Below are 115343 nucleotides of genomic sequence, written 5' to 3' on the forward strand. Positions count from 1 at the left end.
CGAAACACTTGATATTTCAAGTGTTTCGTGACAAATTCCCCGTTTCCTTTTATAATGATAAAAGAGAACTTCTATTTCCCAAGAAAAGGAGCTGCTGCCATGAACGCCATACCGGAAAACCTTACGCTCGCGACGCGCGAAAAGATTGACCGCGTGCTTGAGGCTCATTCCTACGACCCGACGCAGATCGTCGGCATCCTGCTCGACGTGCAGGATCTCTTCGAGCGTCACTATGTGCCCGAGTCCGCCGCCTACTATGTGGCGGAAAAATTGCCGCTGAAAATTTCTTTGATCTACGACTGTCTGACCTTTTACGCGAGCTTGTCGCCCACGCCGCGTGCCAAATACCCGATCGAGATCTGCGACTCTGTCGTCTGTCGCATCAACGAGAACGAAACACTTCTCTCGGCGCTCAAGAGTCTCCTTGGCATTGACATCGGCGAAGTCACCTACGACGGACGCTTCACACTGGAAAAGACGCCATGCTTCGGCGCTTGTGACATCGCGCCCGCCGTGCGCGTCAACGGCGAAGTCTACGGACACCTCGACAGCCGTGAAAAGATCGAGGATCTGCTCCATACGCTGCAATAACAAAAAGCAGCGAACTTCATAGAACGGAAACGGAACACACCCGCACGAAAGGAGACTATATGAGCAAGGTTTCTTTCATGACAAAGAACTTCCATCGCTACGACCCTATGTCCATCGAATCGTACTTGTCGATCGGCGGTTTCAGCGCACTCAAAAAGGCCGTCACAATGGACGGCGAGGACATCGCCGCACTTCTCTCCGAAGCGCAGATCAAGGGGCGCGGCGGCGCCGCCTATCCTATGGGGCGCAAGTGGTCGCAGGCGCGTGCCGTCAAAGGCGAGCACAAGGTCATCATCTGCAACGCCGACGAGGGCGAGCCATGCACCTTCAAGGATCGCGAACTCATCACGAACGACCCCTTCAACCTCATCGAAGCCATGACGATCGGCGCTTGGAGCATCCGCGCACAGGACGGCTACATCTACCTGCGCGAAGAGTACGCGCACCTTCGCGCACGCCTCAAGAACGCCATTGAAGAAGCCGAGCGCTGCGGCTTCCTCGGCAAGAACATCCTCGGCAAAGAGGGCTTCAACTTCCGCATCCACCTCTATTCGGGGGCGGGCGCTTACGTCTGCGGCGAAGGCACGGCGCTCATCCGCTCCATTGAGGGCAAGGCGGGCAGACCGCGCATGAAGCCGCCCTTCATCAAGCAGAGCGGTCTTTTCGCGCTGCCGACGTGCGTCAACAACGTCGAGAGCCTTTCCATCGTGCCGCATCTCCTGTTGGACGACAAAAAAGAATACATCGGCTACGGCTCGGGCGAATCCCTCGGCACAAAGCTCGTATCTGTCGGCGGCAACGTCAACCGACCCGCCGTCTTTGAGATCCCCTTCGGTACGACCGTGCGCGAGATCATCTACGAGCTTGCGGGCGGCATCCAGGGCGGCCGCCGCATCCGCCTCATCCAATTCGGCGGCGCGTCAGGCAAGATCGCTGACGAAGCCATTCTCGACGTCCCCTACACCTACGACGACCTCAAGGCGGCGGGCGTCACGGTCGGCTCGGGGGCAATCCTCGTCGTCGATGAGCGCACAAGCGTCCTCGATTTCCTGCGCATGACACAGGCGTTCTTCTCGCACGAAAGCTGCGGTCAGTGTACGCCGTGCCGCGAGGGCGTTCTCCACATCAAACTCATCTTGGAAAAGTTCGCGCAAGGCACCGCGACGGAAAAGGATCTCGAAAACATGAAGATGATCGCGCGCATCATGCCCATGTCCGCCCTCTGCGGCCTTGGCGAAAGCGCCGAAAACGCCCTTTCCGCCGCATTCAAGCTCTTTCCCGAAACATTCCGGATCGGAGGCGTACACTGATGGCAGAAGAAAAAGAACTCGTACACCTGAAAATCAACAACATCCCCGTCGAAGTCCCCAAAGGCACGAAGATCATCGACGCCGCACGCAAGGTACACATCAACATCCCGCACCTCTGCTACCACCCCGATCAGCGCGTCAAGGCTCGCTGCCGCATCTGTTCCATCGAGGTTACAGGCAGCCGCCGTCTCATGGCGGCATGTGCGACCGAGGTCTGGGAAGGCATGGAAGTCCATACGGACACGCAGATCGTGCGCGACACGCAGATCGCCATCCTGCAGCTCATCCTCGCCAACCACAACCAAGACTGTCTGAACTGTCCGCGCAACCACCGCTGCGACCTGCAGGAACTTTGCAGCCGCTTCAACATCGGTCACACGGGGCTTCCCATCGTCGTCGAAAACCGAGAGGACGCGGCGAACAACCCGAGCATCGCCCGCGACCCGACGAAATGCATCAAATGCGGTCGCTGCATCCGCGCCTGCAAAGACGTACAGGGCATCGAAGCCTTGAACTTCGCAGGCAGAAGCGACAAGATCACCGTCACGACCGCCTACGACAGCCCGTTGGAAGCGACCGACTGCATCCTCTGCGGTCAGTGCAGCCTCGTCTGTCCGACAGGCGCGATCACGGAAAAAGACGACACGCAGCGCGTCCTCGACGCCCTGCAAGACCCGAAGAAGCACGTCATCGTGCAGGTCGCGCCCGCCGTGCGCGTCTCCTTGGGCGACGAATTCCATCTGCCGCCCGGCGCCATCGTCACGGGACAGATGGTCGCCGCCTTGAAGCGCCTCGGCTTCGACCGCGTCTTCGACACGAACTTCGGCGCCGACCTCACGATCATGGAAGAAGGGCATGAATTCATCCATCGCTTAGAACACGGCGGCACGCTTCCCATGATGACCTCGTGCAGCCCCGGCTGGGTCAACTACGTCGAAAAGCATTACAGCGACCTGCTCGATCACCTCTCGACGGCGAAGTCGCCCATGCAGATCTTCGGCGCCGTCGCCAAGACCTACTATCCGAAGCAGGCGGGCATCCCCGTCGAGGACATCGTGACCGTTTCTGTCATGCCATGCACGGCGAAGAAGTTCGAAGCGGCGCGTCCCGAGATGGGCAGAGACGGTCATCAAGATGTGGACATCGTCATCACGACGCGCGAGCTTGCCAAGCTCATTCACTATGTCGGCATCACTTTCCACGATCTGCCCGAAGAGGACTTCGACAGCCCGCTTGGCACAGCGTCGGGCGCAGGCGCGATCTTCGGCACGACGGGCGGCGTCATGGAAGCCGCGCTGCGCACCGTCTACGAAAAAGCGACGGGCAAGACGCTCCCTTCCATCGACTTCCTCGCCGTGCGCGGCATGGACGGCATCAAGGAAGCAACCGTCGACCTTGATGGACGCAAGGTGCGCATCGCCGTCGCACATACGCTCAAGAACGCCAAGCGCATCTTGGACGATGTCAAAGCAGGCAAAAGCCCCTACGACTTCATCGAGGTCATGGCGTGCCCCGGCGGCTGCCAAGGCGGCGGCGGACAACCTCTCAATACGACGAATGCACGCCGCGCCGAGCGTATGAAAGCGCTCTACGAAATCGACAAGAACCTCCCCGTGCGAAAATCCCACGAAAACCCCGAAGTCGTGCGCATCTACAAAGAATTCCTCGGCGCCCCCCTAAAAGGCAAGGCGCACGAACTGCTGCACACGCAGTTTCACAAGGCGGAGAAGCTCTACGACTTCACGAGCGCGGGAAAATAATAACGGAAGCAACAAAGTCGGAAAGAGGGGGCATTCCAAGCCCCCTCTTTTTGAAAGAAGGTCTTATTTCACCTTGCCATCCAATAAAATTTAAGGCACAATAAAGGAAGGAGGTATTATGTATCCGATTTATTTTTATCGTAACAAAAATGGAAAAGAGCCTGTTCTCGAATATTTGCAGCAGCTCTCCATGAAATCCGGCAAAGACAGCCGCATCAAGGCAAACAAAATTCAAGATTATATTGAAGCATTAAGCAAGATGGGGACACATTTAGGTCTGCCTTATGTAAAACATATTGAAGATGACCTCTGGGAACTTCGCCCTCTGCGCGACAGAATTTTCTTCGTCACCTGGCACGAAGGCAGCTTCGTTTTGCTCCATCACTTCATGAAGAAAACGCAGAAAACACCTTTGCGCGAAATAGAAAAAGCAAGAAAAGAAATCGCTGATTTGAAAGAAAGAGGTGTCCATCATGAAAAATAATTCTGCAATCGGAAAAAACTGGCAGGACGTGCGCAAGGAACTTTTTTCGACCGACGAAATCGCGGAAAGCAATCTGCGCGTCTCCCTCATCACTGCGTTGATTCAAGCTCGCCAAGAACAAGGTCTCTCGCAGAAGCAGTTGGAGGAATTAAGCGGCGTGAAACAGCCTGTGATTGCCCGCATGGAACGAGGAACCTCAACCCCGAGTGTTTCCACCATCCTGAAACTGCTCACTCCTTTAGGCAAAAAGCTTGCCATCGTTCCTTTAGAAAGTTGACCACTTCACAAGTGCCGATTCAACTGAGAAGAATTCACTAACCAACAAACAACACGAATAAAAGAGGCTAAAATACACTATGGAACCATCCCTTGAACAAGTATTCAAAGACCCATTTTACAAAATCACCTACAAGATGTCCCTGATCCTGACCGTCGGCAGGCTCATGATGGAGAACGGCGCGGACTCTGACCGCACAGCCCGCTACATCATGCGCGCGGCGGCGTACATGGGAATCCCCGCCGAACATGTCGGCTGCCATATCATGTATACGACGCTTCTCCTAAACGTCAAAAACGAGGAGCACACCTACACGGAAATCACCAAATGCCGCAAGCACAATGTCAGCATGAGCGTTCTCGCCGCCGTCAGCCGTACAATGTGGCGCGCCATGCGCGACGGCTGGTCGCTCGAACGATTCGAAAAAGAACTCGATCGCATCGAAAGCCGCAAAAGCCCCTATTCGCCCTTTGCAATCGCCATCGGTTCGAGCCTTGCCTGCGGCGGCTCCTGCCTGCTCTTCGGCGGCGACTTCATCGCCTTTTTCATCACGGCGGTCTGCGCCTTCTTCGGCTTCTATGCACGCACGATCTGCAACGAGCGCGGCTTCAACAACTATGCGGGCATCGCCATCGCCGCCTTCGTCGCGACGTCCTTGGCAGCGCTCTCCCAAGGCGTCGTTCACTCCGCGACGCCCATGCACCCCATCGTCGCCTGCGCCCTCTTCCTCGTCCCCGGCGTACCGCTCATCAATGCGGCAGATGATATGCTCAACAACTTCATCATGGCAGGCATCACGCGCGCCTTTCATACCGTTCTCATCGTCGGCTCGATGGCGTTCGGCACGGCGGCAGCGCTGCACCTCGGTCATATCACCGACTTTGCGACCATCAGCCTCAGTCCCGGCGACATCTACCTCTACCACCCGCTCGCAGCGGCGATCTCCGCCGGCGGCTTCTCCATGCTCTTCAAAGTGCCGAAGCGTGTCCTCTGGGTCGTTTCCGTCGGCGGCGCCATCACCGTCCTCCTTCGAAATATCTGCATGTTCGACTTCGGGCTGAGCCAAGCGGCAGGCACATTCATCGGCGGCGCCGTCGTCGGTCTCCTCGCGCTCAACGCCCTGCGCTGGTTCCATGTGCCGAACGTCGTCCTCCGAACGCCGTCCGCCATCCCCCTCGTGCCCGGCATCCTGCTCTATCGCCTGCTCTTCACGCTGCTCAACATCAACGAAGTCAGCACCGACATCCTCCTCGGCGCGCTTAGAAACGGCATCGAAGCCGCGACCATCCTCATCAGCATCGCTGTCAGCGTCGCCATCCCGAACATCTTCTGGTCGCGCCGGATTCGCAAAAACAAACTCGCACAGGAAAAGAAACTGCTCGCATCGAGATTCGTCGATCAGGAAGATTGAAGCAACATCGAAACACGGACTGTCTATGCGCAGTCCGCTTAAAATTATCGCAATATTCCAAACTATAATTATAGAATAACCTCAAGGCATACATTCGTTGTGCGCCCCCGTCCATCGTCTTACATGAAAGGAGATTCTCATGGAACCCACGAAAGAACATGTTCTCACACACCCCTTCTCCCAGATCATCTACAAAATGCACCTGATCCTCCTCGTCGCCCGCACGATGATGGAAAACGGCGCCGACTCCGACCGCACATCACAGTACATCATGCGCACGGCGGCATACATGGGCATCCCCGCCGAAAACATCAGCTGCCACATCGCCTACACGACCATCATGCTCAACGTCAAGGACGAGGAGCGCACCTACACGCGCTTCAGCAAGTGCCGCACGCATCGCGTGAACATGCTCGTCCTCTCCGCCGTCAGCCGCATGATCTGGCGTGCCATGCGCGACGCGTGGTCACTTGAACGCTTCGAGCGCGAGATGGAACAGCTCGATGAGCGAAAATCTCCTTACAGCGGCTTCTTGACAGCGCTCGGAGCCGGCTTCGCGTGCGCCGGCTCCTGCGCCCTCTTTGGCTGCGATCTCGCCGCCTTCTTCATCACGGCGCTCGCCGCCTTCCTCGGCTTCTATATGCGGCGCTTCTGCAACGAACACGGCTTCAACACCTATGCCGGCATCGCCATCGCCGCCTTTACCGCGACGCTCGCCGCCGTATTGCTGCAAGACCTCGAACTTTCTGCGACGCCCATGCTGCCCATCGTCGCCTGCACCCTCTTCATCGTGCCCGGCGTGCCGCTCATCAATGCGGCGAACGATCTTCTGAACCACTTCATCACTTCGGGCATGACGCGGGCGTTTGACACGCTCCTCATCGTCTGCAGCACGGCGTTCGGCATGGCGTTCGCCCTGCGCCTTGGACACGTCAGCTCGTTTACGACGGTGAGCCTCAGTCCCGGCGAGATCTACCTCTACCATCCGCTCGCCGCCGCCATCGCCGCCGGCGGCTTCTCTCTGATCTTCAGCGTGCCGCGCCGCCTGCTCTGGGTCGTCTCCACGGGCGGTGTCATCACGATCCTCCTCAGAAACATCTGTATGTTCGAGCTTGGCATGAGCCAAGCGGCCGGCACCTTCCTTGCCTCCGCCTTCGTCGGCGTCCTCGCGCTCTCCGCTATCCACTGGTTCCACACACCGAACATCGTTCTGACGATCCCATCCGCCATCCCGCTGATCCCCGGCGTTCTTCTCTACCGTTTTTTCTTCACACTCTTAAATATCAACGAAGTCAGCACCGATCTTTTGCTCGCGGCGCTTCGAAACGGCGTCGAAGCCGCGACCATCATCGCCGGCATCGCCATCGGCGTCGCCATTCCCAGCATCTTCTGGTCAAGGCAGATCCAGCGCAACAAACTCGCACAGGAGAAGAAGCTGCTCGCATCGAGATTTGTCGATCAGGAAGACTGACGGCACGATGCTCCCATGAAATCAACATGCAAAAAAGCGTGCAGCAGATTCTATTCCGCTGCACGCTTTTTATCGACCAGACTCGGTTACAAGCGCACCGTTTTGAGATTGCTAGAACTGATACAAAAGATGCGCTAAAAGACGCAAACTGAATGCCGCGCCCACTTACATCTCTCCGCCGCCCCCAATCGCCGCGTTGTGATCGTTCGACCACTTGTAGCCGAGGAACGCGCCGACGAGGTTGACGACTGCCGCCACCGACGGGTCGACCAGAATGCTGAGGATCCAGCTGACGGCAATCAGTGCAACAAAGGCAATGATGCCCTGCTTGCTGAAGCCCGTGCTGTAGAAGATACCTAGCACGAAGAAACCGAGAATTGCGCCAAGAATGGGGCTTTTTTTGCTCATGATGAATCTCTCCTTTTATACCTTAGAATGAAAGAATAATACCAGCGGCAGAAGATCTGCCGCTCATTCAGTAAATGTCGTGATGTTCCCGTCCTCGATGTTGAATACAGCCATCTCCGAAAGGGCGCTTTCGCCCGTCGGAGCAAGGAACTCAAACAGATAGCCGTATGTGCCGTCGCCAAGTTCTGCGTCCTCGACTTTGGGATGACTGCCGATTTGGAAAGTCTCGGCTTCGACGACGGTCAATTCACTATAATCGTCGGAAACCGGCTTCGCGAAATGGATCGTCGTGACCGTATCGCCCGCCTTCAAGGGCATCAGATCTTGCTCACTCGTACCATTTTCCTCAAGCTCTCGGTATGCGCCGAGGATTTGATATTCCTGCGTGTCATAGCTGTATTTGACTTGCAGATAGCACTCCTCGCCGTTAATCTTGACGGGGATGGAATAGAGGTTGTAATCGTCGCCCTCTTCGGTGATCTCGATGTAGACGGGGTGTCCGTCGAGCATCGGCCATGTGCCGCCGAAGTTGTCACGGAAAACGCCCGTGTCCCAGTCGGCGTCGATGTTTGTATCGCTGCCGAGGTGGATCACAACATTTTCATCGAGATAGAGCAGTTCGCAGCGCACCGACGAAAGGAGCGCCATTTCGCTTTCACTGAGCGTGACGGAAACGCTGCCGTTCGACGGATCGATATCGACGGCGCGGTCTTCGAGCTCTGCAAGATCACTGGCCTTAGCAAAACATACTCCCGCTTTCACCGATGCATCATCGCCGCCGCCCGCAAGGATGAGCATCAAAAAAAGAACCGCGAAAGCCTGTCCCAGTATGCGGCAAAAACGATTCATCAACATATTCCCTCCTTCGAGTTTTCTTTTCCTATTGCCCGCGCTGGACAATCCGTCTTTTCTTACTTCTCGCCGTCAAGGAACTTCTGAATCGCCTTCGGATCTTTCGGCGCCCAGTGCAGCGTCTTGCCGTCGTCGCTCTTCACCATATCGCACGGTACTTCAAGCGTCTTTTCCGTGTCGTAGGGAATCTCGTCGATGAACTTGCGCAGGACATCCATCGCTCCCTGCTGATAGGCTGGATCGTTGCGGACGTCAACGCCCTGCTGCTGTGCAAGACCGAGAACAACACCCAAAGCGACGAGATCTTCGTTCGTCTGCATCAGCTTGTCAAGCTCCGCCTTGTCGACCGGCGTTGCCGAAAGCTCGACGACGGGATGCTCGCTGTCGTCCTTCTTGACTTTCGCCTTGAGGCTCATGTTCGCCTTGCGGTCAGCGACATAGTAATTTGTGATGGCAGTCGCATTGTCCTCGGTGAGCATCATGCTCTGGAACATCTGATCCACTTCGGTCAGGAGCGCCTCGCTGATCTTATCCTTCTGTTCCTTCGTCATGCCCGTCGCTTCAGTCTTATCCGTATCGCCGTAAGTATACAGCTCGGCATAAGCAAGGACAGCCTTATCCGCCGTATCCTTCGGCTTATCGCCGCAGCCCGCAACCAAGAACATCGCCAGAACGGCAATGAACGGCAGCAACATTCTCTTTGCCAACATCATCTTCTCCTTCATGTCACACTCTCCTCTTATATTTGTTTTCGGAAAAAGTACGGCAACACGCAAAGATAGAAAAAGCCATGCTTTCTCCACCTCTCGAATTTCTTTGCCGTCTGCATTCCTTTGCAGTTGATTATGGCAAAAAAAAACACCTTCTGCAAAGAATCTGCAAAAAGTGGTTTTTTCTTGCATGAAAGTGGTCGAAGATGCGACGCCGAAAAAGCCCCGAGGGGCTTTTATTCCAAGGCTTCCGATTGCATCCTATCGGTTCAGCATATACTGCATGTACGCCACCTTGACCGCTCCATACCGTCTGCGGCTGATCGGCAGGCGCATGCCGCTTGTGAGCACGAACGCCCCCTCTTCCATGATCTCGATTCTGTCCATATTGACGATGATACGATGGTAGCACTCAAGAAAGCGTTTGTCGCACAGCAGTCGCTCCGCGCTCCATTCATAGGTGAAGGGACGCGAGAAGTGAAACGCTTGCTCTTCAAGGACAACGTGCAGCCTGCCGCCTTCGATATCGACATAGAAGATCTTTTGGAAGGGAATCTCCAAGGCGCGGCCATTGTATTCCATATTGAGGACGCGCAAGGACTGATCGCGGCGCGCAAACACATGGCGCAGGGCGGCGCGGAAAGCATCATCCTCCGCGCCCAGCGGCTTGAGGAAGTAGCCGTCGGCAAAGACGCGATAGCCCTCCATCAGATACTCCTCGCTCGTCGTCAGGAAGATGATGCCGACGTCGGCGCTCTCAGCACGCAGGCGATGCGCCGCTTCCATACCATCGATGTCAGGCATACAGATATCGAGGATCACAAGATCATACGGCTGCTTGTCGAAGCCCACCAAAAACGCTTCCGCCGAAGCAAAGAGGTCGATCTGCACGACAGCGGTTTCCTTCGACCAATACTGTGCAAGCATCTTCGCAAGATACTGCCGCGCTGCCTCGCGCACCTCTTCTTCATCATCGACAATGGCAATACGCATCGTTTTCCGCCTTCCTTATGACCCTGTCATTCATTTGACGAAGTATAACTTCTATCGTATAATACCACAAAACCATGCGTAAGGGAATCACCGATAAATTCAGCGCTTCTACAAGAAAACAGTCTGGAGGGCTTGCCTTGAACGAAAACAGTTTCAACGTCATCTTCACTACCTTCCTTTTCCTCCTCGCTCTCCTGCCCGCCGTATACCTGCGTTACCTGCCGTTTCACACCATCCTCACGCCGAAGGTGCGGCGGCGTCTGCTGCGGGGGTATGCCGTCATCTTCTTTGCCGAACTTGTCATTTCCCTGCTGCTCTTCTTTTTCGGTGTCCTGTCCTACAGCTTTTACACGTTCAAATCCTTTTATATATTCTGCGGCTTCCTGCCCTACTTTCTGCTGAACCTCTGCCTGATTCGACCGTACGTCGCGCAGCACATCTTCATCCTCGGTATGCAGTTCATTCTCAGCGCCACAGTCTCAACGGTCTCGATCTTACTCGTGCTGATATTCACCGGAGAAAGCGCTTTTTTCGACTACTTCTCCTCCTACTGCGCCTTGAATCTCACGATCTATCTGACTGTCCTGCCCATCGTGCGGCCTTTCTTCGAGCAAATTTTTCTGCGCTTTTCCACGATCAGCACCGACCGCTTCTGGGTCTACATCTGCCCGCTGCCGCTCCTCATGCTCATCCACGACATTTACTTCTCCGCCTCGGCAAAAATCCTCGCTGTCCGCCACCTCTTCCCGCGCCTCCTGCTGCTCGTCTCCGGCGTGCTCATCGCCCTCACCGCCTGGCGCGGTCTTGAGTACATCCTCCGGCAGGCGGCGACGACCGAGCGAAATCTCATGCTCCTGACGCGTATAAATTCGATCGGCGAATACACGCGCACCTTGCAGGACAAGCAGGCGCGTCTCGCCATCGTACGCCACGATCTCAGACACAACGCACAAATGCTCGCCGATCTCATCTCACGCGGCGAAGAGGACGCCGCCATGCAGCTCGTCAAAAGCATGAACGCGCAGATCGACGCGACGCGCGTCGAGCACTTCGCAGGCAATCCTCTGATCGACGCCGCGCTCTCCGTCTATGTACGGCAGGCGCGTCAAAAGGACATCGCCGTCGAGATCAAGGTCGACATCCCCGCTTCCTTTGCTGCAGAAGTCGACCTCTCGCTCGTCCTCTGCAACCTTTTCGAAAACGCTATCCATGCGGAAGAGGACGAACCGCCGTCACAGCGCGCCATCCGCATCCTTTCGCGCACCAAAGGCGCCAGTCTCTTCTTCTCTATCGAGAACCGCACCAGCGCACCCGTACCGCTCAATACAGACGGTCTACCCGAAAGCAAGGATTGCCTGCCCGATCATGGCCACGGCACACGCTCTCTGCTGCTCTTCGCGGAAAAATACGGCGCCGAGTTCTTCACGAAGCAAAAAGACGGCTGGTTCAGCGTACTGCTGCATGTGCCGGCGGTCGAGCGTATGGAACGATGAGGGAAATGACCACTTTCATGCAAGATTTCGACACTTTTTTCCGATTTGTTGAAAACCATTCATCCATCTGCTAAACTAGGGAAAAGTGAGGCTAACGCATATAAGAAGGAGATGTTTCTTTATGAAAAATTGGTTCAAAGCTTTTGCTGTCATGGCTTCCTGTGCCGTCATGCTCGGCACGGCAGGCGTCGCTTCGGCAGACGAGTACGAATACGAGGGCTATGACGAGGACGGCAACTACGTCTACGCCGTAGCGGACGATGAGGGCAACGTCGCTGCCGTAGCCGTGGATGCGGACGGCAACTACTCCGTCAGCGCCGAGGGTGCAGACGGCAGCACCTACGACGAGGATGGCTACTACTATTAAGCAAGAGCCGCGAAACGCCCGAGATATGTATGCAGCACATACATATCTCGGGCGTTTTTCATTGGATGCGTTCTCAAAGAAACGCGGCTAAGAAAGAGATCACATGGCGCTCAAGGGCAAAAAAGAAGCCACCGCAAACCGCAGTGGCTTCTTGCTATTCCCTCGCTGAAACTCAGCAGGTATGGCACTTCTCGAAGAGACCCTTCTCCTTGAGGAGCTTGACCATCGTCTCACCAATGTGAGCGACCGTATCAGCAACGGGGATGCCCGCAGCGTTCAAAGCCGCAACCTTATCCGCCGCCGTGCCCTTGCCGCCCGAGATGATCGCGCCGGCATGACCCATGCGCTTGCCCGGAGGCGCCTGACGACCTGCGATGAAGGCGGAAACCGGCTTGTCCTTCATGTTTTCCTGAATCCACTTCGCAGCATCTTCTTCCGCCGTGCCGCCGATCTCACCGATGATGAGGACAGCGTAAGTGTTCGGATCATCCTTGAAGAGCTGCAGCGCATCGATGAAGTCCGTACCCTTGACGGGGTCGCCGCCGATGCCGACGGTCGTCGTCTGACCGATGCCCGCATTCGTAAGCTGGAAAGCAGCCTCATACGTCAAGGTGCCGGAGCGCGAGATCAGACCGACATGACCGGGCTTGCTGACCGTGCCCGGCGTGATGCCGAGCTTCGCCTGCTCGGACGTCAGAAGTCCCGGGCAATTCGGCCCGACAAGGCGCGTCTTCTTGCCCTGCATGTAGCGGCGTACCTTGACCATGTCGAGGACAGGGATATGCTCCGTGATGCAAACGACGAGATCGAGATCGGCATCTACAGCTTCCATGATGGAATCCGCCGCAAAGCGCGCGGGAACATAGACGACGGAAGCCGTAGCGCCCGTAGCCTTGACAGCGTCCGCGACCGTATTGAACACGGGAACGCCCTCGACGACCTGCCCCGCCTTGCCCGGCGTAACGCCGCCGACAATCTTCGTGCCATAGTCGAGCATCTGCTTCGTGTGGAAGAGCGCGGCCTTGCCCGTTATGCCCTGCACGATGACCTTCGTATCTTTATCAATCAAAACTGACATGTTTTTGACCTCCCTTTCGATTTAAGCCTTCGCCTCAGCAACGAGTTTGACGATCTGCTCGGCGCCGCCCTCCATCGTGGGTGCAGGGAAGACGTTGGCAATCGGCGTGTTCTTCAGGATCTCGCGGCCTTCTTCGACCTTCGTGCCCTCAAGTCGGACAACGACGGGAACCGGGAGGGATTTGCCGTCTTTGGAGATGATCTTCGCCGCCTCGATGATGCCGTTCGCGATGTTGTCGCAGCGGTTGATGCCGCCGAAGATGTTGACGAAGATGCCCTTCGCCTGACCGCCTTCAAGCATGATGTTGAACGCTTTCGCGATCTTCTCCGGCTCAGAGTCGCCGCCGACGTCGAGGAAGTTCGCAGGCTCGCCGCCATAATGCTTGATGATGTCGACCGTAGCCATAGCAAGCCCCGCGCCGTTGACCATGCAGGCAACGTCGCCGCCGAGGTTGACGTAGTTGAGGCTGGCAGCCGCAGCTTCGCGCTCTTTCGGATCCTCTTCCGTCTCATCACGCAGCTCGACGATGTCGGGGTGACGGAAAAGTGCGCTGTCGTCAAAGTTCAGCTTCGCGTCAAGCGCGATGACGTCATCGTCTTCGGTAACGACGAGCGGGTTGATCTCGACCTGCGAGCAGTCCTTGCCGATGAACGCATTGTAAAGCCCCTGCATCAGAGCCGCAGCCTTGCGGATCGCAGGACCGGGGATGTTGATGGCATATGCCATGCGCGTCGCCTGGAACGGAGCGAGACCGATGACCGGATCGATATACTCCTTGATGATCTTCTCAGGAGTTTCGGCTGCGACCTTTTCGATCTCGACGCCGCCCTCTTCAGAACCCATCATGACGATGCTTGCCGACTGGCGATCGACGACAAAGGAGAGATAATATTCCTTCTTTATTTTAGAGCCTTCTTCAATCAGGAGACGGCCGACCTTCTTGCCCTCGGGACCCGTCTGATGCGTGACGAGAACCTTGCCAAGCAGCTCCTTCGCATAGGCTTCGACTTCTTCCACGGACTTGGCAATCTTGACGCCGCCCGCCTTGCCGCGACCGCCCGCATGAATCTGCGCCTTTACCACTGTAACGGCAGAGCCGAGCTTCTTCGCATTCTCCACCGCCTCTTCGACAGTGAACGCCGGCAGACCGTTCGGCACATTGACGCCGAATTCCCGCAGGACTTGCTTGGACTGGTACTCATGAATATTCATAACCATGCCTCCCTGTTTGATGGTTCTCGGGACGAGGACATTATTTCCTCTCATTTCATCCCATAACAAATATATTGTATAATTTTTTTGCTTCGTTGTCTAGTGATTTCTTAGAAATATTATCCTCTGCAAGCCTTGCCATATCTAGGATTTATCGAAAAATTCCCACGTTCTGAATATCCACGCTCAATGATTCCTAGGAAAGTCCAAGAAGTCAAGCCCAGAGAGCGCATACCGATCGGCGAACTTTCCTTAAGGCATGAGGCGATATGTACAGCGTGATGCCGCACATATCGCCTGTGCAGATGGCGGCTGAATTTAGCCGTATTTCCTTTGTCAAACGACGCCCTGCTTCAAAAGATCGGTCAGATGAATCATACCGACCGGCGCCCCTGTCTCGTCGATGACGGGCAGAACCGTCACGGGACGCGGCTCGTGCTTTTCCATGACGGAGAGCGCCGCCGTCGCCAGCTCATCGGCGCAAATCGTCAGCGGCTCCGTAAACATGATCTCGTGCACAGGCTTATCGAGGAAAGCATAGTCCTTCGCGAGCGCACGACGGATGATGCCGTCGGTCAAAAGCCCGATAAACCTGCCCGCTGCATTCGTGACAGAGACGGCGCCAAGTCCTTTCTCCGTCATGACGAAGAGCGCATCCTTCGCCGTCTTCGTGCCCTCGACCACAGGATTCTCCTCGCCCGTGTGCATGACGTCCTGCACCTTGAGCAAGAGACGCCGACCGAGTGCGCCGCCCGGATGGAAGAGTGCAAAATCCTGTTTCTTGAAGTTTCGTACGGACATCACAGCGACAGCGACGGCGTCGCCCATAGCAAGCGTCGCGGTCGTGCTCGTCGTCGGCGCCAGCCCTAGGGGACATGCTTCCGGCTCATGTCCGATGTCGATGACGTAGTCCGAATACTCGGCAAGCTGCGAAGCGCGATTGCCCGTCATGGCGATGATCGGCGCACCGATGCGGTGAATCGCAGGCAGGATCTTCAAGACCTCCTGCACCTCGCCGCTGTTGGAGATCGCGAGCACTACATCCTTGTCCGTCACCATGCCAAGGTCGCCGTGAAACGCCTCCGCCGGATGCATGAAGAACGACGGCGTTCCCGTACTCGCAAGCGTCGCGGCGATCTTCCTGCCGACATGCCCCGATTTTCCCATACCCGTGACGATGATGCGCGCCGTGCAGTCGAGGATACACTCGACCGCGCGGCAAAACTCCTCGTCGATATTTTCCGTCAGCTTCTTCACCGCCGCCGATTCCATCGTCAAAGTTTCTACGGCTTTTTTCCGTATGACCTCTCTTTTCATTTGCTGCGCTCCTTTTCGATTTCTGAAATCACGTCCTTATTATACACCGCATGGCGCTTTCTGTGTAGATTCTCATGCGCTTTTCATACGGGGGATGGCGAAAAGGAAAAGACCCGCAGCGAAATTTCGCCGCGAGCCTTTTCCCATTACAGAGCGGTCTGCCCTTCTTTTTCCAAAGCCAGAAGCGCCTGCACATAAAGCGCACATTCGAGACGCTTTTTCTGAATCTCACAGCCGACTTCGTAAGGCTTTCTTATATCATCGTGGAAGAGGTCGGCATTGGCGTGGCAGCCGCCGCTGCAGAAGAACCGCGCCCAGCAGTCGGCGCATTTCTCCTTGTTGAGAACGTGTGATTCGCGAAAGTACGGCGGCAGTTCTTCGTCCGTCACCCCGTCGTAGATGCTGCCGAGCTTATAGCGCTTCCTGCCGACGAATTGGTGGCACGGGTAGAGATCGCCGTTTTCCGCGACGGCGAAGTATTCGTGCCCCGCGCCGCAGCCCGAAAGCCGCTTGGCGACGCACGGGCCGTTCGACAAATCCATGTTGAAGTGGAAGAAGAAGAACCCCCTGCCCGCGCGGCGGCGTTCCATATAGGCGGCAGCGAGACGGTCGTACTCCGCAAAGATGCGCGGCAGATCTTCTTCCATGAGGGCGAGCGGGCTGTCCTTCAAAACGACAGGCTCTACCGACAAGATATTGAAGCCTGCGTCGTGCATCGAGAGCACATCCTCGGTGAAGTCGAGGTTGCGCTTCGTATAAGTGCCGCGAAGATAGGTATAGATGCCGCGATAGTCCCAGTCGCCGCCCGCACGGCTCGCGAGACAGCGTTTGAAATTCCGCACAATGCGGTCGTAGGTGCCGTGCCCGCCGACGTCGGGACGCATGGCGTCGTTCGTCTCCCTGCGCCCGTCGAGCGACAGCACGAGCGAGAAATCGTTTTCGTTAAGCCATGCGATGTTTGCGTCGTTCAAGAGCATACCGTTCGTCGTCAGCGTGAGCTTGAACACCTTGCCCGTCTCCTTCTCCCGCTTTCGTACATACTCCGTGACCGCCTTGACCGTTTTCATGTTTAAGAGAGGCTCACCTCCGAAGAAGTCGATCTCGCAGTGCTTTCTCGGTCCAGAGCCTTCGATGAGAAAGTCTACGGCGCGCACCCCCACCTCTGGCGTCATGACGGTGCGCTCCATGCCATAGTTGCCGCCGTCGCCGAAACAGTATTTGCAGCGCAGATTGCAGTCCTGCGCGACCATCAGACACAGTGACTTCACAAGCCCCTTTTGGGAAAATGTCGGCGGCACGTCGATGTCTGGCGCGAAAAGCTCGCCGAGCGCCATGAGTTCGTGCAGTTCCTCGAGCGCTTCAGAAAGCTCCGCCCGCGGATACTTGCAGGCGAGCGCAGCCATGACTTCCTTATCGTTCGTACCGTCAAAAATATCCATGACATCATAGATCATCTCATCGACGACATGGACGGCGCCGCTGTTGACGTCAAGCAGGATGAAACTCTCCGCCTGCTTGAACTTGTGTATTTTTTCTTTCATGTATTTCCTCCAAATGTATGGTGCAAGCGTGAAGAAAAGACCTCTTCCCTACGGAAGAGGTCTTTTCTTCACGCCTGATTACTTCCTGCTCTCACAGACCTGATTGCCCACCGTGCAGGACGTCTTGCATGCCGACTGGCACGATGCCTGGCATTCGCCGCAGCCGCCCGTCTTGAGCGTCTTCTGCATCGTCGGCTTATTGACCGTCTTGATATGTTTCATCGTATGACCCCCTTCTTCTCGACTTTCCTATATTCTACCTGTTTTTCACGCGCTTGGCAAGATGCTGCAGCCGCCCGCCGTCCGCAAGCGGCACTATGGCTAAAACAAACGAATCATGTTATACTTTTCCTGTTGCCGCTCCCAAACTGGCATCAGAGAGGGGGGCTACATATGACGACGGATGTATTTTTGATGAGCGTCGTTGCTGGTGTCATATCTTGTGCGATCTGGTATGGCATCCAGAAATGGTTGGAACACTAGCGGCAACGTATTCCGACCTGCAAAGCAAGAACCCACGGTGTGCGTCCGTGGGTTCTTGCCGCTACATATGCAGCAGATGTATTTTTGATTGACCTTAGTATAGCAGTTTTCTTTTTCACTGTCAAACCATATTGCTGCAGCCGCCCGCCGCAAAGCATTTCGTGCCATCAGCCGACGGCATCTTGACGAAGCGGCTTCATCATAGTACGATAATAAAAGATATTCTCAACGAGCTGCGGATAAAAGGAAGCCGCCCGGATGTATGAAGACGGGGACTGCATTTATCCGTGCTTCATCCAATCACTATCAAGCAAAGGAGATTTTTTATGGACTACAAAGCTGCCGCTGAATTTTGGCTCAAAAAGGACAAAGATGCGGTGAAAATGCCGCCGGATGTACTGGCAAAAGAGCTTGATGCGTTCCTCAAGGAGCAGAAGGTCTGCACGCTCGCCGCCGCTGACGGCGATTTCATCCGCTGCACGCCGCTGACGTATGCTTATCTCGACGGCAAATTCTACATCTTTTCTGAGGGCGGTCTGAAGTTTCGCGCACTTGAGAAGAATAAGAACGTCGCCTTGGAGGTTCATGCCGAGTATCATGGAGTGGGCAGCGCCAAGAGCGTGCAGGTGACAGGCGTCGCCGAGGTCATCGGCGCCGACGATAGAGACTTCGTGGCGCGTGCGGATGCGGCGGGCATGAACGGCGCAAGCCTGAAAAAGATGGGTCTCGTCCTCATCGTCGTCACGGCAGAAAGGCTTGAGTATCTGAACTCCACACTCAGGGAAAGAGGCTATTGCCCGCGCCAATCTTTGGCTCTGGCATAAACGGCTTCCAGAAAATCCCGGCAGGCAAAAAGCCGCCGAAATCTCTCGCAAAGAGATTCTCGGCGGCTTTTTTCATCTTCAGCCTTATTTTCCCGCCGGCATCAAGATGATCTGCACGGGAAGATTCGACGCGCCCGGGGGCGACAGCTCGAAGCTCGGCTGCACGGAGCTGTGATAGCTGCCGAGGTCGGAAAGCTCGGCGGCTACCTTCAAGCGATCCTTGCCCACAAGACGCGCGGCGCGATCCGCGTCGCTGTCGGGCGGTATGGCGTCGCCGAAGAAGAGCCTGCCGCCGGGCGTTTCCAAGAGGCTCGATCCGTGTCCGAAGTCGACGCTCATCGCACCCGCATAGACGCCGCCCAAGGGCGTCAGATAATATTGCGTCGCCTCACGTCCTGTCGTCGGAATGCGAATGCGATAGAGCACGCCATAGTTGCCGACGTTCGTCACGAGGCTGCCGTCCGTCGCGTCGATGCCCGTGCGGAAAACATCCTGCCGATTATCGCCGATCGGGATGTAGACGACGCCATCCTTGTCGGGATTGTAGGGCTTTCCCTTGATCACGCGGTCCATGCCTTGAAAGGTACCGCGCAGGCGCTGCTCATCCTTCGGCAGCACATGCGCGTGGGCGATGAATTTCAAAGGGTCGGCAGTCGCCGGATACAGGATGACGGAGACCTTGACGGGACCGTCGGCATGAAAGTCGTAGACGCCGTAGACAAGCTGTCCCGGCTCCAGTACCGTGTGGTTCATCTCCGGCTCTAGGATACGCTTCGTCCCGCGCTGCACATAGAGCAAATCGTCGCGCTTCGTTTGGAAGTAGGCGAGCTGTGTGCTCTTGCCCACTTCGAGATAGTCGCTGCTCGGGCGGCTCGCACCGCCGCGCGTGACCTTGACGACGACCGAAGAATCACCTTCGTTCTGCAGTACGACGGCAACTTTCTTGCGCGTGTTTGTGTGGTTCAGATGATAGTAAAGGATGCGTGCATCGCCCGTGACGGTATCTTCATACAAAATGCCGTCTTCCGTCACATATTCGGGGCTGTCGGAAAAGAGCAAGGTCCCGCCCGTGTCCTCGACTTCGACATCCCACTCGCGCATGGCGCGCTGCGCATCGTTGAAGCGCAGTGCGCCCGGGATTCCTGTACCGAAGTTCAGCCGCACGCTGTACGGTTCCGCTGAGCCTCGCTCCGAACGCCTTCCAACATGCTGCGTACCCTGCGGCTCATGCACAGCGCGCTCCTCGTCCGTCGTGACGCGCGTCGTCGAAGCATCATCCGCCCGATAGCGCTGTGCCTCGGCGGGAAGCTCTGTCATGCCTACACTCGCAAGCAACGCAAAAAAATATGCCGCAGCCTTTGCCTTCCATCGTTTCATCTTGCCGAAAACCCCTTTTTCCTCTAATCGCATAAAATGATTCCTTCAAAAGAGCCGCCGCTTCAGCGGACGGCGGTAAGATCCTCGCAGATGCCTAACGCTCCAAGTGCTGATGGATGCCGAAGATGCTGCAAAGCTCCGCCCGCAAAAGGCGCAGACGGAACTCCATCATGCCGAAGCGCGGTCGCGGAATGTTGACGCGCTGCAGAAACATCGGATCGGTCTGGAACGTGTTGAACCCCGCATCGCCTGTGACGGCTGTCAAATAATTGCTCTCGCGCAGCAGCTCGGCGATCTCAGCATTGCAGCTACCGTTCGGATAGGAGAAGCTGAACACGGTCTTGATGCCGTTCCACTCCATGAGGAGCTTTGAGAGGCGCACCTGATCCTCCTGCTCGGCGCGAGACAGCCCGACGAGCGGCACATGATCGGCGGTATGGCAGCCGATCTCGATGCCGCGCTGCTGCATGTCGCGAAGCTCATCCCAAGTCAGATACCCCTTTCGTCCGATGAAGTTCGTGACCATATAAACCTCGCCCTTCATGCCGCGCTCTTCGAGGAGCGGCAGCGCCACGGTGTAATTGTCCTCGTAGCCGTCGTCGAAGGTGATAATCAAGGGCTTTTCAGGAAGGGTTCCCTTGCCCTTCGCCGCCTTGGAAAAATCCAGCATCGTGATCGTCTCATAACCCTCAGCCTTCAGATAGTCGAGCTGCGCAGCAAAATCCGCCGACGGCACAAAATAGCGCTCCGCCAGCGGCTCCTCGTCATCCACGCGGTCAGCGACATGATGGTACTCCAAGACGAGTACGCCCTGCGCCGGATGAAGATGCACATAGACGGCAAGTGAAAGAACAACGAGCAGCGCGATCCCTGCCAAAACGCCAAGCATACGTTTCAATCTCAACCTCTCCCTTCCTTCTCTTCCGCCAGCGCAGCGAGTTTTCGCAAACGGTGATTGACGCCTGACTTCCCTATCCCCAGCAAAGCCGAAAGCTCCGCAAGCGTCGCTGTCGGATGCTCCAAGCGTGCGGCAGCCATCTCCTTGAGTCCCGCAGAAAGCCGCTCGACGCCGCCCGCGGCTTCGAGTGCGCGAATCGCCGCGATCTGTCTGCCGGCGGCATCCACGGACTTCTGTACGTTCGCCGTCTCACAGTTCACGAGACGGTTGACTTGATTCTTGACCTCTTTCAAGTTGCGCGTGACCTCGAACGCCTCCGCCGCCTTCTCCGCGCCAAGCAAAGAAAAAAAGTCGATGATGGCGTCGCTCTCCTTCAAGTAGACGATATAGTTCTCCTTGCGGTCGGTCAGCCCCGCCGGATAGCCCATCGTACGCAAAAGCGAGAGCAGCAGCTCGGCAAAGGAATAGCTTTCCGTCACAAGCTCCACATGATAGCCCGCATCGGGGCGGCTGACGCTGCCGCCGCCCAAGAATGCGCCGCGAAGGTACGCCTTGCGGCAGCACGCTTTCTTGAGCAGCGCACTGTCCGTGCCCATGTTGAGCGCCGAGCCGCGCATAAGCCCGAGCCGTCCCATGAGGGCGGCGACCTCGCGCGACGGCAGCACATGCACGCGATAGCTGTTGCGCTTCTTCAAGCGGCGCGAGCGGCTGACGGTCAGCTCCGTCATGACGCCCGCCGATCCTTTCAAAAGCATCAAGGCTTTTCGCGCGACCGCCGCATTCTCCGTCGTGAAAGCAAGTCCGACGGTGCGTTTCGCTCCGAGCGTCAGCACGGCGCCCATGCGCAGAAGCGCCGCAAGCTCCGCTGTGCGGCAGCACGCCCTGCGCCCGATGAAACGCGCCAGATCGTTTTTCACCTCAGCCGAAAAGGATGGCTGCGCCATGCGGTTCCCTCCTCACTTGCCGATGCCGGGATGCAGCTTGTACGCCATCTTCATCACATTCTTCATGAGTTTTCCCGAATCATGATGCGCGACATCGTCGCTGTTTACAAGATCCGCCTTGACGACGCCGACGCCGAGCGCATTGATCGCATCCTCATCAATCGCCACGGGGCGAATGCCCTCCTCTTTCAGAAGACGCGCCGCCGCGTACGGCAGCGGCGTCACATTGACGAGCATATAGTCGATCGCTCCCTTGCCCGCATGATCGAGAATCGCCTTGGCGTGCATCGAAGCCGTGTAATCGTCCGTCTCCCCCGGCTGTGTCAGCACGTTGCATATATAGATCTTGAGCGCACGGCTCTTCCTGAGCGCCTCTGCCACGCCGTCGACGAGGAGATTCGGCATGATGCTCGTATAGAGGCTGCCGGGACCTAAGATCACGACATCCGCTTCACGGATCGCCTCAAGCGCCGACTCCACCGGCGCGACATGCTCCGGAAAGAGCTTCACGCGCCGGATATGCTTATGCACCTCGGGAATATGCGACTCGCCCTCGACGAGCGTGCCGTCCTCCATGACCGCGTCGAGCCGCACATGCGCCGTTGACGCCGGCAGTACGCGCCCCTTGACGGCAAGAACCTTCGACGACTGCTTCAATGCCTCCTCGATATCACCCGTGACCTCCGCCATAGCGGCGATGAAGAGATTGCCGAAGCTGTGCCCCTTGAGTTCCGTCCCGCTCTGGAACCGATACTGGAAGAGCTTTTCCATCAGCGGCTCCGTATCGGCGAGCGCGACGAGGCAATTTCGAAGATCCCCCGGTGGAATGATACCCAGCTCTTCTCTGAGCCTGCCCGAAGAGCCGCCGTCATCGGCGACCGTCACGACCGCCGTCACGTTGCTCGTCGCCTGCTTCATGCCGCGTAAGAGCACGGACAGCCCGTGCCCGCCGCCGATGACCGTCACCTGCGGACCCTTGTCGAGCCTGCGCTTCTCGTAAATGATATCCACAAGCTTTTCCGAGCTGTCCGGCAAGAGTACGCTGATGACGGAGCGAATGACGAAGCGCGTCGCAAAGAGCATCAGCAAAAGCCCCAAAATGACAATGACGACGCCGACGATCGTCGTAATCACATAGTCAAAACTGCCGCGCCAAAGATAGACGGCACGAAAGATCGCTTCTTCAATGGCGTCAAGATACTTATAGTTAAAAACCAGTGCAAGCCCCAGGCTGACCATCATGACGCCCGCGCCAAAGACAAGCATCCAGCGCTTGAAGTGCATACCCGGATAAAGCCACTTTAATAAATGCATTTTCCAATCGAACCTTTCCTAACACGGCAGTCGGATGCAGCGCGTGCGTCAGTTCACTCAGGCGGCTGCGTCGGATGCTCTGCAACCTCATTCTTCATGAGATCGCGATGCTCAAGCTCCACCTGGAAGCCGCGCACCGTTAAGAAGCGATAGATATGGCAGGCGATGTAGACGCTGCGATGCATACCGCCCGTACAGCCGACGGCGATGACGAACTGCGGCTTGCCTTCCTTGATGTACTGCGGCACGAGGAAGTCGAGCAGAGCGTCGAGCTTCTCCTCAAACTCCTGCGTCACCGGCCACTTGCCGATATAGGCGGCGACCTCCTTGACAGCGCCGCTCTTTCGGCGCATCTCCTCGATATAGAAGGGATTCGGCAAAAAGCGCACGTCAAGCACCATATCGGCGTCCAAAGGCATACCGAACTTGAAGCCGAACGACAATACATTGATGCTCATCTTACGTCCGGCTTCACTGCCGAAAAGGCGTGAAATCTTTTCCTTCAGCTCCACCTTCTTGAGTACGGACGTGTCGATGATGTACGTCGCCTTGTTGCGCACCGGCTCTAAGCGGCGGCGCTCCTTCTGTATGCCGTCGGAAATGCGTGCGTTCGCCGCCATCGGATGACGGCGGCGCGTCTCCTTGTAGCGGCGGATGATCGCCTCGTCGGATGCGTCCATGAAAAGCATCTCATAGGATGTACCCGCTCTGTCCATTTCGTCGAGCACATGAACGAAAGTATCGAAGAACTCTCGCCCGCGCGTGTCCACGACGAGTACAACGCGGCGCACATGCCCCGCCGAGTGGCGGCAAAGTTCGGCGAACTTGGAGATGAACACCGGCGGCAAATTGTCCACCACGAAATAGCCGAGATCCTCCAAGAAGCGGCATGCCTGCGTCTTGCCGCTGCCCGAAAGCCCCGTCACGATAATAAATCTGAACTCTCCTTCTTTCGTCATACTGTCCACCCCTGCATTGATGCCAAAAACATACCATGATAGCGATTCCCTAAAGCACAAGCTCCTCGATAGCCTTCGCCACGCCGTCCTCGTCACAGCTCGGCGCGAGATATGAAGCGAGCGCTTTCGCCTCTTCCTGCCCGTTTGCCGTAACGACGCTTGTCCCCGCCATGCGCAGCATCGAAAGGTCGTTGTCCGAATCGCCGCACGCCATGACCTCAGAAGCCTTGATTCCCGCCCAACGCAGGATTGCCTCGACGCCCGTCGCCTTCGATACACCCATCGGCGTAAGGTCGAGCGTATAGCCCTTCGACTGCTGCGGCTCGACGCGCCCGGCGAAGCGGCTGCGGATGCACGCGGCGATCTCGCCGACGCCGCCCGCAAGATCGCGCACGACGACCTGCGCGACGCCCTCGGTATACGGCGCAAAATTCTCGCCGACTTCATGCACGGAGAAGCCCTGCACCGTACGGTAAGCGCTAAAATACTCGGGACGAAAATCCTCCGCATAGATGTCATCGCCGATGTACCACTGCGCATACCAACCGCTTTGGCGCGCGAAGGTCAATAGTTCCGTGACCGTTTCGGGGGAAAACGTGCGCAGGAAAAGCGGCTCCTTTGCATCCAAAGCCTGCACCAATGCGCCGTTGCACGAGATGATCGGCGCATTCGCCTCGATGATCCTGCCGAAGTAGTTCGCCGAAAGCAGCATACGCCCCGTCGCCACCGTCACGGCGACACCTTTCGCCATCGCGCGTTTGAGCACGCTTTTGCTGTAGTCCGACACCGTCTTTTCCGAAGTCAAAAGCGTACCGTCAAGATCCATAACGATCAGCCGAATTGCCATCCTATTCCCCTCACGCTTCCTTTATCCCTGCGAGCGCGTAAGCGTGTACAGCCCGCGCCACACCGTCCGCCGCCTCATTTGCCGCGAGGAAATCCGCCGCCTGTTTCGCCGCAGCCGTCCCGGTCGACATAGCGACGCCGACGCCGGCAGCGGCAAGCATTTCGCTGTCGTTGTCCGAGTCGCCGAGCGCCAGCACATCCTTCATCTCGACGCCGCATTTCGCGGCAAGGCGCTCGATACTCGCCGCTTTCGATATGCCAGCCGCCATGATGTCGATATACTTTTCCTTGGATCGCACGACATTGACCCCGTGCTTGAACATCAAAGCCAACTCTGCCGCACGCGCGTCCGTTTCTTCCTCACACGAAGTGATCGTAAGCATCTTGTGGACGCGCGAGATTTGCGCATAAAGACCGTCCCAGCCGACGATCTCGCCTTGGATGCCCGAAGCCGCCTCGTATGCGCACGCGCGGCGATCACGATCGACAAAGAGAAGCCGATCCCCCGTGTAAAGCTGCACATACCAGCCGCGTTCCCTCATACAATCGAGCACCTCGCGCACAGCAGCGGGAGCGATGCACGAAGAAAAGATCTCCTCGCCCGACGCCGTCTTGACGAGCGCCCCGTTGCACGAGATGATCGGCACCGCAACGCCGAGCGTTTCCATATACGGCAAAGCCGAGCGGTGCATACGTCCCGTAGCGATCGCCAAAGAGATGCCCTTTTCCGCCGCCTCTTTGATCGCTGCTCGATTCGCCTCTGATATGCGATTCTTCGCATCGAGCAAAGTGCCGTCCATATCCGTCACAATCATGCGTATTGCCATGAGCTGATTTCCTTCCCCTGCCTGCTGCAAAGACCTTCCTATTGCCAAGCGCCGTTTAAGGCGTCGGGCGAAGCTATATAAGCGAGATGCCCGCCGACAACTGTCGCAGCGATCATCATATCCTCATCAAAGAGCGTGAGATCGGCGCGTTTTTCCTCTTCCAAAGAGCCGGTTTCCCCATAGATGCCAAGCTCTTCAGCAGGCGTGCGCGTGACCATCTCGACGACGCGCTCCAACGGCGCGCGCGTTGTCTTAGCGAAATTTTTGACCGCCTGATTCATCGCCAGTACGCTGCCCGCGAGCGTACCGTCGGAAAGCTCGGCACGCGCCCCCTCGACCGTGACTTCCTGCCCGCCGAGTTCAAAGACGCCGCTGCCCATGCCGGCGGCACGCATCGAATCCGTCACGAGGATGATATTCCTGCCTTCCTTCGCATGGTAAAGGATGCGCTGCGCCGCCGGATCCACATGGATGTTGTCGGCGATCAGCTCGCAGTTGACCGAAGTATCGAGCGCCGCGCCCACGATGCCCGGACGCCGCTGATGCAAACCGCTCATCGCGTTGAAGCAGTGCGTGATATGCGTGACGCCATGCTTTTCTATGACCTCGATCGCCGTCTGGTAGTCGGCGCTTGAATGACCGATAGAAACGAGAATGCCCGCATCGCGGCAGCGGTCGATAAACGTGTACTTGCCGTCAAGCTCCTCCGGAGCCAAGGTCACGATGCGCACGACATCCTCAAAAGAGTCGAGCCAGCCATAGTCGGCACACACGATAGCCGCTTCCGCCTGCGCCCCCCTATACGCCTTGTTGATGAACGGCCCTTCCATGTGCACGCCAAGGATGCGCGCACCTTCGGGCGTCATGCGCATGGCGCTTCGCACACGCTCGAAGGCAGCGTGCACCGCGTCCTCGCCCGCCGTCATCGTCGTCGCAAGCCACGAGACGACACCCGTGCGTGCAAGATAGCGGCCAATCGACGGCAAGGCTTCCGGCGCTTCGTCCATCACATCCCAGCCACATGCACCATGCACATGCACATTGATAAACCCCGGCGAGACAAAAAGCCCGTGCGCATCATGCACCTCATCGATGCCCGCCTCAGCCTCCACCTCATCCATATCGATGATCCGCTCAATCCGCTCATCGTAGAGGAGCGCCATATCGTCCATGACGCGAAAATCGCCCTCCATATTCGGCAGCAGGAGCCGTCCGTTGATGATCGCTTTCATCTGACCTTTTGCGCCTCCTCCGTCAACCCCGTATATTTCGCCTTCGCCTGCACATCCTTTCGACGCATAAGAAAATGGCAGAGCGCTCCCGTAAGCCCCGCATCATTTCCCAACTCGGCAAAAGCGATCCGCGTCGCAGAGTGAAAAGCTCGCGGCAGAGCCTCGTCCAGATCCGCGCAGATTCGCGGAGCAAGATACTGCTGCTGCGCCATCACCGCGCCGCCCAATACGATGCGCTCGGGATTCATCATGCAGCATATATTGGCAAGTCCCTCAGCAAGCGGCGCAATAAGCCCCGCGATAGCGTTCACCGCATCGGCGTCGCCCGCACGCGCCCAGTCGAACACCGTCTCCCCGTTGATCGACTGCGCCGACACGCCATGCGCTGCGGCGGCACGCTGCACCATGCGGCGCACGGAAGCAAGCTCGCCGAGCCTGCCTCCGGCGAGTCTCATGCTGCCGATCTCGCCCGCACTATAATTCGCACCGCGCCACAGCCTGCCGTTGAAGAGAATCGAGGCGCCGACATCCGTGCCGACCGTCAGGCACACGAGCGAACGCGCCCCGCGCCCCGCGCCCTGCCAATACTCGCCAAGCCCTGCACAATTCACATCATTCTCGACCGTACAGGGAAGTCCCGTCGTCTCCTCCACGAGAGCCTTGAGCGCAAATCCCGTATAATCTCGTATGCTCGATCCAGCGTAGAGAATCCTGCCCGCTGCGGGATCGACAATACCGAGCGTCGAGATCGCAACGCCCGTAAGTCCGCGATCTCGGAACGCATTTACGATGGCAAGCACCTTCTCAGCGACGCCCTCGGCGCCAGCCGTGCGCCCTTCCGTCGGCACAGAGCCTTTCTCGCGCAGTCTGCCGCCTGCGGCAAGGGCATATTTGATCGAAGTGCCGCCAATATCCAAGCAAATGAAATTTTCTTCCATTGACTCCCATCCTCAAAAGCATTGAACATCGTTCCTACCACTATAGCACAGGAAAAGCGCACGCGCAATGGTGGTGACAACACGCGGCGCATAAAGTATAATAGAAACAAGAAATCAATGTCCGCACCCCGCTCGAAAGAGCTGCCAAAGCTGCGCGGACGGAACGGAGATCCCCTATGAAAATCTTCCTCTACCTCGGCTTTTTGCTCATTCTATGCGGCGCTTTCGGCTTCGGCTACACCTACACAGCCGACCACCGCACGGCGAAGAGCCTTTCCGCCTACTGCAAGATCGACTTTCAAGGTTCCTACGATGAAAACGGCCGCGTCGAAGGCGCGACGCTCACGATGTGGGACTACCGCTACAGCAGCGCAAAGCCCAAACCGCTCGTGACCATCGCCGCCGACGGCGACGCCTGGGATATCGACGCCATCGTCAAGCAGGAACCGCCGAGCTACGATCTCAAAAACTACAGTCCGGAAACATCGCTGAAAAACACAAACAAATTCTTCCTCAACGTATCGCCGCAGCTTCTGCCGCTTCTTCGAAAAGCCGACGAAGTCCGCGTAAAGATTCGCTACGACAACGGCTACAGCATCGACCTGCCCTTAAATGAGCCGGACCTCGCCTATTGGAAAGCCCAGCTTTACTGAAACAAAAAAGCTGCCCGTCCCGCGTCTTCTTGAACGGGGCGGGCAGCTTTTTTCTGCCTTATGTGCGATTTTTCGCGTGCGCTTTGATATACTCTTCCGCGCGCGTCAGCTCTTCGTTCGTATGAAGAAGCTGCGGCGTATACTTGATGAGAATAGAGCCTGTCGAAGTGTTCGTCTCCACCTCACTCAGCTCCGAATACGAGCGCAGATACGTCAAAAGCTCCTTTTCCACCTTTGGACTGCCCATGAGCATCTTGCTGTGCAGCCGTATGCGTCCCGGGATATAGGACGAAACCTCAACGGAGCGCAGGAAGAGATCGAACCTATTCGTTGGGATGCCCAACGCAGATAAAATGCCCATCTTACGCCTGCTGCGCCTCGATCAGAGCCTCAAGCTCCGCCTTCTGCTGCAAAAGCTCTTCCAGCGACGCCTGCGGCAGAGCCGCTTTCTCCTTCTTCGCCGCACAGTGCTTCTGCATACAGCGATAGCCGAGCGCCCCCGCCACGATTCCCGCAGCGAGACCCACCCAGAAAATCGACTTGCCAAATCCCAAATCGCCCATGATACTTTACCTCCATAATGATACTGAGTTTTGAAGAAATGCAAAAGCACGAACCGTCTTAAAAATGAAGAACAATCCAGACTTTTTTCATCCGCTGGCCGCGGACGCATTTCCTACATTTTCGCTTATTATAAGCGGAGAACCTTCCCGTGTCAAGTGCCGTAAAGCCTTTATTTTCAAGGCTTTAAGCGATTTTCATCCTCATCAGAGGCAAAACCTTTCGACACTCGCCTGCAGCTCCTGCGCAAGATTCGAGAGCGTCTGGCTGGCGGCGGCGATTTCCTCGGTTGATGCCGCCTGCTCCTCAGATACAGCGGAAACGTCTGCGGCTTTCTTATGAATCGTATGCGAAACATCGTTGATGCGCTGCGCCGAAGCCGTCGTTTCGTCGCAGTCTTGCTGCACCTTCGCACCGATAGAGACGATGCGTGCGATGCCCGTTTCCAGCTCGCCGACAAGCTCCATGATGCGATGGAACTTCTCTCCCGCAGCCTTGACTTGCTCGACATTCTCACGCACTTCCTGCTGCTGATCCTTCGTCAGGGCGAATACCTGCTCGATCTCCTCGGCGTTCTTCTTTATTACGCCGCTGATCTCCTGCGCCGCCGCTTCAGACTCTTCGGCAAGCTTTCTGACCTCTTCGGCGACGACGGCGAAGCCCTTGCCCTGCTCGCCGGCGCGCGCCGCCTCGATGGCGGCATTCAAGGCGAGGAGTTTCGTCTGTCCTGCGATGTTCGCGATGACCTCGTTGATCTCAGCGATGTTCTTCGAACCCGCGTAGAGCTTTTCGACCGCCGCACTCGTCTTTGCCGAGCCGTCGGCAAGACCTTCGACGCCTGCGATCGCAAGGCCCACCTTCTCGTCGCCCTCCTTCGTCGCCTCGCCCGTCGAGACGACCGCCTGCCTTGCTTCACCGATCGCCTGCGTGATCGTACGCATCTGTCCGTCAACATGAAGGAGTTTTGCCGACGTCTCCTCGACGATCACACTTTGCTCAGCGCTCTGATCGGCAATCGAGACGACGGCTTCAGCAGCAATCTGCGAGGCTTTCGCCGTCTGTCCCGCATGGAGCGACAGTTCCTCGCTCGCCTCAGATACTTGATCCGCCGCCTTGCGCGTCGAGCTTACCGTCCCCTTCAGTCCTTCGAGCATCGTGCGGCAGCTCGTCTGCAAAGCGCCGATCTCATCGCGGCGCTCGCTCGGAGCAAGCTGCATCGTCAAATCGCCCCCCGCGATTCTTTCCATCAGCGAAGAGAGCAGCCCGAGCGGCGTGATCGCCGAAGTCAAGAGTGCGTATGTGACGCCCAGGATGAGGACGAGCGCGGCGACACAGATGCCGAAAAGAGCCAACTCCATCTGCCTGACCGCTGCGTTCGCCTCCGCGCGCGGCAAAGAAACGAGCACCGTCCACCCCGTCTCGCCGATCGGCATACCGGCGTAGAACTTCGCCTCGCCCTGATAATCCGCCTCAAGCTGCACAGGACTCCCTGCCGTGAGTTTCTCCGCAATCTCCTTATACGCACCGCCGTCGATTTCCTTGAACTTATCCGCCAGCGTATACGTCGAATGATGAATGTACTCCGTATCCGGTCCCAAGATGACAATCGTACCCGTCTCTCCGACCTTTACCCCTTCGACCACCTCGCGCACAGCGTCGAGCTGGATATTGATCGACAGAACGCCGATGAGGGCGCCGTTTTTCATGATGGCGCGGCTCAGCGTCACGACGGTCTTGCCATCGGAAGCCGCCGTCGTCGGCTTCGACATCATCGCCTTGTCGGGGTTCGCCGCCGACGCCTTGTACCATTGGCGCGTGCGCGGATCGTAGTCTGCCGGGAAATGCTTGCTCGTCTCATAGCTGCCATCCGGTCTGCCGACGTAAGCGGAAGCCACGCCCGGCAGCTTCGCAATATGAACAAGCGTCGCCCGCAGCGCCTCACCCTCGGGCATCGACTCGCCCCAAGCCGCCGCCGTCGCATTGACCACGGCAGTGTCTTCCGCGATGATCTTGTCGATCTCGTTTGCATAGTGCGCACCAAGTTCATACATAGTCTTCTGCTTGGAAGACGTCAGCGCCGAACTCGCCATCATGTTGATCGCAGCGCCCATGACAATGAAAATGACGATGAGCGGCACACCGATTCCAAGAAGCATCTTGGGTTTTAATTTCATAAAAGCGATCCCTTTCCTCTCGTGTTCTACCTTACCTTTTCAGATATTCCCCAACAATCGCAAAAACTTCACTGCCTTGCGCGGCGGCTGAACATATGTCCCCAAAGTTTACTATGAAGCCCCAAGAGGTCAAGCCGAAGGCGCAGACGGATTGGCTAGGCTTCTGTAAGGCGTGAGGACATATGTACAGCGTGCCTCTTTGATGAACCTGTCGCAGGAAACAGGCGAAAAAGCGTATCATACCACTATGCCGTGACGGCTGAACATATGTCCTCAAAGTTTACTATCGCCCCTTTAGTCCCCAATATTCGCAAAATCATTTCTTTTTCCTTCCTGTTTTCCAAAAAATTTTCTCAATAAATGCAAAATAGAAAAATTCCCCTATCCATGTTCCTACTTTTGTCCATCTATAATTTGTCTTATTCTGTCATACAAGGTATTTATTTATAATTCGCTGCCCAATATCTTCCATATCATCCTTATAACAGCAGATTCCTCCTTCTTTCTCTATTATCTTACAGATAGCGATACAAGCGATGCTCAAGAAGCCCTCCCGCGCCGTCGTAAACGAGTTTCAAAGTAAAAAACGGTGCATCTTGGGTTAAAAGGCGCAGAAAAATCCTATCCCCTTCCCAAAGCTCCAACGCTTCGACACGCTCCTTCTCCACCCACGCGAGCTCCCCTTCGTCGCAGACAATCGGCTCGCCGGTAAAGCGATCTGCCGTAAAAAGGTGCATATACTCCGTTGTACCGTCGCCCGAAACGAAAGTGACGAGTGCGCGGAACTGCCAGCGAATGAGCCGATAGCCCGTCTCCTCCTCAACCTCTCGCAAAAGGCACTCTTCAGGCGACTCGTCCGCCTCGAAGTGACCGCCGACACCGATCCACTTGCCATGATTGATATCGTTCGCCTTAACCGTGCGGTGCAGCATCAGATACTTTCCATCTCGCTCGATATAGCAAAGCGTGCTCATTCGTTTCATGGATAATCCCCTTTCTTTTCAAATGACACAAGGGCGCTTCCTCTATGATGATGTTTGCGAATACAGCCATAGGAATGGGTGCAGCCCATGCGTCGCCACCATCATCTTACACGAATTGAGGGCAAAAAGATAATATTTTTTCATGCTTAGGGCAATTCTGTTTCCGCGATTCTATATATTCATCTTATGAATTTTTCATTTCATAACAAAAGCCTTTTGTCGCATAGAAAAACTGTGCATAGGAGCTCTTCCTATGCACAGTTCACAGTCTCACCCTGAAACCCCAAGAGGTCAAGCCGCAGGCGCAGACCGATTGGCTAGGTTTCTGTAAGGGCGGCGCACAATGTCCACGAAGTGGACGTTTGTGCGTGTAGTCTTTCGTTACTTCCTGCCGATAAGGAGCTTGGAAGCTCCGGCGCCCATGAAACGCGCCTCTCTCGCCCCCAGGAACATTCCCTTGGCGGTATCAATAAGCTCGACTTTTTCGTAGCCCTCGTCTCTCAGCTTGGCGGCGAACGCTTCCATATCGCCGTACTTGCCATGCGCCATGATGTCATGGATCGCGAATACGCCGCCTTTTTTCAGGACGCGAAGCGTCTCTTCGAGCATCGTCTGCCCCGAGACTTTCGGTATATTGTGGTAGACGTAGTTGCTCGTCACTGCATCAAAGCTCTCATCAGGGAAATCGAGCTTGAGGGCGTCGCCCGACTGAAACGCTGCATTCGATACACCCTCGGCTGCGGCATTCTCCTCGCAGATCTGTTTGCTGAACGATGCGTAAACGCCGCTCCAAAGGTCAACGCCAAGCACATCAGATGCAGGATTCCCCTTGGCGCAAGCGATCGTCAAAGCGCCGCTGCCGCAGCCCACGTCGAGGATGCGTCCGCCTGCGGGAATTTTGATGTATGCCGCGGTTCCCTCGACGATACGACGCGCAAGCTGACGTTTGCCATCGTAGGAAAACATACGGTAGAGCGCATAAAACCAAAGCGTCGCTGCCGTAGAAGCAAATGCCGCCACGCCGAGGACGACAGGCAGAGCGAGCCACGCACCCGCCGTTGGCAAAAACTTGAGGGAAAGCGCCAACAGCGCCCAAAAGAGAACGGCAGCGGCAAGCGCCGCCGCAATCATGCGGCGCGGCAGCCAGTTCTTGTAGTTCGGTTTCTTGCCCGTGCCGTCTTGAGGCGATTTTGCTGCCGCCGTTTCAGCCGCAGCCGCTGACTTGCCGCTGTCCGTCACTTAGATCATCTCCTCGGGATGGAATACCTCGTCGAATTTCTCAGGTGCGAGGAAGCCGAGTGCGACGCACGCCTCCTTGAGCGAGATGTTCTCCTCATACGCCTTGTGCGCCGTCTTTGCCGCCTTCTCATAGCCGATGACGGGATTCAATGCCGTCACGAGCATCAGTGAACGATGCAGGTTTTCGTGCATCTTCTCCTTATTTGCCTTGATTCCGGAGACGCAGCGTTCGTCGAAGGAGCGCAGGGAATCCGACAAGAGACGCACGGACTGCAAGAAGTTGTAGATCGTCACGGGCATGTAGACGTTCAGCTCGAAATTGCCCTGCGAAGCCGCGATGGCGACTGCCGCATCGTTTGCCATGACCTGCACCGCCACCATCGTCGCCGATTCGCACTGCGTCGGATTGACCTTGCCCGGCATGATCGAGCTGCCCGGCTCGTTCGACGGGATCGTGATCTCACCGAGACCGCAGCGCGGACCGCTCGCGAGCCAGCGCACATCGTTGGCGATCTTCATGAGATTCGCCGCCAGCCCCTTCAAAGCGCCGTGCGCAAAGACCATCTCATCCTTCGCCGAGAGTGCATGGAACTTGTTCGGCGCAGTACGGAAATCGAGGCCCGTGATGTCGCTGACGACACGCGCGACTTCCTCGGCAAAGCCCTTGGGCGCGTTGAGCCCTGTGCCGACCGCCGTACCGCCCAAGGCAAGCTCCTTCAAGAAAGGCAGCGCCGCTTCGATCTGTCCGCGCGAAGCCTTGAGCATGGCGAGCCAGCCGCTGATCTCCTGCGTGAAGGAAACGGGCACGGCGTCCTGCAAATGCGTCCTGCCCGTCTTGACGATTCCTTCGTTTTCCTTCATCAAGCGTTCGAAGGTCGAAGCGAGTTTGTCGATCGACGGCAGGAGCTTGTCCTCGATGGCGACGACGGCGGCAATGTGCATCGCCGTCGGGAACGTATCGTTCGAGCTTTGCGACATATTGCAATGGTCGTTCGGATGCAGGAGCTTTTCGCCCGCGATCTCGTTGCCGCGGTTTGCAAGCACCTCGTTGACGTTCATGTTCGACTGCGTGCCGCTGCCCGTCTGCCATACGGCGAGCGGGAAGTGACCGTCAAGCTCGCCTGCAAGGATCTCGTCCGCCGCTTTCGCGATGGCGTCGCGGCGCTTCTCGTCGAGCCTGCCGAGCGTCGCGTTGGCAAACGCCGCCGACTTCTTCAAGATGGCAAAGGCGCGGATGACTTCCTGCGGCATCTTCTCCGTGCCGATGGGGAAGTTTTCGAAGCTCCTCTGCGTCTGCGCACCCCAATAGCGATCCTTCGGCACGCGAACCTCACCCAGCGAATCATGCTCGATCTTGTACTCCATAAACGTCTCCTCCTTCATTTCCACAAAAATGCTACACAAAAAGCGTCGAGAAAATCCCGACGCTTCTAGTGTAACACTTATGAGAATATTTTTCAATAATGTTTTTGCCGTATGCCGATTGCTGGAAGAGCGTCCCGTCTACGCCTCCTTCGCTGCCGGCTCCTTCTGTCCGAGCGAAACCAAGAATCCCGCGACGGCGCCCACGGCGGCGGGGCAGACCCACCCCATCATGACGCTGTAGAAAGGAACATACTGCGCCAGAAGATCGTAAAGGGCGGCAGAGCCAAGTCCTGCGGCATGGAGTGCATCTGTCAGGGAAAAGATGAGCGTGACAAGCACGGAGCCTTGGTATATGCTCTTTCGCCAGCCAATGACGCGATCAAAGAGCGAAAGGATGACGAATACGATGACGAGCGGATAGATCGCCACGAGGAACGGCACGGCGAGCGAGATGATCTGCGTGAGGCCGATGTTCGATGCGCCGAAGCTGAAAAGAATGGAAAAGAGCAGCAGCCGTTCGTAGGAAATCTTTTTCTTGAACAGTTTGTGGAAGAACATCGCGGCGCTCGATGTGATGCCGCAGCACGTCGTGATGCACGCAAGAATGATGATGAGCGCCAAGAGCACGTTGCCGCCTGCGCCGAAGAAGATGCGCACGGATTCGGCAAGCAGCTGTCCGCCGTTTTCCGAGTGCCCGAGCACTGTCGCACTCGTCGCGCCGAGATACGCCAAGGAGCCGTAGACACATGCCATGAGGGAGACGGTGATGAAGCCCGCCGCCAAGCACGCCTTGCCGATGGTGCGCGTATCCGTCACGCCGCGATAGCGCACGGCGTTGACGACGAGTGCGCCGATCGCGATGGTCGCAAGAAGATCCATCGTCTGATAGCCGTCTTGGAAGCCCTGCGCATACGGCGCGTCGATGTAAGCGCCCGTCGCTTCGAGCACGCCGCCCATCGGCGCGGCGAAGGTGCGCAGGAAGAGGATGACGAGTACGATGAGCAGCGCAGGCGTGAGCATCTTGCCCACGCGGTCGATGAGTTTGTTCGGATTGAGCGACAAATAGTACGAAGCGCCAAAGAAAATCGCCGTATAGATGAGCTGCGGAATCGTGATGTCGCCCTCGCTCATGAAGGGACGAATGCCGATCTCAAACGATACGGCGCCTGTCCTCGGCATGGCAAACAAAGGACCGATGATGAGATAAAGAATGACGAGCAACGCTGTCGCGAACCAGGGAAATGTGCGCCTTCGCAGAAGCTCGACATACTCGCCGCCCGCAAGCGCGATCGCCGTGATGCCAAGAAGCGGCAGACCTACGCCCGTCGTCATGAAACCGAGCATGGCGAGAACGGTATTCTCGCCTGCCGCCTGTCCCAAAGCCGGCGGGAAGATGAGATTTCCCGCCCCAAAAAAGACGGAAAACATCATAAAACCCAAAGTGAGCAAATCCTTTTTCTTCAATCGATTCATTTCGTACCCCTCTCAAAATTCTCTTCCAACAACGGCTGTAAGAACTTGCCCGTGTATGATGCCTTGACCTTGACGATGTCCTCGGGGCGTCCTTCGGCGACGATCATGCCGCCGCCCGAACCGCCCTCGGGACCGAGATCGATAATATGGTCTGCCGTCTTGATGACATCGAGGTTGTGCTCAATGACGACGACCGTATCGCCGCCGTCAACGAGGCGGTGCAGGATGCCGAGAAGTTTCGCGATGTCGGCGGTATGAAGTCCCGTCGTCGGCTCGTCGAGGATGTAGAGCGTGCGCCCCGTCGAGCGGCGCGCAAGTTCGGTGGCAAGCTTCACGCGCTGTGCCTCGCCGCCCGAAAGCGTCGTCGCGCTCTGTCCGAGCTTGATGTAGCCGAGACCGACGTCGGCGATGACCTTGAGCTTCGTCTCGATGCGCGGAATGTTCTTGAAGAACTCCACGGCTTCATCGACCGTCATGGCGAGCACGTCGGCGATCGTCTTGCCCTTGTAGCGCACCTCAAGCGTCTCTCGGTTGTATCGCGCCCCCTTGCAGACCTCGCACGGCACATAGACGTCGGGCAAAAAGTGCATCTCAATCTTGATGATGCCGTCGCCGCGGCAGGCTTCGCAGCGGCCGCCCTTGACGTTGAAGCTGAAGCGCCCGGGCTTGTAGCCGCGCATCTTCGCCTCCGTCGTCTGGCTGAACAGCTGGCGGATGGCGTCGAACACACCCGTGTACGTCGCAGGGTTCGAGCGCGGCGTGCGGCCGATCGGCTGCTGGTCGATGTCGATGATCTTGTCAACGTGCTCAAGTCCGACGATCTTCTTGTGCTTGCCGGGCTTTCCCTTCGCATGGTAGAGTCTCGAAGCGATTCCTTTGTAGAGAATCTCGTTGACGAGCGTCGATTTGCCGGAGCCGGAGACACCCGTGACGAGAATCAGCTCACCGAGCGGAAACTTCACGCGCAGATTCTTCAAATTGTTTTCTGCCGCGCCGATGATCTCGATGAAGTTGCCGCTGCCTGTCCGGCGGCGGCTCGGCACAGGAATGAACTTCTTCCTCGCGAGGTACTGCCCCGTGATGGACGCATCCACCCGCTTGATCTCTTCTGCCGTACCTTCGGCGACGACGCGCCCGCCATGCGCTCCCGCGCCGGGACCGATGTCGATGATGTGATCGGCAGCGTACATCGTATCCTCATCATGCTCGACGACGATGAGCGTGTTGCCGAGATCTCTAAGGTGCTGCAGCGCTGCCAGAAGCCGGTTGTTGTCGCGCTGATGGAGTCCGATGCTCGGCTCATCGAGGATGTAGAGCACGCCCATGAGACCCGAGCCGATCTGCGTCGCCAGCCGTATGCGCTGCGCCTCGCCGCCCGAGAGCGTGCCAGCCGCGCGCGCGAGCGTCAGATAGTCAAGCCCGACATTCAAGAGGAAGCCGAGACGCGCATGGATCTCTTTTAAGATCTGCGCAGCGATCTTCGCCTCGCGCTCTGAAAGCGAAAGCCCCGCAAAGAATTCATCACATTCCTGAATCGTCAGTGCCGTGACCTCGGCGATGTTCTTGCCGCCGACCTTGACGGAAAGCACCTCGGGGCGAAGTCTTGCGCCATGACAGGCGGGGCACGGCGTGATCGTCATATAGTTCTCGTAATCCTCGCGCATCGCATCGGTGTCCGTCTCGCGATAGCGGCGCGCAAGCATCGGCATGATCCCCTCAAAAGCAGAGTTGTGCAGTTTGTACTCGCCAAACATATTCTCATAGCCAAATTCAAACTTCACTTCACCCGTACCGTAAAGGAGCAGCTCCTGCACCTTTTTCTCCAGATCGCGAAACGGCGTATCGACCGTGTAGCCGTAATGCTTCAATACAGCCTCCATCTGGCAGTTCGCGTAAGTGTTGAGATTCTTGGAAAGCGGCGCAAAAACTCCCTCGGCGAGCGACAGCGAGTCGTCGGGCACAACGAGTTCAAGGTCAAACTCCATGTTGCTTCCAAGCCCGCTGCACGTCGGACATGCGCCGTACGGACTGTTGAACGAGAACATGCGCGGCGTGATCTCGGGCAGACTGACGCCGCAGTCAACGCACGCGAAATTCTCGCTGAACATCAGAAGTTCACCGTCAACGACCTGCACATAGACAACGCCCTCGCCCATCTTCAAAGCCGTTTCCAGTGAATCAGCGAGCCGCTGCTCCATGCCTTCACGCACGACAAGGCGATCGACGACGACCTCAATCGTATGCTTCTTCGCCTTGTCGAGCCGAATCTCTTCGCCGAGATCGACGACCTCACCGTCGATACGCACGCGCACATAGCCTTCGCGGCGAATGTGGTCGAGGATCTTCTTGTGCTCGCCTTTCTTGCCGCGCACGATCTGCGCCATGATGAGGAGCTTCGTCCGCTCGGGCAAAGCCTCAAGCTTGTCCATCATCTGATCGACCGTCTGCTGCGCGATCGGCTTGCCGCACTTCGGACAATGCGGTCTGCCGGCACGCGCAAACATCAATCGCAGATAGTCGTAAATCTCCGTCACCGTGCCGACGGTAGAGCGCGGATTGCGGCTCGTCGTCTTTTGGTCAATAGAAATCGCCGGCGAAAGCCCCTCGATATTGTCAACGTCCGGCTTGTCCATCTGCCCGAGGAACTGCCTTGCATACGACGACAACGACTCCACATAGCGTCTCTGCCCCTCCGCATAAATGGTGTCGAAAGCGAGCGAGGACTTGCCGGAGCCGGAAAGCCCCGTGACGACGACAAGCTTGTCGCGCGGGATTTCCACGTCGATATTTTTCAAATTATGGGCGCGTGCGCCCTGTATGCGAATCACATTCTCCATCAATCATTTTCCTCCGTTTGATACTTCTCCTATTATATAAGAAATGTATCCGAAGGTGAATACCTTTTATAAAAATTTTTATCCTTTGCCTGTAAACCTGTTACATCCTTCGCATTTCCCTAAGAAAACACCGATCCTCGCAATATTTCCTCAAGAACCCATATAAAAAAGCCGTCGCACATATTTATGCGACAGCTTTTCTCTGCTCTATATCGGCGAATCCATCCAAGAGACGGAACGATCCGTACCTCTTACCAAATTTTCCCCGCGAGGAACCAGAAGCGGCTGCGATCCGTATTGGATTTTTCACTCGCTCCAAGACCGATGCGGCGCGCGTAGTCGAGACGCGCAAACCAATCGGGTGCGTTGTAAGAAAGCCCCAGCCCCCAGCCCTTGAGCGTCGTTTTCACACCGCTGAATGAGCTGCGTCCGGCATCGAAATAGGTGCTTGCAACAAGTCCCGGCACATCGGTATAGTAACGGAACTCGATCGTACCGAGCACGCCGCTGTCGCCCGTACCCGCGCCCTGCGGATAGGCGCGCACAGCGTTGGCGCCGCCAAGATACATCTGCTCGGAGCTGTCGAGCGTTTTCGACGCCTTCTGCCCCGAGATCTTGACCATGACATCCGCCTGCTTGCCAAGCGACTGTACCGCCGTGACCTTGGCTTCCACCTTCGCGAATTTCCCCTGTGTCGAAGCGATCTGAGCCAGCCGCCTTGCATACTCCGAATTTGCCGTAAGATTCCCCGCCGTCAGTGTAAAACTGTAATTCAGCGAAAGACCGTCTTTGCGATTGCGCCAAAAACCTTCAACGCCGGCATGAATGTTATGCAAATGCTTATCGCTGTCTGCAATGCCGCCGAAGGAGTCAATATCGTCCTTAAGTCTGCGGTAGTCGTAGCCGTAAGTGACCGCGAGCTTCTCGTCCGTCGTATGGTAAATCGGTCGGCTGCCGTAGATGCTGATCGTATCCGCCGTGCCGTGCATCCCCAAGCGGCGCAGCTCACCGCCGACTTCGTAGTCCATGCGGCTGTAGCCGATACCGAGCGACGTGCCGCCGTGACCGACGAGCGTCTCGTAGTTCGCATAGTAGTTGTGCAGCGATTTGTTGGAAATCAACGCGCCGACATTGATCTTTGCCCCCATGCCGTCGGCATTGTAGATCGCGTGCTGGGCGCCGTAGCGATAGCGTCCCGTGGAATCGCCGCCATAGTTCTCGGCGTAGACGATGGTCGACGACGGCTTGCCGTCCTCGATATGCACAGTCACATCGCTCAAGCCGAACGACTTGCCTGCACTGAGCGTACCGACGGCACGCGCACCGCTGAAATCACTGATCGTATAGAGCGCCGTTTCCAAATCCTTCGTCTCAATGATCTTGCCCTTCTTGAGACCTGCCAGAAAGCCCTCCGCCGCCGCATCCTTGAAGCGGCTGTTGTTGTCGATCTTCACATCGCCATAGCGTCCGGGAATGACCTTGAGGATGACGTTGCCGTCGTCGGACTCCTGCGCCGGCAAGTAGGCGGCGGCTGCCGGATAACCGTGGCTGCGGCAGTACGCCGTGATCTGATCCTGCAGATCGTTCAGCCCCGCCAGCGTCGTTTCCTTGCCGATGCGCGGCAAAAGAATATCGCGGATCTCGGCGTTGTTCAGCTTGATCTCATCCTCGACATCGAGCTGGATGTTCTTCACAAGAAACTTTACTTCATTCGTCGCCGTATTCTTCTTCATACTGTTCTCAACGCCAGCCTGCGCTTCAGGAAGCGTGCTCTCAATGTCCTGCCCGGGCTTCGAAAGCGAGGACGCAGCGTAAGCCGGCGCCGCCGCCGTGCTCGCGAGAATCCCCAAGAGCACCGCCCTCGTCAAAGTATGGTGCAGCTTGTTTTTCATGCCAATGATCTCCTTACTCTATGATTTATCCACTCGCCAGACATGCGGCATGTCCGCCTGCCTGATATGAAAGTATCGTGCATTGGACGTAATCCAACATTTTCTTGTTTCGACATATACCTTGGGAAATCCTTCCCTCATTATAATTTATTGCGGGTTGCCATGTTTTTATTTTCTCCGTATCTCGTATACCTTCCATTGACACGTTTTTTCTCATGGTGTACGATGTAAAGGAATGATAAAACCCCCGAGCAGGAGGCAGATGAATGAGCATACATGAAGAGTGCGGCGTTTTCGGCGTTTTTTCTCCCGCGCCGACCAACGTCGCGGCGATGACATATTACGGACTTTATGCGCTGCAGCATCGCGGACAAGAGAGCTGCGGCATCACGGTCAACGACGACGGCGTTTTTTCCTCGCACAAGGATCTCGGTCTTGTCAATGATGTTTTCTCGCGCGAAGTCCTCTCACGCTTTCCCGACGGCACGATGGCGGTCGGTCATGTACGCTACGGAACGACGGGCGCGACGAGCCGCCGCAACTGTCAGCCGCTCGCCATCAACCATCAGAAGGGCAAGATGGCGCTCGCGCACAACGGCAATCTCAGCAACGCCGATGTACTGCGCGACAAACTCGAACTCGCCGGCGCGATCTTCCACACGACGATCGACACGGAGATCATCGCTTACCTCATCACGCAGGCGCGGCTGGCGGCTCCCTCGATTGAAGAGGCCGTCAGCCAGGCGATGAATCGCTTGGAGGGCGCTTACTCTCTGTGTCTGATGTCGAGCGCCAAGCTCGTCGCCGTGCGCGACCCGCAGGGATTCCGTCCGCTTTGCTACGGCAAGATGCCCGACGGCGCATGGGTCGTCGCCTCCGAAAGCTGCGCTCTGAGCGCTGTAGGCGCAGAGCTCGAACGCGACCTTCTGCCTGGCGAGATCCTCGTTTTCACGAAAGACGGCATGACGAGCCGCTTAGAACACTGTCATACGAAGCCGCGCAAGTCGTGCGTCTTTGAATACATCTATTTTGCGCGTCCCGACTCCATCATCGACGGCGTTTCCATCCATGCGGCAAGGACGCGCGCCGGCGAAATCCTCGCCGCCTGCCATCCCGCCGATGCCGACGTCGTCATCGGCGTGCCAGACTCAGGGCTCGACGCCGCGCTCGGCTACAGCCGCGCCTCGGGCATCCCCTACGGCATCGGGCTCATCAAGAACAAGTACATCGGTCGCACCTTCATCGCACCCGAGCAGGAGAACCGCGTCGATAAGGTGCGCATCAAGCTCAACCCCATCGCCGAAACCGTCCACGGAAAAAGGGTCGTACTCATCGACGACTCCATCGTGCGCGGCACGACGAGCAAGCGCATCACCGACCTCATCCGCAAGGCGGGCGCAAAGGAGATCCATCTGCGCATCTCCGCGCCGCCCTTCCTCCATCCGTGCTACTACGGCACGGACATCGACTCCTCAGACAACCTCGTCGCCGCGCATCATACGCTCGAAGAAATCACAAAAATCGTCGGCGCCGACACGCTCGGCTATTTGCCGATCTCGTCGCTCCCTGCGCTCGCCGGCAGCATCCCCTGCTGTGACGCCTGCTTCAGCGGCGACTACCCGACGAGCATTCCGAAGAATACGAATAAAGACCGCTTCGAGAAAAAGCTGTCGAAGAGTGCAGAAACATCCGGCAGCGCATCATAACCAACATAAAAAATGAGGCAGTTCCCGCCGCCTTTTCTCGCAGGGGACCGCCTCATTTTCTTACCATCAGTGACCTTCCAACAAACCGTGCGCCTTCCCAAGTTCCTGCACACATTCCAACGAAAGTTTCGATATCCGTGCAATCATTTCGATGGGCAATTTTTCTTTGAGCATAGACAGAACCATTTCCATGCGCTGGTTTTCCATTCCTTGCTCATAAATTCCCGTACTCAAATTGCACATGGCCATTATCTCCTCATCAATATCTGCCGTCGTATCCATATCAAATTCGTCTTTTCACTTCTCCCGCAGAATTTCCACGGCAAGCTCGGCGTTTTGAAACGCGAGATGCCGCAAATCATTCAAGAGGGCGGCATTCTTTTCACGAAACACCTCGCGCGCCTGCCACTTGCGGCGCACTTGTGCCATGAGTTCGTCCGCCGTGACGGTTTCGAGCTTGGCGGCGGGCGCCTCACCGATGGAGTCTAAGAAACGGTCGATCTTCGGATCGTACGATACGCCGACGAGAGGCACGCCCATAACGCCGGCGAAGATCAGCGCATGCAGGCGAATGGCGAGGAGCAGATCCATATTGCCGACGAGCGACAACAGCTCTGCCGTCGAGAATTCGCCGTCGAGGACGACGGCTTCCTCTTTCATCAAGGCGGCGACCATTTCCGCCGTCTTGACGTCCTCGGGGTACTGCATGGGCAAAAAGACGATGTTCGCGCCAAGCTCGGCGGCGATTCGGTCTGCCGTTTCAGCAAAAGTCTCCTTATAGCGCTGCCAGCCCTTCCACTCGCGCACGGAGATGCCGACGAGCGGCTTATCTTCCGTCACGCCGTTCCATTGCAGGATCTGCCGCCCCGCCTCTTTCGGCACGGGGTTGATGGCAAGCACGGGGTCGGCGGTCGCGACGATCTTCGGGCGCGAGATGCCGAGCGCCGAAAGCTCCGCCAAAGAGCCGTGATCGCGCACGGTGATGAGACGCACGCGATTACCGATGAGCCGCATCATCGTACGCGCCCAAAAGCCCTCGATCGGACCGATGCCCTGCGCGTAGAGCATGACGGGACGCCGTGCGAGGAATGCGAGGACGATGATCGCCATGTAGTAGTAGAGACTGCGGCGGCTCGTGACGTTCTGCAGCAGACTGCCGCCGCCCGACACGAGGAGATCGGATGCACGCAGAGCCTTCCATATCGCCGAAAACGAGAGCCATGAGACAGCTTCAACGCCGTGGCGGCGCTTCGTATCCGGAGGATTCGCTGAGATCACCGTGATATTCGTTTGCGGGTCCAGTTCGGATAGCACCTCGATCATCGCGGCAAGCATGGCTTCATCGCCGGCGTTTTTCGAGCCGTAATATCCGGATACTACGATGTTGCTCATTCCTTTGCGAACCGCTCCTTTGCCGAAGATACCAACATTTGCCCAAAGTGCACGAGCGCCATGAGAAGAGCGCCGATGCCGCAGCCGAGGACGATGCCACCGATGCCGCGCACAAAGGACATGTAGACGGGCGTGCGCATGTGCGCGAACGTCTCCACCATCGAGCCCTGTCCGATCGTCGCGACGAGCACGAGCGCAAAGAGCAGCATCGTCGGCCACTTGCGGCACCACGCGAGAACGGCGAGCATGAACGCCGGATGACCGATCATCAGCTCTTTCGAGCGCGGGCGCGCATAAAATGCCTGCTCCAAAAAGGCGCGGAACTTCAGTTCCAGCCCCGAAACGGGCATACCCGACGTATGCCCCGAACGCGCGACGAAGACGACGGCGGCGAGAGCCACGAGTACAAAGATCAGAAGCGACTTGAGCTTCACAGGCATGTCAAGGATCTGACGCAGCTGCGCAAGCGCCCCCTGCCCTTCGTCCATTCTGCCATCGAAAATATCGTACCGCGTCAAAAAGGCGACGGCGACAAGCACGATGGGCAGAACGAACGTCAGCTTGATGCCGCGGAAGATGTTGAACTCAAGGAAATACTCGACATCGGCAAGCGCCCCCGACAAGTACGCCGCACCGATGTAGGAGAGCGCCCCTGTCACAAAGAGCGCGACCGCCGCCGTGCCGATGATGCGCCAGAGCGGCGCTTTTTCATCCGGCTCCATGCCGCGAATGCGGTCAAGCTGCCAGATCACGGCAAGCGCGGGGAAGAGGTTCGCGCTCAAAAACGCTGCCAAGAGCCGCATCTTCGCGCCGCTGCCCATGAGAATCGGCGCAGCAAAGACAAATGCCAGCAAAGCAAAGAGCGCATAGAGCGTCCTCGGCTTTAGGCGATGCGTGATGAGCGAGAGATACAGCACAGCCGCCGCCGCAACGCCGAGCATGAGCACAGCGCGTAAAAGGCGCGGCGCGTACCAGCTTTCAAACGTCCCCGCGGGACCGAGCGTGAAGCCATTCGCCTGCACCGCCTCCGCCGTCGCTTTGATGTAGTGCATATTCGTCTCGAAGAGCGTCATGCCGGGCGCGGGCTTTTCATAGATGCGCAGGAGATTGATGCGGATATTGCGCTCCATGTCCGTGTTCGCCCAACGCTCGACCGCCGTTTCGATCTTGAGTTTCGGCTGCTCGTCCTTGGGGATCGCATAGAGCCGCGCGATATGATCGTAGCCGACGCCCTTCGAGATTTCCTCCATGCCGTCCTGCTTGTAGAACTGCAGCTGCGTCGTATCTTCGATCAGTCCCAAGACGAAATTGCGCTCCTTGAAACGGTCAATCGTCGTCTGCAAGGACTTCGGTGCTCCGAGCATCTGCGATCCGGAGAATACGACCTCCGAGATGCGGAAGTCCTCCATGCGGCGGAACACGGCATCGACGTCGTCGGGCGTACAGCCCTGATAATTCGTCGGACGCGCAAGCACGAAGAAGCCTGCGTCATTGACCGCCTGCATCTCATCCGTCGGCATACCGAGATCCATCTTGAGGAAGGTTTCATAGTTCACCTTAACGACGAGAATTTCCGCGCCGTTGACCGTGACGGCGTTTACGCGCGCAGCGCCGAGGCGGCGCAGCAAATCCTCCTTGACTTCCTTGTAGGTACGCGCGTCATGTCCGACGATGCAGACGTCTGCGCCTTTGATCGTGCCGTTTTCGATGAGCGTGCGCCATGCGGGGTCAGTCAAGACGCCGGCATGATAATTGGCTACGAGATCGCTGCCCGCGATCGCTGTCGCCTTGCCGCTTGCATTGAGCTTCTTGAAGGTCGTTTCGTAGACGGCGAGCGACGTGACGCCCGCTTCCTTCGCCGCCTGCATCACTTCGGCGAGCGGCTTTCCTTCCTGCTCGGCGAGCTGTACGAGATCTTCGTAATTGATCGCGAGATCTACCTGCTTATTGACCTCTTCCGCCCGCCAGCGACCGACGTCGATGAGGAGCGCCGCGATGAGTCCGACGAAGATGAAGGCGATGAGCGCCTTGTTGTATTGAAATTGCTTCATGGAATCCTACTCCCCATTTCCTCCGGCAGCAAGGCGCACAACGACGGCTCCCGCGCGATGCTCGACGCTCTCGACGCGCATCTTTAGGGGAAGCGCATCGAGCTTCGTAATCAAAATGTCGTCGAAGAAATCCCCGATATTCGCCTTGCCGAGCAAGGCGTTCTTGATGTCGAGCCGCGTGATATGAAAGTAGAGCGCCTGCGCGTCCTCGACGACTTGTCCATCGAGCGCGACATCCGCCATGCGTCCGAAGATCTTCACTTCTGCCGTCGCGTGTACGCCCGCTTCGTCAATCGTAACCTTGATGTTGTCGAGCTTGTCGATGCGCTTCGCCAGAAGATCGCGCAGAGCGTCTGCCGAAACCGTTCCTGCAAGCCGCAAATTCTCGGCGGTGAGAATATGCACGCGGCGGTCGAAGAAAAGTTCGCCGGAAGAAAAGCGCACGCCGCTTCCCGTCAGCTGCACGCGCTCCATGCGCAGTTCGCCGATGCGAAACCCCTTCGCATCCGCCGTGACGGCGTCGATCTGCCCCAGAAGAAGCAAGATGCCCGGCGTGCTTTGGAGCGTCACCTCGGCGCTCGCCGCCCCGCGATCTTTGAGCATCGTTTCCGCCGTCTGCCGCGCCCATGCGGGCAGCAGCGTTTCGCCGAGGACGAAGATCACCGCCAAGACGCCTGCGAGCGCCATCAACAGCTTACGCAAAATATCACCTTAAATCTCATGATTCGCTTTCGCCGCGAGGAAGGCTTCGATGAAGGGATCGAGATCGCCGTCCATGACCGCCTGCACGTTGCCCGTTTCCATGCCCGTGCGCATATCCTTGACCATCGTATAGGGCTGGAATACATAGGAGCGAATCTGGCTGCCCCACTCGATCTTCTGCTGATCGCCTTCAAGCTTCTGAATCTCGGCTTCCTTCTTCTCCTGCTCCAATTCAAACAGCTTTGCACGCAGCATCTTCAAACACTGTTCACGGTTCTGCAGCTGCGAGCGTTCGTTCTGACACTGCACGACAATGCTCGTCGGCATGTGCGTCATGCGCACGGCGGACGACGTCTTGTTGATGTGCTGACCGCCCGCACCCGACGCGCGGTATGTATCCACACGCACATCTGCCATATTGATCGCGACTTCAACAGCGTCGTCGATCTCCGGCATGATATCGCAGGCAGAAAACGACGTGTGGCGGCGTGCGTTCGCGTCAAAGGGCGAGATGCGCACGAGACGATGCACACCCTTTTCCGACTTCAAGTAGCCGTAAGCGTTGTGCCCGTTGATGAAGAGCGTCGCGCTCTTGACGCCCGCCTCGTCGCCGGGCAGGAGATCCGCCGTGACGACGGAAAAGCCGTGACGCTCCGCCCATCTGCCGTACATGCGCAGAAGCATCTGCGTCCAGTCCTGCGCTTCCGTGCCGCCCGCCCCTGCGTGCAGCGTGAGGATCGCATTGTTTGCGTCATAAGGACCGGAGAGCAGCACCTCAAGCTCCAGCTCGCGCACGGCGGCCTTGATGGCTTCCACCTCCGCCTGCACATCCGACTCAAGGCTCGTATCGTTTTCCTCCAGCGCCATCTCAAGAAGCGCCTGCGCATCGTCCGTCTTCGCGACGATCTCCTTGTACTTGTCGACGCTTCCCTTGATCGCGGCAAGCTCTTGATTGACCTTCTGCGCTTCTTCTGCGTTGTCCCAAAAGGTCGGCTCGCCCATCTTGTATTCGAGTTCGGCTATCTTTTCTTCTTTCCCGGCGACGTCAAAGTGAATCCCCCATTTCCTTGAGCTTCGCTTGCATCGCCAGGATCTCCGGCTTCCAATCTTCGAGCATCGTGTCACTTCCTTCAAAAAGCTGCCCGGAAGGGCAAGCCCCGCCCCTGCGGGTATTTATATTTGTCTTTTAGCAATACCTTGCCTAATTGTAGCAGATTATCCACCATACGTCAAAAAGAAACCGCCCCCAAGGGGGCGGCTAAGCGGCGGCAAACCTGCCAACCATGCCAAACGAACCATATCTATCGCGAGGCCACGCTCGCGCCGACCGTTTCGGCTCTCGCCTGTACCTTCCGCGTGGCAGCAGCGACCTGCTCTTTGGTCAGCAGAATGCCCTTCGTCGAGGCGAAGACGACAGACGCGCTGTCTTGCTGCTGTATCGGAGCTGTTCCCGCCTTCGTCTCGTCCTTTGCCTGCTCCTTCATCTTCGCAACATCCTGCTCCGCTTCTTCTTTGCCTGCTGTCTGGCGCAGCTCCTTCTCCTTGACGGACCCCGCCTTGACCTCGTCCTTGGCATCTCCTATCAAGTCATCCACCATGCGCAACGCTTCCATATCGAACGCATCCATGGAGCGCGGCGTCTCGCCGACCGCCACCCCCTCCGCCTCTGCCGCACGCTTTTCCAGCGTCCGCTTAAGCTCGTAAAGCGACGAGAGCTTGTCCTCGGGCGAAAGCGCGATGACCTCGCTTTTCAGCTGCTCCTGCTCCTTTTTCATGGCGAGCTTGTCGTCCTCGGAAAGGTTTTCCTCCGCAAGGCTCTTCTCTATTTCACCCAAGCGATTTTTCATCGACTGTACGGTCTCTTTCCTGTCGTCCAGCTTCTCCAGCTCCGCCCGCGCACCTGTGGCTTCGCCGCTGCGCTCCAACAGTTTGGACGGCTCTTGCGCCGCCCTGCTCTTCTCGCGTGCCGCCGGGCTAAGCAGGACCTCTGCCGCCACCCCCAGATGCACCGCTGCGTGCTTCATCGCCTGCTGCGGCTGCCGTGCGCTGTAACCGTAGCTTCCCTGCCCCTGCACCCAAGGGCTTCGCTCTATCTTCATCATATTGCCCCCCATCACATATACAGTTCCATTATAACACAGGCATGGTTAAGAGTACTATACGCATCGCGAACTTCATCTTTTGAACCAAATCTCAAATCATTAAACACATCTGTCATTGCATTTCGCAAATTCTCAGAACCATCAATAACAATACGCCTGCCATGCTCATACTTGGCATGAGCCGCCCATGTATCTGGCGTATTCGTCGGATACCCACCACCCCAAGCCTGGTTTACATTATTCCTTATATAATGCACATCGACAGCATTATCTGATGCATCTACTGCATTACGAGTCGCATTACTAATTGAAACGCTCTCCATAATTCTCTCCTCCCATTCCAATCAAGTAGACCACTAATAATCCGACATACTAAGGAAACAAATCCTTTGCCTTTTTATCGAATGGTTTTTCAAATTGTTAAGGAAACGCTGATAAAATGAAGTCGCCCAGATTTGCGCAGATGCGCTGGTTCTATCGAGGAGACAAACCGCAGGCGTAGCGGTGCTACGTCGAGGATTTGTCGACGACGAGAGGACAGTGCAGATGCGTGAAGATGGGTGGCTGAATTTATCAGTGCTTCCTTAAGCCTTTAATTAAAAAATATTCCCAGCAACTGTAAAAAAGGCAGGCTATCTTGCGGCTCGCCTGCCTTTTCCCACACTATTGATTTCTGCCGCAGCAGTTCTTATACTTCTTGCCGCTGCCGCACGGGCACGGATCGTTGCGTCCGACGTCGCTCTTGTTGCGTGCGGGCTGCTTCTTCGCCTCGGCGGCGTCGGATTCGCCGCCGTGCGAGGCGCGCGCCGTCTGCAGACGGTCTTGGAGCTGCTGCTGCTCCTGCGTCACGATGCTCACGCGGTACATGAGCTTCGCGATATCGTTTTGAATCGAGGCTTCCATCGCTTCAAACATATCGAGCGCTTCGATCTTGTACTCGACGAGCGGATTCCTCTGCCCGTAAGCGCGCAGGTTGATGCCCTCGCGCAGCATGTCCATGCGGTCGAGATGTTCCATCCAGTGATTGTCAACGACGCGCAGCATGACGACCTTTTCCAGCTCGCGCATGTTCTCTTCGCCGAAGAGCTGTTCACGCGCCGCGTATGCTTCGTGCGCCGTCTTTCTGAGCGTTTCTTCCAACTCGTCGCGGCTCATCGCCTCCAGCTCTTCCTTCTTGAGCTTGCCCTCGGGCGCGTAGATCTTCTCCGCGTCCTCGACCAGCCCATCGAGCGTCCATTCCTCGGGATAGAGCTTCGCGTTCGCATATTGATCCATCTGGCTCTCGATGATCTTGTCGAGCATGAAGAAAATATTTTCCTTGAGATCCTCGCCCTTCAGGATCTTGCGGCGCTCCTTGTAGATGACCTCGCGCTGCTGATTCATGACGTCGTCGTACTCAAGGACGTGCTTTCTTATATCGAAGTTCCTCGCTTCGACCTTCTTCTGCGCACGCTCGATCGAGCGCGTGATCAGCTTGTGCTCGATCGGATCGTCCTCGTCCATGCCGAGACGATCCATGATCGACGCGATATTGTCCGACGCGAAAAGGCGCAGCAGATCGTCCTCCAGCGACAGGTAGAACTTCGACGTGCCACGGTCGCCCTGGCGACCGGCGCGGCCGCGCAGCTGGTTGTCGATGCGCCGCGACTCATGACGCTCCGTGCCGAGGATATAGAGACCGCCAAGATCCTGCACGCCGTCGCCGAGCTGGATGTCCGTGCCGCGTCCCGCCATGTTCGTCGCGATGGTCACGGCGCCCTTCTGTCCCGCGTCCTTGATGATCTCCGCTTCCTTCTCGTGGTACTTGGCATTCAAGACATTGTGCTCGACCCCGTGCTTCTTCAAGATCGCGCTGAGTTCTTCCGACTGCGTGATCGACGTCGTGCCAATGAGGATCGGCTGCCCCGTCTTATGAATCTCCTCGACTGCCCTGCCGACGGCGCGGTACTTCGCACGCTTCGTCTTGTAAATGGCGTCCGGCTCGTCGATGCGCTGCACGGGACGGTTCGTCGGTACGACGACGACGGGCAGCTTGTAGATCTTGAGGAACTCGTCCTCCTCGGTCTTCGCCGTGCCCGTCATACCGCCGAGCTTGTCGTACATGCGGAAATAATTCTGGAACGTGATCGACGCGAGCGTCTGGCTCTCGCGCTGAATCTTCACGCCCTCCTTCGCCTCGATCGCCTGATGCAGACCGTCCGAGTAACGACGGCCGACCATGAGACGACCTGTGAACTCATCGACGATGACGATCTCATCGTCACGCACGACGTAGTCGCGGTCACGCTTCATCAGCGCCTTGGCTCGCAGAGCCGCCGTGAAGCAGTGCGAAAGCTCCAGATTCTCGGGCGCGTAGAGGTTCTTGATACCGACGATGCGCTCCACCTTGAGGACGGCTTCATCGGACGGCGCGACGGTCTTTTGCTTCTCATCGAGCTTATAGTCCTCGCCTTCCTTGAGCTGGGCGACGGCGCGCGCCATGACAGCGTACATGTCCGTCGACTTCTGCCCGGGACCCGAGATGATGAGCGGCGTTCTCGCCTCATCGACGAGGATCGAGTCCACCTCATCGACGATGGCATAGTGCAGGTCACGCTGCACCATCTGCTGCGGATGAATCACCATGTTGTCGCGCAGATAGTCGAAGCCGAACTCATTATTCGTGCCGAATGTCACGTCAGACGCATAGGCGAGCTTTCTCTCAGGGAAGTCCATATCGTGCGCAATGAGACCGACTGACAGCCCCAAGAAGCGATAAACGCGTCCCATCCACTCACTGTCGCGGCGTGCGAGGTAGTCGTTGACCGTGACCATGTGCACGCCCTTGCCTTCGAGCGCGTTGAGGTAAACGGGCAGCGTCGCGACGAGCGTCTTGCCCTCGCCCGTGCGCATCTCGGCGATCTTCCCTTCGTGCAGGCAAATGCCGCCGATCATCTGCACATCAAAATGACGCATACCCAAGACGCGCCTTGAAGCCTCGCGCACGACAGCAAAGGCTTCGGGCAGCATATCGTCAAGGCTCTCGCCGTTTGCCAGGCGCTCCTTGAATTTTCCCGTATGCCCCGCGAGCGCATCGTCACTGAGGCTTTCAAGCGCCTTTTCACGGTCGTTGATCCCATCGACCATGCCGCGCATACGCTTGATTTCCTTTTCGTTGTTATCTCCCAAGAATCGCTTGATGAATCCGAGCAACCCGTATCACTCCTCGTGCCCACACCTTTCAGCGCAGGATAAAATAGAAAGGAAGCGTCAAACCGTTTCCAAAAAAACTGCGGAATAACCTATCTTATGATTCTAACAGACAATCGCGCATAAGTCAAAAAATCCTCTTGCTGCGCTCCTTGAGCATCGCCTTCAAGTGCATCCCAGGCATCGTAAAGCCCCTGCCCATGACCTCGTTCGCCGAAAGCACGATCATGAAAGCGTTCTTGTCGATGAGATTGGCGATGAGCTTGACCTTGCTAATCTGTGTGAGTGAGCAAACGAGAAAGAGCACGTTGCGCTCCTTGCGCGTAAAAGCGCCCTGCCCGTGCAGAAACGTCACGCCGCGCCCGACCTCGCAGATGATCGCCTCCGAAATCGGCTGCACATGGTCGGAGATGATGAGCACGACCTTGCGGCTGTTGAATCCCGCGACGACCCTGTCCGTCACGGCAGAGTTCATGAACATGCAGACGAGCGTATAGAGCGCGGGCATGATGCCGAAGAGTGCGGCGGCGACGAGCATGATGACGCAGTTAAACGCGAAGATCACGCTGCCCATATTCAAAGAGTAATATTTCTTCACGATGGCGGCGACGATGTCAAAGCCGCCCGAACTGCCGTTCATGCGAAAGATAATGCCGTAACCGACGCCGTTCAAAACACCGCCGAAGATCGCCGCAAGCATCGTATCCGGCACGGGCGCATAGGCGTTCAAAAAGCGCGTCGCGTCAACGCAGAAGGAAAAAAGGATCGTGCCGAAAGCGATGTCGAGCGTGTAGTCGCGGCCGAGCGTCTTGTACGCCGCCGCGAGAAGCGGCAGATTGTAGAGAAACATCTGCACGCCGATGGGAAGCGCGAAGAGATAGTAAAAAATCATCGCGATGCCCGCGACGCCGCCCGACAAAAGATGCGACGGCACGACGAAGAGGTTGATCGACGAGCTGCTGATAAGGCAGCCGAGCAGGATGCCGAGATAGCGAAAGACGCGGCTCTTCAAGGACAAACGCTTGATATGAAGCATCCAGGATTCTCCTTCCCGCTCCCGCCGCTCCAGCGAAGCGTCGGCGCTTCATCGTCGGCGAGTGCGCTCCGATCAATGTCCTTGCCGCCCATAGTGAGCGCATGAAGATCCATGTTCTCCCAGTCGCTTCGCTCTTCGTCCGTCAAAGCATCTGCCTCTGCTTCCGTCAGCGGCAGACTCGTCAAACGCCACGAGACGAGACTGCCGTCCGTCGGCTCTGCACCAAGGATGAGCCTTTGTCTCGGATCTTTCGGATTCTCGTATATGTAACAAACACCGCCGTCGAGAAACGCACGCGGCTTCTCGCCGAACGTCGTGCGAATCTTATACGCCGTCGCACCGTAACGCACGCCCGCACGCGCCGTATAGTCCTTATTCTTGACGCGCATATCCGCGACCTTGCCCGTATCGACGACGACGCCGACCTCATAGCCGCCGGGGAACGTATAATAACGCAGATGGATGTCCCAAACCATACGCTCCTTGTCGAAGTCGGGCTTGCCGAAAGCTGCAAGCATCTTCGTCTCCGCATCGCCGAGCGCTATGCCCTTGACCGTGAAATCCACAGGTTCCAAGCCGCCCTGCGCCCGCGCCGCCATCGGCAGCGCAAGAAAAAGCCCGATGAAGAACACCATCGTCAAGCCATGATAAAAACGCATTTTCCCACCGTCCTCTATCGTATGATACTGCACTGCATGAACCGCGCAAAAGTTTTTCCTTGATTCTATAACACACGCACAGGCTTGTCAAAAGAAAAACTCCTCAAGATTCCGCCTTGAGGAGTTTTTGCAGAACGGTTCATCCACGCCGCAGCACCGTCGTGCGCAGGAACAAAAACAAGAACAGCGCAGCCAGAGTGATGCCGACGGGATATGTGATGCTCGTCGCGAGACCGAATCCTTCCTTCGCCTGCAAGATGTACGTCATGGTGACCGCCGACATGAATGTCGCGGGAATCATGCCGATGAGGTAATAGAACTTGCCGCGGAACGTGCGGTAGAGATAGACGGAACCCGTCCACAGGACGATCATGGCAAGCGTCTGATTCGTCCATGAGAAGTACCGCCATATAATCGAGAAGTCAATCTGCGTGAGAAGCGCGCCGATGCCGAGGATCGGCAAAGCGAGCGCGAGCCGCTTGCCCGTCGTTTTCTGCTCAACGCCGAACCAATCGGCGATCGTCAGACGCGCCGAGCGAAACGCCGTATCGCCCGACGTGATCGGGCAGGCGACGACGCCGAGGAGCGCGAGCGCCGCACCGACGGGGCCGAGGAAGCCGACGCAGATGTCGTAGACCACGCCGCCGGGCCCCGCCGAAGCGAGAACAGCGCCGAGACCGCCCGTGCTCTCGTAGAAGGTCACGCCCGCTGCCGCCCAAACGAGCGCAATGAAACCCTCGGCGACCATCGCACCGTAAAACACGGGACGTGCGAGCCGCTCATCCTTCAGGCAGCGCGCCATCAAAGGCGACTGCGTGGAGTGAAAGCCCGAGACAGCGCCGCAGGCGACCGTGATGAACATCAGCGGCCAGATCGGCAGATCCGTCGGATGCAGATTCGCCATGACCATCTCGGGCATGACGTGACCGCCGACGCCCGCGAACATCGCACTCATGATGCCGAACGCCATGACGATCAGACAGATCCCGAAGATCGGATAGAAACGCGCGATCAGCGTGTCGATCGGCAGGAGCGTCGCGAGGAAGTAATAGCACAGGATGATGATGAGCCAGATCTTGATCGCGCCGATCGAACCGAGCGAGAGCAGCTTGCCGTCGATGAGCATCGCCGGTCCCGTCGCGAAGACTGTGCCGACGAGGACGAGCAAAACGACGGAAAAGATGCGCATGATGAAGAGCATCGTTTTGCCCATGTGATTGCCAACGACTTCCGATATGCTCTTGCCGTCCTCACGCAGCGAAATCATGCCTGACATATAATCGTGCACCCCGCCGGCAAAGATCGTGCCGAGAACGATCCAGAAGTAGACGCAGGGTCCCCAAAGAGCGCCCTGCAAGGCTCCGAAGATCGGACCGAGTCCGGCGATATTCAACAGCTGGATCATGAAGACTTTCCAAGTCGGCAGCGGGATGTAGTCCACGCCGTCGTTGTGCACCACTGCGGGTGTCGGCTTGTCTGTCGGCGCAAACATCACGTCAACGATCTTGCCATAGATGAGATAGCCCAGAATCAAAGCGAGCAATGCCACCAAGAATGTAACCATCGCAAATCACTCTCCTTCTGTCCGTCAGTCTATCGAGCCGCCGTGCCGCCCCTCCTCTCCTTCGTATAGGCAATATTCGGACGATTGACAAAATAACTCTGCTGCTTTCAATCTAAACCTTTTTCTCCCAGTTGTCAATCGTAATTTTCTGAAAAACCTTTGTAATTCCCCCTGTCGAGAAATTGCCTACGGCGAGAGCGCCGCGCAGATAGAGGAAGATGCGCGGCTGCATCTATCCGTATTCCTTCAATACTCCACACTTTCCAAAAACAGCCCGCAGGCGGGCGCAGTAGCTGCGGCGCACTTTCTGTCGCCGCCTTCGAGAATCGCGGCGAAATCCGCCGCCGTGCGCCGCCCTCTGCCGACGTCGACGAGCGTGCCGACGATGTTGCGCGCCATGTGGTAGAGGAAGCCGTTCGCATGAAAGACGAACTCGATCCTCTCGCCCTCGATTCGCCTGCCCTCGGCACGGTACATCGTGCGCACGGGCAGCATCGGCGCACCGCCCGCTGCGCGAAACGCCGAGAAGTCATGCTTGCCGATCATGTGCGCCGCCGCTTCGTTCATCGACGCAAGATCGAGCGGCGCACCGACGTACCAAGCGTAGCGCTCACTGAACGGATTCGGCGTCTCCCCCTCTTGTATGCGGTAGATATACGACTTGCTCTTTGCACTGTGGCGCGCAGAAAAGCTCCGCCCCTCTTCCCTCGCCGCTTTGACGACAATATCGGGCGGCAGGACGCTGTTCATCGCACGCACGATGCGCTCCGTCGGTATGCGCCCGTCCGTGAAGAAGTTCACGACCTGCCCCACGGCATGAACACCCGCATCGGTGCGGCCTGCGGCGGCAAGTTCGATGGTATCGCCAAAAACGAGTGTGAGCTTTTCTTCCAAGACGTTCTGCACGGCACGAATCGGCGGACTTTGCCGCTGAAAGCCGTGGTACCCCGTACCATCGTAGGCGACAGTCAGACAGATATTGCGCGCGCGCGCTTTCATCATCTCCTTGTGTTCACGCTTCATTTCAGCCCTCCGAAGTTCAGGACGGCAAGCGCTGCGATGAATGCCGCGCCGAAGCCATAAGCGACATAGTCAATGGAGCTGATGCGAAGCGCCTTCATCTGCGTGCGCCCGACGCCGCCGCGATAGCAGCGCGCTTCCATCGCCAGCGCGAGATCGTCGGCGCGGCGAAACGCCGAGATGAAGAGCGGCACAAGCACGGGCACGAAGCCCTTGACGCGCTCGATGACGCCGCCCTCCGTGAAGTCTGCACCACGCGCCTGCTGCGCTTTCATGATCTTATCGGCTTCCTCGATCAATGTCGGCACGAAGCGCAGCGCAATCGTCATCATCATGGCAATCTCGTGCGCGGGCACGCCGATGCGCTTTGCCGGCTGCATGAGCGTTTCGAGCGCATCGGTCAGAGCGAGCGGCGCGGTCGTATAGGTCAAAAGCGCCGAAAGCAGAATCAAGAGCGCCAAGCGCAGGGCGATAAAGAATCCCTTCGCCGCGCCCTGCCATGTAAGATCGAAGAGCCACAGATGAAAAAATGCGTCGCCCGGCGTACTCACGAGATGAATGATGAATGTAAACGCGATGATCCAAGAGAGCGGCTTCAAAGACTTGAGCATCAAGCGGAGCGGCACGCGGCTCACGGCGATCATCGCTGCGGTAAAAGCCGTCAGCGCTGCATAAGAGAGCGGCGAATCAAAGACAAAGATCGCTGCGAGAAAGAAAAAGAGCAGAACGATTTTCGTGCGCGGATCGAGACGATGCAAGAGCGAACTGCCCGGAAAGTACTGACCGAGCGTAATGTCCTTCAGCATGAGCCGCACCTCCCCAACGCCTCTTTGATACGCGCCGCGCCGTCTGCCGCATCGAAAGCGGCGGGATCGAGATCAAGCCCCTTTTCCCTGAGCTTATCCAAAAGCTCGACAATATGCGGCGGACGAAGCCCCGCCGCCGAGAGCTTTTCCTTCGCGGCAAAGACCTCATGCGGTGCGCCCTCGATCATCACGCGGCCTGCGTGCATGACGATGAGCCGATTCGCAAAACGCGCGATGTCGTCCATGTTGTGCGAGACGAGCACGATAGTCACGCCCTCCTTCTCGTGCAGCTCGCGCACCCGTGTCAAAAGCGCGTCGCTTGCACGCGGATCAAGCCCCGCCGTCGGCTCATCGAGTACGAGATAGCGCGGCTTGAGCGCCAATACGCCCGCGATCGCCACCCGCCGCCTTTGTCCGCCCGACAGAGCAAACGGCGAACGCGCACCATACACCTCGGCAGGAAGCCCGACGAAGTCGAGCGACGCCTTGACGCGCACTTCGACCTCCGCCGCCGAAAGCCCAAGCTGCAGAGGACCAAACGCCACATCCTTCTCCACGGTTTCCTCGAACAGCTGATGCTCCGGGTATTGGAACACCATGCCGACGCTTCGCCGCGCCCGCTTCGCCTCCGCCCCCTTTTTGCCGATGTCCGTACCATCGACGAGCACCTTGCCGCGATCCGGCTGCAAAAGTCCGTTCAAATGCTGCACGAGCGTCGATTTGCCGGAGCCTGTATGCCCGGCGAGCGCCGTGAAGCTGCCCTCTTCAATCGTCAGCGAAACATCCGCAAGAGCCTCGCGCTCAAACGGCGTGCCGCGCATATAGGTGTAGCTGATACTTTCCATCACGATGGACACAGCGCACTCACCAACTCCTCATCGGTCAAAAGATCCGCAGGCAGAGAAACGCCCGCCTCACGCAAAAGCGACGCCACCTCAACGGCAAGCGGCACGTCGAGACCACGCGCCTTCATGCCGCCGACGTCTTGAAACACCTCGCGCGGACTGCCTTCCGCCGCGATGCGTCCCTCTTCCATGACGACGACGCGGTCAGCGGCGGCCGCCTCTTCCATGAAATGTGTGATATAGACGACGGTGATGCCGTTCTCTCGATGAAGCCGCCGCACCGTTTCCAAAACATCCTGCCTGCCTATGGGATCGAGCATCGCCGTCGGCTCATCAAGCACGAGACAGCGCGTATTCATCGCCAGCGCACCCGCGATCGCCACGCGCTGCTTCTGTCCGCCCGACAGAAGGTGCGGCGCCGCCGTGCGATAGCGCTCCATGCCGACGGCGGTGAGCGCATCGCGCACGCGCATACGGATCTCCGCCGGCTCTATACCTAGATTCTCCGGACCGAAAGCGACGTCATCCTCGACGACAGCGGCAATGATCTGATTGTCAGGATTCTGAAACACCATGCTCACAAGCTGACGGATGCGCCAAAGATCCGCCGTTTCCTTCGTATCCAGCCCCGCGACCGTACATCGGCCCTCCGTCGGCAGAAGGAGCGCGTTGAAATGGCGTGCCAGCGTCGATTTGCCCGAACCGTTCGTACCGAGAACGGCGAGAAACTCCCCCTCATCGACGGAAAGCGACACATCCGAAAGCGCCCGATAAGCGTCCTCCTCCCCCGCATGGAAAACATGCGAAAGATGCTCGGCGCGAATGAACTCCGCCACGACAGCCTCCCCCTTCCTCAAGGCGCAAAAACATCGCATAGGGGACGCTTCCGCCCCCCATACTTTCTCATCAACAAAACAATCCTATTATACCCGATTTTAATTGTCAACTCAAATAAAATTTCAAGATGACAATTCTAACTTTCCGGCTTCCATGCGATAGAGGCGGTCAGCATAATCCGCCGCTTCGCGCTCATGCGTCACAACAAGGACAGCCCTGCCGTGCGCCGCCTCTTCGCGCAGCAGTGCAAAAACGAGACGCGTATTTTCATCATCGAGATCGCCCGTCGGCTCATCGAGCAGCAGGACGGCGGCATCGCGCACCAAGGCGCGGGCGAGCGTCAGGCGGCGCAGCTCGCCGCCCGACAACTCCGCCGGATCGGCGCTCTTCAGATGTGCGATACCGAGCCGCTCCATAAGCTGCAGCGCACGCGGCTCCGCCTCTCGCGCCACGCCATAGAGCGAGCACGGCAGCAAGATATTTTCCTGCACCGTCAAGCTTGAGAGCGCCATGAGCGTCTGCGGCGCAAGGCCGATCTTTCGGCTGCGCAGCTCTGTCAGTTCCGCCTCATCCAAACGATAAATGTCCGTATCATCCAAAAGTACGCGCCCCGTCCCCGGCGCCATAAGCCCCGCCAGCATCTTCAAAAGCGTGCTCTTGCCGCTGCCCGAGCGCCCCGTAACGGCGAAAAAATCACCGGCACGCAGAGAAAAATCCGTTTCCTCGACCGCCATGAAAAAGCCTTGCGGCGCACTCGGCCGCAAAAAATCCCGACTGATCTTTTCCGCTCGCAGCTCCATCACATATCCTCCCGCAGTATCACATCCATGCGCCGCACCGTCCAAAGAGCCGCCAAAGCAGCGGAAAGGACGGCGACGCAAAAAGCCCCCGCCGCCAAGAGCAAGATGTTCGAAGCGTCGGGCAAAAGATACGGCCGCGCGAAGCTGTCCTTCAAGAGCGCGGCAAACGGCAGCAGCACGAAAGCGCCCGCAAAGACGCCGCCTGCCGCACCGAAAGAAGCGATGATAAGAGCTTCGATGAGAGCGATGCGCGTGAGCATGGAGCGCCTTGCGCCGCTGATGAGAAGCACAGCGAACTCTCTGCGCCTTTCCGAAAACACCATCTGAAAGGCGAGCGCCAAAAGCCCGACGCACAGGAGCCAGACGAAAAAGAGAAGGACGCCGACCGTTCCCGTGACGCCGCCAAGCCCTGCCTCCACGCTTCGAACCATGCCGTGCGCAGGCTTCGCCGAAAGATCGGGATAGGCTGCGCCGATCGCCTCCGCTACAGCCTCGGAGCTGAAATCGGGCGCAGTCCTGATGAGCACGGCAGAGATCGCCTCCTCCGGCTCAATGCCCTGAAATGCGGCGAAGTCCAGCTCGGCAGCGCGTCTCATCATCGCGCGGATCGTCGTCATATTCATATAGACCGCCGTATCCATGCCCGTCCCCGTCGGACTCAAGCGCGCCACAACGCGGCACGGCGTATTGTAGAACTTCAGCGTCTTATCCTCGGGCACCGAGATGCCGCTGCCGACGACGATATCGCCGTCGCCGACGTCGTCGGCATAGCTCTCACGAATCCACGGCTGGATCGTAAAGTCCGTCGCCGGATCAAAGCCGATCAGCTGCACCGCGACGGAGCAGCAGCCGGCGTTTGCCGAAGTCAGAAAGAACTGCGGTGCAGCGCTTGCAACGCCGGGCAACGAAGAGAGCGCGACAAGGCGCGAAGCGTCCATGTAGAAATGGAGCGGACGTCCCTGCACAAGAACGCCTTCCAGACCGCCGTCTGCCTGCGCATCCTTGGGCAATACGAGAACATCCGCGCCCAAACGCGCCTGAAAACGAGTCAAGCCATTTTGCAGACTCAAGACGACGAGCGAGCCGCCGAAGAGCGTCAAAGAGAGCATCGCCGTCACCACCCCCAGCGCAACGGTGCGCGAGAAATTCCGACGGCAGTTCCGCACCGCCAGAAAGCGCGCGAACCCCATCGTCAATCCCCCTTCCGATAGACGTAAATATCCATACAGGCGAGCAAAATCATCACGACGGAGATCGCCCTTGCCGCAGGCTGCATCACCGTATGGCAGCGCATCGTCTCCATCATGCAGAGGTCGATCATCTGTCCGGGCAGGAAAAACGCCAACACCGCCGCCGGAATCATCGCCATCGCCAGCCCTGTTTTAATCGCAGCATGCCAAATCACAGCGTGCAGCAAAGCGATGGCAAAGAGCACGGCAGCGACGCCGAAAAGCGCCTCGCCCGCCCAATGGCACACCATCCATTTGCCGTCCGCCTGCTGTGCGCACGGCGCTAAAAACGTACGCATACCGATGAAGAACACGCCGCTTGCAAGCAAGAGCAGGACGTCCGTGATCTTGAGCCTCCATTTTTTCTTTTCCAAGCAAAACTCTCCTCTCCAAAGAAATACCGAAAGAAGCAACCTTTTCCAAAACAATTCTTTCTCCATCATAGCAAAGTCGATAATATTTTTCAAGAAAGCACGGGGAAAATAGCTGTGCCGACCGTTTATTTGATCGATAAGACAAGACGAACACATATAAAAATCCTCCGAACAGAACTTCATTTCCATTCAGAGGATGCTCATCAAAAACCGCACGTTATGAAATTTTTTCCTTATTCTCCACATCCGCACTCGGCAGCAGATACTCGACTTTGATGCTTATTGTGGTATTGAGATCAATAAAATCACCGTCGGTCGTCTGCACGACGGGAAGCGCTTTCATGCGCGTCTCGTCGATATAGACAATCTTCGCCACGGCGCCGTTCGAGAGTTTGACCCAGTTGCCGTTGAGCGTATGAGACATATTGCGTATAAAAACGACGCCATACTCCGCATCCAAACGATTCGCAACAAATTCGTCAGAAAGGACGGAAAAGACCTCAAAGGGGGAACGCCGTTTTGCGTAAAAGCGACGCGAAGCCATCGCATCGTATGTATCCAAGATGGCGAGGATACGCGCAAACTTGCAGATGCCTTCCTTCTTCATGCCCTGCGGATAGCCCGATCCGTCGTTGCGCTCATGATGCTGCAGCACGGCCTCGGTCACCTGCTTGTCGAGCTGCAGCGCCGACCGCGCGACGATGTCGTAGCCCAAGCGAGCATGTTTCTGCATGAGACGACGCTCCGCCGGCGTATAGAGTGCAATCTTCTTGAGGAAATTCGGTGCAAAGGCAGTATAACCGATGTCCATGAGAAACGCCGCCAAGATCAGCCGATGCCGCTCCTGCGCAGGCATCTTGAGCCACTGCCCCATAAGACCAGCGAGGACGGCAACGCGCATGACATGATGCAGCTGATATTCGCCGATCGTCTCCATGTTGTAAACATGTGACACGGCCTTCCCGCTGCTCGAAAGCGGCGCAAAGTTTCTCGCCGCCGTCTCCGCCTCTGTGATATTGATACGTCCATACGCCCGCACCGAGCTGAAAAACCCCTGCAGTTCCTCGAAGCATTCTTCGTATTGTTCGATGAACGCCGCCTCAAGCGACGAAGTCTCACGCAGGACGATGCCGGATTTCGAAACAGGCTTCTCCAGCGCATCCGGCGTCTTCTCCTTCTCCGGCTCGGCTTTTGCTGCAGACGCTCTCCCCGCACGCTCCTCAATCTTCGCGAGCGCCGCCTGTTTGTCAGCTTCCGCTGCCGCCAGCACAGCCGCTGCCGTCTGCTCCTGCACTCTTCGCCACACAGCCGCCGCATCGTCATCGATCTGCGGCGTCTTTGCAGCGGGCGTCGCTTCTGCAGCAGGCTTTTCTGCAGCTGCAGGCTCTTCCTCATCAGGCAGCAGGATTCGAACAAAGACAATCCCCCGCTGGTCAAGATATTCAATGCGCTGCTCATCAAGCACCGTACCTTCGCCCAAGAGGACGGACATATCGTCCGAATATACCGTCCGCCCGATGACCATGCCTGCCTCCAGTTCATCAACCGGATACTTCTTCAACATCAACTTGCACTCCTTGCAGGATAAACCATCCGTTTCCTAAATATCCATCTGCTTTGAATTATACCATGAATCCACCCCGTATGCTACATTTTTCAATCGGCAGACATCCGGCGGCAAGCAGAAAGATCAATGCGTCATTTCCCGCCCCGTGAGCAAGGCATCTACGCGTATGGTTCGCAGCGTATTGAGATCGATGAAAGCGCCGTCCAGCGTCTGCACAATCGGCAGCGCATTGAGGCGCGAGTCGTCAATATAGACGATCTTGCCCGTCTCACCGTTCGTAAGTCTGACCCAGTTGCCATTCAGCGAGTTGCAGATATTGCGGATGAACGGCAGACCATAGCCCGCATCCAAACGATCGGCAATGATGTCGTCGGACAGTATTTCAAATACATCAAAAGGCGAACGCTGCTTCGCGTAAGCACGCTTCGACGCCATAGCGTCATAAATGTCAAGTATCGCAAGGATGCGTGCAAAGTCGCAGATCTGTTCCTTTCGCAAGCCCTCGGGATAACCCGAGCCGTCGTTCCTCTCATGGTGCTGAAGAATCGCTCCCAAGATCTGTGCGTCCGTTCCAAACGGCGAGTTCGCCACAAGTGCATAACCAAGACGCGCATGCTTCTGCATGAGCACGCGATCCTTCTTCGTATAGCATCCCGCTTTTTTGAGAAATCCTGTCGCGATGCGTGTAGAACCGATATCCAAAAGAACCGCCGCAATGACGAGGCGCAGCTGATCGCGGCGCTGCATCTTAAGCCATTGCCCCATAAGACCTGCAAGAATGGCGACTCGCGCACTGTGATGAATCGAATAGTCGCCCTGCGTCTCCATATTGTAAATATGCGTGATCGCCTTGGCGCTTGAGCACAGCGGCAAAATCTGCTGCGCGAGCATTTTCGCCGCCTGCGCGTCGATGTGGCCGCTCGTGCGCGTCATCTCGTAAAACATCGAGAGATTGAGATAGAGATCATCGTACTGCCGCACATAGGCGGCTTCGAGCGAAGCGTCTTTTTGCGGTGCAATGCCGGTCTTTACCATCGACTGAACGCTTCTCGGGCGAATCACGGAACGAGTATCAACGGTATCCGCCACTTCCTGCATAAATTCCGCCAAGGCTGCATCCCTCTCGGGAGAGGCGGCTTCCGGCACGATATTCAGCATGGAAACAACCGGCTCCATCCGGCTTGCGTCCAAACGATCCACCGATTTCGGCGCAGCGCCCGCCAGAGCCGCCTTGACTGCGGCATCCTTCGGTGCAGGCGGCGCTGCCATGACATCCTGCCGAACATGCACAAAACTGACGTCTCTGCCCTCCAGAGAATCGATCATCTGACGGTCGAGTACCGTTCCTTCCGCCAGAATAACCGTCATGTCCTCTTCATAAATTCCTCTTCCAATAACCATTCCTTCCTGCAACTGACTTACTGGATACTTCTTGAGTTTCACAGTATTCCCACTCCTTCTCCACAACCCATTAGTTTGTTTGTCCTATTATAACATCACTTAGGACTAAATACCATAGAAATGAGGATTTCTCATCATTTTCTTATAAAAAAGATGAGAGACATTTGTCTCCCATCTTTTCATCTATGGATCTGCATCATCACATCTGCATGACTGCCGCCGTTCGTTCAAAGCGTCTTGAACGTAACCTCGCCGTTTTCCGCGCCAATCTCGACTGTATCTCCTTCCTTTGCCTCGCCCTTGATGATCTCCTTCGACAGAGCCGTTTCCACCTTGTGCGAAATCAGACGGCGCAGCGGACGCGCGCCGAAATTCGGCTCGAAACCTTGGTTCGCCAAAAGCTCCAAGGCGTCCTCCGTCCACGAGAGCGTGATGCCCACTTGGCGCCGGAGACGCTTGGAAAGGCTCTCCAACAAGAGCTTGGCGATCGCCTTGACCTGCTCGCGTGCGAGCCCCTTGAACACGACGATGTCGTCGACGCGGTTCAAAAACTCGGGACGGAAGTACTCTTTCAGAAGCTCCTTGACCGCCGCCTGCGCTTCCTCGAAGTCCTTGTTCAAGATCTCGTGCGATCCGAGGTTGCTCGTCATGATGATGACGGTGTTCTTGAAGTTCACGACACGCCCCTTGCCATCCGTCAAGCGACCATCGTCCAAAATCTGCAAAAGCACATTAAATACGTCGCGATGCGCCTTTTCGATCTCGTCGAGCAGGATGACGCTGTAGGGGCGACGGCGCACGGCTTCCGTGAGCTGTCCGCCCTCCTCGTAGCCAACGTAGCCCGGAGGCGCTCCGATGAGCCTCGCGACGGAATGCTTCTCCATGTACTCCGACATGTCGATGCGGATCATGCTGCGCTCATCGTCAAACAACGACTCTGCCAACGTCTTGGCAAGCTCCGTCTTGCCGACGCCCGTCGGGCCGAGGAAGATGAACGAGCCGATCGGGCGGTTCGGATCCTTGATGCCTGCACGCGCCCGCAGGATCGCTTCGCTGACGACGCGCACGGCTTCGTCCTGCCCAACGACGCGCTCATGCAGCACATCTTCGAGGCGCAGGAGCTTCTCGCGCTCGCCCGTGAGCATCTTCGAGACGGGAATGCCCGTCCAGCGGCTCACAACCTCGGCGATGTCCTCCTCGCCGACCTCTTCCTTGAGCAAATGATCGTCCGTCGCCTTCTTCGCCAAGGCATCTTCCTCTTCTTTGAGCTGCTTTTCCAAGGTCGGCAGTTTGCCATAACGCAGTTCGGACAAACGGTTCAAGTCATAGTTACGCTCGGCAAGCTCCATCTCATTTTTGGTTTGGTCAATCTCCTTCTTGACGGCACGCACGCGCAAGATCGCCTGCTTTTCTGCCTCCCACTTGTCCTTGAGCGCCTTTTCCTTCTGCTGCAGCGTCTCCTTCTCCTCGGTCACATGCGCGAGCTTTTCCTTCGAAGCGTCGTCCGTCTCCTTCTTCAGCGCCTGCTCGGCGATTTCCAGCTGCATGATCTTACGGCGCACCTCATCCAACGGCTGCGGCATCGACTCGATCTCCGTGCGCAGCTTCGCCGCCGCTTCATCGACGAGATCAATCGCCTTGTCGGGCAGGAACCTGTCCGAAATGTAGCGATCGGAAAGCGTCGCCGCCGCCAAGAGCGCATTGTCACGGATGCGCACGCCATGATGCACCTCGTAACGCTCCTTGATGCCGCGCAAAATCGAGATCGTATCCTCAACCGTCGGCTCGCTGACCATGACGGGTTGGAAACGGCGCTCAAGAGCCGCATCTTTCTCGATATACTTGCGGTACTCGCTCAAGGTCGTCGCACCGATGCAGCGCAGCTCGCCGCGTGCAAGCATCGGCTTCAAGAGATTGCCTGCGTCCATCGCGCCCTCAGCTGCGCCCGCGCCGACGACCGTATGCACTTCATCGATGAAAAGCAAGATCTGCCCATCCGACTTCGCGATCTCGTTCAAAACCGCCTTCAACCGCTCCTCGAACTCCCCGCGGAACTTCGCGCCTGCGACGAGCGATCCCATGTCGAGCGAATAGAGCGTCTTATTCTTCAAAGATTCCGGCACGTCGCCCGCGACGATGCGGCGTGCAAGCCCCTCGACAATCGCCGTCTTGCCGACGCCCGGCTCGCCGATGAGCACGGGGTTGTTCTTCGTGCGGCGCGTCAAGATCTCAATCGTGCGGCGAATCTCCTCGTCGCGCCCGATCACGGGATCAATCTTGCCCTTCTTCGCTGCATCCGTGAGGTCGCGCCCGTACTTTTCGAGTGACTTGTAGCCATCCTCGGGATTGCCGCTCGTGACGTTCTCTTTGCGGTTCTTCTTGACAGCATTCATGACGCTGCTCTTCGTCAGACCGAACTGGCGGCAGATCTCCTGCACCTCGCTGCTGCCGTCAGCGGCAACGCCGAGCAGCAGATGCTCCGTGCTGATATACTCGTCCTTCATGCTCTTGGCGTATTCCTGCGCCCTGCCGATGACGCGCACCATGTCCATGCCCATCGTCAGACGATCCTGCCCCTTGACACTCGGCAGCTTGCTGAGCTCTTGTTCCAGCCGCGCACGTAGCATCGCCGGATCCGTACCGCAGTCCTCGAAGATCGTTGCAAGCAGTCCCTCCGGCTCCTGCGCGAGTGCATAGAGCAAATGCGCCGACGTGATCTCCTGCTGATAGCGCATAGCCGCCGCCTGCTGTGCCGTCTGCATCGCCGCCAAGGCTTTCTCCGTATATCTTTCTTCTCCCATGATGATTTCCTCCTATATATCAATGACGATTCCCTAAGAAACAACAAGGCTCCTTTCACCTCGCCTTGTTATTTCTTATTATAACGCAAAAAGTCAAAAAGTCAAATACTATTTTTGACTTTTTGACTAATCATTTTGACAGCAAGAGCGTCGTTATACTTTATGTGGACGGCAGTTTATGGTATAGTAAAGACAGGAATGACACTTTCAAAGCAATTCCATGAGGACAGAGGATTCGACAATGAATGTTATATTTTATCAAAAACCTGATGGTTCTTACCCCGTCACAGATTTTCTAGACAGTTTAGACAATAAAATGCGAGCCAAGGTCATCCGTTCATTAAAACTGCTCGAAGCAAAAGGATACCTGCTGCGTGCTCCCGATTCAAAAGAGCTTACGGATGGCATCATGGAACTTCGCACCACATTTGCTGGCAACATATCGCGAGTCCTCTACTTTTTCATCGTCGGCAATACTGCCATTGTAACAAACGGATTCATAAAAAAAACGCAAAAGACCCCTATTGAAGAAATCGAACGTGCCAAAGCATATCGTCTTGACTACCAGAGGAGGAATCTATCATGTTAACTTTGAACGACTACCTTGAAGAACAACTCAAAGACCCTGTATTCAAGCGTGAATACGATGCGCTTGAAGGCTGGTATCAGGAGCAGCTTGCCCAGCAGGACGCACCCGCCCATACCGAAAAGCCAGCGGCTTCGAAAGCCCCGCACCCACCGCGCAAGAGCCGAACTGTTATTCCCGTATAGTCCGAACACACGCGAGGAATCTATATGCTAAACACGCTTCTCCTCATAACCCTCGGTCTCCTCACCGCCCTCTTCATTCTGCAGATGCGCCGCTCGCTCAAGCGTTCAACGCTCGTCAACTCGCTCATCAACGAGTACATCGACCATCTCGACGACCCTGCGCTCATCGACACGATCTATGCCTACTGCACATCGGACTGGCGGCTGCAGCGCATCATGAAGAGATACGATGGCACACGCACAGACATTGAGATGCTTTTCCAAAAGCTCCTCGTCTGGGCGAATTTCAGAAAGGGACGACGCTTCGTCCCCATCTCCGCCTTCTTCTTTGCCGGCTCTCTTACCTATCTGCTGCGGAACAAAGATGCCGAACCGAAGAAACTCGCGATGAAGATGATGAATTTCTTCCATATTTGACAAGAACGCCGCTTGGAATTTCCAAGCGGCGTTCTCTATTAAAAGGAGATGTATCTTCGTTTTCTTATTTGGCTTGGAGCATATCCCACGCTTCATTCGCACGATCGACGAAGAGACCGCGGATCAGCCCATTCTCACCAATGCCATGAATGTAGGTGTTGACCTTGAAGCCCTCTTTCATGAGGATGGACTTGTGCGAATCCGGCTCATCACCCGCCATGTCGTTGTTCGCATGATCGCCGGCAACCATCATCAGCGGCATGAGCGTGACAGACTTGATGCCCTTCGCCTTAAGCTCAGGAATGATATCCTCAAGACCCGGCCAGCCCTCGACCGTATAGATGTAGGTGTTCTTGAGCTGCATACGGTTGATGCCCGACTGAATGACGCTGTAGTAGGCATTTGCCGGATGCGGCGTGCCGTGCGCCATGATGAGGATGGCTTCGTCGTTAGCGACCTCAGGGAACTGCGTCGACAGCGCCGAGAGAGCCTCCTTGACATCGTCGCGCTGCTCTTCCTGACCCTGCCAGTAGATAAGCGACGTGCCGAGCGTCATCCTCTTGAAACTGTCCTTGTACTCGTTGAAAATCGCCTTGTCATAGGCATACTCCATACCCGGAACAACATCAAGCGAGCACAGCGCAATGCGCGTATAGCCGTCCTTCTTGAGCTGCTTCAGCGCTGCTTCCGGCGTCGGAATATCAAGCCCCTCTTTCGCCTTGATACGATCCACGATGATATGCGAAGTGAACGCCAACTCGACCTTTACATTCGGATGAGCCGCCTGAATCGCCTTGACCGTCGCTTCGATCGTCTTCTCACGCGAATCCTTGAAAGTCGTGCCGAAACTCATGACGAGGATGGCATCCTTGTTCGGGAGATTCTGCATCTTGGGGTTATCGTACTTCAAAGCGCCGATCTCCGATGCCTCAAGGAGCGCAGGCGTCGCATCCGTGACTTCAGGATTCAGCATGTAAGCAGCGTCCACGGACGGCGTGCCGAAAGCAAACACAGCGCCGCAAGCCAGCGACATAGCCAGCATCTTCTTGAAATTCTTCTTCATTCACTATCTCTCCTTTGAAACGTAAGAAATAAACACATCGGGAAACAACCCGCAAAAGGTGTTCCCCGAAAAATTATGGCAAGCTTTGCACTCGATGTCAAGTCGTCCGAGCGAAAGCCGGTCTTGAAAAAGGAAGCTCCGAGTCTCCACACTCGGAGCCGCTGCAGAGCAGCGAAAAGAGAACTGGATCGGAAATAATATATGAGCAATGCTTTCCCCTGTAGCCCAAGCCGCAGGGAAAACTCTCCGCCGAAATGGATCCCCTTTGCCCGCGATGGGAAAGGGGTTTCGGAGGGGAGGCACTACAAAAGAAAACCCGGCCTTCAGCCGGGATTCATTGCGTTGCGCAATAATCCCCTTCCCCATCACTCGCAGGTCAAACGGTGATTGTCAGCTAGGCAGTTCTCCTGGCTTCAGGTCATCGCTCCTCTGCGCCTTCCCAAGGAAAACTCCCCAGTGACATCATGCAGATTCGCTCGCTGTTACAGTGGCGGGACCGCTCCGGCATTGACCGGATTCCCTATTAAGTCTTGCGACACCTAACCCAATCGATATGAAGTTTTTATGTTCTCATGAACTTCATGTATTATGGTAGCACTATGTGCGCCCCTTGTCAACACCTTTTATAAAAAACACAAAATACAAAATGTCAGCAACAGAAAATTATATCACATAAAACCACGGAGCTTCTCCCTCGAAATCAACCTGCTCCAATTCATCGCGCGACTTGTCGTAGCGCAGTTCCTGATTCTTCACGCTGATCTGCGTGCCGGGCGCGACCGACTTCGTGATGAACGCGTTGCCGCCGATGATTGCGCCCTTGCCGATGACGGTCTTGCCGCCGAGGATCGATGCGCCCGAATAAATCGTCACATAATCCTCAATCGTCGGATGACGCTTCTTGTCCTTCAGGGAGCGTCCGCCCTTCGTCGAAAGCGCCCCCAAGGTCACGCCCTGATATATCTTCACATGCTCGCCGATCTCCGTTGTTTCGCCGATGACGACGCCCGTCGCGTGGTCGATGAAGAAACTCCTGCCGATCGTCGCGCCCGGATGGATGTCAACGCCCGTACAGTTGTGCGCGTGCTCCGACATGATACGCGGGATGACAGGTACGCCGAGCACATGCAGTTCATGCGCGAGACGATGCACGCAGATCGCATAAAGTCCCGGATAGGAGTAGATGATCTCGGCTTCACTCGACGCCGCAGGATCACCTTCAAAAGCCGCGCGGACGTCAAGCTCGATGTAGGCGCGGAGCTTCGGAATAGCACGGAAAAAGGCAAGCGTGATCTCCTGCGCACGGTCGGCAAGCTCTCCCTCCGAGTGCAGCTTTGCACATGTGCAGGGCAGCGCGATGGCAATCTGCTTATTCAGAAGGTACGCCACATCTTCCATGAGCATCGTCATATTGGTTTCGACACTGTAAACGCGGTAATGCGCATCCTTAAAATAGCCCGGAAAGACGATGCGCACGAGCTTATCAAGGATGTCGATGACCGCCCTCTTATCCGGACGGCAGAACACATCCATCTTGTCAATGATGCGATCCGTCTTGTAGTCGGCAAGAATGTCGTGAATGATGCCGTGCAGGTTCTCTGCTATAATTTCCGCCATTTCCTCACTTCGCTTTCTTTGCAGAACGACGGCGTGGAGCCGCCTTTTCATTTTTATGAAATATGCCTGTCATTCGGCGAGTACATAGGGCAGGAAGTACACGAGCTGCTTCTTCCACCAAGCCCAGCCATAGTCTACGTCGTGACCCCAAAAGTCAATCCATGCCTTGACGCCCCGATCACGCAGCACTGTGCGCAGGAGATCCGTCGTGCGGCGCGGCTCATCAAGTCCCTGCCCCTGCCCCGTACAAAAGACGAGCTTTCTCGCATTGTAAATCTCGATATAAGGATGTTCATTCGCCATATTGGGCAAAAAATCGAGCGGCGAATTATCGTAGAGACGCCAATTCAGCCAGCCGTCAAAAAAAGTCTTTGCGTCATAAGAGCCGGCGAGTGAGATCAGCCCCGAGAAGAGGTCGGGGCGGCGCAAAAAGAGGATCGCCGCATGTGTGCCGCCGAAGCCGCAGCCAATGCAAATCGGCAGATGATCCCAACTGCCCAGAGAACGAACGAACGGCACGACTTCCTCAGAAATATATTCATAATACGTTTCCTGCCGGTTGGCACGCCAATCGCGGTCGCCGTCGCTGAACCAACTTTCGCCGTCGATCGTATCGACCGCCACGAGGCGCATTCTCTGCCCGTCGATCCAACGCGCCAGAGTCTCTGTCACGCCTGCTTTTTCATACGCATCGGAGAGCATTTGCTGCGGCGGAAAAGCGAGCACAGGCACACCGCCGTTCCCGTATGTACGAACACGCATTTCCTTTTGCAGCCGTTCGCTGTACCAGCAATCCAGTCTCGTTTCCATTATGCAGTTCCCTCCTCTTTCTAATCTAATTTTATATCTATATCATAACTATACTATACAAATCCTTCCATGACAAGAAGAAACGACTGCCGCAGGATCTTGCAGCAGCCGTTTCTCACACTACATCAAACTAGAGTATGGCACGTACGAGAGAAATACCCGCCCACGCCGCCGTTATGCCGAGAGCAACGCTCATGAAGATATTCGCCAACGCCGAAAGCGTATGCGGCTCCTGCAGCAAATTCATCGTTTCCATGCTGAACGACGAAAAGGTCGTGAAACCGCCGAGAAAGCCGACGCCGAGCAGCAAGCGCAAGTTCTCCGGCAAATATTTATCGCCAAAAGGAAAAAGCGGCAAAAGCCCCATGAGCACGCCCATAAGGAAGCTGCCCGACACGTTGACAAAGAGCGTGCCGTAAGGAAATGCTGTCCCGAAGCGCACGGCGAGGAGCGAGGTCGCCAAATAGCGGCAGACGGCGCCCATGCCGCCGCCCAAAAAGACGAAGATATACTGCGCCATCGCTCATGCTCCATGCGCCTCGCGGACGTCTGCGAGATCTTCGAGCGTCTTTTGCTTGCTTTCCTTGCCGCAGGCGATGACGACGATCGAGATCAGCACGAATACGGAAGCAAACAGAGCGAAGATCGTCTCAATGCCGACGGAGCCGGCGAGCAGCACGCCGACGAGCATCGGCGCAATCATGCCGCCGATGCGTCCAAAGCCCGCCGCCCAGCCGCTGCCGAGCGCACGCATCGCCGTCGGGTACTGCTCGGGCGTGTAGGTGTAGATGACGCCCCATGCGCCGAGGTTGAAGAAGCTCATGCCCGCGCCCCAGGCGAGAAGCGCCGACGACGATTCGGCAGCGCCGAAGAAGTAGCTGCAAACGCCCGACAAGAGCAGAAAAGCAGACAACGTATACTTGCGCCCGATGACCTCGACGAGCCACGCGGCAGCAAGATAGCCGGGCAGCTGCGCGAGCGTCATCATCAGCACATACTCGAAGGTCTTGACGACGGCGAACCCCTGTGCGTAGACGAGCGACGGCAGCCACATGAAGATGCCGTAGTAGCTGAAGACGATGCCGAACCACGTCAGCCAAAGCATCGCCGTGCGCAGACGGAAGCCCTTTTGCCACAGAGCGGCAAATCCCGTCTCTCTGGCGCTTTCCCGCGGCAATAGTTCATCTGCCGTAAACGGACGGTTCGCAAGACCGAGCTTTTCCTCCAGCTTGCAGACGATTTCCTTCGCCTCCTCGACATGCCCCTTCGCGAGCAGGTAGCGGACGGATTCGGGCAGGTGCAGGCGGATGAGGAACACATAGAGCGCGGGCAAAGCGCCGAGAAGGAACGCGAGCTTCCAGCCGAATGTCGGAATGAAGAGATACGAGATGCAGGCGGCGACGAGCCAGCCGACGCCCCAGAAGCTCTCAAGAAGGACGATGAAACGTCCGCGCAGCCGCGTCGGCGCATACTCAGTCATGAGCGTGACGGCGACGGGCAGTTCGCCGCCGAGGCCGAAGCCGACGAGGAAACGGAAGACGAGCAGCGATTCATAGCTCCAAGCCAGCGCGCAAAGTCCCGTCGATACACTGTAGAGCAGAACCGTCGCAGTGAAGACCTTCTTGCGCCCCCAGCGATCGGCAAGCGAACCCGCCACGACCGCCCCGAGCGCCATACCGATGAGTCCCACAGAGCCGATCCAGCCCGCCTGCGCGGGACTCAGCCCCCAATCCTTGACCAAGAGCGGCAGAACGAAGGCGATCAGGCCTGTATCCATCGCATCAAAGAGCCAACCCAAACCCGTGACGAGAAGCATCTTGTAGTGAAAAGAGCCAACGGGCAATTCTTCCAAACGACGCAGCATAAACATCCACTTCCTTTGAAAATAAAATCATTTCTTCTCCGCCCCGAATAAAGGGCGTCGCTCTTTATTGTACCACCTATGCGCCGCAGGTCAAGTCTTCCCTACAGAACGCGAAGAAGCGCCATCGCGAACGACGGCGTTTCTTCTAAGACAGGCGCATCTTGAAATCCTCGTAGCCGAAGCGGCGCACGACCTGCCATGCGCCCGTTTCGTCGACGGCGACGATCGCAGGCAGCGGCATACCGTTGAACGTGTTGTTCTTCACCATCGTATAGATCGCCATGTCGCCGAAGACGACGCGGCGGGAGGCGGCAAGCGGCGCATCGAACGAGTATGTGCCGATCGTATCGCCCGCAAGGCACGTCGGTCCCGCAAAGGTATAGGTGAAGGGCTTCTCCCCTGCCTCGTCCGCCCCCAAGACGGGCGGACGGTACGGCATCTCGATGACGTCGGGCATGTGGCACGCCGCCGACGTGTCGAGGATGGCGACAGGCGTATCGTTTTCAACGATTTCCAGTACCTCGGCGACGAGGAATCCCGCATCGAGCGCGATCGCCTCACCCGGCTCGATATAGACCTTGAGTCCGTATTTCGTTTGCATACGCGCAATGCACTGTTTCAGCAGGTCGATGTCGTAGCCCTCGCGCGTGATATGGTGTCCGCCGCCAAAGTTGATCCACTCCATCTGCGGCAGCCATGCGCCGAACTTCTCCTCGACGGCTTCGAGCGTCTCCGCCAGCGGCTCCGCCCCCTGCTCGCAAAGCGTATGAAAGTGCAGCCCCGTCAGTCCATCAAGCTTGTCGGGGCGAAAATCGCCGCGCTTGACGCCGAGACGCGAGCCGGCCGAGCATGGGTCGTAGATCGCGTGCTCCTGCGTCGAATGCTCGGGGTTGATGCGGATGCCGCACGCGCAGCCGTGCGCTAAAGCAAGCGCACCGTACTTTTCCCACTGGGCGAAGGAGTTGAATACGATGTGATCGGCGATCTTGACGATCTCTGCCATGTCCTCAGCCTTGAACGCCGGCGAAAAGACGTGGTTCTCCTTACCCTTCATCTCCTCGTATGCGAGACGCGCCTCAAAGAGACCGCTCGCCGCCGCACCTGCGAGGTATTCGGCGATGAGCGGATAGAAGTGAAACATCGAAAACGCCTTCTGTGCCAGAAGCACATGTGCGCCCGTCTCCTGCTGCAAGTCGCGCAGCACGGCGAGATTCCTGCGCAGAAGCTCCTCCATGACGACGTAGGAGGGCGTCGGCACAGCATGGAAAATTTCTGCGTATTTCTCGAATTTCCCGAAAGCCTCGCCCATCAATCGACAAGCTCCGGCGTGAAGCTCTCCTGCCACGGCAAGCCCCAGCGATTCAGCGCATCCATGAACGGATCGGGATCGAACTGCTCGATGTTATAGACGCCCGCGCCCTTCCATGTGCCGTTCATCACGAGCATCGCGCCGATCATCGCGGGCACGCCCGTCGTGTAGGAAACCGCCTGCGAGCCGACTTCTTTGTAGCACGCTTCGTGATCGCAGACGTTGTAGAGATAGTACGTCTTTTCCTTGCCGTCCTTCTTGCCGCGGAAGATGCAGCCGATGTTCGTCTTGCCCTTCGTCCTCGGGCCAAGGCTCGCAGGATCGGGCAGCACCGCCTTGAGGAACTGCAGCGGAATGATCTTTTTGCCCTCGAACTCAATCGGCTCGATTGAAGTCATACCGACATTTTCCAAGCACTTGAGGTGGCGCAGGTAGCTCTCGCCGAACGTCATGAAGAAGCGAATGCGGCGGATGCCGGGGATATTCAGTGCAAGCGACTCCAGCTCCTCGTGGTGCAGGAGGTACATGTCCTTCTCGCCGACCTCGGGGAAGTTGTAGACGCGCTTGATCTCCATCGGCTCCGTCTCGACCCACTTGCCGTCTTCCCAATAGCTGCCTTTCGCTGAAACCTCGCGGATGTTGATCTCGGGGTTGAAGTTCGTCGCAAACGGATAGCCGTGATCGCCCGCGTTGCAGTCAAGAATGTCGATGTAGTTGATCTCGTCGAAGTGATGCTTCAAGGCATAAGCGGAAAAGACGCCCGTGACGCCCGGGTCGAAGCCCGAGCCGAGCAGCGCCGTGATGCCGGCTTCCTTGAAGCGGTCGTTGTATTCCCACTGCCATTTGTATTCAAACTTCGCCGTGTCCTCCGGCTCGTAGTTCGCTGTATCGACATAGTGCGTCTTCGTCGCAAGGCATGCGTCCATGATCGTCAGATCCTGGTACGGCAGCGCGAGATTCAAGACGACGTCGGGCTTCTCCCGCTCGATCAGGGAGATGAGCTCGTCCGTCTTGTCCGCATCCACCTGCGCCGTCGTGATTTTCGTCTTGCCGCCCGCGAGTTTTTCCTTCAACGCATCGCACTTTGCCTTCGTGCGGCTCGCAATGCAGATTTCCTCAAAGGCGTCGCTGTTCTGGCAGCACTTGTGCACGGCGACGCTTGCGACGCCGCCCGCGCCGATGATCAAAGCCTTTCCCATGATTTTCCTCCTGTCGTCAACTCAAGGGCGTTTGCCGCCCGCCTCAAACCATCTCTGCACCGCGAATCGCCGGCTCTTCCCAAGCGAGAAGCATCTCTCTGAGGAGCTTCAAGGCCACCGCCGTCGATGCGCCGCTCGCATCGTAGTGCGGCGACAGTTCGACCATGTCGCAGCCGACGATGCGGTCGAGCCGCAGCGTCTTTCGGAGCGCACGAAGGAGATCGAGGAAGCTCACGCCGCCCGGCTCGGGCGTGCCCGTGCCGGGAAAAACACTCGGATCGAGCACATCGAGATCGAGCGTCAAGTACACGGGCTTTCCCATAAGTTCAGCAAGGCTCCGCTCAAGCCCCGTGAAATCGAAGCGCTGAAGATGCGTGTGCTCCTTCGCCCAGAGGAACTCCGCGCGCTCGCCGCTCCGTATGCCGAACTGATGAATGCGTCCGTCCCCCAAGATGTCCCAAGCGCGGCGCATGACCGTCGCGTGCGAGAGCTTCGCGCCCAAGTAATCATCGCGCAGGTCCGTATGCGCATCGAAATGCACGATATGGAGATCTTCGTAGCGCTCGGCGAGCGCACGCACGACGGGAAGCGTCACGAGATGCTCGCCGCCGATCATGAAGGGCTTCTTGCCATCGGCGAGCAAATCCCGCGCAAAGTCCTCGATCTGCCCCAGAGCGCGAGCCGTATCGCCAAAGCAAAGCTCCAAGTCGCCGCCGTCAAAGACGCGCGCCGCCTCCATATCGAGGTCGAGATATGGGCTGTACGTCTCCAGTCCATACGACTCGGCACGCATCGTGCGGCTCGCGAAGCGCGTGCCCGGCCGAAACGACGTCGTCGAATCAAATGGCGCGCCGAAGAGCACGATGCGCGACTCTTCATACGATGTGTCGCAGCCCAGAAAAGTTTCTACATTATCTTTCAACATCGCGCAGCATCTCCTCCACATACGTCGGCAAGGCGAAAGCGCCGACGTGCAGCTTCGTATTGTAGTAGCGCGTCTTGATGCCGAGCCGCTTCCAGCGCTGCCAATCAACGCCCTCGACAGGCGCACGCTTCTTCGATGCGAAGCCGAAGAGCCAGTGCCCCGACGGGTACGTCGGGATATGCGCCTGATAGACGCGGCTGATGGGGAACGACTCGACGATGCGCTTGTGCGCACGCTGCATGGCATAAGCGTCGTCCTTGTAAAAGGGGCTTTCGTGTTGATTGACCATGATGCCGTCCTCGTGCAGAGCCTTGAAGCAGTTGCCGTAGAACTCCTTCGTAAAAAGCCCCTCGCCCGGCCCGAAAGGATCGGTCGAATCCACAAGAATTAAATCATACTCGTCCTCGGGCTGACGGATAAAACGCAAACCGTCCTCGAAAAAGAAGCGAATGCGCTCGTCCGAAAGGCACGCCGCCGTCTGCGGCAAATGTTCGCGGCACGCCTCGACGACCATCTCGTCGATCTCCACGAGGTCGATGCGCTCGACGCTTTTATAGCGCAGAAGCTCGCGCACCGTGCCGCCGTCGCCGCCGCCGATGACGAGGATGCGCTTCGCCTCGGGATGGACGCACATCGGCACATGCACGATCATCTCATGATAGATGAACTCATCCTTCTCCGTCAGCATCATGTAGCCGTCGATCGTCAGAAAGCGCCCGAATTCCGGCGATTCGAAGATGTCGATGCGCTGGAACTCACTCCTGCCCGAGTAAATCTGCCGATCGACCTTGATAGAAAAGCCCGCATTCTTCGTGTGCTTCTCCGTAAACCAAAGATTCATGCCTCAGTCTCCTTCATCACGTTGAGCCGCCGGATCTCCATATCCTCAGGCCCCGTCAGCGAGCAGCCCTTCTTCTTCGCGTAGCGGATATAATCGAGGATGTCCGCCGTCACAAGCTCGCCCGGTGCGAGGATCGGAATGCCCGGCGGATAGCACATGACGAACTCGCCCGCGACGCGTCCCGCCGTATCGGCGATGGGAAGCGCCTCCTTCTCAGCGTAGAACGCTTCCTGCGGTCCGCAGACGACCTTCGGGCTGATGTACTCGACCTCCAGCATGTTTTTCGGCGGCTTCTTGTAGTTGCGTCGAATTTCGGCGAGCGCGGATACGAGACGCTCAATGTCCTTGGGACGGTCGCCGATTGAGACGTAGGCGAGAAGATTCGCCATGTCGCCGAACTCCGTCTGGATGTCGTACTCGTCGCGCAGGAGGTCGTAGACTTCAATGCCCGCAAGCCCCAGAGAGCGCGTGAAAATCGAAAGTTTCGTGACGTCGAAATCGAAGACGGCGTCGCCGTCGGCAAGCTCCTTCGCATAGGCATAGTAATCGCCGATAGCGTTGATCTCAGAACGCGCATATTCGACGTGACGGATGACCTTGTCAATCGTCTCGCGCCCGCGGATCGCAAGGTTGCGCCGCGAGATGTCGAGGCTTACCATGAGGATGTACGACGCGCTCGTCGTCTGCGTAAGATTGATGATCTGATGCACATAGCCCGCGTGTACGCGCTCGCCGATCAAGAGGAGCGAGCTTTGCGTCAGAGAGCCGCCCGACTTGTGCATACTCGCCGACGCCATGTCCGCGCCCGCCGCCATAGCGGAAACGGGCAAATGATCGTGGAAGTAGAAGTGCGTGCCGTGCGCCTCATCGGCGAGGAGCAGCATATCGTGCGCGTGCGCGAGATCGGCTATAGCGCGGATGTTCGAGCATATACCGTAATACGTCGGATTGTTGACGAAAACTGCCTTCGCGTCCGGATTCTCCTCGATTGCACGCTCGACATCGGCGAGCCTCATGCCAAGCGCGATGCCGAGCCGCCGATCCATCTGCGGATTCACATAGACAGGAACAGCGCCCGAGAGGATCATCGCGTTGATGACGCTTCGATGCACGTTGCGCGGCAGGATGATCTTCTCGCCGCGCTTCGCCGCCGTCAGAATCATCGCCTGCACCGAACTCGTCGTGCCGCCGACCATGAAGAAAGCGTGCGCCGCACCGAACGCCCGCGCCGCCAACTCCTCTGCCTCGCGAATGACGGACACAGGGTGACAGAGATTGTCGAGCATCTTCATCGAATTGACATCGACGGAAAGGCACTTCTCACCGAGAAAGTCCACAAGCTCCGCGTTGCCGCGTCCGCGCTTGTGCCCCGGCACGTCAAAAGGCACGACGCGCCTGCCCTTGAAGCGCTCCAGAGCTTCAAGAACAGGCGCCCTGTCCTGCGTATGGTAGTCGAATGCTTCCAATCCTTCTCTTTCCTCCTATGGAGCAAAGCGCAAAGCCCCGCTCAGAATACATTGCTGCCGCTGTAGATCTCAATCATCTCGCGCCGCAGGCTATTGCTGATCGCGAGCCGCGTCTTCGGCGGTATCTCGTAAATATCCGTATTGAAAAGGTAATTCTGCAGCTCGATCTCTTTGATGAGCATACGCGTGTGGAAAATATTCGCCTGATAGACATTGATGTCCACGGCGTCGTAGGTCGCCAGTGTCTCCGATTTGATATACTCTTGAATCGACGACATCTTGTCGTCCATGAAGAGCTTCTTTCCCGTCACATCGCGCGTGAAGCCGCGCACGCGGTAGTCCATCGTGATGATGTCCGAATCGAACTTGCCAATGAGGTAGTCGAGCGTCTTCAACGGCGTGATCTCGCCGCACGTCGCCACGTCGATGTCGACGCGAAACGTCGCGATGCTCGTCTCGGGATGGAACTCGGGGTATGTATGCACGGTCACATGGCTCTTGTCGAGGTGCGCGACGATCTCGTCATTCATCAGCGGCTTCTTGTGTCCCGCCGCATCCTCCTCGGAAATAAGGAAGGTCACGCTCGCGCCCTGCGGATCGTAGTCCTGCTTCGAGATGCTCAAGACATGCGCACCGATCATCTCCGTCACGCGCATGAGGATCTTCGTCAACCGCTCTGAGTTGTACTGCGAGTCAATATATTTGATATAGTCCTGCTGCTCACGCTGCGATTTCGCGTAGCAAATATCGTAGATATTGAAGCTCAAAGACTTCGTCAGATTATTGAACCCGTATAACTTCAGCTTTCCTTCCAACCCGAACATCCCATCCTTCCCTTGGCTGACAAGAAAAGGCAGATGAACGAGCCATCGCTTCGCCACCTGCCATAATCTTCGTTTTTGCTAGCTCTGCCTTATTATAATGGAAATTTCGCGCTTTGACAAGTATGGACGTGCGGCAGTCCCGCAAACACTAAGATGTCAAACGAGCTTATACATGATATTTCTGCCGCATCTCCTGCAAAGCTTCTTCCACATCAGCAGTTTTACCGCTATGGAAATCTTCTTCTGCAGCAACAAGTTTTTAGTATATTTCCTGTCTAAGTATATACTTATCGTAAGTTTTCATACGCATAATGACCATATCGTCATAGCCATTTTCATTGACATAAATCGGTCCGCTTGATTCCTCGTACATTGGAGAAATTGCATGGGTATCTTCAAGTTCATGAATCAGTACAGTCTTCGTCATATCCCCGGCTCCCTTCTATTGGAGAAATATCACGTTGAGCCCTTTTCTGTTTTATATTATAATAGGGAAGTATATTCGTAAAATTTGGAGGGACTTATCTTGACAAACAACCTGGCGATCATCATCGCATTCATCGTCTACCTCGGCTTCATGATGCTCATCGGCATCTACTACTATCGGCGCACGCGCTCTATGGCGGACTACATCCTCGGCAACCGTAAGCTCGGCGCGTGGGTCACGTCCTTGAGCGCCGAAGCCTCCGACATGAGCGGCTGGATGCTCATGGGGCTGCCGGGATTCGCCTACATCGCCGGGCTCAACGCGGGCTGGATCGCGCTGGGGCTTGCGCTCGGCACCTACGCGAACTGGAAGTTCGTCGCCGCACGTCTCAGAAAATATACGGAACTTGCCAACAATTCACTGACGCTTCCCGATTTTTTGCAGAATCGCTACGAGGACAAGTCGAACCTTCTGCGCATCATCCCTGCCGTCTTTATCTTGATCTTCTTCGTCATCTACACATCGTCTGGTTTCGTCGCGGGCGGCAAGCTGTTTGAAACGATCTTTTCCCTGCCCTATACCTATGCGCTGTTCCTCGGCGCTTTCGTCGTCGTATTCTACACGCTTGCCGGCGGCTTCCTCGCCGTCTGCTGGACGGACTTCATCCAGGGCGTCATGATGTTCTTCGCCATCCTGCTCGTACCTGCCGCCGCTTCTTATCTGCTCGGCGGTCCATCGACGACGCTCGCCGCCATCTACACGATGGAACCGTCGTTCTTCAATCCTTTCCAGAAGCCCGACGGCTCTACGCTCGGCTTCATCGAGTTCATCTCGCTCATGGGCTGGGGACTTGGCTACTTCGGTCAGCCGCACATCCTCGTGCGCTTCATGGCGATCCGCTCATCCGCCGAGCTTGGACGCGCCATGCATATCGCCATGACGTGGGTCGCTATCTCGCTCGCTGCCGCCGTCCTCGTCGGCATGGTCGGACGCGCTTACCTTGTCGATCCGCTCTTCGGCACGGCGACGGAGACGGTCTTTCTCGTGATGACGGACTCGATTTTCAACCCCTTCGTCGCGGGACTCATCCTCTCCGCCGTCCTCGCCGCCATCATGAGCACGGCGTCGGCGCAGCTTCTCGTCGCAGCTTCCGCTTTCGCACAGGACTTTTACCGCTCGCTTCTGCATAAGGGAGCAAGCCAAAGCGAACTCGTCTGGGTCAGCCGCCTTTCTGTCCTCGCGATCGCCGCCCTTTCCCTGACGCTCGCCATGAATCCCGAGAGCCTCATCCTCGACATGGTCGCTTACGCATGGGCAGGCTTCGGCGCCGCCTTCGGCCCCGCGCTTCTCGCCTCGCTCTTCTGGCGGCGTACCACGAGGAACGGCATCCTCGCAGGCATCATCACGGGCGGCGTCACCGTCCTCGTATGGAAGCAGTTCTCCTTCTTCGGTCTCTACGAAATCATCCCGGGCTTCGTCTTCGCCCTCTCTGCCATCTACATCGTGAGCCGTCTCGACAAAGCGCCTGCAAAGAGCATCACAGACACGTTCGACGCCGTGGGAAAAAGCGCGATATAAGGAAATGTGTTCTTGGAAAAACATTGAAACAGAAAAGGATATTGCAGATTTGCTCCGTCTATATTACGGCTTCCATGATGCTTGCATCGTAGCCGCATCGTATCAAAGCGAAACCAGCGTCGATCAGAAAGGCACGATACACTATTCCAATATAGATGGACACACGATGACGCTCCGTTTTCAGTCCCAAATGGCGCTGAGAAGTCTGGAGCTTCATTTTATCGGTGTAAGGCAAGCCCGCTTAATTGTCGGGAACGATCATCTCCCCTGTGATTTAACGGATGCAACGCTATCTTTCGTGAATGGACAATCATCAAGAGAATCTAAGCGATGGATTGCATGGACAAGCTGCAGTTCCTTCGATTTCAAAAAACTTGATACTACGATACATGATCTGGCAGATCATTATATAATAGCCAATGCCCTGAGATGGCGATTTTTGAGAGAAGATGCCTGTGCTCGCAACGGAAAGAACGGTCGACGGAAGAACATCTAAAGCTTCCGTCGACCGTTCTCTTTACCGATCAATGATTCGCCGCGTAGCGGGAGATTGCGGCGCGGACAGCGGCATTTGCAGCAGGCGAAACCGTCAGGTCAGCGCCTGCGCTCTTACCTTTTCGCCTGCCTTTTTTCGCAGGATCGTCGGCATCCTCCTCCGCCTGCACCTTCTCCGGCGGCAAAGGCAGCAAGCCTTCCTTCATCTTCGCGATTTCTTCGAGCTTCTTCTGCTCTTCCTTCATCTTCTCAGCGGCTTCCGCTGCATCTTCCTGGCGAGCGCCCGCACTAAAGCGCAGCAGCATCCACTCCAAATCTTCTGCCAATCGCTGTGTATTCTTCAGCCATAAATCAAGCCTGGACCGACTGCTGTCCAATTCATCGAATTCCTGCTGCTCCTGACTTCGAATCCCCAAGGAATCTTTTATGCGGTGACTTTCCACATCAAATCCCTGCTCGCGCAGTTTCTCCAAGCGTCGATTCCATTTCGCGATATCTCCCGTGAATATATCAGCATCATCGTCCTCATCCGTTTTCGTCAAGGGCGCACGCAGACGATCATTCGCAGCATCCTCATGCGCTTTTGCAAGCTTCGCTTCAAGCTTCTTCTTCAGCTCGTAAATCATGGAAATTTTATCATCGTACGAGGTCGCGACGATATGCGACAAAAGCTTTTCCTTCTCCTCTTTGAGCGCCGACTTTTCGTCATCCGTCAGCGTGTCATCCTTGAGCAATTCCTTGATTTCAAGAATACGCTCCTTCTCCATCTTGACGCCCTGCCGCGTTTCATCGATGTCGGCAAGTCTGCCATGAGCCGTCAGACCGTCATAATTCTTCTCATCACGCAGAATTTCCTTCGCGTCCTTTTCCCCAAGCTGCAGGAGACGCGCCTTCCTGTTGATCGACACTTCTGCCGCGCTGCCGAGATGCGTCTTTTCCCTCGTCTTGCCCTTCAGCGCCATCGCGGACGAGGGCGCTGACACAAAAGAAGCGCTCGCCTCACGCCCCTGCACGACACCGCCGATCTTCATGCTCATTTTCTCGCACCCTCCCTAGATTGAGAAATCATCCCCCGTTATCCTTCTTTATTTCATCGAAAGTTTCTTGCTGTTTCTTAATACTCGCCATCCTTCTCTCTCTCGCGCGCTTCGATCAGTTCTCTTCTCTTCGCGAACTGATAGAGAATCCGTTCGCTCGAAAAGCCTCTGCCGCGCACTTCAGATGCGTTGGCGATGATGAGGAAAGCGTTCGCGTCAAAGCGGTCGCAGATCGCCTTGACACGCGCGAGCTGCGTCAGAGAGACGACAACAAAAGCGACGTCCTTCTTCTCCTGCAGGAAGCCGCCCCGCCCCTCAAGGTAAGTGACGCCGCGATGCAGGCTCTCCATGATAGCATCGCCAATCTTTTCGCTTTCCCCTGAGATGATGAAGATCGCCTTCTCGCGGTTGAAGCCAGCCGCCCAGCGGTTTGTCAGCTCCGCCGTCGCATAGATGCAGACGAGCGTAAAAAGCGCCGTCTCAAGATCGAAGAGCGCCGCCGATGCAGCGATGATGAGCATGTTGAGCAGAAACACGCCCGTACCGACGTCGATCGACCAATACTTCTTCAAGATGGCGCCAAACACATCAACGCCGCCCGTATTTGAACCGAAGCGAAAAATGATTCCATAGCCGATACCGGAAACGACGCCGCCAAAGATCGCATTGAGCATCGTGTCCTGCACGGGATGCAGCGCCGAAAGCGGACTGCATACGTCGATGCCAAAGGAGAACAGTACCGTGCCCAAGATCGTATCGACAGCATAGCGCTTTCCCACGAAGCGATGGGCAAGGTAGAGAATCGGCAGATTGTAGACGAGAAGCTGCGCGCCGACAGGCCAGCCCACGAAGTAATGCAGCAGAATGGCGATGCCGCCAAGACCGCTCGTCAGAAGGTTCGCCGGCAGGATGAAGAGGTTGATGCCCACGCCGCAGACAGCGCAGCCGAAAAGAACCACAAAGTAGCGGCGTACTTCATGAAGGACTTCCCGTTTCTTCAGCATCATGCACTTCCCCTTTCTCCATGTCCGTCTCTCTTGGCGCACCGTTTTCTGTCATCGCGCGTGCGGCTTCCCGCGGCTTGCCGCGCGCGACGAGGTAGAGCGGACGGCGCTTGACTTCTTCGAAAATACGCCCGATGTACTCGCCAAGGATGCCGAGCGCGACGAGCTGCAAGCCGCCGAACAGCAGCACGCACGCCGTGATCGTCGCCCAGCCGGGCACGGCGCTGCCCTCGATGAACTTGATGTAAAGCACGTGCAAGAGCAAGAGTATGCTCAAGATACCGCAAATAAAGCCCGCATAAAGCCCCAGACGCAAGGGCACCGTCGAAAAAGCAAGGATGCCGTCGAGCGCAAAGCGCAGCATCTTTCGCGGAGAGAACTTAGATACACCCGCAAAGCGCTTGGGCGCAACGAAGCGAATCTGCACCTGCCGATAGCCCATAGCGCCGATCATGCCGCGAATGAAACGCGCCCGTTCACGATAGCGGCGAAATTCGAGCACAACCTTGCGATCCATAAGACGAAAATCCGAGCCGCCTTCTTGGATATGCACGCGCGATATGCTGTTGAGCGCCTTGTAATACCAATACGACGTCGCTTTCTTCAAGCAGCCGACGCCCTCCGTCGTCTCCCGTATCGTCTGAACGACTTCATAGCCCTCTTCCCACTTGGCAAGAAGCGTCGGAATCAAGGCGGGCGGGTGCTGCATATCGCCGTCCATCATGATCGTCGCTGCGCCGTCCGCATGGTCAAGACCGCACGTCAGGGCGATCTGATGCCCGAAGTTGCGTGATAGAAAGATCGGCTGCACGCGCACATCGCGCTCTTCCAAGCGGCGCAGGATCTCACGGCTCCTGTCGCGTGAGCCGTCGTCGACGAAGATCAGTTCGAAGTCATATTTCGTCGTAGTCATGACATCGCAAATCGCCTGATAAAAATGCTCTAAGTTGTCCTCCTCGTTAAAGACGGGAACAACGATGGAAATAAGCTGCAAAATCCCTCTCCTCTTTCTTTCATCCGTGCTTTCCATTTCTTTCAGCGTGCGCGGCTCCCCATTCTCCATAGATGCTTGCCATCACACCTCTTCGTTCGCCTCACTTCTTCACAAGACGCAGATGACGCTCGGCTTTCTTCTTCGCCACATCACGCTCCAAGGCTTCGCGAAGCTTGCTGCGGCTCGACGCGCCCGTGCCATGCTGACCGATGTTCAGCAAGATGCCGACGCTCGCCATGCTGATCATCAGCGACGTGCCGCCGTAGCTGATGAAAGGCAGCGGCACACCAATGACGGGCAAAAGACCGCCGACCATCAAGAGATTGACGACCGCCTGCCCGCTGATCAAGAGAAGGATGCCCGTCGCCAAAAACTGTCCGTAAGCATCAGCCGCAGCATTTGCGATACGCGCGCCATAGACAGTAAACGCCGAGTAAAGCACCAGCATGAGGATAACGCCCAAAAAGCCCGTTTCCTGGCTGAAAATAGCAAAGGCGAAATCCGTATGCGCTTCGGGCAGATAGCTGTACTTGCTCACGCCCATGCCGAGTCCCATGCCCGTGAGCCCCCCCGAGCCGATGGCAGACAGCGACTGCACCGTCTGATAGCCGATGCCCTGCGCATCCGCCCACGGATCCATAAGGACCTTGAGACGCGCCAGACGATACGGCTGCAGGACAGAAAGCGCCGCGCCCGCCGCCGCAAAGATGGCAACGGTCGTCAGAACCTTCGTCTTTTCAAGCCCCGCAATGCACATGAGTACGAACGGCACGAAGATGACGATGAACATTGTGCCGCCGTCCGGCTCCAGCTCAATCAAAAGTCCCATAAAAAGAATCAACAGATACTGCGGGTTGGGAAAAAGGATGTCGATGGGCTTGTCGTTGCGCACGCGATACGCCGCATAGGCGGAGATGAGCATCAAAGAAACGAGCTTTGCAATCTCTGCCGGCTGGATCTGAAAGCCTCCCGCACCGAGCCAGCGTTTTGAGCCGTTGACCTCCGCGCCCACGAGAAGCACGGCGAGCAGCGCAAGAATCGTGACGCCGACGACCGGCACGATCCACGCGCGCCAGCGATGGTAGTTCACGCGGCAACCGAGAAAGAAGCAGAAGAAGCCCGCTCCAAGATTGATAAGCTGACGCTGCAAAAAGAAATACGGCGAACCGAAATTCGTTTCCGCAAGAATAAAACTCGAACTGAACACATTGATGCTGCCAAAAACGAGGAGCACAATGAAGATGGCGAGAACCGCCTCCATGTCGCTGACCCAGAAGCTCTTCCTGCCTTTTGTCTCCTGCGCTTCCTGTTTTTCCATAAGCCCCTCCTTCAGGCGAATGTAACTTCACAGCGGTTGATCTTCTCGCCCTTGCCGCTGAACTTTCTTTCATACTCCGTCATCACGTTGTCGGGACGCGCCTCTCTGTGCAGATCGTAGCAGACGTCGTGCAGGGAAAGCCCCATCTCGCGGAACTCTTCCAAGGAAAAATCAAAGAGCGCACGGTTGTCCGTCTTGAAGAAGAGACTGCCTCCGGGCACAAGAAGCGCCTTGTAGCGCATGAGGAAGCTGCGGTGCGTGAGACGGCGCTTTGCGTGCCGCGCCTTAGGCCACGGATCGCAGAAATTCACGAAGAAGCGTGCGATCTCTGCGGGAGCAAAGATCTTCTCAAGCTGCGCGATGTCAAAGACGAGCAGACGCACATTTTTCAGTCCCTTTTCACGCACCTTCTGCGCGGCAGCAATGAGGACGTCCTGCTGCTTCTCGATGCCAATGAAGTTCACCTGCGGATTCCTCTCTGCCATCTCGCTGATAAAATCTCCCTTTCCCGTGCCAAGCTCGACGAAAAGCGGCGCCTCGCGTCCGAAAACATCCTGCCAGCGGCCTCTCTCCGCCTCGCCCGCCGGACGATCCTTAGGATAGACAAAATCATCGTACGCGTGAATGGCCTCATCCACCCACGGCTTTCTGCGCAGTCGCAAAAAACTTCCTCCTCACGTTTTTTCCAGCTGAAACTTCTTCAAATAGCGATAGAGCGTCACGCGGCTGACATCGAGGAGATTCGCAAGCCGACTGACGTTGCCGCCGGCGGACTTCCATGCACGCAGGAATATCTCGCGATCACTCTTCCAGTTGTCATCCGGCTTCACATCGCCCATGAGATTGATGTTCTCCGGAGCGATCACGGTGCCGGCGGTATGGAAAAACGCCTGCTCCAAAACGCTCTGCAGCTGCTTGATATTGTCGGGCCAATCGTATTGCTCCAAAAGCGTCAGCGTCTCGGGCAGAAGCTGCTTCGGCTCCATGCGGTGCTGCTCGGCGATCTCGCGAATGATCTGCTCGGCAAGCAGAGGTATGTCCTCGCGCCGATTGCGCAGCGCCGGCATTCGGATGACGCTGCGTGAAACGAGATCATAAAGACCGCGATCAAAAAGTCCGCGCTCCGTCAAACGCTTGAGATCGCTGTCGCAGTCGGCAATGACGCGCACGTCAATCGGACGCACCACCGTCTCGTCGAGACGATGCGCCTTGCCCTCACGCAGGGCTGCTGCCAGCGCCGCAGCCGTTTTTTTCGGCAGCTTCTCGATTTCATCGAGAAAGAGCGTGCCGCCCGAAGCGAGTTCGAGCTTGCCGGGACGACTGACAGCGGGCGAGACGGCGACGCCGAAAAGTTCCTCAGCGATAAGCTCCGGCTGCACGTCACCGCAGCGAAACGAGATCAACGGTCCCGCCGCACGCGACGACGCCTGATGTATGCCATGCGCCAAACGCTGCTTGCCCGTGCCGCCCTCTCCCTGCAGCAGCACATGATGCTTGCCGTGCGCCACGCGCAGCGCCTTGTCGCGCAGCGCATAAAACGCCTGCCCCGTACCCGCCATCGTCGAGAGACTGTACTTCGCCGTATAGCCGGCTGTATGCGCAACGAGCATACGGATGTCCTCGATCGGCATAGAAATGGTCACCACGCCGAAAACTTCATGCGTCGCCGGACTTTCCAACGGCACGACCGTCGTGATATCCTCATACGTCTTTGCCGCCGTGATCCATGTGACTTCCTTGTTGTACGACGGCGTGCCGCTGAATCCTTGATAGATCGGCGTGTGACGATAATTCAGGACAATATCGTTGAGATTCGAAAGTCGGCTCGTCTCTTTATCTCGCGCACCGATGCGAGCGAGACGCTCAAGCCCCAAGCGGTTCGCGTAGACCACCTCTCCGCTCGGCAGTATGTGATATACGGCAAACGGCGCAGTGTCCAAGATCGCTTCCTGCGCCCGCAGTCTGAGATCGCGGGACAAGGCGGCGGCAAGCGAGCGAGAGACGAGCAAAAGCTGTGCGATGACTGCATCCTGCGGCACAGCCGCCGGATCGTTGACGACAATATTCACGAGATAATGCAGCTCCTCGCCGACGAGAACGGGCGCCGTGCAGGCGTCGCCCGCGTGACTTGCCTCACGCCAGATCTCCGGTCCGAAAACCCAAAACGGCGTGCGCTTCTCCCTCGCTATGCTGATGCTCGATGCGCCGATCTCCTCGACGCCAAGGCGCGATCCCTCGACCTTGCCGTGAGGCAAATGCATGAAGGGCAGCGAATAACTCTTCAAAACGATCGCATCCGCATCGAGCAGCAAGAGGCTTAAACCGTATCGTGCAAAAAACTCCTGTACGCCTTCCGTCAGCTGCGAAAGACAGTCGATGGCATGCGCATGTTTTTTCTGCAGCACACGAAAATCTTCCGGCGAAAGCGCGTGCTTCGGTTCCGTGCCCACCCGCGGCACACCGAGCCGTTCGCTCTCGCGCCACGCTTCAGCAACCCAAGGATGCACATTGACGTCTATTTTTCCTTCATCCCGAAATTTTCGATAATAAGACTTGAGCTTTTCCCTGCTCCGCTGCTCCCGTATCATATCTTTCCCCCACCCGTACCGAAATGTACTCCATGAATGAATCCATTTGCTTCCTCTTATATATTATACCGTTTCATTGTACTACGAAATGTTAAGAGCGACAAGCACATTGCCAAGTTCTCATAGAGTGAGTATAATAGAAAAGATATTATGACAAACTTGTGCAAAGAAAGCAGGGATTCGACATGGCAAAGCAATTAAAGAAAATACGCAAACACTTGAAACCGCCGACCGTCGGCAAAGACGCCGAAAAACGCCCCGAAAAAAAAGGCAAGGACACCTTCCTCCTCATCATGCTCGCGCTCACGCTCTTCATCGCATTCATCGGCTGGCAGGAGATGACGTGGCTGAATCGCTCGATGTACGGCACGCTCTTCCTCTCTCTTCTCTTGATCTACGGCTACAAGCAAGGGAACTTTAACGAGAAGGAAAAGCTCTGGATGACACGCGCCAGCATGTTCTTCATCATCGTTTCCTTCGCCCTCTTCGCGGCGATCTGCTACTTCCAGTACTTCGCCTGAAAAGTGCTTTCCTCAAAAGAACCCACCATGCCCGCTTGGGTGTGGTGGGTTCTCCTCTTTTCATCTCATTCAATCCTTCAAAACATGCCACTCGCCGCTGCGGTTCGTTCCCGTGCGCTCAAGAACGCCGGCCTTTTGCAGAGCCGTCGTCATGCGCTTGACCGTAGCGATGGATATGCCGAGCGCTTCTTTCAATGCCTTCTGCGTGACCTTGGGATTTTCCCGAATCACTTGAATCAGCCGTTCATCCAAGGAATCATCCTGCACGTCCTCCGCCGTGAAAGAAAGTTCCTGCTGCGCTGCATTCGGCTTCTCTTCCTGCACCTCAGCAGCCTCTTCTTCAACGACTGCGACGTCCGCTTTGAGATCCGCCAGCGACGCAATCTCAAGCTTCAATTCCGGTGCAGGCTCAAGATCCAACTCCGTTGCCGCGTCCATCCATTCCGCCGCTTCCGGCTCTTCTTCCCGCGCTTCCTCGGGCAACGGCTCCGTCTCTTCTTCGGCTTCTCTTGCAGACGCCGGCGCACCATCTTCTGCGTCCGGCGCTTCCGGCGTTTCCGGCGCTTCCGCCTCTGTAGCTTCGACTGCTTCCGCTGCCGCAGCAGACGCTTCTTCCGGCGCAGCCGCCGCTTCCGGCACAGAATCTTCGCCTAGCATCGCGGCTTCATCCATCTGCACGGGCTCCGCGCACTCTGCGGCGACAGGCTGCGGCACAAGATCTTCTTCCTGCGCCGCAGATTCCTCCTGCGCAGGCTCGACGCTCTCTATCTCTTCTGCGCTTTCTTCCGGCGCCGCTTCTTCCTCTGCACGGCAGTAGAGATTGATGCGCACGGAATCGCCGAGCGTGACGACGGCAGGCTCCGGCAGACGCGCATCTTTCGCCGCGCGGTAAAGCTCGGGCAAGATGCTCTGGAACCCTGTCATCATTCCCATATAGAGGAATGCCGCCGCAATGGCGCGGTTGCGTATCTTCGAAAACCCCGTCTTGAGTTTCCAGATCGTCATATCCTCTTCCAACAATCCGGGCGTCGTGATCTCGAGCCGATCTTCATAAAGTACGAGGGAGATGCGGCCCGGCGCTGCATAGTTTCGCTGGCAGGCAGCACGCGCAATCAAACGGCGCAAAAGTTCCTCCGAAAGCTCCGCCAAACCGTGCGCTCCAGCGCCGCGCGCCGCAAGTCTCCCATACATATAAGCCGCCGCGCCGTCCACCTGCTCCGTCAAAGAACCGGCGAACTCCTCACCGCCGACGAAATCAAGGCGCGTCGTGCCAAGATACTCCGCGCACTGGATGAATCCCTCAGGGAAAAGTTCTTCCGCCGTTCCCATGAGTAAATGCCAGCCGTTCGTCGCCCGATAAACGCCGTCCTCTTCGCGCAGAAGCTTCCACGCCAAAAGATCTTCCTTCTGCAAACGCGCGACGTCATCGGCGTCGGCACGCCGCTTTTCTGCCTCGCGGTACATCATGCGGCAAAACTCTTCGATCTCTACATCATCGACAGCATTCTCCGCCGCCAACTGATCGGCGCTGCTGTTCGTGCCTGAAAGCAGAAGTTCCTGCACCTGATACGGCTCGGCAAGCCGTGTCGCACCGCCCACGCGCACATAAGCGCCGTCCATCATGCCCGCTTCCTGGATGAAATACGGCTTTTCCATGCCGGGAAAAATCTCGACGACAACGACCTGACGCCCATCCTGCAGCTCTACGCCGACGCGAGGGAAAATGCGCGGCTCACAGCTGTCGAAAATCTGCCGCGTGATCTCGTCAATATAGGGGATGATCTCCGCATCTGCGGAAAATCCCCTGCCGCTTTCACCATAAAAAATGATGCGCCCGCCCCGCCCGTTTGCAAAAGCTACGGCAGTATGTAAAAAAGATCCACTCTCCGCCACGATCTGCTCCACGAAATCGCCGCGAGCTCCCATCATTTCTTCCTGCACATTCAGCACCTCTCTGCTATCCATTTTCTACAGTATAACAGTTTTTTCAAGGAAAGTCCAAAAAAAGAGGGCGGTTCTCACCACCCTTTTCCAGCCCTTGCCCAGCGGTCAATTTTCTATGCCCCGACGCGCCGCCACACCCTTTGCGTAATAATGACGCACCTCTTTCATCTCCGTGATGAGATCGGCGCGAGAAAGAAGCCAATCGGGTGCATTCCTGCCGGTGAGGACGATCTCGCATCCGCTCGGCAAAGCATCGAGCAAAGCCTCAACTTCCCCGCGCGAAACGAGACCGAAAAACAACGCGACGTTGATCTCATCGAGGATAACGACATCCCAATCACCCGAGCGCACAGCTTCCGCCGCCTTGGAAAATCCCTCGCGCATAAGCCGCAGATAGTCGGCGGGCGGCTCTCCCGCAGGAAACACGACGACGTCGTCCCCCCACGCCGCACGCTCTTCGTCCGGCAGCATACCCTCCTTCGCGATAAAGAACGGTTTTCCCGTCGTATGAAGCGCCAGCTGCGGCGAAAACCCCTGCAGAATCTTCTGCTCGCTGTAGGCAAGGCTCTTCATAAACTGCATGATGTAGACGCGAAGCCCCGCTCCCAGAGCGCGCACGGCAAGTCCAATCGCCGCCGTCGTCTTGCCCTTGCCCGCGCCCGTATAGACCTCAATCATCGGTTGTCCACCTTCTCCAAGGCGTATAAGTCGTGCTCAGCGAATCGCTTTTCAGCCAGCTTCTCATACTTCGTGCCCGGTTTGCCGTAATTCGTATACGGATCAATCGAGATGCCGCCGCGCGGCAGAAACTTGCCCCAGACCTCGATGTAGCGCGGCTCCATGAGGCGCACAAGGTCTTTCAATATGATGTTGACGACGTCCTCATGAAAGTCACCGTGATTGCGGAAGCTGAAGAGATAGAGCTTCAAGGATTTGCTCTCGACCATACGCCGCTCAGGCACATAAGAGATCGTAATCGTCGCAAAATCGGGCTGCCCCGTGATCGGACAGAGACTCGTGAACTCCGGACAGTTGAACTTGACCCAATAATCCTTGTCAGGATGCTTGTTTTCGAAAGTTTCCAGAAGATGCGGCGCATAATCCGCCGCATACGGCGTATTCGTTCCGCCGAGATGCGTAACGCCCTTCATCTCATCGCTCGTGCGTGTCATGACGGCTCCTTTCCGCGCAGAAACTTTTCTTCAAATCCTTCCTGCGTCTCCGGTCTGCCGAAGAGATATCCCTGAATGGAATCGACCTTGCAGCTCTTCGACAGAAGTTCATACTCATCCCATGTTTCGACGCCCTCGATGCAGACGCTCATGCCCACGCTGTGACAGAGCGCCACCGTATACTCCACGATGCGGCGGTCAAAGTCCGACGACAAAATCTCCTTGACGAAAGCACGGTCGATTTTCACGATATCACAGGCAAGATTCTTAAACATCTCCAAAGACGAACAGCCCGTGCCAAAATCGTCCATAGCGATTTTCAGCCCGTATTCGCGCAGAGAAGAAAACTCTCGATTGATGAAGTTCCAATCTGCAATGACCGTCCGCTCCGTAAGCTCAAGCACGATGCTTTCAGGAGCGACGCCATAGCGCTCGACGCATGATTTGACAGCATCCTTGAAGGACGGGTCGCGCAGCTGCACATACGACAAGTTTATGCTCATGCGAAAGTCGGGAACACGCCTTTGCCAATCGCGGCATATACGCACCGCCGTATCGGCGATCCACTTGCCGACGGGAATCATCAGCTGCGATTCCTCCAAAAGCGGGATGAACTCCATCGGTGCGACCATACGCCCCTTGGAGTTCTGCCAGCGAAGGAGCGCCTCCGCGCCGATGATACGCTGATCCACCGCATGGACCTGCGGCTGAAAACAAAGACTGAAGCCCCGACAGTCGTCTTCCACGCTCCTTCTTATGTCCTCGTGCGCCGTCAGTGAACGCAGCCACCGATTGTAAAGCTCCTTGGAAAACAAGACGTTCTTATTCTTGCCGCTCTGCTTGGCAAAGGACAGCGCCGCTTCCGCATACTTGTGCAATACGAGATAGTCCTTGCCGAACTGCGGGAAAAATACGGCGCCGCCCGACACCGTACAGAAATACTTGCGATCATTGATTTTCTGCGGTTCTGAAAGCGCCGTCTGTATGCTCTTATAAAGAGCCTCAACGTCCGCTTTCCGAGCGCCCGGATAGACAATGCCGAACTCATCGCCGTCGAGTTTATAGAGTCGAAAATCCGTCGCAAGAATCCGGCGGATGCGATGTGCGACCTCGCGCAGAACCTGATCGCCAAAGGAACGGTTGTATACCTCGTTGATGATCTTGAAGTTATCTATGCCAATGATCATCAGAGCGCCGCCCCTGCCCGTCTCGCGCGCCTCATCAAGCGCCTCTTTCATCCTCTGTTCAAGCTGGTATTTGCTCAAGAGTCCTGTGACGGCGTCCGCATGAGTGCGCTGCCCCATGAGCTGGAAGATGCCTGCATAGAGCAGTCCCTTCCCCTCATAGGCAAAGGACGCCGCGCAGCGGCACTCGACCCATTCGTAGCTGCCCTTACGCGTCTTGGCGCGGAACTCGATACAGCCTTCCCTCATGCGCCCTTGAAGCACCTCGTCAAAAATTCCCGTGACGCGAGCACATTCTGTCGGGTGCATGATGCTGCGCCATGCTTGGCGAAACTCCAAAAAATCCATCGTTTCGGCAGGTATGCCGAAGTCACGCACGATATTCGGCGAAACCATCGCGATCTTGTTTTCCATATCCACGACATAAAGATAGCCGGACGTCGTCCTTTTCAACAAATCAAAATAAAGTTTCAGCCGCTTCAAGAGCGGACTCAAAGTCACTCGAACCGTTCGGCGCATGACACTCTCCCCTCCGCTGATACGGTATATTCTCATAAATATATGATAAACGACAAATTTCCTAAATGCAAGCCTTGACAAATGTTTCCGATATAAAAACCAAAGAAAGCAAAACGCCTCCGATGCACAAAGACCATCGAAGGCGTTTTAAGTCAAACCCAATGGGCGCAGCCCGATTGGCTGAGCTTCTATATGGCGTGAGGACGTATGTACAGCGTGCATCTTTGATGATGCTGCCAAGGGAAACGGGTGAAAAAGCGTCTCCTGCCGAATCTTAGGACGGCGGAATATGCGTCCTGAAAAATTCCCGTCAAAGACTGCAGGCTTCCGCCTTGCTGCGTCTTTGCTGGACAAAAAATACAGCAGCGAGCAAAAGGAACCCCACCATATCCGTCACAAGCCCCGGCTGAATCATCAAGAGTCCGCCGACAAACATCAAAAGGCGCTCAAGCCAATGCATCGGCTTCACAAGGCAGCCGATCATCGCCGCACTCAAACCGACCATGCCAATGATCGAAGTCAAGAGCACCGTGATAAGACCTACGGGGGTCGCGTCGATCATCAAAACGACGGGAGAGAGTACGAAGATGTACGGGATGATGAAAGCGGCGATTGCCAGTTTCGATGCGTTGATACCCGTCTTTAACGGCTTGCCGCCGCTGATGGCGGAGCCGGCGAAAGCGGCGAGCGCAACGGGCGGCGTCACGTCGGCAATGATGCCGAAGTAGAATACGAACATGTGCGCCGCGAGCACGGGAACCCCCATCTGCACGAGTGCGGGCGCGGCGATCGTCGAGGTGATAACATAGTTCGCCGTCGTCGGCACGCCCATGCCGAGAATGATCGATGTGATCATCGTGAAGAACATCGTCGGCAGCAGCATACCGCCCGAGAGATCCAAGAGCGCCGAAGCGAGCTTCAATCCTACGCCCGTCTTTGTCACAACGCCGATGATGATGCCCGCCGAAGCGCAGGCGACGAGAACGCCAAGGACATTTCGCGCACCGTTTTCCAGCCCGCGCACAATCTCGATCGGCTTCATGCGCGTCGATTTACGAAGAGACGATGCGACGATCGAAAGCACGATCGCCCAAAGCGCCGCACGCATCGGCGTGAAGCCTGATACGAGAAGATAAATGATGACGACGAGCGGAATCGCGAGGTGTCCGCGCTCTTTAAGGATCGCCCATGCCTTCGGCAGCTCGCTTCTAGGCACGCCCTGGAGATTGCTGCGGCGCGCCTCGAAGTGAACGCCGAGCCATATACCGAGGAAGTAAAGGAGCGCCGGTATCGTCGCCGCCTTGACGACGTCAAAATACGGCACGCCGACAAACTCCGCCATGAGGAACGCTGCCGCTCCCATGACGGGCGGCATGAGCTGACCGCCCGTCGACGCCGCCGCTTCGACAGCGCCCGCGAAATTGCGCTCATAGCCAAGCTTTTTCATCATCGGGATCGTAAAGGCTCCCGTACCCGCGACGTTGGCGACCGAGCTTCCCGAGACCGTTCCCATGAGTCCGCTCGAAAGCACGGCGACCTTCGCGGGACCGCCGCGCGCCCAGCCCGCCACAGCATTTGCAAGGTCGATGAAAAATCTGCCCAACCCCGTCGACTCAAGGTACGCACCGAAGAGAATGAAAAGGAAGATAAACGTCGAGGACACACCGAGCGGTATGCCGAACACGCCCTCCGTCGTAAAGAACAGATGCGCGACGAGCTGATCGAGATTCAACCCGCGATGCGCAAGCACGCCGGGCAAATAAGGACCTGCGAATGCATACGCGAGAAAAAAGAGGACGACGCAGACCATCGGCATACCAACGACGCGGCGCGTCGCTTCTATGACGAGCAAGATGCCGATAAGTCCGACGACAAGATCGAGCGAATTGACCGTGCCCGCACGCGTCACGAGACTGCGATAGGCGAAGATGATGTAAGCGGGAGCGCCGGCGCCCAAGACGGCGAGAATGACATCAACGACATGCAGCTTATTCTTTGACCAAACCTGCCGCATCGGGAAGAGCAGATAGACGAGCGTCAGACCGAACCCCAGATGAACCGCACGCTGCAGCTGTGCATCAAGCACACCGAAAAGCGCCGTATAAATTTGAAAGAGCGAAAACGCGATAGCGATCACCGCAACGACCTTCGCCATAAAGCCCTTGTGCTCAATGGCATTGGCCTCTTTATCGTATTTTTTCAGAGCTTCCTTCGCAAGCTCTGTATGCTTCTTATCCGGCATAGCTGAACATCATTCCTTTCTTGCCGCATTTGCGGCTCCATGCGCTTTGCCAAAAAGCTTTTCCATGCCCCATTGCCAAGGAGGCATGACTGCGAGGTCGATGCGGCTGCCCGGCTCCAACTTCTCAAACAACCGTTCCTCCGTACCGTCAAGCACAAGCGTCAGTTCCGTGCCGACGCCTGTTCGCAAAGACAAACGAGGAAAGCGCCTCTCCATACCGTCCATGACGAAATGATCGCCCTCTGCGCGAAACTGTCCCTCGCTCGCGAGGAACGGCAGCCCCACGCCGAAGGATTGGTACCGCGTCGAATCGAGCACAAAGCCCGCAAGCTCGTCGTCTACATGAAGATTTTCTTCGACGGGCGTCTTCTGCACCGAGTGGATGAAGTGAATCTCCACAGGCATCCCTGCATACGCCCTTTCGAAATAAAGGATAGCCCCCTGCTCGCTTTCTACGACGAGCAAGGGGCGTATCAGAAAATCTGCAAGCGCCGCAAGCACGAGGGCGGCGAGGAAGAGCCTCACCCCCAGCTGCTTCTTCATTTATTCCTTGAAGTAGCGCTCTGCACCGGCATTGAGTTCGATGGACATGCCGTTCTTCGCGCTTTCCTTCGTGATCTGCTTCGCTGCCGAATGTGCCGCCTGCAGCTTTTCAAGGTTGTCGAAGAGCGCCTTCGTGATATCGTAGCCGAGTTTATCGTCCACCTTGTCCGTCGCGACGAGCATCGCCATGACAGATATGCCCGGCACCTCTTCATCGAAGCCCGCATAGGTGCCCGCCGGAATCGTCGTCTTTGTGTAGAACGGATACTTTGCGATCAGAGCGTCCGCCTTGTCCGCCTCGATCGGCAAGAGGCGCACCTTGTTTTGCGAAGTGATGTCCTGCACCGCCGCCGTCGGGAAGCCCGCCGTGACGAAAGCCGCGTCAACATTGCCGTCCTTTAAGGCGCTCGCCGCCTCGCCGAAGGACAGGTACTGCTCGTCAATATCGTCGTATGTGATGCCGTACGCTTCAAGGATCTGGCGCGCGTTTGCCTCCGCACCGCTGCCCGCCGCGCCGACGGCGACGCGCTTGCCCTTGAGGTCAGCGACGCTCTTGATGCCACTCGAATCAAGCGTGACGATCTGACACGTCTCGGGATAGAGCGCCGCGATGCCGCGCAGATTTTCGACCTTCTTATCCTTGAACATCTCCGTGCCGTTCACTGCATAATATGTGATGTCGTTCTGCACGATGGCGAGATCGACCGAGCCTTCCTTCAGCATATTGATATTTGCAACCGTCGCACCCGTGGACTGCGCACTGGCATTCATGCCCGGAAGCGCCTTGTTCAAGATCTCCGCCATAGCGCCGCCGATCGGGTAGTAGGTGCCTGCCGTGCCGCCCGTAGCGATGTTGATGAACTTGTTGCCGCTCGATGCACCGCAGCCGACAAGCAGAACCGTGGAGAAAATCAAAAGCGCCGCTGCGGAAAGGATTCTCCCAAGTTTGCCCAAATTCATGGTCAATACCTCCTAGAAATATAATCTTATTATATACTACGTATGCTATTATAACATATCTTATATAACGATGCAAAGAAATCTTCTATGGAAGTTTCACGGAGCAGCGCCCGCATCCGCCCCAATGAGATCCCGCACGACGACGCTTGCAAGAATCAAGCCTGCGGCAGACGGCACAAAAGAAATGCTGCCGGGCGGCTGCTTGTCCATGCAGCTGCGCTCATCCTTCTTCTCTTCCATCGGTGCAAAAAGCGGTTTCTTCGGCTTCTCTTTGGAGTAAACGACCGTTAGGGCAAGCACGCCGCGCGACTTTAATTCACGGCGCATGACACGCGCCAGCGGACAGACGCTCGTATCATAGATGTCGGCAACTTCGAATTTCGTCGGGTCGAGCTTGTTTCCGGCGCCCATGCTGCTCACAATAGGAATGCCACGCTTTTTCGCTTCCAAGACGAGTCCGATCTTGCCTGTGACGGTGTCAATGGCATCGACGATATAGTCGTAAGCGCCATGAAAAAAAAGACCTGCCCGCTCGGGCAGGAAGAACTCCTCGATTACCTCGATCGTGACGGATGGATTGACGTCCTCCATGCGCTCCTTCATGACCATCGCCTTGCTGCGCCCCATCGTGCTATGAAGCGCTGCCAGCTGACGATTGAGATTCGATGCGGCGACCGTGTCATGATCGATGAGCGCGATGCGTCCGACGCCCGCACGCACCAGCGCCTCCACAGCAAACGAGCCGACGCCGCCGACGCCGAATACAGCGACGCGCGCCGACCGCAGACGCTCGACGCCCGCCGCACCGATGAGCATCGCCGTGCGGCAAAACTGCTCATCCATCAAAAATCGCCCCCTTTTGAGCAAACACCCGCGTCATCCTGCTCCGAAAAAAGAGACGTCCGTCACTTCTTCGGATGGAACGGGTCGAACTTCGGCAGAGGAGCGTCGACGCGCGGAGCAAAGGACGGCATCTTCTCCGTCGATCGCTTCATGAAAGACGGCGGTTCAAGAGATGCAATGCTCTCCGTCTTAAGTTTGCTCGCGGGCGCTTCCATGCGCTGCACTTTCATGACGACACCATCGACGAAATCCGTCGCGATGATCGTCGCGCGGATCTTCTGCCCCATAGCAGAATCAATGACCGTGCCAAGAATGATATTCACATCGGGATGCGTATTGTCGTAAATGTACTGCGTCGCCGCATTGACATCATAGAGCGTCATCGCCTCACTGCCGCTGAGGTTCAGGATCAGACCGCGCGCGCCCTTCAAAGACTTCTCGACGAGTGGACTCTCGACCGCCTTCTTCACGGCTTCGACCGCACTCATCTGGCTCTCGCCAATGCCAAGAAGTGCGTCGCCGCTCTGGCTCTGGCGGAAAATAGACGTAACATCGGCGAAATCGACGTTGATGACGCCCGTCGTCAAGATCAATTCCGTGATGCACTGAATCGCCTGTCTAAGGACATCGTCCGCCGCCTTGAAAGCGTCAACGAGCGACAGCTGCTTGTTCTCAGGCAGCTTCATGAGATTATCATTCTGTATGCCGATCAGAGCGTCGAGATTGCCTTGCAGTTTCGCGATGCCCTCATTCGCGATACGTTTCTTGCGCGCACCCTCAAAAGAAAACGGCACCGTCACAACGCCGACCGTCAATATGCCCAGATCCTTCGCAAGCTTTGCGACAACAGGCGCCGCGCCTGTGCCCGCGCCGCCGCCCATGCTCGCTGTGACGAATACGAGGTCAGCGCCCCGCATCGCCGCCTTGATCTTCTCCGCATCGCTCTTCGCCGCCGCCTCGCCGAGGTCCGCCACGCCGCCTGTCCCGAGCCCCTTCGTCAGCTCGCGGCCGATAGCGAGCGTCTTGACGCCCGTCTCTTCCATATAGGCGAGATGCTTCACATCCGTATTGATCGCGATAAGCTCCACATCGAGATCATTCCCTTCAGCGATGCGCTCAAGGACACTGTTGCCGCCCCCGCCCACACCGACGATCTTTATCGTGACTACCGCTCTCTTGATCTTCGTGTCGTCCGTTATCATGGAAGCGGTCCCCCCTCTCTGCGCCTTACGGCTCCATCCGTTGACACTTATCGCCAATTATCCACTTGCATTTATTCGCCGTTTCTTTCGTCATTCCTGCAAAAAAGGGGAAAATATTTCATCGGTCCCGTAAAGAATCACGAAAGACGCTTATCCCCACGAACCCCCGCCAGCTGCGTCAAAAGCATACCTGCAAGCATCAACGCACAGCCGGAAAGCTCTGCCGCACGCATCGACTCGCCAAGAAAAATCGCACCCGAAACGGCGCCGAACACCGACTCAAGACTCATGATGACAGCTGCCAAGGCAGGCTCGGCATACTGCTGCCCAACAATCTGCAAAGTAAAAGCGACGCCCGAACTCATGACGCCTGCATAGAGAATCGCCGCAGCCGACGCCTCGATGTCCGCCGCCGTCGGCTGCTCAAAGAGAACAGCGAGCACGAGACTTGCGCAGGCACAGACAAAAAGCTGCGCTGCGGAAAGCTCAACAACATCGACAAAAGCTGCAAAACGCCCGACGCAGATGATGTGCAGCGTCCAAAGCAAAGAGCTTGCGACCATGATCGCATCACCGTAGGAGAGAGAGAAGCCATCCTTCATCGACAAGCAATACAGCCCAAAAAGGGCCAAAAACGCGCCGCACCAATGAAGCGTACGGATGCGGCTGCCCAAAAAGACGGCGGCGAGCGGCACAAACACGAGATAAAGGCATGTGATGAACGCCGTCTTTCCCACCGTCGTATACTGCATCCCCACCTGCTGCAAGGTCGTCGCCAAAAAGAGAACCACACCGACGAGCGCCCCCGCCTTAAAGCCCGAACGATACGCACCCGCCGCCTTCACCGCACGTCTCTTCGGCGCAAAGAGCAGCCACAAGAGGAGCACGACAGGCACAGCAACGACATAGCGCGCCGCGCCGTATGTAAAAGGACCAATGCTTTCCATGCCAACAGACTGAGCGACAAAAGTCGTCCCCCAGATGAAAGCGGCGATAAAGAGCGCCAAACTGCCGCGCAGACGCACGAACTTCACCTCCGCTTCACTTGAGCCAAGCGTTGAATTTCTCGATGAGCTTCACCGGCTTGTACGATTCCTTCGCCTGCCTAAGCCCCTCGATGCCCATGTCTTCCTCACGATTGATGTACGTCATATCGGACCAAGCATGTTCGACGAACGCCTGATTTATGGCAGGATACGCCCCTCGCACCTCAGGGTCGGCCTTCTCCACATGGATGACCGCCGTATCGTCGTTGAGCTGCTCTCCGAAAGTAAAAGCGACGACGCGCTGCCCGATGAGAATCGCGCCCCCCTTGAGGCGAAAATCCTTGAAGTTATTCAACACCTCGATGATCGCTTGCCGCTCCAATGCGATAAACGGATCGTCGGGAATCTCATGCGCACGCTGCTTGTACCAGCCGTTGATCGTCAACTTACACTGTGTGACAATCTCATCCGTGATCGGCTGATACTCAGCCTCGGGATAATTCTTGCGAAAACTATTCAAATGATTCTTTTTCGAATGAAACTTGCGCCCCGCGAGTTTCATCAAATCCTCAGCAAGATACACATAGTCAAAATTGTTGCGATCGGCCTCAACGACGAAATCCATCCCATCCAAACGTTCCAAAAGGTCGGCAAAGGAGCGCTCGACGCCCGAAAATCGCACCGGCTTCCCCTGCGATTTGAAGTGGTCGCAGACGCCTCGAATCGCCGCCGGCATCTTCTCCTGCGGTCCGAACGGCTGCATGGCAAACTCACGGCCATCCCACTCCGCTTTCATATAAAGCACATCATCTTCCTTTGCCCACATGATTTTATACGGCTCATGCCACATGTAGAGGTTCGTAAAGTTGAAATGCGAATTCTCATAATACCGCGCCCGAAAAAAACAGTCGAGCAGCGGCTTATCCTCTTTTTGCAGTCCTCGAAAATCTATGATGCTCATTCCTCTCTTGTTCTCACTAAGGAAGCGCCGATACATTCCATGTCTCAACAATTCTGTCAGACGGTGCGCTTTCCGCCGACTGTTCTATCATTATATCAACTCTGTCAAGCAATTAACAATCCCTTCTATTTTGGTCGGGATTGTTAATTGCTTTTTAATTGCGACTGCACCTGTCCTTTAATCTTACCATGCTATACTTTTCGTATCGAGCAGGAATCCAGCAGCCGGCTCGATGCCAGCGGCAACGGCGGCTCTTTCCACACTTCTGTGCCTCCCTGCTGCTTGAAAATCTAATTCTTTCTCTATCCCAAAAAAGAAGGGCTTGCCTTGCGGCTTGCCCTTCTTTTTTGACTATTTTCAGCGCCTCAGCGGAAGAAGCGCACGCCTGCGTCGAAGAGTCCCTGCTCCTTGTTGCCCGGCACATTCTTCGAGATGTTGTCGCCGACACGCTCGGAGTGACCCATCTTGCCAAGGATTCGTCCATTGGGGCTTGTGATCGCCTCAATCGCTTCGGTGGAGCCGTTCGGGTTGAACGGCGATTCCATCGTCGGCTCGCCCGATTCATCGACATACTGCGCCGCGATCTGACCGCGAATACGCATCCTCGCGATGACTTCCTTATCGGCAACGAAGCGTCCCTCACCATGCGAAACGGCGATCGTATGAATATCGCCGACCGAGACGTTGTTGAACCACGGCGAGAGGTTCGACATGATGCGCGTCTGCACCATGCACGAGACATGTCTGCCGATCGTGTTGTGCGTGAGCGTCGGCGCCTCCCAATCGAGCGGCATAATCTTGCCATAGGGCAGAAGCCCGAGCTTGATGAGGGCTTGGAATCCGTTGCATATACCGAGGATCAGCCCCTCGCGCTTCTGGAGAAGTTCCATGATCTCCTCGGCGATGCGCGGATTTCTGAGCGTCGCCGCGATGAACTTACCCGATCCGTCCGGCTCATCGCCGCCTGAGAAGCCGCCCGGCAGCATGAGGATCTGCGCCTTGTTGATGCCGGCGGCGATTGCCTGTACCGATTCTTCAACCGCCTGCGGCGTGAGATTCCGAATGACGAGCGTATCAACTTCGCCGCCCGCCTTCTCGAAAGCGCGCTGCGTTTCATATTCGCAGTTGGCGCCGGGGAACACGGGCATGAAGATGCGCGGCTTTGTGTAGCGGTCGCTGGCGCGCTGCCGCACGCCGCGGCGGAACGGCGCGGCAGGCGACGCCGTCCTGCCCTTACTCCTGACCGTCGCAGGGAAGATGCCGTCAAGCGCCGACGTGTACGGCTCTCGCAGCTCGTTAAGCGTCTGCACCATGCCGTTGCAGACGATGCTCGCGACCGTCGTCGTACGTCCAAGCAGCGTCCACTTGACGCCGGCGAGCGCTTCCGTCACGTTGACCGCCTCGCTCATCTCAAGAAGCAGCGTGCCATAAGCCGGGCGGAAGAGATCTTCAAACTTGATGGCGCCGGGCGCAGCCTTGAAACCAAGGTCATTGCCCAAGCACATCTTCGTCAAAGCCGCTGCGATGCCGCCCCTGCCGACACTCGATGCCGAAAAGACGCGGCGGCTCTGCATGAGCGCGTGCACGCGCTCATAGTTGCGGCGCAAGTTGGCGAATACGGGCAGATCGTTCGCATCGGTCGGCACTTCGATGGCATAGACCTTGCTGTTCGCATACTTGAATTCCGCAGAGATCGCCTCGCTTGCCTTCATGACGTTGACGGCGAAAGCGACGACCGTCGGCGGCACATGGATGTTCTCAAACGTGCCCGACATCGAATCCTTGCCGCCGACAGCGGGAACACGAAGCTCATGCTGCGCCCAAAGCGCACCCAAGAGCGCCGCAAACGGCATACCCCATTTTTCGGGATCTTTGCCAAGGCTTTCAAAGTATTCCTGCAGCGAAAGGCGCACAGTCGATGCATCCGCACCGAGCGCCACCATCTTCGTCACCGCTTCCACGATGGCATAGAGTGCGCCGTGGAACGGGCTCCACTCCGTCAGATACGGATCGAAGCCAAACGTCATCGCCGTCGCCGTATCCGTTTCTCCCGACTTGACAGGAATCTTCGCAACCATTCCCTGCTGCGGCGACAGCTGATTCTTGCCGCCGAACGGCATCAAGACCGTGCCCGCGCCGACCGTCGAATCAAAGCGCTCGGAAAGCCCCTTCTGACTGGCAACATTGATGTCGGCGAGATTTGCAAGCCATGCCGCCGTGAGATTGCTTTGATTCTTGACGACCGCAGGCGGCAGGCGGCGCAGATAGTTCGACTCCACATCGGGCGATTGGAGCTGCACGCGAGCATGCTGCTTGACGCCGTTCGTATCAAGAAACACACGCGCCAAGCTGACGATGCGCTGACCGCGCCAGACCATCTCAAGCCTGCCCGTATCCGTGACTTGAGCAATCGGCGTCGCTTCTAGGTTCTCACGATCAGCAAACGCTATGAGGACGGGCAGCGCTTCGGGACGCATGACGACCGCCATGCGCTCCTGCGACTCGGAGATAGCGAGTTCTGTACCGTCGAGACCTTCATACTTCTTCTTGATCGCATCGAGATCAATCGCCAAAGACGGCGCAAGCTCTCCGACAGCGACCGCAACACCGCCCGCGCCGAAGTCGTTACAACGCTTGATGAAGCGGCTGACTTCAGGGTGGCGGAAAAGACGCTGGATCTTGCGCTCCGTCGGCGGATTTCCCTTCTGCACCTCGGCGCCCGCCGTCGTCAGCGAAGCTTCCGTATGCACCTTCGAAGAGCCTGTCGCACCGCCGCAGCCGTCACGCCCTGTCCTGCCGCCGACCAAGACGACGACGTCGCCCGGCTCCGGCGTCTGACGTACGACATCTGCCTGCGGCACAGCGCCTAAAACCGCACCGATCTCCATGCGCTTCGCCATGTAGCCCTCATGGTAGACCTCATGCACCGCGCCCGTTGCAAGACCGATCTGGTTGCCGTAGGCGCTGAAGCCTGCCGCCGCCCCCTGTGTGATCTTCTTCTGCGGCAGCTTTCCCGGCAACGTAGCGTCGATCCTGCCGCGCGGATCGGCAGATCCCGTCACGCGCATCGCCTGATAGACATAGGCACGCCCCGACAGCGGATCGCGGATCGCACCGCCCAAGCACGTCGCCGCACCGCCGAAAGGCTCGATCTCCGTCGGATGATTGTGCGTCTCGTTCTTGAACATCACGAGCCACTTTTCTTCCTTTTCATCAATCACCACAGGTACGACGATGCTGCAGGCATTGACCTCATCGGAAGCGTCCAGATCTTCCAAAAGCCCCTGCTGACGCAAAGCCTTCATACCGATGCAGGCGAGATCCATCAAAGAAACGTCGCTCTTTTTCCCCGCATGAACCTTCTCACGATCGAGCATATAGAGCTTCAATGCCTGCGCGAGCATCGGCGCATACTTGCCGTTGCCGAAATCCACCTTGTCAATGACCGTCATGAACGTCGTATGGCGGCAGTGATCCGACCAATATGTGTCGATGACGCGAAGCTCCGTGATCGTCGGGTCGCGCTTCTCCGCCGTCACAAAGTACTTCTGGCAAAACTGCAGATCCTCGATGCTCATGGCAAAGCCGCGTTCTACCATAAAACGCCCAAGCGACGCCGCATCCATCTGACAAAAACCTGCGATCGTCTCAACATCGGCAGGCTCCTCGATCTTCTCCGCAAGCGTAGCAGGCTTCTGCAGCGACGCCTCGCGACTCTCAACCTTATTGATGCAGTATTCCTTAATTTGCGCCAAGAGCGCCGGAGAAATCGAACCGACAAGTACATAGACGAGCGCCGTGCGAATCGTCGGACGCTCCTTCTGTGTCACGAGCTGCACACACTGCGCCGCCGAATCCGCACGCTGATCATACTGCCCCGGCAAATACTCGACGGCGAACGCTTTCGACTCGGGAAAGTCGGGGAGTTTTTCCTCGTAGATCGTATCGACGGGCGGCTCAGAAAAGACGACGTCGCGCACCGCCTTATACTCCTCATCAGAAAGCCCCTCGATATCATAGCGAATAAAGATGCGCACTGCCTTAAGCTCCGTTGCCAGACGAAACGTCTCCGTCAGATCATCGCAAAGCTGCTGCGCCGGAATATCAAAATACCCCTGTCGTTTCTCTACAAAAAGTCTTCTTACACTCATGCCTGCAGACCATCCTCTCCATTGGCTCTTCGCACCGCATCTGTCAATTTCTTTATTGCTTCATCAAATCCAAATCAATCTTCACGACGACCTTCGTCACCTCCGCCGGATACTCATCAAGCACAGAAACACCCGGACGGTGCACATCCTCCGGATAGAGCACGGCATAACTTCCCGCCTTGAGCAAAATATTGCTCTCAGGAATCAAGGCGCGGTAGAAGATGGCGTCTTTCTCCTCATCGTACGGCGTCATCTCCAAGAGGTCAGGACTCATCGGGCACCAGCCAAGGAACTCCTCCCCCTCCGCAACATACTGTATATCCACGAATTTTCGGTGCGCCTCGGGTACGCACTCAGCCTGCGGACGCGTCGTATAGCGCGAGAGCAGCGCGAAGATCTTATCACCGTCGATCTCATGGCGTCCTTCCGACATACTGCGAAAATCCTGCGAGCGCAAAAAAGCCAGCGCCTTTGTCAGCGCCGCCGAATACCCCTTCTGCTCGTCTTTTGACACCCCGATGATGCCCGTCATCATAAGCAATCCCCCTTCGCTTTTCGAAAAAGCGATTGATTTCCTTATTTATTCTATGATATGATCTTCGTGTATTTTATATTATATGATGAAAGACGAATCTCCGCAAGTATGCGAATTTTAGCAGAGAAGGGGAAATGATCATGCGCGAACTCCTGGAACTCTTAGAGCACGACGCCCGACGTCCCATCGGCGAAATCGCCGCCGTACTCAAGAAAAGCGAGTATGAAGTAGAAAAGGAAATCAAAGGGCTTGAACAAGATAAGATCATCTTGAGTTACAACACCTTGATCAACTGGCAAAAATTCGGTGACAACAGCGTCAATGCCATCATCGAAGTCAACCTTACGCCCGAGCGAGAAGTCGGCTTTGACGCCATCGCCGAGCGCATCTATCGCTTTGAAGAAGTACGCACCGTCTACCTCATGAGCGGCAGCTTCGATCTCCTCGTCATCATCGAGGGCAAATCCCTGCAAGACGTCGCCAACTTCGTCGCGACACGACTCTCGACCATCGAAGGCGTCACGCAGACACGCAGCCACTTCATGCTCAAAGCGTACAAGAAGGACGGTACGATCATCGACGACAAAGAGAAAGACCGCCGACTGGTGGTGTCGCCATGACGAAATGGACTGACCGCATCGCACCCGCCGTCCATGCCGTGCCGCCCTCGGGCATACGCAAATACTTCGACATCGCCGCCGAAATGGATGACGTCGTTTCTTTAGGCGTCGGTGAGCCGGATTTTGTCACGCCTTGGTCGATTCGCGAAAGCTGCGTCCACGGTCTTGAGCAGGGCTACACTTCCTATACGGCGAATCGCGGTATGCTTGAGCTGCGCGAAGAAATCGCCGCCCTCTACGCACGCGAACACGACGCCCTCTACGAACCGACGAAGGACATCCTCATCACCGTCGGTGTCAGCGAAGCCTTGGATCTCGCCTTACGCGCCATCCTCTCACCCGGCGACGAAGTCTTGATCCCCGAGCCTTGCTACGTTTCCTACCAAGCCTGCGTCACATTCGCGGGCGGCAAAGTCGTCCCCGTCGCCGCAAAGCTCGAAAATGACTTTCGCATTACACCCGAAGAGCTGGAACCACATATAACAAAGCGTACGAAAGCGCTTCTCATCGGCTACCCGAACAACCCGACGGGCGCCGTCATGGCAAAGGACGATCTTCTGAAAATCGCCGCTTTCGCCGAAAAGCACGACCTCATCGTCATATCCGACGAAATCTACGGCGACCTCACCTACGGCGGCATGAAGCACACGGCGTTTTCCTCTCTGCCCAACATGAAAGAGCGCACGATCCTCCTAAACGGCTTCTCTAAAGCCTACGCCATGACCGGCTGGCGCATCGGCTACGCGCTCGGCAATCCCGACATCATCGCCGCCATGACGAAAATCCATCAGTACACGATGCTCTGCGCTCCCATCACAGCACAGATTGCCGCCATCGAAGCGCTGCGCCGCGGCGAAAAGTACATGAAAAAGATGGTCGCCGAGTACGACCGCCGCCGCCGCCTTATCTACGACGGCTTTTTGAAACTCGGTCTCTCATGCTTCGAACCGAAAGGCGCTTTCTACATCTTCCCAAACATCGCGTCGAGCGGCTACACGGACGAAGAATTTGCCGAAAACCTTCTGCGCAAAGAGCACGTTGCCCTCGTCCCCGGCAGCGCTTTCGGCGAAAGCGGCAAAGGTCACATCCGCTGTTCCTACGCCACATCCATTGACAAGATCTCCGAAGCCCTCGCAAGGATCGGCAACTTTCTCAAAAATCATCGCAAGTAAACTTTCAGAACATATGTTCAGCCACCACACATGACGGCATGATGCGCTTTTTATCCCGTTTCCTGCGATGGCACTAGCAAAGAAGCACGCTGTACATATGTCCTCACGCCTTACAGAAGTCTAGCCAATCACTCTGCACCTTCGGCTTGAACTCTTGGGACTTCATGGTAATGGAAACAAAAAGCCCCGCCTGCGCGTCCTCTCTTTCGAGAAGCGCTCAAGCGGGGCTTTTTCCTATTGCAAAATTCCTGCGGTCTTTCATGCGCCCGTCGTTCCAGCCAATCGCTGCACTTCTTCCAACGACAACTGCGTCGCATCTGCTATCTGCGAAACTGTAAGCTTGCCCAACGCCAGCAAGGCGGCTGCCGTCCGTCGAGCAGACTCGATACGACCCTCTTCTAATTTTTTCTCACCAAACTTTTCCATAAGTTCACACATGGTATGTACCCCCTCTGCTTCTGTCAAGCGGGGCTTTTTCCTATTGCAAAATTCCTGCGGTCTTTCATACGCCCGTCGTTCCAGCCAATCGCTTCACTTCTTCCAACGATAACTGCGTCGCATCTGCTATCTGCGAAACCGTGAGCTTGCCCAACGCCAGCAAGGCGGTTGCCGTCCGTCGAGCAGACTCGATACGACCTTCTTCTAATTTTTTCTCACCAAACTTTTCCATAAGCTCACACATGGTATGTACCCCCTCTGCTTCTGTTTTGAAATAATCTGCACGGTTCGCTAATTCCTTGTAATACATCTTTTTCGGGTTCTCACAAAAGAAATCCTGCATGAGCCTTCCAAGCGGCGTATCCTCACGATTCGAGCCATTGACATAAAGAATATGCGCTCCATCGCCAAAAGGACGCTGTATCTCTTGAATGATTCGCTCCACATGATACAAAGGGCAGCCGGCTCCATAGACATCATTTTCCGTAATGAAGATCACCCACGTTTCCGGAAGTTCGCAAAACGCTGTGCCTTTCGACAGCTCCCGCGCATCGATCATGCTGCTGTTGTATCTTGCCCGTCGTGCAGCTGCACCTTCGTTTGCCCGCTGAACTTCACAATCGTAGAGCTTCCCCTCGCTGTCTTCCGCCAGCACATCAAAGCGTACACCTCGCCCGTAGAGATTGTCCGCGCTCTGCTGCGTGACCACATGCTTGACGACGAGATCGTCTCGGTCAAAGAAAATGCGCAGCAGAAGCTGCATTCCTTCGATATAGTTGTCAAAGCATACATTGAAAAACGTATCATCTATCAGACGAAATTTTTGAATCAGCGCTCCATACTCTGCGGAAACATCTTCTTTGAGTATTCGCATCGTACACTCTCCTTATCTTTTCTACTATCATAGTATGCACTGCAGCGCACATTGTCAAGGCGGAAAATCTCGACAACTTCCTTTGGCAGTATGGCAAACAATCAAAAAGCCCCGCCTGTGCGTCCTCTCTTTCGAGAAGCGCTCAAGCGGGGCTTTTCTCGTCGTCCCACACAACCATCAAAAACCCTCCACCATCCTGCCGCACGTCTCAACACCTGCCGCCGCACGTCTGCCCTCTGCAGAGATCTCCACCGCATAAGCATCTGACTCCGTGCCGCGAAGCGGCTTTCTTTCTTCCGCTGTCTCCTGCTTTTTCTCGCGCCGCGCCGTCTCCTCAAAGAAGTGAATCGGCGCCAGCGGTTTCACACGATGCAGCCGTTCCACATGGACATCCATCGCAAAAACCTCCTTCCATGAATCTGCGCCCCTCGGGCTTGACTTCTTGGGGTTTCATGGTAAAGACAATCGACGGAATTCATCAAGGATTCTTCTATTTTTATTATATCGAATATTCAGCTTTTTGTTAAGTATTTTTATTCCCTTTCGAGCAAGCGGTCTGCTTATTCATCCAAAACACAGCGGTGAAACACATCTGCACCGCCGTTTACAGCAGCCCCGTCGTCATCGAAAAAACCAGCCCGACGGAAACACTTCCATCGGGCTGGTTTCTTGACAAAAGCTCAGACCTTAAACTTGCCGATCTCGCCGTTCAAATCCATAGCGACATTCGCCAAACCTTCGCTCGCTTCAGCAATATCCTGCAGCGAATGTGTCTGCGTCTCGACGGCGGCATTTCCTTCTTCGCTCGTCGCAGCGTTCTCTTCTGCGAGCGCCGAGAGTCCCTGTACAACTTCCGCGATAGCATGATTCTTCGCGGTAATTTCATCCGTAGACTTATTCATCGTACCCATGACTTCTTCCGTCGTATCGACAGCTTCCGTGATCTTCTGGAATTTTCCCTGCGTCTTTTCGAGGCTGATCTGCGTTTCAGCGAAAAGCCGCTTGGAAACTTGCATGGTATTGACGGCTTCCTGCGCCTTCGTCTTGAGACCGACGATGATGGCGCTGATTTCATCGGTGAAGCTCTTCGACTGCTCGGCAAGCGTGCGGATCTCTTCAGCGACGACGGCGAAGCCGCGCCCCGCGTCACCTGCACGAGCCGCCTCAATCGCGGCGTTCAGTGCGAGCAAATTCGTCTGCGCCGAAATCGACTGAATCATCTCGCTGGCTTTTTCAATATCTTCGGCGCTCTTGTTCGTCTCCTCGACGACACGTGCGACATCTTCCGTCGCCTGTGCCGTTTCTTCCGACTTCTTCACGAGATTGCTGAGGATTTCCGCGCCTTCATCTTTTTCACGGCGGATGTTGCCGGTCGCTTGATTGATCTGGTGCAGGATTTCCTTATTTTCGTCCATGAGCACCATGATCTCGTCGATATGCATGGAAGCGTTCTGCGTATCCTGCGCCTGACTCGTCGCGCCGTCGGCAATGTTGTGGATGGCGGACGCGACGTCGCGTGCAGAGTCTGCCGTGGACTGCGCCGTCGCCGTAAGCTCTTCGCTCGTCGCGGCGACAGCCTGAGAGGAGTAGCTGATCTTGTCGATGACCGTGCGCAGGTTGTTCCGAAGCGTGGCGATGCTGCGCGACATCGTGCCGATCTCATCGTTGCGCTCTCTGAGATAAGCGTGTGACTCGTCTGCACGCACGTCGAGATGAGCGAGCTTCTCGATGACAGACGTGATCTCACTCAAGGGCGTAGCGATGCGCTTATGGACGAAGAAGCCCATGAATACAAGCAGGATGACGCAGCAGACGAATGCGATGGCGACGGCAGACCAGACCATCTTCTTCGCTGTCGCCGTAAAGACGTCGCGCTCCGTCGTGGAGAACACCATCCATTCCGAATCCACCCCTTCAAGGTGCATGGGGTAGAAACAGTAAACCGAATCGACGCCTGTACTCGGCGACTCACGCTCCATAGTCGTGACCGTACTTTCATCGAAAGCTTCCGCAATTTCCGCATCCGTCATAGGAAAGAGATCATAAAATTTCTTGAGAATCAGGTCCTTCTTCAAGCCATGTGCGATCATGCTGCCCTGACGCGTAAAGACGCCATAATAATTTTCTTCCCGACTGAGCTTTTCGATGCCTTCCTGTATCTCCGTCATACTGATATTCGCACAAACGACACCGAGAACCCGTCCGTTTACTTCAATAGGCAAAACGTAGCGCGCTGTCAAATGCCCGTTCTGTGTCAAAGCGGGCTGCGCAAGGAACGGCCTGCCCGTATTTTTCACGGTCTTGTACCAATCGCTCTGCATGGCATCTTGCACCGCACCGATCTTTCCTTCATAGTCGGCGAAAACATTCAGCGCCTCTGCTCCCGAAGCGCCTTCGAGAATGACCGCCACCGATGCGATACCCGCGCTTTCTGACATCTCGTCGACGAGCATGGCAACGACCGCATCGCGGCTATTTTCGGGCGGCGCAACAGAGAGCCGCTTCTGCATCTCCCTTTCCATGCGGCTGCTGATTCGCACAGCGCGGCTGTATCGCTGCTCAATCCGATAGGCGATCTGCTTATTCTCCAGCATCGTTTCGCGTTTGCCGGCATCGACCAGCGCCTCAAAGCTCATGTAGGCGATGAAGCTCGTAACGATGATGAGCATGACGGCTATACCCATGCCCGTCACTGCATTGATTTGAAAACCTATACCCCCCCCCGAGAACATTTGTCTTTTCTTTTTCAACACTCATGCGAAACTCCTCCCTCTCCTCTAGGTGTACATAACGAACTCTTGCTATAAGATTCTTCTCCAAAAAATTAAAAAATCCTGCCATATTTTTTATATTCATCAAGATTTATATTATATTTTATATCTATCTATCGTACATATAATTGTTTATTCTTCTCATGTCTCTTTCCACCGGACGCAAAAAGCTGCTGCACCCGATAAGATGCAGCAGCTTTTTCGTTTTCTTTCTTATTTTCCCTTGGCAGTCACAACGCGTCCCAGGAGGAATACTACGAGCGCGAATACGACGAGACCGAGCATTTCCGCCGTATCGGCGAAGTCGGCGCCGACGACCGCGAGCGGACTTTCACTGCCGCCGCTCGATACGGAGACGGCGATGAGACCGGCGAGTGCGACGCCGACGATGGATTCGCCAACGATCAGTCCCGAGGCGAAGAGCGTGCCGCGGCGGCGCGCCGCCTTGCCCTCCTCCTTACTGCGGCTGGCGAGCTTCTTATCGAGAAGGTAGCCAAGGACAGCGCCGATCACGAGCGGCGTCTGGATGCTCGGCGGCAGGTAGATGCCCATGCCCACCGCCAAAGGCGGCAGTGCAAGATGCCTTGTCGTGCGGCGCAGCATGATGTCGACGAGCACGATGACAACGCCAAGGGCAAGACCGATATAGATATACTCCCAAGCGAGATTATTCGAGAAGATCCCCTCGGCGATCGTTTTCATGAGCACCGCCTGCGGCGCAGCGAGCGCCTGCGCGGGATCCATGCCTTCGCGCGGCAAAGCTCCGACGAAGCCATACGCTTCATAGAGAAGGTTCAGCACAGGCGCGATGACGAGCGCACCGACGACGCAGCCCAAGAGCAGCGCGACCTGCTGACGCCACGGCGTCGCACCGACGAGCCAGCCCGTCTTGAGATCCTGCATATTGTCGTTCGAAATGCAGGCGATGGCGAGGATGATCGACGTCGTGAAGATCGCCGTCGCCGTTGCGAACTTCTCGCCGCCCGGCAAATCGAAAATACCGAACGAAGAGCAGAGCGCATACATGACGAGCGACGCGACGATGATGCCAAGGATGCCGATGCCTGAGATCGGACTCGACGACGTACCGACAAGTCCCGCCATATAGGCGCAGGCGGCAGCGACGAAGAAGCCCATGAATACGGCGACGCCGACGCCGATGAGCGTGAAAGCGAGCACCTGCCCGCTCGGCAGACCTTCAGGACTGACAAAAGCGTAAAAGACCGCGAGAAGTCCGGCGACCGTCAGCAGGAATACGAAGCCGATGCTCTTCATCGACATGTCGATGTCCATGCGGTGCCTATCCTTGACCGTCTCCGGCATACGCATAGCGGCAAGCGATTCCTTCATGCCGTCGATGACGGGACGCGCAAGAGTAATGAGCGTCCATACCGCAGCGACGCCCATAGCGCCCGCGCCGATGAGGCGCACGCGCTCCTGATAGACGGCGGCGGCAAACTTCTGCATCGTCACGCCGTCGGGCGGCGCGCCCGTGATCGTGTAAAAAGGCACAAAACCCGCCCAGGCGATAAGAATGCCGACGAGCATGGCGATACCGCTCGCAATGCCGATGAGATATCCCGCACCGACGAGCGCCGACGAATAACCGATGGGGAACTGCGTCATGCCGCGCCCAATGGGAATCCAGACGGAAAGCGCACCCGCCAGCACCTGAAAGCCGTTCGTACAGAGCGCGACAATGCCGGCGACGACGCTGCCCGAGAGGATCTCTTTCAGCCCCGTACCCTCACTCTTGCCGCCTTCACCATGCGTATTGACCTTCAATATCTCCGCTGCCGCAACGCCCTCAGGATACGCGAGATCGCTGTGGACGACCATCGCGCGGCGCAGAGGGATCGTAAAGAGCACACCCAGGCAGCCGCCGCATGCCGCGACCAGAAGCGTCTGTGTGAACTCAAAACCGTGCCAATAGCCGATCATAAGCATCCCCGGAATGATGAAGATGATGGCGGATAATGTACC

Annotated in this window: 102 protein-coding genes, 2 pseudogenes and 1 riboswitch (1 of these 105 running past the window's edge); of the genes and pseudogenes, 20 read left to right on the top strand and 84 right to left on the bottom strand. The window is 56.6% G+C overall.

What is annotated here, in order from left to right:
- The first annotated feature begins 99 nt into the window (after positions 1–99).
- The 7 genes from ACO5Z0_RS06470 (at position 100) to ACO5Z0_RS06500 (ending at position 7304) form a co-directional block, all read left to right on the top strand.
- A complete protein-coding gene (locus tag ACO5Z0_RS06470; protein WP_485649630.1) occupies positions 100–591 on the top strand; it encodes an NADH-quinone oxidoreductase subunit NuoE family protein in 492 nt (163 codons plus the stop codon).
- Between the two features lie 59 nt (positions 592–650).
- Positions 651–1901 carry a complex I 51 kDa subunit family protein gene (locus tag ACO5Z0_RS06475; protein ID WP_442675992.1) on the top strand — a complete coding sequence of 417 codons (1251 nt, stop codon included), beginning with the start codon at positions 651–653 and terminating at the stop codon, positions 1899–1901.
- Complete coding sequence (locus ACO5Z0_RS06480) at positions 1901–3661, top strand: NADH-dependent [FeFe] hydrogenase, group A6 (RefSeq protein ID WP_485649631.1); 1761 nt, start codon at positions 1901–1903, stop codon at positions 3659–3661. The genes ACO5Z0_RS06475 and ACO5Z0_RS06480 overlap by 1 nt, the downstream gene beginning before the upstream one ends.
- Positions 3662–3779: 118 nt before the next feature.
- Entirely contained in the window at positions 3780–4145 is a 366-nt protein-coding gene (locus ACO5Z0_RS06485; RefSeq protein WP_485649632.1) for a type II toxin-antitoxin system RelE/ParE family toxin, read from the top strand.
- A complete protein-coding gene (locus ACO5Z0_RS06490) occupies positions 4135–4422 on the top strand; it encodes a helix-turn-helix domain-containing protein (protein ID WP_485649633.1) in 288 nt (95 codons plus the stop codon). Before ACO5Z0_RS06485 ends, ACO5Z0_RS06490 begins: the two co-directional genes overlap by 11 nt.
- A gap of 79 nt (positions 4423–4501) precedes the next feature.
- A complete protein-coding gene (locus ACO5Z0_RS06495; protein WP_485649634.1) occupies positions 4502–5833 on the top strand; it encodes a threonine/serine exporter family protein in 1332 nt (443 codons plus the stop codon).
- 139 nt (positions 5834–5972) lie between these two features.
- On the top strand, positions 5973–7304 hold the full coding sequence (locus ACO5Z0_RS06500) for a threonine/serine exporter family protein (RefSeq protein ID WP_442675997.1): 1332 nt from the start codon (positions 5973–5975) through the stop codon (positions 7302–7304).
- Between the two features lie 165 nt (positions 7305–7469).
- Here ACO5Z0_RS06500 and ACO5Z0_RS06505 read toward each other — a convergent pair whose 3' ends face one another.
- The 4 genes from ACO5Z0_RS06505 to ACO5Z0_RS06520 all read right to left on the bottom strand — a co-directional run bounded on the left by ACO5Z0_RS06505 (position 7470) and on the right by ACO5Z0_RS06520 (position 10267).
- Positions 7470–7712 carry a phospho-N-acetylmuramoyl-pentapeptide-transferase gene (locus tag ACO5Z0_RS06505; protein WP_485649635.1) on the bottom strand — a complete coding sequence of 81 codons (243 nt, stop codon included), beginning with the start codon at positions 7710–7712 and terminating at the stop codon, positions 7470–7472.
- 63 nt (positions 7713–7775) lie between these two features.
- Entirely contained in the window at positions 7776–8567 is a 792-nt protein-coding gene (locus tag ACO5Z0_RS06510; protein WP_485649636.1) for a hypothetical protein, read from the bottom strand.
- Positions 8568–8623: 56 nt separating this feature from the next.
- A complete protein-coding gene (locus tag ACO5Z0_RS06515) occupies positions 8624–9289 on the bottom strand; it encodes a DUF5105 domain-containing protein (RefSeq protein ID WP_485649637.1) in 666 nt (221 codons plus the stop codon).
- Positions 9290–9535: 246 nt separating this feature from the next.
- Positions 9536–10267 (bottom strand): LytR/AlgR family response regulator transcription factor, encoded by a 732-nt coding sequence (locus tag ACO5Z0_RS06520; protein WP_442676001.1) that lies wholly within the window; start codon positions 10265–10267, stop codon positions 9536–9538.
- A gap of 137 nt (positions 10268–10404) precedes the next feature.
- Between ACO5Z0_RS06520 and ACO5Z0_RS06525 the strand changes: the two genes are divergently transcribed.
- The gene (locus tag ACO5Z0_RS06525; protein ID WP_485649638.1) at positions 10405–11760 is read left to right on the top strand and encodes a GHKL domain-containing protein; all 1356 of its coding nucleotides are present in this window, start codon (positions 10405–10407) and stop codon (positions 11758–11760) included.
- A 121-nt stretch (positions 11761–11881) separates the two neighbouring features.
- Positions 11882–12127, top strand: a complete 246-nt coding sequence (locus tag ACO5Z0_RS06530; protein ID WP_485649639.1) for a hypothetical protein — start codon at positions 11882–11884, stop codon at positions 12125–12127.
- Positions 12128–12299: 172 nt separating this feature from the next.
- Here ACO5Z0_RS06530 and sucD read toward each other — a convergent pair whose 3' ends face one another.
- The 5 genes from sucD to scfA all read right to left on the bottom strand — a co-directional run bounded on the left by sucD (position 12300) and on the right by scfA (position 17497).
- Entirely contained in the window at positions 12300–13205 is a 906-nt protein-coding gene (gene sucD, locus ACO5Z0_RS06535; protein WP_442676003.1) for a succinate--CoA ligase subunit alpha, read from the bottom strand.
- Between the two features lie 21 nt (positions 13206–13226).
- On the bottom strand, positions 13227–14417 hold the full coding sequence (gene sucC, locus ACO5Z0_RS06540) for an ADP-forming succinate--CoA ligase subunit beta (protein ID WP_485649640.1): 1191 nt from the start codon (positions 14415–14417) through the stop codon (positions 13227–13229).
- Positions 14418–14753: 336 nt separating this feature from the next.
- The gene (locus ACO5Z0_RS06545; protein WP_442676005.1) at positions 14754–15734 is read right to left on the bottom strand and encodes a KpsF/GutQ family sugar-phosphate isomerase; all 981 of its coding nucleotides are present in this window, start codon (positions 15732–15734) and stop codon (positions 14754–14756) included.
- 146 nt (positions 15735–15880) lie between these two features.
- On the bottom strand, positions 15881–17275 hold the full coding sequence (gene scfB / locus ACO5Z0_RS06550) for a thioether cross-link-forming SCIFF peptide maturase (protein ID WP_485649641.1): 1395 nt from the start codon (positions 17273–17275) through the stop codon (positions 15881–15883).
- Positions 17276–17353: 78 nt separating this feature from the next.
- Positions 17354–17497 (bottom strand): six-cysteine ranthipeptide SCIFF, encoded by a 144-nt coding sequence (gene scfA / locus ACO5Z0_RS06555; protein ID WP_442672910.1) that lies wholly within the window; start codon positions 17495–17497, stop codon positions 17354–17356.
- A gap of 587 nt (positions 17498–18084) precedes the next feature.
- Here scfA and ACO5Z0_RS06560 point away from each other — a divergent pair.
- Positions 18085–18582 (top strand): pyridoxamine 5'-phosphate oxidase family protein, encoded by a 498-nt coding sequence (locus tag ACO5Z0_RS06560; protein ID WP_485649642.1) that lies wholly within the window; start codon positions 18085–18087, stop codon positions 18580–18582.
- Between the two features lie 84 nt (positions 18583–18666).
- Here ACO5Z0_RS06560 and ACO5Z0_RS06565 read toward each other — a convergent pair whose 3' ends face one another.
- The 9 genes from ACO5Z0_RS06565 to ACO5Z0_RS06605 form a co-directional block, all read right to left on the bottom strand.
- On the bottom strand, positions 18667–19959 hold the full coding sequence (locus tag ACO5Z0_RS06565) for a copper amine oxidase (protein ID WP_485649643.1): 1293 nt from the start codon (positions 19957–19959) through the stop codon (positions 18667–18669).
- A 94-nt stretch (positions 19960–20053) separates the two neighbouring features.
- Positions 20054–20848 (bottom strand): polysaccharide deacetylase family protein, encoded by a 795-nt coding sequence (locus ACO5Z0_RS06570; protein ID WP_485649760.1) that lies wholly within the window; start codon positions 20846–20848, stop codon positions 20054–20056.
- An 11-nt stretch (positions 20849–20859) separates the two neighbouring features.
- Positions 20860–21801 (bottom strand): DNA-binding protein WhiA, encoded by a 942-nt coding sequence (whiA, locus tag ACO5Z0_RS06575; RefSeq protein ID WP_442676009.1) that lies wholly within the window; start codon positions 21799–21801, stop codon positions 20860–20862.
- A 12-nt stretch (positions 21802–21813) separates the two neighbouring features.
- The gene (locus ACO5Z0_RS06580) at positions 21814–23115 is read right to left on the bottom strand and encodes a gluconeogenesis factor YvcK family protein (RefSeq protein ID WP_485649644.1); all 1302 of its coding nucleotides are present in this window, start codon (positions 23113–23115) and stop codon (positions 21814–21816) included.
- A gap of 53 nt (positions 23116–23168) precedes the next feature.
- Entirely contained in the window at positions 23169–24074 is a 906-nt protein-coding gene (gene rapZ, locus ACO5Z0_RS06585; RefSeq protein ID WP_485649645.1) for an RNase adapter RapZ, read from the bottom strand.
- Between the two features lie 49 nt (positions 24075–24123).
- On the bottom strand, positions 24124–24921 hold the full coding sequence (locus ACO5Z0_RS06590) for a Cof-type HAD-IIB family hydrolase (protein ID WP_485649646.1): 798 nt from the start codon (positions 24919–24921) through the stop codon (positions 24124–24126).
- A 10-nt stretch (positions 24922–24931) separates the two neighbouring features.
- Positions 24932–25747: a Cof-type HAD-IIB family hydrolase gene (locus ACO5Z0_RS06595; RefSeq protein ID WP_485649647.1), complete on the bottom strand. Its 816-nt coding sequence runs from the start codon at positions 25745–25747 to the stop codon at positions 24932–24934.
- A gap of 38 nt (positions 25748–25785) precedes the next feature.
- On the bottom strand, positions 25786–26979 hold the full coding sequence (gene nagA, locus ACO5Z0_RS06600; RefSeq protein WP_485649648.1) for an N-acetylglucosamine-6-phosphate deacetylase: 1194 nt from the start codon (positions 26977–26979) through the stop codon (positions 25786–25788).
- Entirely contained in the window at positions 26976–27917 is a 942-nt protein-coding gene (locus ACO5Z0_RS06605) for an ROK family protein (protein ID WP_485649649.1), read from the bottom strand. The genes nagA and ACO5Z0_RS06605 overlap by 4 nt, the downstream gene beginning before the upstream one ends.
- A gap of 176 nt (positions 27918–28093) precedes the next feature.
- On the opposite strand from ACO5Z0_RS06605, the gene ACO5Z0_RS06610 reads away from it, so the two are divergent.
- A complete protein-coding gene (locus ACO5Z0_RS06610) occupies positions 28094–28570 on the top strand; it encodes a hypothetical protein (protein WP_442672920.1) in 477 nt (158 codons plus the stop codon).
- A 58-nt stretch (positions 28571–28628) separates the two neighbouring features.
- On the opposite strand, the gene ACO5Z0_RS06615 is transcribed toward ACO5Z0_RS06610, so the two are convergent.
- The 9 genes from ACO5Z0_RS06615 to ACO5Z0_RS06655 form a co-directional block, all read right to left on the bottom strand.
- Positions 28629–28931, bottom strand: coding sequence for an HMA2 domain-containing protein (locus ACO5Z0_RS06615; protein WP_442672921.1), 303 nt, complete (start codon positions 28929–28931; stop codon positions 28629–28631).
- A gap of 1 nt (position 28932) precedes the next feature.
- On the bottom strand, positions 28933–29133 hold the full coding sequence (locus ACO5Z0_RS06620) for an RNA-binding protein (RefSeq protein ID WP_485649650.1): 201 nt from the start codon (positions 29131–29133) through the stop codon (positions 28933–28935).
- A 204-nt stretch (positions 29134–29337) separates the two neighbouring features.
- Complete coding sequence (locus tag ACO5Z0_RS06625) at positions 29338–31305, bottom strand: methyl-accepting chemotaxis protein (protein WP_485649651.1); 1968 nt, start codon at positions 31303–31305, stop codon at positions 29338–29340.
- Between the two features lie 515 nt (positions 31306–31820).
- Complete coding sequence (locus ACO5Z0_RS06630; protein ID WP_442672924.1) at positions 31821–32288, bottom strand: NUDIX hydrolase; 468 nt, start codon at positions 32286–32288, stop codon at positions 31821–31823.
- A 381-nt stretch (positions 32289–32669) separates the two neighbouring features.
- Positions 32670–33527 carry a class I SAM-dependent methyltransferase gene (locus ACO5Z0_RS06635; RefSeq protein ID WP_442676069.1) on the bottom strand — a complete coding sequence of 286 codons (858 nt, stop codon included), beginning with the start codon at positions 33525–33527 and terminating at the stop codon, positions 32670–32672.
- Positions 33528–34892: a class II fumarate hydratase gene (fumC, locus tag ACO5Z0_RS06640; RefSeq protein WP_442676068.1), complete on the bottom strand. Its 1365-nt coding sequence runs from the start codon at positions 34890–34892 to the stop codon at positions 33528–33530.
- A 138-nt stretch (positions 34893–35030) separates the two neighbouring features.
- Positions 35031–36365 (bottom strand): branched-chain amino acid transport system II carrier protein, encoded by a 1335-nt coding sequence (gene brnQ, locus ACO5Z0_RS06645; RefSeq protein ID WP_442676067.1) that lies wholly within the window; start codon positions 36363–36365, stop codon positions 35031–35033.
- On the bottom strand, positions 36362–39202 hold the full coding sequence (gene uvrA / locus ACO5Z0_RS06650) for an excinuclease ABC subunit UvrA (protein ID WP_485649652.1): 2841 nt from the start codon (positions 39200–39202) through the stop codon (positions 36362–36364). Before uvrA ends, brnQ begins: the two co-directional genes overlap by 4 nt.
- A 251-nt stretch (positions 39203–39453) precedes the next feature.
- Complete coding sequence (locus ACO5Z0_RS06655; RefSeq protein WP_485649653.1) at positions 39454–41094, bottom strand: ShlB/FhaC/HecB family hemolysin secretion/activation protein; 1641 nt, start codon at positions 41092–41094, stop codon at positions 39454–39456.
- A 266-nt stretch (positions 41095–41360) separates the two neighbouring features.
- Between ACO5Z0_RS06655 and purF the strand changes: the two genes are divergently transcribed.
- A complete protein-coding gene (gene purF, locus ACO5Z0_RS06660) occupies positions 41361–42800 on the top strand; it encodes an amidophosphoribosyltransferase (RefSeq protein WP_485649654.1) in 1440 nt (479 codons plus the stop codon).
- 66 nt (positions 42801–42866) lie between these two features.
- On the opposite strand, the pseudogene ACO5Z0_RS06665 reads toward purF, so the two are convergent.
- From ACO5Z0_RS06665 to clpB, 21 genes and pseudogenes are all read right to left on the bottom strand, one after another.
- Positions 42867–43097: pseudogene (locus ACO5Z0_RS06665) on the bottom strand (nuclease); the annotation flags it as partial.
- Entirely contained in the window at positions 43098–44192 is a 1095-nt protein-coding gene (gene csaB, locus ACO5Z0_RS06670; protein ID WP_485649655.1) for a polysaccharide pyruvyl transferase CsaB, read from the bottom strand.
- Positions 44189–46243 (bottom strand): DUF5693 family protein, encoded by a 2055-nt coding sequence (locus ACO5Z0_RS06675; RefSeq protein WP_485649656.1) that lies wholly within the window; start codon positions 46241–46243, stop codon positions 44189–44191. Before ACO5Z0_RS06675 ends, csaB begins: the two co-directional genes overlap by 4 nt.
- Before the next feature lie 6 nt (positions 46244–46249).
- The gene (locus ACO5Z0_RS06680; protein WP_485649657.1) at positions 46250–46945 is read right to left on the bottom strand and encodes an LmeA family phospholipid-binding protein; all 696 of its coding nucleotides are present in this window, start codon (positions 46943–46945) and stop codon (positions 46250–46252) included.
- 9 nt (positions 46946–46954) lie between these two features.
- Positions 46955–48062, bottom strand: a protein-coding gene (prfB, locus tag ACO5Z0_RS06685) for a peptide chain release factor 2 (RefSeq protein ID WP_485649658.1) whose coding sequence is annotated in 2 segments (ribosomal slippage) — positions 46955–47992 and positions 47994–48062 — 1107 coding nt in all. Because the reading frame shifts where the segments join, the coding sequence is not laid out codon by codon here.
- 184 nt (positions 48063–48246) lie between these two features.
- The gene (locus ACO5Z0_RS06690; RefSeq protein ID WP_442672587.1) at positions 48247–49047 is read right to left on the bottom strand and encodes a hypothetical protein; all 801 of its coding nucleotides are present in this window, start codon (positions 49045–49047) and stop codon (positions 48247–48249) included.
- 11 nt (positions 49048–49058) lie between these two features.
- Positions 49059–49370 (bottom strand): hypothetical protein, encoded by a 312-nt coding sequence (locus tag ACO5Z0_RS06695; RefSeq protein WP_485649659.1) that lies wholly within the window; start codon positions 49368–49370, stop codon positions 49059–49061.
- Between the two features lie 340 nt (positions 49371–49710).
- A complete protein-coding gene (gene secA, locus ACO5Z0_RS06700; protein ID WP_485649660.1) occupies positions 49711–52239 on the bottom strand; it encodes a preprotein translocase subunit SecA in 2529 nt (842 codons plus the stop codon).
- 124 nt (positions 52240–52363) lie between these two features.
- Positions 52364–53272 (bottom strand): YitT family protein, encoded by a 909-nt coding sequence (locus ACO5Z0_RS06705; RefSeq protein ID WP_442672585.1) that lies wholly within the window; start codon positions 53270–53272, stop codon positions 52364–52366.
- Positions 53245–53931 carry a hypothetical protein gene (locus ACO5Z0_RS06710; protein WP_485649661.1) on the bottom strand — a complete coding sequence of 229 codons (687 nt, stop codon included), beginning with the start codon at positions 53929–53931 and terminating at the stop codon, positions 53245–53247. Before ACO5Z0_RS06710 ends, ACO5Z0_RS06705 begins: the two co-directional genes overlap by 28 nt.
- A gap of 139 nt (positions 53932–54070) precedes the next feature.
- Entirely contained in the window at positions 54071–55495 is a 1425-nt protein-coding gene (locus ACO5Z0_RS06715; RefSeq protein ID WP_442672583.1) for a carbon starvation CstA family protein, read from the bottom strand.
- A gap of 246 nt (positions 55496–55741) precedes the next feature.
- The gene (gene truA / locus ACO5Z0_RS06720; protein WP_485649662.1) at positions 55742–56518 is read right to left on the bottom strand and encodes a tRNA pseudouridine(38-40) synthase TruA; all 777 of its coding nucleotides are present in this window, start codon (positions 56516–56518) and stop codon (positions 55742–55744) included.
- Positions 56515–57321, bottom strand: a complete 807-nt coding sequence (locus ACO5Z0_RS06725; RefSeq protein WP_485649663.1) for an energy-coupling factor transporter transmembrane component T family protein — start codon at positions 57319–57321, stop codon at positions 56515–56517. Before ACO5Z0_RS06725 ends, truA begins: the two co-directional genes overlap by 4 nt.
- Complete coding sequence (locus tag ACO5Z0_RS06730; RefSeq protein WP_485649664.1) at positions 57315–58178, bottom strand: energy-coupling factor transporter ATPase; 864 nt, start codon at positions 58176–58178, stop codon at positions 57315–57317. Before ACO5Z0_RS06730 ends, ACO5Z0_RS06725 begins: the two co-directional genes overlap by 7 nt.
- On the bottom strand, positions 58166–59041 hold the full coding sequence (locus tag ACO5Z0_RS06735; protein ID WP_485649665.1) for an energy-coupling factor transporter ATPase: 876 nt from the start codon (positions 59039–59041) through the stop codon (positions 58166–58168). The genes ACO5Z0_RS06730 and ACO5Z0_RS06735 overlap by 13 nt, the downstream gene beginning before the upstream one ends.
- An 84-nt stretch (positions 59042–59125) precedes the next feature.
- The gene (locus tag ACO5Z0_RS06740) at positions 59126–59803 is read right to left on the bottom strand and encodes an ABC transporter ATP-binding protein (protein ID WP_485649666.1); all 678 of its coding nucleotides are present in this window, start codon (positions 59801–59803) and stop codon (positions 59126–59128) included.
- Positions 59803–60993, bottom strand: coding sequence for an ABC transporter permease (locus ACO5Z0_RS06745; RefSeq protein ID WP_485649667.1), 1191 nt, complete (start codon positions 60991–60993; stop codon positions 59803–59805). The genes ACO5Z0_RS06740 and ACO5Z0_RS06745 overlap by 1 nt, the downstream gene beginning before the upstream one ends.
- Positions 60994–60995: 2 nt before the next feature.
- Entirely contained in the window at positions 60996–61406 is a 411-nt protein-coding gene (locus ACO5Z0_RS06750; RefSeq protein ID WP_485649668.1) for a DUF4418 family protein, read from the bottom strand.
- A 217-nt stretch (positions 61407–61623) separates the two neighbouring features.
- Positions 61624–62970: an HD-GYP domain-containing protein gene (locus tag ACO5Z0_RS06755; RefSeq protein WP_485649669.1), complete on the bottom strand. Its 1347-nt coding sequence runs from the start codon at positions 62968–62970 to the stop codon at positions 61624–61626.
- Positions 62971–63096: 126 nt separating this feature from the next.
- Positions 63097–64341 (bottom strand): HD-GYP domain-containing protein, encoded by a 1245-nt coding sequence (locus ACO5Z0_RS06760; RefSeq protein ID WP_485649670.1) that lies wholly within the window; start codon positions 64339–64341, stop codon positions 63097–63099.
- Positions 64342–64601: 260 nt separating this feature from the next.
- Positions 64602–67175, bottom strand: coding sequence for an ATP-dependent chaperone ClpB (gene clpB / locus ACO5Z0_RS06765; protein WP_485649671.1), 2574 nt, complete (start codon positions 67173–67175; stop codon positions 64602–64604).
- 220 nt (positions 67176–67395) lie between these two features.
- Between clpB and ACO5Z0_RS06770 the strand changes: the two genes are divergently transcribed.
- Genes ACO5Z0_RS06770 through ACO5Z0_RS06780 form a run of 3 tightly spaced genes read left to right on the top strand, consistent with a single transcriptional unit; the run spans position 67396 to position 68363 of the window.
- Positions 67396–67764 (top strand): type II toxin-antitoxin system RelE/ParE family toxin, encoded by a 369-nt coding sequence (locus tag ACO5Z0_RS06770; RefSeq protein WP_485649672.1) that lies wholly within the window; start codon positions 67396–67398, stop codon positions 67762–67764.
- A complete protein-coding gene (locus tag ACO5Z0_RS06775) occupies positions 67758–67946 on the top strand; it encodes an XRE family transcriptional regulator (RefSeq protein ID WP_485649673.1) in 189 nt (62 codons plus the stop codon). The genes ACO5Z0_RS06770 and ACO5Z0_RS06775 overlap by 7 nt, the downstream gene beginning before the upstream one ends.
- Before the next feature lie 24 nt (positions 67947–67970).
- Positions 67971–68363, top strand: a complete 393-nt coding sequence (locus tag ACO5Z0_RS06780; protein WP_485649674.1) for a hypothetical protein — start codon at positions 67971–67973, stop codon at positions 68361–68363.
- Positions 68364–68427: 64 nt separating this feature from the next.
- Here the strand turns inward: ACO5Z0_RS06780 and ACO5Z0_RS06785 are convergent, their stop codons facing one another.
- The 12 genes from ACO5Z0_RS06785 to ACO5Z0_RS06840 all read right to left on the bottom strand — a co-directional run bounded on the left by ACO5Z0_RS06785 (position 68428) and on the right by ACO5Z0_RS06840 (position 80708).
- Positions 68428–69426, bottom strand: a complete 999-nt coding sequence (locus tag ACO5Z0_RS06785) for a sirohydrochlorin cobaltochelatase (RefSeq protein WP_485649675.1) — start codon at positions 69424–69426, stop codon at positions 68428–68430.
- A gap of 380 nt (positions 69427–69806) precedes the next feature.
- Positions 69807–69984: riboswitch (cobalamin riboswitch) on the bottom strand.
- Between the two features lie 105 nt (positions 69985–70089).
- Complete coding sequence (locus ACO5Z0_RS06790; RefSeq protein ID WP_485649676.1) at positions 70090–71043, bottom strand: serine O-acetyltransferase; 954 nt, start codon at positions 71041–71043, stop codon at positions 70090–70092.
- Between the two features lie 69 nt (positions 71044–71112).
- Positions 71113–71853, bottom strand: coding sequence for an alpha/beta hydrolase-fold protein (locus ACO5Z0_RS06795; protein ID WP_485649677.1), 741 nt, complete (start codon positions 71851–71853; stop codon positions 71113–71115).
- A gap of 130 nt (positions 71854–71983) precedes the next feature.
- A complete protein-coding gene (gene crcB / locus ACO5Z0_RS06800) occupies positions 71984–72373 on the bottom strand; it encodes a fluoride efflux transporter CrcB (RefSeq protein WP_485649678.1) in 390 nt (129 codons plus the stop codon).
- A gap of 3 nt (positions 72374–72376) precedes the next feature.
- A complete protein-coding gene (locus ACO5Z0_RS06805) occupies positions 72377–73723 on the bottom strand; it encodes an MFS transporter (protein ID WP_485649679.1) in 1347 nt (448 codons plus the stop codon).
- 139 nt (positions 73724–73862) lie between these two features.
- Positions 73863–75026 (bottom strand): carboxynorspermidine decarboxylase, encoded by a 1164-nt coding sequence (gene nspC, locus ACO5Z0_RS06810; RefSeq protein WP_485649761.1) that lies wholly within the window; start codon positions 75024–75026, stop codon positions 73863–73865.
- Positions 75026–76225 carry a saccharopine dehydrogenase family protein gene (locus tag ACO5Z0_RS06815; protein WP_485649680.1) on the bottom strand — a complete coding sequence of 400 codons (1200 nt, stop codon included), beginning with the start codon at positions 76223–76225 and terminating at the stop codon, positions 75026–75028. Before ACO5Z0_RS06815 ends, nspC begins: the two co-directional genes overlap by 1 nt.
- Positions 76226–76268: 43 nt before the next feature.
- A complete protein-coding gene (gene speB / locus ACO5Z0_RS06820; RefSeq protein WP_485649681.1) occupies positions 76269–77150 on the bottom strand; it encodes an agmatinase in 882 nt (293 codons plus the stop codon).
- A complete protein-coding gene (gene speE, locus ACO5Z0_RS06825; RefSeq protein WP_485649682.1) occupies positions 77137–77991 on the bottom strand; it encodes a polyamine aminopropyltransferase in 855 nt (284 codons plus the stop codon). Before speE ends, speB begins: the two co-directional genes overlap by 14 nt.
- Positions 77988–79457, bottom strand: coding sequence for an aminotransferase class I/II-fold pyridoxal phosphate-dependent enzyme (locus tag ACO5Z0_RS06830; protein ID WP_485649683.1), 1470 nt, complete (start codon positions 79455–79457; stop codon positions 77988–77990). The genes speE and ACO5Z0_RS06830 overlap by 4 nt, the downstream gene beginning before the upstream one ends.
- 41 nt (positions 79458–79498) lie before the next feature.
- A complete protein-coding gene (gene speD / locus ACO5Z0_RS06835) occupies positions 79499–80272 on the bottom strand; it encodes an adenosylmethionine decarboxylase (RefSeq protein ID WP_442673813.1) in 774 nt (257 codons plus the stop codon).
- A gap of 268 nt (positions 80273–80540) precedes the next feature.
- Positions 80541–80708, bottom strand: coding sequence for a hypothetical protein (locus ACO5Z0_RS06840; RefSeq protein ID WP_485649684.1), 168 nt, complete (start codon positions 80706–80708; stop codon positions 80541–80543).
- A gap of 99 nt (positions 80709–80807) precedes the next feature.
- Between ACO5Z0_RS06840 and putP the strand changes: the two genes are divergently transcribed.
- A complete protein-coding gene (gene putP / locus ACO5Z0_RS06845; RefSeq protein WP_485649685.1) occupies positions 80808–82286 on the top strand; it encodes a sodium/proline symporter PutP in 1479 nt (492 codons plus the stop codon).
- A gap of 4 nt (positions 82287–82290) precedes the next feature.
- Positions 82291–82782, top strand: coding sequence for a hypothetical protein (locus ACO5Z0_RS06850; protein ID WP_485649686.1), 492 nt, complete (start codon positions 82291–82293; stop codon positions 82780–82782).
- 28 nt (positions 82783–82810) lie between these two features.
- Here the strand turns inward: ACO5Z0_RS06850 and ACO5Z0_RS06855 are convergent, their stop codons facing one another.
- The 6 genes from ACO5Z0_RS06855 to ACO5Z0_RS06880 all read right to left on the bottom strand — a co-directional run bounded on the left by ACO5Z0_RS06855 (position 82811) and on the right by ACO5Z0_RS06880 (position 89722).
- Positions 82811–83818, bottom strand: a complete 1008-nt coding sequence (locus tag ACO5Z0_RS06855) for a hypothetical protein (RefSeq protein ID WP_485649687.1) — start codon at positions 83816–83818, stop codon at positions 82811–82813.
- Positions 83819–83895: 77 nt separating this feature from the next.
- Positions 83896–84822, bottom strand: a complete 927-nt coding sequence (locus tag ACO5Z0_RS06860) for a YitT family protein (RefSeq protein ID WP_485649688.1) — start codon at positions 84820–84822, stop codon at positions 83896–83898.
- Complete coding sequence (locus tag ACO5Z0_RS06865) at positions 84794–85816, bottom strand: glycosyltransferase family 2 protein (protein ID WP_485649762.1); 1023 nt, start codon at positions 85814–85816, stop codon at positions 84794–84796. The genes ACO5Z0_RS06860 and ACO5Z0_RS06865 overlap by 29 nt, the downstream gene beginning before the upstream one ends.
- A gap of 100 nt (positions 85817–85916) precedes the next feature.
- Positions 85917–87134, bottom strand: a complete 1218-nt coding sequence (locus tag ACO5Z0_RS06870; RefSeq protein WP_442673383.1) for an FtsW/RodA/SpoVE family cell cycle protein — start codon at positions 87132–87134, stop codon at positions 85917–85919.
- An 11-nt stretch (positions 87135–87145) separates the two neighbouring features.
- Positions 87146–87796 (bottom strand): tRNA (guanosine(46)-N7)-methyltransferase TrmB, encoded by a 651-nt coding sequence (gene trmB, locus ACO5Z0_RS06875; RefSeq protein WP_485649689.1) that lies wholly within the window; start codon positions 87794–87796, stop codon positions 87146–87148.
- A gap of 12 nt (positions 87797–87808) precedes the next feature.
- Complete coding sequence (locus ACO5Z0_RS06880; RefSeq protein WP_485649690.1) at positions 87809–89722, bottom strand: sigma-54-dependent Fis family transcriptional regulator; 1914 nt, start codon at positions 89720–89722, stop codon at positions 87809–87811.
- Between the two features lie 185 nt (positions 89723–89907).
- Here ACO5Z0_RS06880 and ACO5Z0_RS06885 point away from each other — a divergent pair, with 185 nt between their 5' ends.
- Entirely contained in the window at positions 89908–90243 is a 336-nt protein-coding gene (locus tag ACO5Z0_RS06885; protein ID WP_442673380.1) for a hypothetical protein, read from the top strand.
- Positions 90244–90312: 69 nt separating this feature from the next.
- On the opposite strand, the gene ACO5Z0_RS06890 is transcribed toward ACO5Z0_RS06885, so the two are convergent.
- The 13 genes from ACO5Z0_RS06890 to ACO5Z0_RS06950 all read right to left on the bottom strand — a co-directional run bounded on the left by ACO5Z0_RS06890 (position 90313) and on the right by ACO5Z0_RS06950 (position 107485).
- Positions 90313–92208 carry an ATP-binding protein gene (locus ACO5Z0_RS06890; protein WP_485649691.1) on the bottom strand — a complete coding sequence of 632 codons (1896 nt, stop codon included), beginning with the start codon at positions 92206–92208 and terminating at the stop codon, positions 90313–90315.
- Positions 92209–92292: 84 nt separating this feature from the next.
- A complete protein-coding gene (locus tag ACO5Z0_RS06895) occupies positions 92293–92865 on the bottom strand; it encodes a cob(I)yrinic acid a,c-diamide adenosyltransferase (protein WP_442673379.1) in 573 nt (190 codons plus the stop codon).
- Positions 92862–93359, bottom strand: coding sequence for a preQ(1) synthase (gene queF / locus ACO5Z0_RS06900; RefSeq protein ID WP_442673378.1), 498 nt, complete (start codon positions 93357–93359; stop codon positions 92862–92864). The genes ACO5Z0_RS06895 and queF overlap by 4 nt, the downstream gene beginning before the upstream one ends.
- Positions 93356–95062: a bifunctional diguanylate cyclase/phosphodiesterase gene (locus ACO5Z0_RS06905; protein ID WP_485649692.1), complete on the bottom strand. Its 1707-nt coding sequence runs from the start codon at positions 95060–95062 to the stop codon at positions 93356–93358. Before ACO5Z0_RS06905 ends, queF begins: the two co-directional genes overlap by 4 nt.
- Before the next feature lie 310 nt (positions 95063–95372).
- Positions 95373–97304, bottom strand: a complete 1932-nt coding sequence (locus ACO5Z0_RS06910) for a TRAP transporter permease (RefSeq protein ID WP_485649693.1) — start codon at positions 97302–97304, stop codon at positions 95373–95375.
- A gap of 9 nt (positions 97305–97313) precedes the next feature.
- Complete coding sequence (locus ACO5Z0_RS06915) at positions 97314–97847, bottom strand: DUF1850 domain-containing protein (RefSeq protein WP_442676046.1); 534 nt, start codon at positions 97845–97847, stop codon at positions 97314–97316.
- Positions 97848–98807 carry a TAXI family TRAP transporter solute-binding subunit gene (locus ACO5Z0_RS06920; protein WP_485649694.1) on the bottom strand — a complete coding sequence of 320 codons (960 nt, stop codon included), beginning with the start codon at positions 98805–98807 and terminating at the stop codon, positions 97848–97850.
- Positions 98808–98903: 96 nt separating this feature from the next.
- A complete protein-coding gene (locus tag ACO5Z0_RS06925) occupies positions 98904–99650 on the bottom strand; it encodes a tRNA threonylcarbamoyladenosine dehydratase (RefSeq protein WP_485649695.1) in 747 nt (248 codons plus the stop codon).
- A gap of 62 nt (positions 99651–99712) precedes the next feature.
- Entirely contained in the window at positions 99713–100852 is a 1140-nt protein-coding gene (gene ftsZ / locus ACO5Z0_RS06930; protein WP_442676049.1) for a cell division protein FtsZ, read from the bottom strand.
- Positions 100853–100989: 137 nt separating this feature from the next.
- Complete coding sequence (locus tag ACO5Z0_RS06935) at positions 100990–101886, bottom strand: DMT family transporter (RefSeq protein WP_485649696.1); 897 nt, start codon at positions 101884–101886, stop codon at positions 100990–100992.
- Between the two features lie 7 nt (positions 101887–101893).
- Positions 101894–102799, bottom strand: a complete 906-nt coding sequence (locus ACO5Z0_RS06940) for a DUF2156 domain-containing protein (protein ID WP_442673109.1) — start codon at positions 102797–102799, stop codon at positions 101894–101896.
- 365 nt (positions 102800–103164) lie between these two features.
- The gene (locus ACO5Z0_RS06945) at positions 103165–106950 is read right to left on the bottom strand and encodes a phosphoribosylformylglycinamidine synthase (protein WP_485649697.1); all 3786 of its coding nucleotides are present in this window, start codon (positions 106948–106950) and stop codon (positions 103165–103167) included.
- Positions 106951–107002: 52 nt separating this feature from the next.
- Positions 107003–107485, bottom strand: a complete 483-nt coding sequence (locus ACO5Z0_RS06950; RefSeq protein WP_442673111.1) for a NanQ anomerase/TabA/YiaL family protein — start codon at positions 107483–107485, stop codon at positions 107003–107005.
- A gap of 140 nt (positions 107486–107625) precedes the next feature.
- Between ACO5Z0_RS06950 and ACO5Z0_RS06955 the strand changes: the two genes are divergently transcribed.
- Complete coding sequence (locus ACO5Z0_RS06955; protein ID WP_442673112.1) at positions 107626–108105, top strand: Lrp/AsnC family transcriptional regulator; 480 nt, start codon at positions 107626–107628, stop codon at positions 108103–108105.
- Positions 108102–109277 carry an aminotransferase class I/II-fold pyridoxal phosphate-dependent enzyme gene (locus ACO5Z0_RS06960; protein WP_485649698.1) on the top strand — a complete coding sequence of 392 codons (1176 nt, stop codon included), beginning with the start codon at positions 108102–108104 and terminating at the stop codon, positions 109275–109277. The genes ACO5Z0_RS06955 and ACO5Z0_RS06960 overlap by 4 nt, the downstream gene beginning before the upstream one ends.
- A 258-nt stretch (positions 109278–109535) precedes the next feature.
- Here the strand turns inward: ACO5Z0_RS06960 and ACO5Z0_RS06965 are convergent.
- From ACO5Z0_RS06965 to ACO5Z0_RS06985, 5 genes and pseudogenes are all read right to left on the bottom strand, one after another.
- Positions 109536–109739: pseudogene (locus ACO5Z0_RS06965) on the bottom strand (nuclease); the annotation flags it as partial.
- 40 nt (positions 109740–109779) lie between these two features.
- On the bottom strand, positions 109780–110589 hold the full coding sequence (locus ACO5Z0_RS06970) for a PD-(D/E)XK nuclease family transposase (protein ID WP_485649699.1): 810 nt from the start codon (positions 110587–110589) through the stop codon (positions 109780–109782).
- 177 nt (positions 110590–110766) lie between these two features.
- Positions 110767–110985 carry a cell division protein ZipA gene (locus ACO5Z0_RS06975; protein WP_442673497.1) on the bottom strand — a complete coding sequence of 73 codons (219 nt, stop codon included), beginning with the start codon at positions 110983–110985 and terminating at the stop codon, positions 110767–110769.
- A gap of 284 nt (positions 110986–111269) precedes the next feature.
- Positions 111270–113342, bottom strand: coding sequence for a methyl-accepting chemotaxis protein (locus ACO5Z0_RS06980; protein ID WP_485649700.1), 2073 nt, complete (start codon positions 113340–113342; stop codon positions 111270–111272).
- 231 nt (positions 113343–113573) lie between these two features.
- Positions 113574–115343: the 3' portion of an OPT family oligopeptide transporter gene (locus tag ACO5Z0_RS06985; protein WP_485649701.1), read on the bottom strand. It continues 249 nt past the right edge of the window; the window shows 1770 of its 2019 coding nt (coding positions 250–2019); its start codon lies off the right edge, out of view; the stop codon is at positions 113574–113576.

It is taken from the genome of Selenomonas sp., assembly GCF_057272215.1.

Coding starts and splice junctions, on each gene's coding strand:
- ACO5Z0_RS06705 (WP_442672585.1), bottom strand. CDS start 53,272: ATGCTTCATATCAAGCGTTTGTCCTTGAAGAGCCGCGTCTTTCGCTAT.
- scfA (WP_442672910.1), bottom strand. CDS start 17,497: ATGAAACATATCAAGACGGTCAATAAGCCGACGATGCAGAAGACGCTC.
- ACO5Z0_RS06520 (WP_442676001.1), bottom strand. CDS start 10,267: ATGCGTATTGCCATTGTCGATGATGAAGAAGAGGTGCGCGAGGCAGCG.
- ACO5Z0_RS06470 (WP_485649630.1), top strand. CDS start 100: ATGAACGCCATACCGGAAAACCTTACGCTCGCGACGCGCGAAAAGATT.
- ACO5Z0_RS06945 (WP_485649697.1), bottom strand. CDS start 106,950: ATGAGTGTAAGAAGACTTTTTGTAGAGAAACGACAGGGGTATTTTGAT.
- ACO5Z0_RS06595 (WP_485649647.1), bottom strand. CDS start 25,747: ATGGCAATACGCATGATTGTGACGGATATGGACGGCACTTTGCTCGAT.
- nspC (WP_485649761.1), bottom strand. CDS start 75,026: ATGGGCGAGGCTTTCGGGAAATTCGAGAAATACGCAGAAATTTTCCAT.
- ACO5Z0_RS06745 (WP_485649667.1), bottom strand. CDS start 60,993: ATGGGGTTCGCGCGCTTTCTGGCGGTGCGGAACTGCCGTCGGAATTTC.
- clpB (WP_485649671.1), bottom strand. CDS start 67,175: ATGGGAGAAGAAAGATATACGGAGAAAGCCTTGGCGGCGATGCAGACG.
- ACO5Z0_RS06775 (WP_485649673.1), top strand. CDS start 67,758: ATGTTAACTTTGAACGACTACCTTGAAGAACAACTCAAAGACCCTGTA.
- ACO5Z0_RS06805 (WP_485649679.1), bottom strand. CDS start 73,723: ATGTTTATGCTGCGTCGTTTGGAAGAATTGCCCGTTGGCTCTTTTCAC.
- sucC (WP_485649640.1), bottom strand. CDS start 14,417: ATGAATATTCATGAGTACCAGTCCAAGCAAGTCCTGCGGGAATTCGGC.
- ACO5Z0_RS06755 (WP_485649669.1), bottom strand. CDS start 62,970: ATGTTGAAGAAGTATCCGGTTGATGAACTGGAGGCAGGCATGGTCATC.
- ACO5Z0_RS06515 (WP_485649637.1), bottom strand. CDS start 9,289: ATGAAGGAGAAGATGATGTTGGCAAAGAGAATGTTGCTGCCGTTCATT.
- ACO5Z0_RS06780 (WP_485649674.1), top strand. CDS start 67,971: ATGCTAAACACGCTTCTCCTCATAACCCTCGGTCTCCTCACCGCCCTC.
- ACO5Z0_RS06615 (WP_442672921.1), bottom strand. CDS start 28,931: ATGGGCATTTTATCTGCGTTGGGCATCCCAACGAATAGGTTCGATCTC.
- ACO5Z0_RS06880 (WP_485649690.1), bottom strand. CDS start 89,722: ATGATACGGGAGCAGCGGAGCAGGGAAAAGCTCAAGTCTTATTATCGA.
- ACO5Z0_RS06655 (WP_485649653.1), bottom strand. CDS start 41,094: ATGAAAAACAAGCTGCACCATACTTTGACGAGGGCGGTGCTCTTGGGG.
- ftsZ (WP_442676049.1), bottom strand. CDS start 100,852: ATGATAACGGACGACACGAAGATCAAGAGAGCGGTAGTCACGATAAAG.
- ACO5Z0_RS06675 (WP_485649656.1), bottom strand. CDS start 46,243: ATGAAGCAATTTCAATACAACAAGGCGCTCATCGCCTTCATCTTCGTC.
- ACO5Z0_RS06610 (WP_442672920.1), top strand. CDS start 28,094: ATGAAAATCTTCCTCTACCTCGGCTTTTTGCTCATTCTATGCGGCGCT.
- ACO5Z0_RS06795 (WP_485649677.1), bottom strand. CDS start 71,853: ATGGAAACGAGACTGGATTGCTGGTACAGCGAACGGCTGCAAAAGGAA.
- ACO5Z0_RS06870 (WP_442673383.1), bottom strand. CDS start 87,134: ATGGAAAAACAGGAAGCGCAGGAGACAAAAGGCAGGAAGAGCTTCTGG.
- ACO5Z0_RS06790 (WP_485649676.1), bottom strand. CDS start 71,043: ATGGCGGAAATTATAGCAGAGAACCTGCACGGCATCATTCACGACATT.
- ACO5Z0_RS06485 (WP_485649632.1), top strand. CDS start 3,780: ATGTATCCGATTTATTTTTATCGTAACAAAAATGGAAAAGAGCCTGTT.
- ACO5Z0_RS06970 (WP_485649699.1), bottom strand. CDS start 110,589: ATGCGAATACTCAAAGAAGATGTTTCCGCAGAGTATGGAGCGCTGATT.
- ACO5Z0_RS06580 (WP_485649644.1), bottom strand. CDS start 23,115: ATGCATTTATTAAAGTGGCTTTATCCGGGTATGCACTTCAAGCGCTGG.
- sucD (WP_442676003.1), bottom strand. CDS start 13,205: ATGTCAGTTTTGATTGATAAAGATACGAAGGTCATCGTGCAGGGCATA.
- rapZ (WP_485649645.1), bottom strand. CDS start 24,074: ATGACGAAAGAAGGAGAGTTCAGATTTATTATCGTGACGGGGCTTTCG.
- ACO5Z0_RS06890 (WP_485649691.1), bottom strand. CDS start 92,208: ATGGATAGCAGAGAGGTGCTGAATGTGCAGGAAGAAATGATGGGAGCT.
- ACO5Z0_RS06770 (WP_485649672.1), top strand. CDS start 67,396: ATGAGGACAGAGGATTCGACAATGAATGTTATATTTTATCAAAAACCT.
- ACO5Z0_RS06815 (WP_485649680.1), bottom strand. CDS start 76,225: ATGGGAAAGGCTTTGATCATCGGCGCGGGCGGCGTCGCAAGCGTCGCC.
- ACO5Z0_RS06960 (WP_485649698.1), top strand. CDS start 108,102: ATGACGAAATGGACTGACCGCATCGCACCCGCCGTCCATGCCGTGCCG.
- ACO5Z0_RS06565 (WP_485649643.1), bottom strand. CDS start 19,959: ATGAAACGATGGAAGGCAAAGGCTGCGGCATATTTTTTTGCGTTGCTT.
- ACO5Z0_RS06570 (WP_485649760.1), bottom strand. CDS start 20,848: ATGCTTGGCGTTTTGGCAGGGATCGCGCTGCTCGTTGTTCTTTCACTT.
- ACO5Z0_RS06760 (WP_485649670.1), bottom strand. CDS start 64,341: ATGACGGTTATTCTGGCGGAAGGAACGGTACTCGACCGTCAGATGATC.
- brnQ (WP_442676067.1), bottom strand. CDS start 36,365: ATGAATCGATTGAAGAAAAAGGATTTGCTCACTTTGGGTTTTATGATG.
- ACO5Z0_RS06625 (WP_485649651.1), bottom strand. CDS start 31,305: ATGAAATTAAAACCCAAGATGCTTCTTGGAATCGGTGTGCCGCTCATC.
- ACO5Z0_RS06885 (WP_442673380.1), top strand. CDS start 89,908: ATGGCAAAGCAATTAAAGAAAATACGCAAACACTTGAAACCGCCGACC.
- ACO5Z0_RS06690 (WP_442672587.1), bottom strand. CDS start 49,047: ATGATGAAGATAGAGCGAAGCCCTTGGGTGCAGGGGCAGGGAAGCTAC.
- ACO5Z0_RS06840 (WP_485649684.1), bottom strand. CDS start 80,708: ATGACGAAGACTGTACTGATTCATGAACTTGAAGATACCCATGCAATT.
- ACO5Z0_RS06530 (WP_485649639.1), top strand. CDS start 11,882: ATGAAAAATTGGTTCAAAGCTTTTGCTGTCATGGCTTCCTGTGCCGTC.
- fumC (WP_442676068.1), bottom strand. CDS start 34,892: ATGGAGTACAAGATCGAGCATGATTCGCTGGGTGAGGTTCGCGTGCCG.
- ACO5Z0_RS06715 (WP_442672583.1), bottom strand. CDS start 55,495: ATGGTTACATTCTTGGTGGCATTGCTCGCTTTGATTCTGGGCTATCTC.
- ACO5Z0_RS06855 (WP_485649687.1), bottom strand. CDS start 83,818: ATGAGCATGAAGATCGGCGGTGTCGTGCAGGGGCGTGAGGCGAGCGCT.
- purF (WP_485649654.1), top strand. CDS start 41,361: ATGAGCATACATGAAGAGTGCGGCGTTTTCGGCGTTTTTTCTCCCGCG.
- ACO5Z0_RS06590 (WP_485649646.1), bottom strand. CDS start 24,921: ATGGCAATTCGGCTGATCGTTATGGATCTTGACGGTACGCTTTTGACT.
- ACO5Z0_RS06620 (WP_485649650.1), bottom strand. CDS start 29,133: ATGGGCGATTTGGGATTTGGCAAGTCGATTTTCTGGGTGGGTCTCGCT.
- nagA (WP_485649648.1), bottom strand. CDS start 26,979: ATGAAAGCGATCATCAACGGACGGCTCCTGCTGCCGAATATGGAGGGC.
- ACO5Z0_RS06895 (WP_442673379.1), bottom strand. CDS start 92,865: ATGATTGAGGTCTATACGGGCGCGGGCAAGGGCAAGACGACGGCGGCG.
- ACO5Z0_RS06925 (WP_485649695.1), bottom strand. CDS start 99,650: ATGGATGAGCAGTTTTGCCGCACGGCGATGCTCATCGGTGCGGCGGGC.
- ACO5Z0_RS06860 (WP_485649688.1), bottom strand. CDS start 84,822: ATGCTGAAGAAACGGGAAGTCCTTCATGAAGTACGCCGCTACTTTGTG.
- ACO5Z0_RS06785 (WP_485649675.1), bottom strand. CDS start 69,426: ATGAAGAAGAATTTCAAGAAGATGCTGGCTATGTCGCTGGCTTGCGGC.
- ACO5Z0_RS06905 (WP_485649692.1), bottom strand. CDS start 95,062: ATGCGCCGAACGGTTCGAGTGACTTTGAGTCCGCTCTTGAAGCGGCTG.
- ACO5Z0_RS06940 (WP_442673109.1), bottom strand. CDS start 102,799: ATGAGCATCATAGATTTTCGAGGACTGCAAAAAGAGGATAAGCCGCTG.
- ACO5Z0_RS06505 (WP_485649635.1), bottom strand. CDS start 7,712: ATGAGCAAAAAAAGCCCCATTCTTGGCGCAATTCTCGGTTTCTTCGTG.
- csaB (WP_485649655.1), bottom strand. CDS start 44,192: ATGAGCAACATCGTAGTATCCGGATATTACGGCTCGAAAAACGCCGGC.
- uvrA (WP_485649652.1), bottom strand. CDS start 39,202: ATGGAGAATGTGATTCGCATACAGGGCGCACGCGCCCATAATTTGAAA.
- ACO5Z0_RS06725 (WP_485649663.1), bottom strand. CDS start 57,321: ATGCTGAAGGACATTACGCTCGGTCAGTACTTTCCGGGCAGTTCGCTC.
- ACO5Z0_RS06955 (WP_442673112.1), top strand. CDS start 107,626: ATGCGCGAACTCCTGGAACTCTTAGAGCACGACGCCCGACGTCCCATC.
- ACO5Z0_RS06710 (WP_485649661.1), bottom strand. CDS start 53,931: ATGCGTTTTTATCATGGCTTGACGATGGTGTTCTTCATCGGGCTTTTT.
- ACO5Z0_RS06500 (WP_442675997.1), top strand. CDS start 5,973: ATGGAACCCACGAAAGAACATGTTCTCACACACCCCTTCTCCCAGATC.
- crcB (WP_485649678.1), bottom strand. CDS start 72,373: ATGGCGCAGTATATCTTCGTCTTTTTGGGCGGCGGCATGGGCGCCGTC.
- ACO5Z0_RS06510 (WP_485649636.1), bottom strand. CDS start 8,567: ATGTTGATGAATCGTTTTTGCCGCATACTGGGACAGGCTTTCGCGGTT.
- ACO5Z0_RS06605 (WP_485649649.1), bottom strand. CDS start 27,917: ATGGAAGAAAATTTCATTTGCTTGGATATTGGCGGCACTTCGATCAAA.
- ACO5Z0_RS06560 (WP_485649642.1), top strand. CDS start 18,085: ATGGACTACAAAGCTGCCGCTGAATTTTGGCTCAAAAAGGACAAAGAT.
- whiA (WP_442676009.1), bottom strand. CDS start 21,801: ATGGCGCAGCCATCCTTTTCGGCTGAGGTGAAAAACGATCTGGCGCGT.
- ACO5Z0_RS06630 (WP_442672924.1), bottom strand. CDS start 32,288: ATGAAACGAATGAGCACGCTTTGCTATATCGAGCGAGATGGAAAGTAT.
- ACO5Z0_RS06915 (WP_442676046.1), bottom strand. CDS start 97,847: ATGAAGAAGCAGCTGGGGGTGAGGCTCTTCCTCGCCGCCCTCGTGCTT.
- ACO5Z0_RS06950 (WP_442673111.1), bottom strand. CDS start 107,485: ATGATGACGGGCATCATCGGGGTGTCAAAAGACGAGCAGAAGGGGTAT.
- ACO5Z0_RS06920 (WP_485649694.1), bottom strand. CDS start 98,807: ATGAATTTGGGCAAACTTGGGAGAATCCTTTCCGCAGCGGCGCTTTTG.
- ACO5Z0_RS06695 (WP_485649659.1), bottom strand. CDS start 49,370: ATGGAGAGCGTTTCAATTAGTAATGCGACTCGTAATGCAGTAGATGCA.
- truA (WP_485649662.1), bottom strand. CDS start 56,518: ATGAAGCGTGAACACAAGGAGATGATGAAAGCGCGCGCGCGCAATATC.
- ACO5Z0_RS06910 (WP_485649693.1), bottom strand. CDS start 97,304: ATGCCGGATAAGAAGCATACAGAGCTTGCGAAGGAAGCTCTGAAAAAA.
- ACO5Z0_RS06850 (WP_485649686.1), top strand. CDS start 82,291: ATGTGTTCTTGGAAAAACATTGAAACAGAAAAGGATATTGCAGATTTG.
- ACO5Z0_RS06490 (WP_485649633.1), top strand. CDS start 4,135: ATGAAAAATAATTCTGCAATCGGAAAAAACTGGCAGGACGTGCGCAAG.
- ACO5Z0_RS06480 (WP_485649631.1), top strand. CDS start 1,901: ATGGCAGAAGAAAAAGAACTCGTACACCTGAAAATCAACAACATCCCC.
- ACO5Z0_RS06740 (WP_485649666.1), bottom strand. CDS start 59,803: ATGGAGCTGCGAGCGGAAAAGATCAGTCGGGATTTTTTGCGGCCGAGT.
- ACO5Z0_RS06545 (WP_442676005.1), bottom strand. CDS start 15,734: ATGAAAAGAGAGGTCATACGGAAAAAAGCCGTAGAAACTTTGACGATG.
- ACO5Z0_RS06735 (WP_485649665.1), bottom strand. CDS start 59,041: ATGCGATGTTTTTGCGCCTTGAGGAAGGGGGAGGCTGTCGTGGCGGAG.
- speB (WP_485649681.1), bottom strand. CDS start 77,150: ATGTTGAAAGATAATGTAGAAACTTTTCTGGGCTGCGACACATCGTAT.
- speE (WP_485649682.1), bottom strand. CDS start 77,991: ATGAATCTTTGGTTTACGGAGAAGCACACGAAGAATGCGGGCTTTTCT.
- queF (WP_442673378.1), bottom strand. CDS start 93,359: ATGACACGCACGAGCGATGAGATGAAGGGCGTTACGCATCTCGGCGGA.
- scfB (WP_485649641.1), bottom strand. CDS start 17,275: ATGAAAGAAAAAATACACAAGTTCAAGCAGGCGGAGAGTTTCATCCTG.
- ACO5Z0_RS06495 (WP_485649634.1), top strand. CDS start 4,502: ATGGAACCATCCCTTGAACAAGTATTCAAAGACCCATTTTACAAAATC.
- ACO5Z0_RS06975 (WP_442673497.1), bottom strand. CDS start 110,985: ATGGATGTCCATGTGGAACGGCTGCATCGTGTGAAACCGCTGGCGCCG.
- ACO5Z0_RS06475 (WP_442675992.1), top strand. CDS start 651: ATGAGCAAGGTTTCTTTCATGACAAAGAACTTCCATCGCTACGACCCT.